General features: G+C 49.3%; 63 protein-coding genes and 2 tRNA genes. 29 read left to right on the forward strand and 36 right to left on the reverse strand.

Annotated elements, in window-relative coordinates; genetic code table 11:
• Positions 1-204: transposase (locus tag BUB94_RS11340; protein ID WP_139258420.1), on the forward strand; the 204-nt coding region annotated here is incomplete at its 5' end.
• Here BUB94_RS11340 and BUB94_RS11345 read toward each other — a convergent pair.
• The 12 genes from BUB94_RS11345 to lysS form a co-directional block, all read right to left on the reverse strand.
• Positions 188-790 carry an outer membrane beta-barrel protein gene (locus BUB94_RS11345; RefSeq protein WP_073237154.1) on the reverse strand — a complete coding sequence of 201 codons (603 nt, stop codon included), beginning with the start codon at positions 788-790 and terminating at the stop codon, positions 188-190. The two genes, BUB94_RS11340 and BUB94_RS11345, sit on opposite strands and share 17 nt — an antisense overlap.
• A 2-nt stretch (positions 791-792) precedes the next feature.
• Complete coding sequence (locus BUB94_RS11350; RefSeq protein WP_139260210.1) at positions 793-1452, reverse strand: hypothetical protein; 660 nt, start codon at positions 1450-1452, stop codon at positions 793-795.
• Positions 1453-1914: 462 nt separating this feature from the next.
• Complete coding sequence (locus BUB94_RS11355; RefSeq protein WP_073161093.1) at positions 1915-5097, reverse strand: carbohydrate binding domain-containing protein; 3183 nt, start codon at positions 5095-5097, stop codon at positions 1915-1917.
• A gap of 122 nt (positions 5098-5219) precedes the next feature.
• Entirely contained in the window at positions 5220-5954 is a 735-nt protein-coding gene (locus BUB94_RS11360; RefSeq protein ID WP_073237159.1) for a DsbA family protein, read from the reverse strand.
• 295 nt (positions 5955-6249) lie between these two features.
• Positions 6250-7287 carry an NAD-dependent epimerase/dehydratase family protein gene (locus tag BUB94_RS11365; protein ID WP_073237162.1) on the reverse strand — a complete coding sequence of 346 codons (1038 nt, stop codon included), beginning with the start codon at positions 7285-7287 and terminating at the stop codon, positions 6250-6252.
• Between the two features lie 62 nt (positions 7288-7349).
• Positions 7350-9506: a polysaccharide biosynthesis tyrosine autokinase gene (locus BUB94_RS11370; RefSeq protein WP_073237164.1), complete on the reverse strand. Its 2157-nt coding sequence runs from the start codon at positions 9504-9506 to the stop codon at positions 7350-7352.
• A gap of 174 nt (positions 9507-9680) precedes the next feature.
• Positions 9681-10328 carry an adenylate kinase family protein gene (locus tag BUB94_RS11375; protein WP_073161089.1) on the reverse strand — a complete coding sequence of 216 codons (648 nt, stop codon included), beginning with the start codon at positions 10326-10328 and terminating at the stop codon, positions 9681-9683.
• A gap of 142 nt (positions 10329-10470) precedes the next feature.
• On the reverse strand, positions 10471-13023 hold the full coding sequence (locus BUB94_RS11380; RefSeq protein ID WP_073237167.1) for an ATP-dependent Clp protease ATP-binding subunit: 2553 nt from the start codon (positions 13021-13023) through the stop codon (positions 10471-10473).
• A gap of 109 nt (positions 13024-13132) precedes the next feature.
• Complete coding sequence (locus BUB94_RS11385) at positions 13133-13897, reverse strand: ABC transporter ATP-binding protein (protein WP_249269341.1); 765 nt, start codon at positions 13895-13897, stop codon at positions 13133-13135.
• Positions 13898-13992: 95 nt separating this feature from the next.
• A complete protein-coding gene (locus BUB94_RS11390) occupies positions 13993-15240 on the reverse strand; it encodes an FtsX-like permease family protein (RefSeq protein ID WP_073237170.1) in 1248 nt (415 codons plus the stop codon).
• Positions 15241-15257: 17 nt separating this feature from the next.
• Positions 15258-15641 (reverse strand): four helix bundle protein, encoded by a 384-nt coding sequence (locus BUB94_RS11395; RefSeq protein WP_073237173.1) that lies wholly within the window; start codon positions 15639-15641, stop codon positions 15258-15260.
• Between the two features lie 66 nt (positions 15642-15707).
• On the reverse strand, positions 15708-17213 hold the full coding sequence (lysS, locus tag BUB94_RS11400) for a lysine--tRNA ligase (protein ID WP_073161084.1): 1506 nt from the start codon (positions 17211-17213) through the stop codon (positions 15708-15710).
• A gap of 121 nt (positions 17214-17334) precedes the next feature.
• Between lysS and BUB94_RS11405 the strand changes: the two genes are divergently transcribed.
• The gene (locus tag BUB94_RS11405) at positions 17335-18624 is read left to right on the forward strand and encodes a hypothetical protein (protein ID WP_073237177.1); all 1290 of its coding nucleotides are present in this window, start codon (positions 17335-17337) and stop codon (positions 18622-18624) included.
• Here the strand turns inward: BUB94_RS11405 and BUB94_RS11410 are convergent.
• From BUB94_RS11410 to BUB94_RS11420, 3 genes are read right to left on the reverse strand one after another with little or no spacing between them, the layout of a single operon-like run.
• On the reverse strand, positions 18599-19795 hold the full coding sequence (locus BUB94_RS11410) for a hypothetical protein (RefSeq protein ID WP_073237180.1): 1197 nt from the start codon (positions 19793-19795) through the stop codon (positions 18599-18601). The genes BUB94_RS11405 and BUB94_RS11410 overlap by 26 nt on opposite strands.
• On the reverse strand, positions 19795-20793 hold the full coding sequence (locus BUB94_RS11415) for a DUF6175 family protein (RefSeq protein WP_073237183.1): 999 nt from the start codon (positions 20791-20793) through the stop codon (positions 19795-19797). Before BUB94_RS11415 ends, BUB94_RS11410 begins: the two co-directional genes overlap by 1 nt.
• 32 nt (positions 20794-20825) lie before the next feature.
• Positions 20826-22382 (reverse strand): FecR domain-containing protein, encoded by a 1557-nt coding sequence (locus tag BUB94_RS11420; RefSeq protein ID WP_073237186.1) that lies wholly within the window; start codon positions 22380-22382, stop codon positions 20826-20828.
• A 150-nt stretch (positions 22383-22532) separates the two neighbouring features.
• Between BUB94_RS11420 and BUB94_RS11425 the strand changes: the two genes are divergently transcribed.
• Both BUB94_RS11425 and BUB94_RS11430 read left to right on the forward strand, forming a co-directional pair.
• A complete protein-coding gene (locus BUB94_RS11425; RefSeq protein ID WP_073237189.1) occupies positions 22533-23963 on the forward strand; it encodes a hypothetical protein in 1431 nt (476 codons plus the stop codon).
• Between the two features lie 11 nt (positions 23964-23974).
• Positions 23975-27985 carry a hypothetical protein gene (locus tag BUB94_RS11430; protein ID WP_073237192.1) on the forward strand — a complete coding sequence of 1337 codons (4011 nt, stop codon included), beginning with the start codon at positions 23975-23977 and terminating at the stop codon, positions 27983-27985.
• A 55-nt stretch (positions 27986-28040) separates the two neighbouring features.
• Here BUB94_RS11430 and BUB94_RS11435 read toward each other — a convergent pair whose 3' ends face one another.
• Positions 28041-28847, reverse strand: coding sequence for a hypothetical protein (locus BUB94_RS11435; RefSeq protein ID WP_073161073.1), 807 nt, complete (start codon positions 28845-28847; stop codon positions 28041-28043).
• A complete protein-coding gene (locus tag BUB94_RS11440) occupies positions 28844-29674 on the reverse strand; it encodes a YkgJ family cysteine cluster protein (RefSeq protein WP_073237194.1) in 831 nt (276 codons plus the stop codon). Before BUB94_RS11440 ends, BUB94_RS11435 begins: the two co-directional genes overlap by 4 nt.
• Positions 29675-29827: 153 nt before the next feature.
• Between BUB94_RS11440 and BUB94_RS11445 the strand changes: the two genes are divergently transcribed.
• Positions 29828-31207 carry a tetratricopeptide repeat protein gene (locus BUB94_RS11445; protein WP_073237197.1) on the forward strand — a complete coding sequence of 460 codons (1380 nt, stop codon included), beginning with the start codon at positions 29828-29830 and terminating at the stop codon, positions 31205-31207.
• Positions 31207-32460, forward strand: coding sequence for a hypothetical protein (locus tag BUB94_RS11450; RefSeq protein WP_073237200.1), 1254 nt, complete (start codon positions 31207-31209; stop codon positions 32458-32460). The genes BUB94_RS11445 and BUB94_RS11450 overlap by 1 nt, the downstream gene beginning before the upstream one ends.
• Positions 32461-32585: 125 nt before the next feature.
• Here the strand turns inward: BUB94_RS11450 and BUB94_RS11455 are convergent, their stop codons facing one another.
• Positions 32586-39371 carry a VWA domain-containing protein gene (locus tag BUB94_RS11455; RefSeq protein ID WP_073237202.1) on the reverse strand — a complete coding sequence of 2262 codons (6786 nt, stop codon included), beginning with the start codon at positions 39369-39371 and terminating at the stop codon, positions 32586-32588.
• Between the two features lie 131 nt (positions 39372-39502).
• Here BUB94_RS11455 and BUB94_RS11460 point away from each other — a divergent pair, with 131 nt between their 5' ends.
• The 4 genes from BUB94_RS11460 (at position 39503) to ruvB (ending at position 43436) form a co-directional block, all read left to right on the forward strand.
• On the forward strand, positions 39503-40423 hold the full coding sequence (locus BUB94_RS11460) for a hypothetical protein (RefSeq protein WP_073237205.1): 921 nt from the start codon (positions 39503-39505) through the stop codon (positions 40421-40423).
• An 83-nt stretch (positions 40424-40506) separates the two neighbouring features.
• Entirely contained in the window at positions 40507-41274 is a 768-nt protein-coding gene (locus tag BUB94_RS11465) for a lysoplasmalogenase family protein (RefSeq protein WP_073237208.1), read from the forward strand.
• 469 nt (positions 41275-41743) lie between these two features.
• Positions 41744-42361 carry a Holliday junction branch migration protein RuvA gene (ruvA, locus tag BUB94_RS11470; protein WP_073161062.1) on the forward strand — a complete coding sequence of 206 codons (618 nt, stop codon included), beginning with the start codon at positions 41744-41746 and terminating at the stop codon, positions 42359-42361.
• 4 nt (positions 42362-42365) lie between these two features.
• Complete coding sequence (ruvB, locus tag BUB94_RS11475; RefSeq protein WP_073161061.1) at positions 42366-43436, forward strand: Holliday junction branch migration DNA helicase RuvB; 1071 nt, start codon at positions 42366-42368, stop codon at positions 43434-43436.
• A gap of 45 nt (positions 43437-43481) precedes the next feature.
• Here the strand turns inward: ruvB and BUB94_RS11480 are convergent, their stop codons facing one another.
• The gene (locus BUB94_RS11480; protein ID WP_158236625.1) at positions 43482-44963 is read right to left on the reverse strand and encodes a BamA/TamA family outer membrane protein; all 1482 of its coding nucleotides are present in this window, start codon (positions 44961-44963) and stop codon (positions 43482-43484) included.
• A 138-nt stretch (positions 44964-45101) separates the two neighbouring features.
• Here BUB94_RS11480 and BUB94_RS11485 point away from each other — a divergent pair, with 138 nt between their 5' ends.
• The 5 genes from BUB94_RS11485 (at position 45102) to BUB94_RS11505 (ending at position 52832) form a co-directional block, all read left to right on the forward strand.
• On the forward strand, positions 45102-47450 hold the full coding sequence (locus BUB94_RS11485) for an MMPL family transporter (protein WP_175549726.1): 2349 nt from the start codon (positions 45102-45104) through the stop codon (positions 47448-47450).
• Positions 47431-48624 carry a pyridoxal phosphate-dependent aminotransferase gene (locus BUB94_RS11490; RefSeq protein WP_073161053.1) on the forward strand — a complete coding sequence of 398 codons (1194 nt, stop codon included), beginning with the start codon at positions 47431-47433 and terminating at the stop codon, positions 48622-48624. Before BUB94_RS11485 ends, BUB94_RS11490 begins: the two co-directional genes overlap by 20 nt.
• A gap of 98 nt (positions 48625-48722) precedes the next feature.
• Positions 48723-50771 (forward strand): ATP-binding cassette domain-containing protein, encoded by a 2049-nt coding sequence (locus tag BUB94_RS11495; protein ID WP_073237216.1) that lies wholly within the window; start codon positions 48723-48725, stop codon positions 50769-50771.
• Positions 50768-52273 (forward strand): serine/threonine-protein kinase, encoded by a 1506-nt coding sequence (locus tag BUB94_RS11500; protein ID WP_073161046.1) that lies wholly within the window; start codon positions 50768-50770, stop codon positions 52271-52273. Before BUB94_RS11495 ends, BUB94_RS11500 begins: the two co-directional genes overlap by 4 nt.
• A 148-nt stretch (positions 52274-52421) precedes the next feature.
• The gene (locus BUB94_RS11505; RefSeq protein WP_073161043.1) at positions 52422-52832 is read left to right on the forward strand and encodes a YraN family protein; all 411 of its coding nucleotides are present in this window, start codon (positions 52422-52424) and stop codon (positions 52830-52832) included.
• A 4-nt stretch (positions 52833-52836) separates the two neighbouring features.
• Here the strand turns inward: BUB94_RS11505 and BUB94_RS11510 are convergent, their stop codons facing one another.
• Positions 52837-53235, reverse strand: a complete 399-nt coding sequence (locus BUB94_RS11510) for a hypothetical protein (protein ID WP_073161042.1) — start codon at positions 53233-53235, stop codon at positions 52837-52839.
• 80 nt (positions 53236-53315) lie between these two features.
• On the opposite strand from BUB94_RS11510, the gene BUB94_RS11515 reads away from it, so the two are divergent.
• On the forward strand, positions 53316-53915 hold the full coding sequence (locus BUB94_RS11515; RefSeq protein ID WP_073161039.1) for an L-threonylcarbamoyladenylate synthase: 600 nt from the start codon (positions 53316-53318) through the stop codon (positions 53913-53915).
• A gap of 136 nt (positions 53916-54051) precedes the next feature.
• Here the strand turns inward: BUB94_RS11515 and BUB94_RS11520 are convergent, their stop codons facing one another.
• The 3 genes from BUB94_RS11520 to BUB94_RS11530 form a co-directional block, all read right to left on the reverse strand.
• Positions 54052-54342 (reverse strand): GIY-YIG nuclease family protein, encoded by a 291-nt coding sequence (locus tag BUB94_RS11520; protein WP_073161035.1) that lies wholly within the window; start codon positions 54340-54342, stop codon positions 54052-54054.
• Positions 54343-54532: 190 nt separating this feature from the next.
• Positions 54533-55036 (reverse strand): 3-hydroxyacyl-ACP dehydratase FabZ family protein, encoded by a 504-nt coding sequence (locus BUB94_RS11525; RefSeq protein ID WP_073161033.1) that lies wholly within the window; start codon positions 55034-55036, stop codon positions 54533-54535.
• Positions 55005-55988, reverse strand: a complete 984-nt coding sequence (locus BUB94_RS11530; RefSeq protein ID WP_073161029.1) for a UDP-3-O-acyl-N-acetylglucosamine deacetylase — start codon at positions 55986-55988, stop codon at positions 55005-55007. Before BUB94_RS11530 ends, BUB94_RS11525 begins: the two co-directional genes overlap by 32 nt.
• 210 nt (positions 55989-56198) lie before the next feature.
• Between BUB94_RS11530 and BUB94_RS11535 the strand changes: the two genes are divergently transcribed.
• Positions 56199-57584: a TrpB-like pyridoxal phosphate-dependent enzyme gene (locus tag BUB94_RS11535; RefSeq protein WP_073237219.1), complete on the forward strand. Its 1386-nt coding sequence runs from the start codon at positions 56199-56201 to the stop codon at positions 57582-57584.
• 132 nt (positions 57585-57716) lie between these two features.
• Complete coding sequence (locus tag BUB94_RS11540) at positions 57717-58481, forward strand: thioredoxin family protein (protein ID WP_073237223.1); 765 nt, start codon at positions 57717-57719, stop codon at positions 58479-58481.
• Here BUB94_RS11540 and BUB94_RS11545 read toward each other — a convergent pair.
• From BUB94_RS11545 to BUB94_RS11595, 11 genes are all read right to left on the reverse strand, one after another.
• On the reverse strand, positions 58460-60664 hold the full coding sequence (locus tag BUB94_RS11545; protein WP_139259159.1) for a DUF6055 domain-containing protein: 2205 nt from the start codon (positions 60662-60664) through the stop codon (positions 58460-58462). The genes BUB94_RS11540 and BUB94_RS11545 overlap by 22 nt on opposite strands.
• Before the next feature lie 170 nt (positions 60665-60834).
• Positions 60835-61587, reverse strand: coding sequence for a flavodoxin family protein (locus tag BUB94_RS11550; protein WP_073237230.1), 753 nt, complete (start codon positions 61585-61587; stop codon positions 60835-60837).
• A 59-nt stretch (positions 61588-61646) separates the two neighbouring features.
• A complete protein-coding gene (locus tag BUB94_RS11555) occupies positions 61647-62495 on the reverse strand; it encodes a patatin-like phospholipase family protein (RefSeq protein WP_073237233.1) in 849 nt (282 codons plus the stop codon).
• Positions 62492-63223: a lysophospholipid acyltransferase family protein gene (locus BUB94_RS11560; protein ID WP_254793727.1), complete on the reverse strand. Its 732-nt coding sequence runs from the start codon at positions 63221-63223 to the stop codon at positions 62492-62494. Before BUB94_RS11560 ends, BUB94_RS11555 begins: the two co-directional genes overlap by 4 nt.
• An 8-nt stretch (positions 63224-63231) precedes the next feature.
• Positions 63232-63684 (reverse strand): 3-hydroxyacyl-ACP dehydratase FabZ, encoded by a 453-nt coding sequence (gene fabZ, locus BUB94_RS11565; RefSeq protein WP_073161010.1) that lies wholly within the window; start codon positions 63682-63684, stop codon positions 63232-63234.
• Complete coding sequence (locus BUB94_RS11570; RefSeq protein ID WP_073237239.1) at positions 63681-64412, reverse strand: SDR family NAD(P)-dependent oxidoreductase; 732 nt, start codon at positions 64410-64412, stop codon at positions 63681-63683. Before BUB94_RS11570 ends, fabZ begins: the two co-directional genes overlap by 4 nt.
• A 22-nt stretch (positions 64413-64434) precedes the next feature.
• Entirely contained in the window at positions 64435-66831 is a 2397-nt protein-coding gene (locus tag BUB94_RS11575) for a beta-ketoacyl-[acyl-carrier-protein] synthase family protein (RefSeq protein WP_073237241.1), read from the reverse strand.
• Between the two features lie 28 nt (positions 66832-66859).
• Positions 66860-67102 (reverse strand): acyl carrier protein, encoded by a 243-nt coding sequence (locus BUB94_RS11580; RefSeq protein ID WP_073161004.1) that lies wholly within the window; start codon positions 67100-67102, stop codon positions 66860-66862.
• A 136-nt stretch (positions 67103-67238) separates the two neighbouring features.
• Positions 67239-68135: a hypothetical protein gene (locus BUB94_RS11585; RefSeq protein ID WP_073237244.1), complete on the reverse strand. Its 897-nt coding sequence runs from the start codon at positions 68133-68135 to the stop codon at positions 67239-67241.
• A gap of 16 nt (positions 68136-68151) precedes the next feature.
• Positions 68152-71583, reverse strand: coding sequence for an MFS transporter (locus BUB94_RS11590; protein ID WP_073237247.1), 3432 nt, complete (start codon positions 71581-71583; stop codon positions 68152-68154).
• A 70-nt stretch (positions 71584-71653) separates the two neighbouring features.
• Positions 71654-73033 carry an aminopeptidase P family protein gene (locus BUB94_RS11595; protein WP_073160998.1) on the reverse strand — a complete coding sequence of 460 codons (1380 nt, stop codon included), beginning with the start codon at positions 73031-73033 and terminating at the stop codon, positions 71654-71656.
• Positions 73034-73145: 112 nt separating this feature from the next.
• On the opposite strand from BUB94_RS11595, the gene BUB94_RS11600 reads away from it, so the two are divergent.
• The 6 genes from BUB94_RS11600 (at position 73146) to BUB94_RS11625 (ending at position 77588) form a co-directional block, all read left to right on the forward strand.
• Positions 73146-73451 (forward strand): hypothetical protein, encoded by a 306-nt coding sequence (locus BUB94_RS11600; protein ID WP_073161095.1) that lies wholly within the window; start codon positions 73146-73148, stop codon positions 73449-73451.
• 16 nt (positions 73452-73467) lie between these two features.
• Positions 73468-74442 (forward strand): PhoH family protein, encoded by a 975-nt coding sequence (locus tag BUB94_RS11605; protein ID WP_073160996.1) that lies wholly within the window; start codon positions 73468-73470, stop codon positions 74440-74442.
• A 16-nt stretch (positions 74443-74458) separates the two neighbouring features.
• Positions 74459-76744: an HD family phosphohydrolase gene (locus BUB94_RS11610; protein ID WP_073237250.1), complete on the forward strand. Its 2286-nt coding sequence runs from the start codon at positions 74459-74461 to the stop codon at positions 76742-76744.
• A gap of 449 nt (positions 76745-77193) precedes the next feature.
• The gene (locus BUB94_RS11615; protein WP_073237252.1) at positions 77194-77394 is read left to right on the forward strand and encodes a hypothetical protein; all 201 of its coding nucleotides are present in this window, start codon (positions 77194-77196) and stop codon (positions 77392-77394) included.
• An 18-nt stretch (positions 77395-77412) separates the two neighbouring features.
• Positions 77413-77487, forward strand: a tRNA-Val gene (locus tag BUB94_RS11620).
• A 25-nt stretch (positions 77488-77512) separates the two neighbouring features.
• Positions 77513-77588 (forward strand) — tRNA-Asp (locus tag BUB94_RS11625).
• A 254-nt stretch (positions 77589-77842) separates the two neighbouring features.
• Here BUB94_RS11625 and BUB94_RS11630 read toward each other — a convergent pair.
• Entirely contained in the window at positions 77843-79030 is a 1188-nt protein-coding gene (locus BUB94_RS11630; RefSeq protein WP_249269344.1) for an RICIN domain-containing protein, read from the reverse strand.
• Between the two features lie 147 nt (positions 79031-79177).
• On the opposite strand from BUB94_RS11630, the gene BUB94_RS11635 reads away from it, so the two are divergent.
• The 3 genes from BUB94_RS11635 to BUB94_RS11645 all read left to right on the forward strand — a co-directional run bounded on the left by BUB94_RS11635 (position 79178) and on the right by BUB94_RS11645 (position 81810).
• The gene (locus BUB94_RS11635) at positions 79178-79579 is read left to right on the forward strand and encodes a DUF4398 domain-containing protein (protein WP_073160991.1); all 402 of its coding nucleotides are present in this window, start codon (positions 79178-79180) and stop codon (positions 79577-79579) included.
• Entirely contained in the window at positions 79579-80700 is a 1122-nt protein-coding gene (locus BUB94_RS17190) for an OmpA family protein (RefSeq protein WP_254793728.1), read from the forward strand. Before BUB94_RS11635 ends, BUB94_RS17190 begins: the two co-directional genes overlap by 1 nt.
• Positions 80701-80811: 111 nt before the next feature.
• On the forward strand, positions 80812-81810 hold the full coding sequence (locus tag BUB94_RS11645; protein WP_073237255.1) for a class II fructose-bisphosphate aldolase: 999 nt from the start codon (positions 80812-80814) through the stop codon (positions 81808-81810).
• Between the two features lie 262 nt (positions 81811-82072).
• Here the strand turns inward: BUB94_RS11645 and BUB94_RS11650 are convergent, their stop codons facing one another.
• Positions 82073-82381 carry a hypothetical protein gene (locus tag BUB94_RS11650; RefSeq protein ID WP_139259157.1) on the reverse strand — a complete coding sequence of 103 codons (309 nt, stop codon included), beginning with the start codon at positions 82379-82381 and terminating at the stop codon, positions 82073-82075.
• 118 nt (positions 82382-82499) lie between these two features.
• Between BUB94_RS11650 and BUB94_RS11655 the strand changes: the two genes are divergently transcribed.
• Complete coding sequence (locus BUB94_RS11655; protein WP_073237261.1) at positions 82500-82955, forward strand: DUF3990 domain-containing protein; 456 nt, start codon at positions 82500-82502, stop codon at positions 82953-82955.
• Positions 82948-83385: a hypothetical protein gene (locus tag BUB94_RS11660; protein ID WP_073160983.1), complete on the forward strand. Its 438-nt coding sequence runs from the start codon at positions 82948-82950 to the stop codon at positions 83383-83385. The genes BUB94_RS11655 and BUB94_RS11660 overlap by 8 nt, the downstream gene beginning before the upstream one ends.
• Positions 83386-83635: the final 250 nt, after the last annotated feature.

The following is an 83635-nucleotide window of genomic DNA, read 5'->3' on the forward strand; positions in this document are numbered from 1 at the left end:
CTCAACACAATCAGGCTGGGCGTGTCAAACGCAAGGATCGAGGCGACGAACAACAAGATAAAGCTACTGATACGGACTGCCTATGGCTTCAGGAATATGAACAACATGCTGTCGCTGATAATGTTGAGCTGTTCCTATGTAGATGTAAAGATAGCCTACGAATGGGAATCGGAATCGAGAGAATCATCTAGCAAGGCTGCCTAAATGCTTCCACACATGTTGATGATGCCTCTTTAAAAATTTCCATTATTCCGATACTGTATCGTATGCCAAAATCAAATCTTTGAAATTTATAGCCAAAACCGATGGTGCCATCAACCAACATTTGACTGGACGGATTTGATTTCGGTTCAAATTCCTCATCCGCGATTGTCACGCGTTCGTCAAAGCTAGTCAGCTTGACGTCAGGTCCAAGAGTTAGGAACATGTGGTTATCAAAAAAAACGTCGAATAACATTCCCAAGCGCAGAGAAACTAGAGTCAGTTCTTCCTCGGCATCTTGATCAAGATATTTAAACTTTACGGTATACCCATTTACATCGAGAGCGATTTCAGGAACAAAGGTCAATGAGTATCCGTTTGGTGAATATGATGAGGAAATCGGAATTGCAAATCTTGCTGCAATCAAGGACGTGCCTGCACCACTGCCTTCGTCAAAATCGCTTGGCAATCCGGAAAGCATGTTGAATGACAATCCAGACATGATTCCCACGGAAAAATTATCAAAGGATTTTGCCATCGACATCGTAACGCTCAAGAGCAAGGCCAGGAGAGTAATTCTAATCTTCATGATTACCTCCTATATTCTTTTAAAGTGAAAAACGGAATTTCTCGATTATAATAATCCATTCTGTTTTCGAAATTTGCTTCACTACTGACTATCTGTTTCAAGTTCATGTCAACAGCCAAGGATACATAGTGACCCTTTGAATCTGTAATCTTGAATCGAGCCCTGTTCTTTGAATCGCCGTAAATGACATTTCCTATAAGGACTGTCGTATCGTTTTCCACCCAATTGTCATCTAAGTAGTAACCACTAAAACTGATCTTGTCGTTTGGATGTTCCAAATTACCCATGGTCGGAATAAAGTCATCGCCCTTAATGTAATTCTTTATGGAATTTGAATAGGCAATCAATGGCTTGGGCTCCTTCCCCTCTTCTGTCAACTGAAGGCTAAGGATAGAGGCTTTCGAAAACCTGCTTTCGTTTACAGTGTAATGATTCCCATTGGGACTTGATGAGGTCTGTATTGTATCTGTTGCGAAACTGTCAAAGGAAAGGCCGCATTTAGAAGAACCGTTGTCGCAGCTAAACGAAAAAACGACCCCCTCCAAGTCGGTCAGGGCAACCTCGTTTTCCAATTCCTTTTGATTAACCGTGTAAAGATCAGCGTAAGTGCAGCCCAATAGCAGAGCCGATACAAACGATAGTGCAAGAAATCTCTTTTTCATCCGAATAAAACCTCCTAATCTACCAACGTGCAATATAACTACAAATTTTATAAAGGGCGTAAAAAAAATCAAGGCGAATTACCGAAGGATCAATCGGGAATTTTAGATTTTACCATGGAGCATCCCCAATGACAAGGGAATAAGAAAAGCGACGCAACCCCCAGGCCGCGTCGCCTTTCTTGTGGTCTCCTAACCAACAACTCAACAACGCAAAACAGCAAGTGTTTTGCTTAATCCCAGAAACAAGATGGCATCACCCACCTTACGTCCTAATCAATAATGTAACGGAAAGATTTTTTAGAATCTAACCCCAAACGTAAACAAATTTAGTTAACAAGCAAAGAATTGTCCACATACTTAACTTTTACAAAAAAGAAACCCCGCCGGTATTTATCCGACGGGATTTCTTTGATTTCAATTTAGCCCATCAACCTTTGCGGCATTAGAGCTAATTTGAGGTGATTACTTGTCGAGAACGATCAAAGTAACGGTGCGCTTGCCAACCTTAACCGGCTTAGACAGGTCAACATCCTTAGCCTTCTTGGAAGGATCGTTTGCCCAACCTTCCTTCAGCTTTTCGGAGGACTTGTCCAAGACCTGCATCTTAGCCTTGCCCTTGAAGCCCGGGATATCCAGCTTCAATTCGTAGTCGCTGTAGGGGCTCTTGTTGATGACCAGGAGGCTCTTCTTCTTACCATTTTCGGTGTAGTAAGTAGTGAGGAGAGATTCCTTATCGCCAGTGATGGTGGTCTTGAGGAGCTTGCCGCGGAGAGCGTCAGAAGCCATCTGGAATGCCCAGTAGCTGGGACGCGGGCAGTTCATGCATTCTTCTGCAGATCGGGTCAGGTAACCGTAGTCACCGCCTTCCGGAGTGATGTCGTTGTGGATATCCCAGTACTGTGCGTTGTCAACATTTTCAGTTGCGAGCATAGCCAGGTAGTCAGCAACGAACAGGCCGTTTTCGAGAGCGATGGTCTGCGGACCCGGGTTGAAGTCAACAGAGTTCCATTCGGTGAGCCACAGTTCGATCTTCTTGTCCTTGTTGAACTTCTTGGTCCACTTATCTACGGTCTTGTGCAGACGGCTGTAGATCGGGGTCAGGTCCTGAGGAGCAGAGAGCATGGCGAAGTCGTTTTCTTCACCGAAGTGCTGCGGATAGTGGTGAACGATAAGACCGTCAGCGATGTCGCCGGTTTCGCGGAGAACGTTTTCGTTCCAGTCGCCATCGAGAACGCCGAGCACAGCAACCTTAATGGTCGGGTCAACCTTCTTCATAGCTTCGATGAACTTACGTGCGCGCTTACCATAAACAGTACCGCCGTCCTTACCATACTTTTCGTAGTACGGGTGCCAGTTACCGTAGACTTCGTTACCGATTTCCCAGTACAGGATGTTGGCCTTCTTGTCTACGTTAGTGTGCTTAACCCATGCTGCAGCTTCCTGTTCGGTGCCGGAACCGAAGTTCACGGTGAACATAGCGTTGGAGCCGGTCTTCTTCAACCAAGCGAGGAATTCGTCGGTATCGACCATCCAGTCGTGGTTGTCGAGGATTTCCTTCCAGTGGTCGTCATCAGCACGGAGACCACCCGGGTAACGGATAATGCCGTGGTTGATGCGCTTTGCATATTCCCAAGTCTGGGTCTTGAACTTCTTGTTGTCCAGCATGTCGCCGTCCCAGAGGGCAGCGTTGATACCGAAGAGGCCACCAGAGATGTTCGGGTTGATCACGTCGGAAGAACCCTTGACGTCAACCTTGACAACTGCCGGACGGGCAGCAGCCTTGACTTCCTTCTGGTTGGTCAGCTTAATGTTATCGATTTCGAAGGAACCGTTAGAACCTTCTCCACCCGGTTTGAAGTCCAGAGAAACAACACCCTTCAGGTCGAAGAGGCCGTTTTCCTTTGCTTCAGGCGGCTGGTAGTACGGGAACTTGCTGAAGTTACGGAACGGAACGATCACAGTGGTACGACCGCGAGGTACACCGGTGTTAGCAACGAAGAGTTCGCTGCCAGCGTCGCCGACCTGAACGGTAATAGACTGCCACGGACGTTCAGAGTAAACGTCGAACATGATGCCCCAGTGCTTGGTCCAGTCACGGTCAGCAGCCGGGCGGTTGTTCTTCTTGAGGTCGAGCACAACGTCAACCCAGTCAGACATTTCGAAATGCTTGACATTGAGGGAGTTGCCATCGAGCTTGGAAGTCTTGAACGGAACATCAACTTCAACCTTGGACTTCGGGCCCTTAGACGGTTCCCACTTGTCGCCGTTGAACTTGCTTTCGAAGTCAGAAATTACGTAGTCAGGAGCATTGCCCTTCCAGTTATCCCACTTGATATCCGGGTCAACCCAGTCGATATTTTCGGTGAAGGTAACCTGGTCAACGTAGATGGTCACAGGAGCCGGCTTGCCCGGTTCGCCCTGGTTTTCACCCTTGCCGACAGAGAAGCGGAGTTCCTGAATCTTGTTCCACTGGATATCCTTAGCAACTTCGGCCTGCTTGTTAGCGTCCCAAGCCTTACCCTTGTCGCCGAACTTCTTCAGAGGAATCTTGACGAGCTTCCAATCGGTACCAACCTTGGCGCCTTCGATCCAGTCGTTGAGGCTAATCTTGGTCTGGCTCTTGATATCGTTGCCCTGGTTGTCCAGAATACCAACGTATACCTTTTCGCCACCGAGCTTACCCTTGATCCAGAAGTAGAGACCACCCTTGTTACGGACCTTGGACAAGTCAACATACTTGCCTTCGCCCAGAGAGTAGGTCACACCGGACCAGTCGTTGTTATCGATGTAGAGAGCGAGAACGTTCTTGTTACCCGGAGTCTTGGAGTCAGCTTCACGCTGGGCAGAGAGACCACCGTAGCTGTAGCTGAAGCCCTTCAGGCCATCAGAGTAGAAGATGCCGTTGGCAACGGGCTTAGCCTTGCCGTCCAGCTTTTCGGGGTTCTTAGGACCGTCGATGACGTCGTTGTTTTCATCCCAGTAAACCATCTTGGCCTTGGGCTTGGCCTTCTTGTTACCCTTGACGATTTCGATGTTGTCAACCCAGACTTCGAAAGTCTTTTCGGCGCTCTTGTCGATAGAGAAGCGGATTTCTGCAATCTTATCCCAGTCGATACGTGCGGGGAATTCAGACTTACGGGTGTTGTCCCAGTAGAGACCACGATCCGGGAAGTCGACCAGAGGAATGGAAACCTTCTTCCATTCGGTAGTGACGGAGCCACCTTCGATGTACTTGTTCATGGGAAGAACGACCTGAGTCTTCTTGCCGTCAGAAACTTCTTCATCGAGGAGACCGACCTTAACAGTTTCGCCACCCTTTGCGCCCTTGATCATGAATTCGAGCTTGGAGTCGAGCATGAACTTGTTCAGGTCGAAAGTTTCGTTGTAAAGGCAAACGGAAGCACCGGAATATTCGCTGGGGTCCAGCTTGATATTCAGAGCGGACTTGGACTTGTAGCCGCCGTCCTTCGTAATGGTGATACCCTTGCTCTTGCCGCCGTATGCGTAGTCGAAGCCACCCTGGCGATATGCATCGTCAAAGAACTTGTAAGGAACTACACGAGGTGCTTTCGGCTGAGCCATTGTAGCTGTCACACCAAAACCCAGAAGGGCAATGGATGCAGCAGTCAATGTACGCTTCATCATATATCGTATCCTTTTGTTTGTGTTAGTTTGATCTTTGTTTTAATTTGCTATTCGAAATTAAATCTTTTGAGGCCAAAAAAGGTGCACGCGGCGCGAAGTCGCGTACACAGATTGAACCAAAATTACTTGGCTTCCTTCAGCATCTTTTCAACCAGTTCGGGGCTGAAGCGATCCTGGCGCTTACCGTTGATGTAGAAGTTCGGGGTGCCCTGAACGCCAACCTTGACGCCCAGATCGAAGTCCTTCTGGATGCGAGCGTTCATGGCATCGTCCAGGACGCGGTCCTTATTGAACTGTTCAATGTTCAGGCCAACTTCCTTAGCAACTGCTTCGAAGGTGGAGTCGGTCAGTTCGCGGGAATGGGGTGCCAGAGCATAGCGATATTCCCAGAACTTGCCCTGCTTCTGAGCGGCAATGGCTGCTGCAGCTGCCGGCTTGGCGTTAGCATGGAAGGACAGCGGGAAGTTCTTGTATATGAACTTGATTTCGCCCGGGTGCTTGTCCATGAGTTCCTTCATGGTGGGAGCGATGCGAGAGCAGTACGGGCACTGGAATTCGGTGAATTCCACGATAGTCAGCTTGGGGTTGGTGGTGTTGCCGAAGACCGGAGATTCGTCAACGGGAATGTCCCAGACCTTGTTGTCTGCTTCCATTTCAGCCTTGGCAGCTTCGAGAGAAATGCCTCGCTTGTCGAGAGCGTACTTAAGAATTTCGAATTCTTCCTTAACCTGGTTGAAATCCTTTTCGAGCTGGTCGAGGCGAGCCTGCTGGTTGAAGGAACCACCGGCGGAAGCCTGGTTACAAGCAACAAGACCAGCAACACAAATAGCCATAGCGGCAATGGAGAGACGTTTCATTTTTTTCCTTTTAGTTGAACAAAGTCTAGCAGGCGTGGTCCGCCCGCAATTTTGAGGAAATATATATAATAGAGGAGAGACGAGAGAGAAGAGACGAGAGAATATGGCCCAAAAAGGCTTGTGGCGAGATATCTGATATGAGCTACCAGGTATGAATTATCAGATATGAGATATGAATTGTGAATTGTTCTGATTGCCCCAAAGCACCGCAGGTGCGGCCTAATACCTAAAAGGCCGTAAGGCCGGCCTAATATCTGTAGTAAGGTATGAGGTGCGTTCTGTATTCACTATTTGCTCATCTCAGCGGATTTGCGTCGCTCTTGTACCATTCCATGAACTTGGCGATGCCGTCGTGGAGGCTCCAGTGGGGTTTGTATTCGCACTGCTGTTCTAGCTTGGTGGTGTCGGCGTTGGTCTGGTAGACGTCTCCCGGCTGCATGGGCAGGAATTCCTTCTTGGCGGGTTCGCCGTAAGCGTTCTCGATTTCGCTGATGAAGTCCATCAGCTTTACCGGATTGCTGCAGCCGATATTGAAAATGCGGTATGGAACGTTGTTTTCACAGTTTGCGGCCTCGGGTTCGCGGTCCAATACATGAATAGAACCTTCAGCAATATCGTCGATGTAGGTGAAGTCGCGGATCATGTCGCCATTGTTAAACACCTTGATTGCTTCGCCCTTGGATATGGCTTTGGCAAAAAGCATAGGTGACATGTCGGGGCGGCCCCAGGGACCATAAACAGTGAAGTAGCGGAGACCGGTTACCTTGATTCCGTAGAGCTTGGCGTAAGCGTGGGCCATCAGCTCGTTGCTCTTCTTGCTTGCGGCGTAGAGGCTCACCGGGGAATCGACTTTGTCGTCTTCGCTGTAGGGAACCTTGCTGTTGAGACCGTATACAGAACTGCTGGAGGCGAATACCAGGTAAGGCACCTTGGTATTGCGGCAGGCTTCAAGAATGTTGAGGAAGCCTACCATATTGCTCTGCATATAGGCATAGGGGTTGGTAATTGAATAGCGGACTCCGGCCTGGGCCGCAAGGTTCATGACCTTGTCGAATTTTTCGGAGGTGAAGAGGGTATCCAGGGATTCCTTGTCTGCAATATCCATGCGGATAAAGCGACAGTTGGACCACTTGGTACTGGTCAACATTTTGCCAAATTCAAAATTGCTGTCCGGCTGTTCAAAACCGTTTTCACGAAGTCTTCCGTACTTGAGACGCTGATCGTAATAGTCGTTGATATTATCAAGCCCTACAACTTCATCGCCGCGATCTGCAAGCATCTGCATAATCTTGGATCCGATGAAACCTGCTGCACCTGTAATCAGAAACTTCATTTATACCTCTAACTTTTCCGTCCCAAATATAAAAAAAAGCGGCCCTGAGGCCGCTGATTTACTTAGCGCTTTTTCTTCTTTTTGTAGCTGCCATAAGAGCCGTAGGATCCGTAGGATCCGTAGTGACCATAACCATGACCGTCGGATTCGCAATGGTTCATCACGAGGGCGTGAGGCTTGTTGCCGCAGCGTTCGATCTTGATCATGGCTTCCTTGATCTGTTCCATGGAATGACGTCCGTAATGGAGAACGAACAAGGCGAAATCCACAACCGGGAAAATCAATTCGGAGTCAGTGACCAGATTCAGAGGCGGAGTATCTACGATAATGGTGTCGTAGGTTTCCGAAGCGCTATCAAGGAGTTCCTTGAACTTGGTTCCGCGCAGCAATTCACTGGGAGAAACATCTGTTATACCGGCGCCGATTACAAACAAGTTCTTTGTGATGGAGTCTGCGACAGCGCTTTCCAGTGTGCATCTTCCAGAAAGTACGTCGCCGAGACCTTGCTTGTGATGGCTGTAGACCACACCACGGCGCATGTCGGCGTCGATCAGCAAGGTCTTCTTGCCAGCGGCTGCATACAGGGCGGCCAGGTTCTTGGATACAAAGCTCTTGCCGACGCCAGGAATCATACCGGTGACCATGATAACCTTCTGTTCACCCACAGAGAAATCAATTGCAGTATAAAGGGAACGGAAAGCTTCGCTGGCAGGATCCTCGGGATCTTCTTCGACGAGAGGCAGGGTGTTCTTGCCCTTCTTGCGGAGGCTGAGGATGCTGTTTTCGGACTTGGGAATCTTGGCGTAAACGCTAACGCCAGTTTCGCGTTCAATTTCAAGAGAGCTACGCACGCCACGCTTGGTCATCTGGAGCAGGTAAATCAGGAGGGCGCCCAGGAGGAAGAAACCTGCAATGCAGCCGATCAAGATCAGCTTCTTGTTGGGCTTGCTAGGCTTGCGTTCAATCTGAGCGTAGTCCACAATGCGGACGTTGCCCACTTCACCAGCACGGACCACACGGAGCTGCTGGATGTTGTTGAGCATGGAAGTATACTGAGCGTTATTCACGGCAACTTCTTCCTGAAGGCTAATCACTTCCTGCTGAGTCAATGGCATCTTGGCGGCAGAAGATTTCAGTCGGGCCAGCTCGGCGCGTAGACGATCCTGCTGCTTTACAATGGTGACCACGGCCGGATGCTCATCCTTGAACAAACGGGTCTGTTCCTGACGCTTCTGTTCCAGTTCAAGAATCTGCTTTTCGAGGTTGGCTTCCTTTTCAAGGTGAGTGCGGGTTTCGCCGCTCAGGTCCACGGAACCAATCTTATGACGGTAGTCGGCCAACTTCTTTTCGGCGGAATCAAGTTTTGCCTTAACACCGGGCAGCTGATTTTCAAGGAATTCCAAGGTCTTTTCTGCTTCGGCACTGCGCATTTCAACATTCTGGCGCAGATAAATATTGGCGATGGTGTTCAAGATGGAGGCGGCACGGTCTGCATACTGATGCGTATAGGAAACGCCGATGATGCCGGTCTGCTTCCCCCTTTCAGCAACGTTCAGCTGCTTCACGAGTTCACGAACTGCGGCCAGCGGATCAGATTCGACGAGAACGAACATCTGGCCGGGTTCTGCACGGAGAGCCTTGACCTGGATAACCAGGGAATCTCCTGCGTAGGGGGCAGAAACAGGTTCACCTACCCTACCTTTTACCAGTTCCGTATCTTCCGGGGTAATGACAATGAATTCATCCTGACCGGTAACCAGGGCATACCATTTTTCGGTAATGGCAATTTCAGGAATATGCAGGTTTTCAAGGTCCATACGTCCTTCCTTATGGGTCAGACGTTTCATGGGTCCCTTGGGATAGGCGTTAAAGCAAAGTCTTTCCTGTTCGACGACGTAGCTCAAGACCATGCGGCTCTTGAGAAGTTCGATTTCTGCTTCTGCGGGGCTGGCTACATCAAGGAGTGCGCCCATTTCGCCCATGGCCTTTCCGGCCTTGTTTCCCTTAACATCAATTTGAAGAAGAGCGTCGCTAGTATATTGCGGGCGAACCCAGTTAGAGGCCAGGAAACCTACAACAGCACCGACGACTAGACAGAAAAACAGGAATAGCTTGTGCTTAAGAAGAATTCCTAGAACTTCGAGGAGATCGATTTCGTCGTCGTTCTTTGCACTGCCTGTATTGGATCCGTTTTTTGTGTTAACTTGAGAGTTATCCATTTTTAACCAATATTCCCGTCAGAAAATCTTTTTACGCGGTATTTAAACAAATTCTGAGCAAATATAAAAAACTTTCAGTATTCCGAAAGGTTTTTGTAATATTTTGTGTTGATTTAAGCACAATAAAAAACACCCCGTAAAAAACGGGGTGCCTTCAAACTTTTGGGTCAAGAATTACTTGCTCTTCTTGGCAGTCTTCTTTGCAGCCGGCTTCTTAGCCTTGGGAGCGGAAGCCTTGCAGAAGTCAACGTATGCCTTCAGCACGTCGCAGAACACTTCGTCCGGAGTGTTGTCGCCAACGATGTGAGAAATGATCTTCTTGTTGTACTTGGAAAGAACCTTGGCGGTGGATTCCTTGTAAACCTTGAGGCGGTTCTTGATAACAGCTTCGTCTGCGTCATCCTTACGGCCTTCGATCTTGGCGCGGTTCAGGAGGCGAGCAACGATGGTAGCTTCATCCTTGATGTCGAGCACGAAGATGTGCTTCACGTCGACGATGGATTCGATGAGCTTGACCTGTTCAACGGTACGAGGAATGCCATCCAGGAGGAGGGTGTCCTTTTCGGGATTCAGCTTGTTGGTGTTGACAAGACCTTCAACATAGCGGCCGAAGATTTCAACGGTAGCTTCGTTGGGAACCAGGAGGCCCTTGCTGGAGTAGGAAGCGAGGAGCTTGCCGGATTCGCTGGAGGGAGCGATGCCGCGGAAGATGTCACCAGTGGAGAGGTGCTTCAGAGAAGTGGTTGCAGCGAGCTTAGCGCCGACGGTACCCTTACCGGAACCCGGTGCACCGAAGATAAGAACGGCAGAAATCTTTGCCATGATATTGTCCTTTGGTTGATTGTTTGAACTTTTCGTAGAAAAATATAGAATAGTGGTTAGTGGTTAGTGGTTGGTGGTTAGTATTTGAATGCAAAAAAATTCACTTTCTACCTACTGTCTACTAACCACTGTCTACTAATACCTAGCTGGGCAATGCCTCGGAAGTAAACTTCAGCTTGCCATCCACCACATCCAGGGAAATCGTGGAGAAGTCCTTGTAGATTCCAAGGAGGAGTCCTTCGGCAATTTCATCTTCGATCAACTGCTGAATGGAACGACGGATGGGGCGGGCGCCCAGGGCGGAATCGTAATTGTGACTAACTACAAATTCCTTGGCGGCCTGGGAAACTTCCAGCAGGATTCCACGTTCAGACAAGTTCTTCTGCAAGAAGGTCAGCTGGATATCCACAACAGAAGACAAGTCCTTCTTGGTCAACGGACGGAACACAATCTGTTCGTCGATACGGTTCAGGAATTCCGGAGAGAATACACGCTTTACTTCTTCGCGGATAGCGGTTTCCATACGTTCGTAGTCGTCGGTCTCCCCCATCTTGGTAAAGCCCATGCCAGAGCTATGGCGGACTTCGCGGGCGCCGGCATTACTGGTCATGATGATGATTGTATTCTTGAAGTTAATCTTGCGACCATAGCTATCGGTAAGAATACCATCATCCAGAATCTGGAGTAGCAAGTTGTAAACGTCCGGATGAGCCTTTTCAATTTCATCCAGGAGCACCACGCAATAAGGGCGCTTGCGGACCTTCTCGGAAAGCTGTCCGCCGTTATCTTCGAAGCCAACGTATCCCGGAGGCGCACCGATCAGGCGGCTAATGCTATGTTTTTCCATGTACTCGCTCATGTCGATACGAATCATGGATTCTTCGCTACCAAACAGGCTCAAGCTCAAGACCTTGGCAAGTTCAGTCTTACCCACACCGGTGGGACCCAGGAACAGGAAGCTACCCATGGGGCGCTTGTTATTGCGAATGCCGGCGCGGGTACGGCGGATTGCCTTTACGACTGCATCTACGGCCTGATCCTGACCAATAACACGTTCCTTGATTTCGTCACCCAACTTTAGAAGTTTCTGTGCTTCTTCGCCAGCCAAGCGGCTAACAGGAATGCCGGTCATCTTACTGATGCAATCGCGGATTTCGTTTTCGTCAACTACGGGAAGTTCTGCGGAATCTTCCTTGTTGAGAGCTTCGCGGCGTTCTGCAATCTGGTTTGTAAGAGCTTCAATCTTGTCGCGGAGGGCGGCAGCCGTTTCGTACTGCTGTTCGGCAATAGCCTCTTCCTTCTGCTGGAGGGCTTCTGCCAAGGCATCTTCCATTTCCTTCAAGTCCTGAGGTGTGCGGATGGAATTCAGGCGGACACGGGCTCCTGCTTCATCCAAGACGTCGATGGCCTTGTCCGGTAAGAATCGGTCGGAAATATAACGTTCTGCCAAGGTGACGGAGGCGCGAATGGCTTCGGGCGTATAACGGACCTTATGATGTTGCGCATACTTGGCTCGCAGACCTTCCAGAATCTGGATGGAATCTTCAGAAGAAGGCGGGTTCACCACGATGGTCTGGAAACGGCGTTCCAGGGCGGCATCCTTTTCGATGTACTTGCGGTATTCATCGATGGTGGTCGCGCCAATGCACTGGAGTTCGCCACGGGCAAGTGCAGGCTTGAAAATATTGGAAGCATCCAAGCTACCTTCAGAACCGCCTGCGCCTACGATGGTATGCAATTCATCGATGAAAAGAATGACGGAATTATCTACGCGCTGAAGTTCCATAATAAGGCCCTTCACGCGTTCTTCAAACTGTCCGCGGTACTTTGTGCCTGCCACCATGGCTGCCACATCAAGGCTAACTACGCGCTTGTTGGCCAACAGTTCCGGAATCTTCTTCTGGGCAATCTTCAGTGCAAGACCTTCGATAATGGCGGTCTTACCCACACCCGGTTCACCGATGAGTGCCGGATTATTCTTCTTGCGGCGGCAGAGAATCTGGATCAGACGTTCAATTTCTGCTTCACGACCGATAATCGGGTCCAGCTTACCCTGGCGGGCCATAGCGGTCAAGTCGCGGCCAAAATGTTCCAGAATCGGAGTCTTGGAGCGGGACTGGGAACGAGCCTGCTGACGGGTTTCACCAACGCGGGGCTGACCTTCGCGGGGCTGTTCTCCCCCGAAAGGACCTTCGCTAGCCATTCCCTCTTCGCCGGGAACCTGAGATTCCATAGCATCGCGCTTGATCTGCTGCAGAGCCTGCTGGAAATTTTCAAAGGTGACGCCGAAAGTGGAAAGTGTACCTGCAGCGGGAGATTCACTCTGCTGCAAGATGGCAAGCATGAGATGTTCAGGACCGATGTACTGGTCCCCTTCGTCCTTGGCGATCTTTGCCGCATTGAACAATGCTGCCTTACAACGAATAGTAAACGAAAGGAGTGCGCCGTGAGCATCGCCCACAGTCATGATTCCACCGTTAGAAGTCAAAGAACGCTGAACATTTTCGCCCAGTTCATTCAAGTTCACCTTGAGGGCGGTCAAGGTTTCTGCTGCAAAGCCGGAATCTTCACGGACCAGTCCCAGCAGCAAATGTTCTGTGCTAATGCTGTCGCTGCCCAAATTGCGGGCTGCCATGCGAGCGGCCTGTAAAACCGCCTTAGCCTTCTTCGAAAAAATACCGTTAATATCAGACATAACTTTTACCTAAAAATTCTCATTCACTATCGTTTTTATAGTTTGCGCTTGTCTACTTGACGTCCCATATTTTTTTATCAAACGGATCCATCTTACTTTTTAAAGGACGTTATTCGATACTCTGGATCAAACCGTTATGCATCACCACTCGGCGTTTAGCGAACTTGGCCAACATCTCGTCGTGGGTTACAATGAGGAACGCCTGGTTGAACTTCTCGTTCAGTTCGCCGATCAGTTCGTTAAGCTTTGCGGAATTGGCTTCGTCCAGGTTGCCGCTGGGTTCGTCGGCCAGCACCAGATCCGGCTTGTTCATCAGGGCGCGGGCTATGGCGATGCGCTGGCGTTCACCACCGGAAAGTTCGCGGGGCAAGTGCTTCAGGCGGTCTTTCAGGCCAACGGTTTCCAGAAGCATTTCGGCGCGTTCGCGGCATTCGGCTTCGCTTGTTCCGAGAATGCGACCCGGTACACAGACGTTTTCGAGAGCGGAAAATTCGCTGAGCAGATGATGGAACTGGAACACGAATCCCACTTGAGCTCGATGGTACATGTCACGTTCATGGCTGCTGAACTTCGAAAGTTCCTTTCCCTTGAACAGAATTTCGCCAGAAGTGGGAGTATCCAGCATACCCACCAAATTCAGGAAGGTGGATTTACCGGAACCGGAGGAACCTGTAAGAGCGACTAGTTCGCCAGCGTTCATTGAAAAATTAACGCCCTTCAGAATTTCCAGCTGTTCACCAGTTTCGCTAAAGACACGACGCAAATCGCGAGTTTCCAATAGGCATTGAGGTACGAGGTTATCAGGTCGCTCGCAAAGCGAGCTAGAGGTTACGCTGGTCTGTACCTCAGCATCATTCTTTAAATCAATACTCATTATTACCTCAAAGCGACCTAATTCGTATGCACATATTAAACACCTCCAGGAGCGAAGCTCCGACCCCATACCTCAGAGGGCGAAGCCCGACCTCACTACTCATGTCTAATGGCTCCTACGGGGTCAAGTCTGCTGGCTTTCCAGGCAGGAAGAATGGTGGCGGCCACACAAAGAGCGATGCCGATAACAAAAATCAGGACCACATCCAGAACATGAACCGATATGGGGAAATAGGGAATCACGTAAACGTCGCCAGGCAACTTGATAAAATGGTAAGCTTCCTGAAGTTTGCACAAAATCAAACCGATGGAACCTCCTACAATGGTTCCGCCCACGCCAATGAAACTGCCCATGAGCATAAACACCCGCATGATACTAGCCTTGCTAAAGCCCATACTGCGGAGGATTCCAATTTCCTTGGTCTTGTCGATTACCACCATGATCAAGGAACTGATGATGTTAAATGCGGCCACAAGAATAATCAAGCAAATCACTGCAGCCACGATAAACTTTTCATAGTTCATCCACTTGAGCAAGGTGATGTTCTTGGTCTTCCAGTCCATGGCGTAGTAAGGATAACCAAGCCAAGTGCCAAGACTGTCTACAGCCACCCCAGCCTTCCAATGGTCATTCATGCGGAACTGAATTCCGGTAACGGCGTCACCCATGGTAAGCAAGGTCTGCAGTTCGGGAATGCCCACATAAGCCAAGTTGCCGTCGTACTCGTAAGTGCCCGTCTCGAAGATGCCGCTGACCACGCACATCATCATCTTGGGACCACCGCTGGCGGCTACCGCATCGGGACTCTGGAATGTCTGCAGAACAAGTTTGTCGCCCACCACCACACGAAGTCTGTTGGCAAGGCCGTTACCCAGGATAATTCCCGGACGCATCTTGCCGCTCAAATCTTCAAGGCTATCTACAGAGTAGTTGCCCCACTTGATGTACTTGTGGATGTCGGTAACGCCCTTGGAGGATTCGCCGTCGATACCGTAAATCACGATACCGTCGTTCACCTTCTTGCTGCTGATGCCCACCTTGTAAATGATAAAAGGAGAAGCCGCAGTCACGCGGGAATCGTGGGCACGGACTTCCTTGATCAGGCTGTCGTAGGGCGCAATCGGTTCCCCATTGTAGGCCATGATTTCGAAGTGAGCGTCCTTGCCGATCATCTGGGCAGTTACCTCTTCTTCAAAACCGTTAACCGCAGCAAGAGCAACCACCAGCGCAAACACGCCGATGGAAACGCCAAGCATACTGAAGATGCCGATAAGCGAAACGAAGAGACTCTTACGCTGAGCCCCCAAATAACGCCAGGCAATAAGAAATTCGAGTTTGGACATGAAAAAGTGGTTAGTGGTTAGTGATTAGTGGTTAGTGGTTTTGAAGTAGCAGACAGCCGAGTTTTTAATGAGGCTAGCATTTTCCCGATTTCATCTAACATGCTAAGCAAATTTTGCGATTCCGTATCCGAACAAAGTCCAACACGTTCACATAAAGTCACTTGTGTTTCCAGTTCAGCTTTTGATCCCATTGCTATACTAACGAAATGAGCAAACTCGTTTTTTGATTTACGACCTTCACCTTCAGCAATATTGCTTGCAATGGAAACAGCAGCCCGTCGCATTTGAGAAACCATGCCAAAAAGTTCTTCCTTTGGAAAAGATTTCGTCACCTGATAAACAGCGACAGACAAGTCCATCGCCTTTTGCCAGACAACAAGATCCTTGTAGCTTTTTGCCATTACAGTTCTCTACTGCGACACTGTTTACTAACCACTAGCCACTGTCTACTCAATCGGCTTCGCCGATTAAACCTCAGGCTTCATCAGCGGGAAGAGCTGCACGTCGCGGATGGTTTCCTGGTTGGTCAGGAGCATCACCATGCGGTCGATACCGAAGCCAACACCGCCGGTAGGAGGCAGACCGGATTCGATAGCGTGCATGAAGTTTTCGTCCATGGGGTGAGTTTCGCCTTCACCACCGCGGCCACGGCGGACCTGGTCTTCCAGAAGTTCGCGCTGGCGGATGGGGTCGTTAAGTTCGGTATAGGCGTTGCCCAGTTCCCAGCCGTTTGCGTAGGGTTCGAACTGTTCGATGAGGCCTTCGATGGTACGGTGCTTCTTGCAGAGCGGAGTAGATTCGGTGGGCATGTCCTTGATGAAGGTGGGCTGGATCAGCTTGTCTTCCACAGTCAGTTCAAACAGTTCCAGGATGCCACGGCCGCGGCTGAATTCACCATCCAGGTGGCCGCCCAGTTCTTCCATCTTGTTCTTGATGTCTTCGTCAGACATTTCGTTGACCTTCAGGCCACCGAACTTTTCGATAGCTTCGATCATGCTGTAGCGGGGCCACGGAGCCTTGAAGTCGATTTCCTTGCCCTGGGTCATGATCTTGGTGGTGCCGTTTGCTGCGATACAGGCGCGTTCGTAGATGTTTTCGAAGTGGACCATCATGTCGTTGTAGTCAGCGAAAGCTTCGTAGAATTCCAGACCGGTGAATTCCGGGCTATGGGTACGGTCCATACCTTCGTTACGGAAGTTCTTGGAGAATTCGAAAACCTTTTCCATACCGCCAACAATGCAGCGCTTCAGGTAGAGTTCCGGAGCGACACGCATGTAGAGGGTCATATCGCAGGCATTGTGATGGGTGGTAAACGGACGAGCGTTTGCACCGCCGTAAATCGGCTGCAGAGTCGGGGTTTCCACTTCGATGAAGCCCTTTTCGATGAGGTATTCACGAATGGACTGCATAATCTTGGAACGCTTGATGAACACGTCCTTCACGTCGTCGTTCAAGGCCATGTCGATATAGCGCTGACGGTAACGGGCGTCCACGTCGGCAAATTCGTTGAACACCACCTTGTTGCCGTTTTCGTCAATCTTTTCCTTGGCAACGGGGAGCGGGCGCACAGCCTTGGAAAGCATGGTCACCTTCTTCACGCGTACGGAGTATTCACCGCTCTGGGTTTCGAACATAGTACCGTTAACGCCGATGAAGTCGCCAAGGTCGGTCATCTTCACGATTTCGTAGTTTTCTTCGCCAACTTCGTCGCGGGCGCAAACCACCTGCAGACGGCCATAACGGTCCTTCAGGTGCATAAAGCACATCTTGCCCTTACGATTGAAGCGGACAACACGGCCAGCGAAAGCCACTTCTTCCTGGGAAGCGATGAGAGCGTCCTTATTTTCCTTGAGAACCTTGGAATCATGGGTGCGGTTAAACTTATGAGGATAGGCCTCGATACCCATTTCCTTGAACTTGTCCAGCTTAGCCAGGCGAGCGACGACCTGGTCATTCATATCTTGCATTGCCATATTGAGTTACCTCGTGATATACACGTTTAAATTTTGAACGGCGAAAATTTAGAAAAAAGATATATGTGGCAAGTTTACAATTTTGCGATTGGAAACGATATAAGGGTTGAGGAGCGTTTTCATGCAGACAATTTACAAGTCCCTTGACATAAACCACGGACCCTTCGGAATTCACCAGACTCTTTATGTGGTAAGCCGTTATGTGAATCGTATTTTTGATTTACATGATAAGGAACGCAATTTTGAAACCGCATACGATAAATACAAGAAGGGCGAGATAAAAATCAATTACTCTGAAAAGGCCCTTACAGAGGTATTCTTCCTTGTCAAAGAATACAAGGATATGCTTCTCACCAACCTTTCCAAGAATCCTCATGAGACAAAGTCCAAGATTCCCAATTGGCTTGAATTCCTGATGCGTAAAACCATCACCATAGAAGACAGCCGTATCACGGTATATACGTCAAGTCTAAACTTTACGAATATCGAAAGTTTTGTCACCAAGTTGCTGGACTTCCTTGTGCTCCCCACCACCTTTATGGGGCATGAAGCAGAATTTAAAATCGACTACAGTTCCATACGCATCGAGAACATGACTGCCGTCACTGGCGAAAATTACTTCTATGACGATTTCGAACGTTTAGGCGACCGCTATAAATTTGACATTTGCTTCAACCTTTTTTTGACATCGAAAGACATTTTTCCTTTCGACATCAAACTTAAGCGGTACAAGATTCCCGTAAATGCAGAGGCTTCTAAAAATTTTGAACAAATTATTCAAGATATGCTGTTGAATCCAGGAAGTCTAACGTACTCACCCGAAAGTCAAACCGTTTACTTAACACCCATTACCCTAAAAGACGCCGAAGAAATGTTCTGCAGACGTCACATTAACCGTCGTCGTCTTAGTTTTGGTGATCTCCTCAGGGTGGCCAACCCACAAATCCTCCCTCAGCACGCCAGGCTCTCCCGCCTGATCTACCTGAATCAGGAAATCGGGACTGCTGACGATCACTTCCCGGGACTTTTTCTGCAGTTACAAACGCATACCCGGCAATATATCGAAGCCTTAAACCAGTTCCTCCTAGGAAATCATGAACCCCTGCTGCAATTATCCCTGAAGACGGCTCCAAATTCCCTGTGGTACCGAAATACAGTTCAAATCAAGGCCGACCAGCTGTTAAAACGCAATAGCAAAACCATAAAAAAAGTCCTCCAATACTTCCAGGATTTGCAGGATACATTGGAGAACATCAATAAAAGGGCCGAAGAGATTGGCGGTAGCTCTCCCTACAGAACCCTGCTAACGAAAATGCAATGCGAAAGAATTCTCGAAGACCCGCTATCCTATGTCGATGACAAGGACGACATCATCTCGGAACTGGCTAACGTTTTGCTGACCGGGATTTAGCGAAATTCTGCAGGATCTTGGAGGAGGGCAGCTTGGTAATGGCCTTGACGTGAGCGCTTTCGCTGTCGCGGCCTACACCTTGGGGCTGTTCCACCATTTCGACGTCTCCGGACTTGATGGAAATGGTTGCTTTGGAGGTGTACAGGGTCTTACCGCTGTTGGCCTTATCGCTAAAGTCCAACGTCACCGCCAGTTCAGGCGTTTTTGGATCGTCTACGAAGGAGAAGCCCGATTCCAGCAGGAACTTGCGGAGGGCTCCACATTCTGCGGTTTCTCCCTTGCAGGAAAGTCTGTAGGCAACGCCTGTCCTTTCGGCAGAATACTGCACAGTTTTCGAAACGATGGCAGCAGGGCGTACATACTTGAACTTAAGATCCGGAAGTACGGTCACTTCGCCTGTGGGCTTCTTGGCCATAACGTCCTTCAGGTCAAAGACAGCCTGTCCCTTGTCGTCGGTCTTTTCGACCACCAAATTCTTGCGGTCTTGCACCAAGGCGATTGGCATAAAAGCCACCGGCTTGGCGTAATCCTTCACCGATACAATCAATGCTTCGCTGGTCAAGTCCGTTTCCATCTTCAGAGACTGCAAATTGTCCATAAAGAATTCGCTCAAGGCGTTCAGTCGAGTGTCCAGCTTCAAGTCAGCGGGAACTTTCTGGACTGTAGAAAGATTTTCAAGTTCTTCGTTGTAACGGTCCACCAACTTTTCTAAGGCGGCCATGTCAACAGAAGTCTTGTAATAATCGTGAGCCTTCAGGTCGGTGCGGATAATCTTTTCCTTATCCTTTACGTCGTTACGGATGACATCCAGATCCAGGAGAATCTTGGAGGCAATCTGGTCCAGATCGACGGTCACCGTGGAAGTAAACTGGTTATTTTGCTTGGGGCCCGGAACAATCTTTGCGCCTTTCAGCACCACATTGGTGTAGCTGCCCTTGAACATGTCTGCGGATTCGGTAACGTTTCCGTTAGCGTCTTCAGACTTGCGGGTTTCCATTTCAGATTTTACCCGTGTGCTCATCTGCTTGGCAACCCCATCAAGAGCCTTCTGGTCGGCGTCCTTCTGGGATACCTTGGAGGATGCGGTATAGGTCAGCAGATTTTCGGCTGTTCCCAGGGAAACACCCAGGGCAAGGCTCAATACAATCGCTTTCAGGGAACGGCAGTTCATTACTGAATCTCCAGGATAATCAGTTTCTTGGTGATGTTCTGGCGGCGAACCTTGGCCATTCCGCTGAGGGCTTCGTAGAATTCTGCGTAAACCATCTGGGCGTCTTCGTACTTGTCGGGGTCGGCATAGACTACAAGATCGTAGGTGTTGCGGGTCATGGACTTCACCTGCATCTTGTTAAACATTTTGCGGACCTTCATCGAAACCGTATTGGAAATTTCTTCGGCCTGTTCATCGGTAAAATCGCCTGTCAAACGGCAAACCACCTTGTACTGCACCCCTTTTTCAAGTTCGGCGGCCAGTTCATCGCGGACCTTATTTTCCAAAGCGACGATGGCATTCTTTACAGCCTTCTGGACTAACACACGCTGGCCTTCCCCTTCGTCTTTCTGGCGGCTGGATTCGCTGGCGATGAGTTGTGCGGTAGAAGCGTCGCTGGCATTCAGGTCAATAACTAGATTGTCGTTCTGGATACTTCCGGCAAAAGTCAAGTTGATGTCGGCACCAACGGCAAGGCCTGCCACATAGGCCAAGTCGGCATCGTTACCGGCAATGTCATCCTGGAGCTGAACCACTTCATCAAGCTGGTTCTGGGTTTCGAGGCTCATGACGCTGTAGCCACGTTCAGTCATGTAGGCATTGATTACTTCCATGGCGGTTTTGGCCAGAGGATTCTTCTTGATGACTTCGATGCTTGTGGCCCCCTTGGCACCCATGGCCGGCAACACCATAACGGTGGGCTTTACCTTGAACTGCACGTTAGAAATGGCCACAGCCGGAGTTTCTTCGGCAGGATCTTCTGCCTTCGGAGCAGGCGCGGCGGCACTTTGTGCGGGAGCGACAGTTTGGCCGTCTTCCATTTCGCTATAGGCGTTCTTGGCATTGTTGCGTGTCGGTTCTGTTTCGGGAGCCGGAGCAGAAGAACAGCCAACAAGAGAAGCCATCAGCAAACCTGCAAAAGCAGAAGAAACAACACATTTTTTATAGAAAGTCTTCATAAGTACACCTAATTGTTTAAATTCCAGTTTGATTAATCTCTTACGAGGTCAGCCTTGGCCTCTTCAAATTCCTGAGCCTCGGTCATGTCAGGATCCAGTGCGTTTCCGTTGCGGGAATGGTTGCCGCAGAATACGGTATAAGTTTTCTTGGCCCGCTTGGTCTTGCCGTTCTTAAGCTTTGCCACCACTTCGTATTCGGCGATATGGTTCTGTTCCACTTCCACGTCGGCGCTGTAGTTCAGCGAACTCAAATCGCTACCTTCGAAGAGGGCCACCCTGTTTCCGCCCTTGGTCACTTCGATGCTGGCCAGTTCGCCCAGGTCATCTTCAGAAATATTCTTCAGGCTGAAACGCATCTTGTTGCGGTAAGTACCCTGATAGTAGTGGATCCGTTCATCCACCTTGCCGGCAATAGAAACTGCAAGCTTGCTCAAGTCCTTGGCGGCAGGTTTTGCGGGTTCAGCGGCAGAGGTCTCAACGGCAGCTTGAGCAGTGTCGCCGGGCTGTACAGCAGGAGCGGGCTTCACATAGGCAGTACTCCACAATCCGCAGGGGATTTCCAGGTCACCTTCCCTACAGCCGGCAATAAAGCGCTTGATGCCATAGGTTCCTTCTTCCCATTTAAAAGTATGCTGGTACAGACCCGTTGCAGGAACCGTATCCACCTCGCCCATGACGCTAACCACCAGGCCAGGCGTTGCGCTAGCCACCAGAATAACACTATCCTGTTCCGTAGTTTCGGCAAGAGGCAGAACCTCGAAGCGGATTTGCCTGGATTCCAGTTTCTTGGCAAAAGTAGCCTGACGTACGGCATAAATATTATCGAACTTTTCAAGAGCCTCGGTCAACTTTTCGATAGAACCGTCGGACGTCTTTGACAGAGAATCGATGGCAGTAGCCAAGGCCTTGGTACCCGAGGACTTCAGCTTCAGCTTCTTGGATTTACCCACGCTATCCAGCACCACGGTCTGGTTCTTTTCGATAGAGGTCGTTTCCTTATCCGACTTCACTTCGAGACGGCCTTCCTTCAAAGAGGCCACCATGTTGCCGTTTACGTTTCCCACAAAGCCTGCGGTTCCACGGATAGCAGCAACGGCAATTCCCGTGCGGAAGTCCATCTGGGATTCCCCTTGCTTCTGCACGTCAAAGTAAACATTACCCTGCTTCACATACACAGAAATGCGTCTGGACATGGAATCCAGCATCTCGGCAGAAATAGTCACGTCGGAAAGTTCCGAAATCAGCAAGGTAGAACCATCGTTCACACCCACCAGCGCCTCGGATTCCAGGGCGGTTCTGATTCGGTCGTTTTCCACCACCCTCTGACCCATGCGTAACTGGCTCCAGTCCGCGTTTTTCTTTAGCAGGTCACATTCGCCAATAACCTTACGGACCTTGCCCTTGATAATGGACTTTTCATCTTCCGCTTTCTTTGCGGCAGCCTTATTTTCGTCAGACTGAACCTGATTGGCGGTCACCTGGGTACCCAAAGCCTTTGTTCCCCCAGGATTTTCATCTTTACATCCACAAATGGCACATAGGGCTGCCCCGACGGCCAAATACTTCATCTTGTCAAAATTCAAAAACATGCTATGAATATCCCAAAATTTATTCCAAATGTAATAAAAATATCAGTTTTTCAGGACTCCCCCTATAAGACAGCCCAAACGATTTCCAAGCAATTCCAAAATCTTAAGAAATTCTTATTTTTTTGCTGTGAAAATTTTTAAAGGGAAGTTATGAGATTTTTGCCTAAAATCGCGCTTTTGCTTGTCGCACTTACTCAATTTGTATGGTCCGACCCCACCGCCTCCATCTTTGTGAAAGACGCCTCGGAGTTTCAGGCCATCCAGAAAGACTTGGAATCCTTGAAACAGGGACTGGGCCAGGGCAACCCGGAACTGGACGCCTTGTGGGAAGAAGCCAACAAGATCGCCAAGATGAACGACCAGTGCTCCATGATTTCTATCAACGATGTGCTGGACGACGCCTGTAGTCACTTCTATGCCGTTGAACTCCCCGAATTCGAAACCAAGTACATGGAACTTACCGGTGAACTGCGGCTGGGTGCCATGAAGATGGGCAATTCCCTTGCGGAACGTACCGAACAGATCAAAACCTGCGCTACGGCCTTGGGCGGAATCCTGGTTTCCAAGGAACAGTTGTTAAAGCTGAATGGTTCCGTAGACCTTGAACCCCTAAGTTTTGACGGTGCCTTTGACGCCACCTATAACTTCAACCTGTACTTTGATGCCGACCGTATGAAGTCCCAGCAGAACATTATGGAACGCTGGCTTGAAAAATGTGGTGACATCGTCATGCGTAAGGGCGGTGGCGAGTTCGCACCCCTCTTTATTGAATCTGTCTTGAAAATTAACGATTCCCTGAGTAACAGTTCTGCCAATGTGCGCATTGTGTTGGAACCGGACCTGTTGGACTTCTATCTTGATTTGAAACGTCCGGTTTCTGGCGCTTACTATTTGAGCGGAGCCAAGCTGTTTAGCGTAGAAGCCCTCCCCATGGGTCGTAAGTTCAGCCACCTGTTCGTAAACATGCCCCGTCGCAAGGTAGAACTCCCCTTGGGAACCGACGGTTCCATGCAAAATTTTAGGGGACGTGTGGAATTTACCGCTGCCTATCAAGAAAAGGATTTGATGGGCCGCTGGAGCTGGGGTTCCCTGGATTCTAACGCCACCGCTGCCGTTGCCAAGGGTGAAATTGTTTCGACTGCAACCGTAGGTGATTCTACCCTTCCTGCTCCCGTGGTCAAGCCTCTCCCCGACTCCACCACTGCCGTCGCCAAACCTGCCAAGGATTCCTCTGACAAGAATCTTGAAAAGCAGGCCGCCGAAGAAAAGGTCCGCATCGAAGAACAGAAACAGGCTCAGGCTGCCGAAGCCGCCAAGGACGCAACGAACGAACAGAAAAAGTCCAGCTTCAAGGTCCACTGGGTACCCCTGGCCATTTCTGGCGCCGTCGCTGTTGGCGGTGGCGTTATGGCTGCCGTATTCAACAACAAGGCTAAGACTGAACGTGAAAAGAGCATCAGTAGCCACGAAGAGTATAATGATCAGTTAGATAAGATTGAATCTGCTCAAACCATGCGAACCGTCGGTATCGGAATCGCCGCCGCAGGCCTTGTTGCCGTTGGTGTAACATTCTTGTTCTAAGGGGCTGAAAAATGAAGAATAACATGAAATTTGCAACTCGCCTGTCTGCCCTTTTTTCTTTGGGCTTTTTGCTGAACACCACTGCCTGTACTGACTACGCCGAAGAATTCAAGGAAGAACACAAGGGAACATACGGAGTCATAACTCCCGAAGGTAATACGGAGATTCCCACCTACGATTTTGAATCGGCCTTTCTTGTTTGGCAGGGTTATGCTGACGATTACATTTCTGAAACAACCTCATCTGGATTCAGCCCTTTTATAATTGCTAACGATAAAAGCAGCATTATTTTCCACGCTAAAGATGAATCGGGCAACAACTTCGCCACAAACTCTCTAGACGACATCAGTTCAATTGTCTCTAGAAGTGGGGGCCTTGCAGGTTCCTTGTACAATGCAGATGGCTATGCCGAAGCAGGTGTCGCATTCCGTTTTGAATCAGTGGACCTGAGCGACGAATCCAGTTACAGTGGAATCGCTCTTGCTCTTGGCAGCACCTACGCCTCCACAAATATCTGCCTGCTACACTTGGATGATAACGGTTCCGTTATATCTGAATACTGCTGTGAATTTAAGAACTTCGCCAACGATACTTTGGTCCGCGGAACACTGGTTCCGTTCAGTTCCCTGGAATATATCTTCGGTGAATCCGATTTCAACAAGTTTATGGGCGAAGCCAATGCCATCATGGTTTCCTTTGCAGGAGACTCTGACGAAAAATTCAGTTTCAACATTGTTGCTCTGGGATTCTATAGCGATGGTTCCTCTTACCTGAAATCAAGTGATGACGTTCAGGAAAACTCCAGCGAATCTGCCGATGTCGATTCCAGCGAAATCGTTAAGCCGAAGTCCAGTGGATCTGTAAAACCCGCCTCTAGTGCAAGTGTTGCGCCTAAGTCCAGCAATTCCGTGAAGCCTGCATCCAGCGCTAGTGTTGAACCGAAGTCCAGCGCAGATGAATCCAGTGCTCCTCGCTTTGTATGGAACGCACAAAATGGAAGCTCATTCTCCTATGACAAATACACTTGGAAATGGAAACTGGCTGGAAACTACAATGACATGTGGATGGTTCCTGAGGATTATGTGGGTTATGACGCCAACGAAAAACTAGACGATATCATTCAATCCTGTGGTGGTATTTGCGGCGAAATCTATCCGAATACAAAGGATTCTGTTCTGGTTTCTGTCAAAATGGAAAAGTCTATTGACATTATCAATTTGGAAGGTGTTTGTGTTGATTATGTCAGTACCGCAAGGGCTTATCTGCGACTGCATGGACTCGATGATAAATATGTCGATATTGACATGCCTAAAACTACGTCTACTGATCAGTACAGCAAGTTTACGTATACCTTGGGTAACACCGATTTGGAGCAGATCTTGTTACTGGTTGGCTCTTTGACTCAAGTCGATTTTGTAATCAAGACGACCGAGCGCCAGAACGCCTACTTTAACCTGATTACCTTTGGTAGCTTAAATGAATGTTCTTCTTCTATAACCCTTCCCACGCCTCCGGAATTTGTAAGAAATACTACAAATGGCTACTTCAAATTTGGCTGGAATGCTAATACAAAAGATGATATCTTCATGTGGTTTGACGGCGACACCATCACCAGCGAATGGGAATCCAACGGCAAGTTTGGATTCGGAGAAGACAATTTAACTGCTAAAGAATGTGTCAATAAACAAGGATATATTTACACCACCGTTTATACTAATAACAATCCTGAGATGTTCTTCTATCTTAAGGGAGATAAGACCAGTCAGGACATTACAGACTGGCAAGGAATCTGTGTAAACTATAATTGGAAAAATAATTGGAACAAGGTTGCTATAGAGAATCCCATAACAGCCCGATTGACCATTGAAAACGAAAATGGTAAATATTCTGCGGTACTTCCCTCTGATCCCACCAAGTTCCATATAAGGTGCTTCGAGTTTGGAAGCTTCCTTGATAATGAAGGCAAATCCATTGTGGATAATAAGGATGGATCTGTTAATGCTGAAAAAATCAAGATATCCTTTACCCTGAATAGTACTGATGGTGCTCTGGAGGGTGCATTTGAACTTCTTGAAATTGGCGAATACTCGGCAATGAAAAATTCCGATGATCCATATTTTACGGATAACATTATTAAGAGCTGTAACATCGAAAAAGAACATGTCTTGATGGGTGATACTCTCAGATGGAACTTTACATACTCGTCCTTGTACAATGGAGTAGTTAATACCCTGAACCCGACATTTGTATGGTTCCAAAGAGACACCACGTCAAGAACAGTCACGGATTCCCTCATTGTTGAGGATGAAAGTACGCAGTCTTATGGTCGTAATTTAAGAATCACTCTTGATGACGGGGTTTATCAAAATATTGAATGCCCTACAGGATGGGCTCTCTATCGCTATCAAAGTTGCGTCTACGAAACCGCCGCAAGCGAAATCGCTTATGGTAATGTTCAAACTATAACCCTCAACGGAATGTCTGGAAAGTTGCCTGATTCTCTGGTTACAGTAACCTGGAAGGATGCCGTTGGCAATGAAACAGAAAACAACATGGCAACTCTGGAACTGAATGAACAAGGACGCAGTTATACTCCTGTAGCCTATATTGAATACTACAATGGTATCAAGGATACAATCACCTGCGACACCATGAAGATTGAAGTACAATCAACTTGTGAAGGAAATGTGTTGTACAACTCAAGTTGGGGCGAAAAACAAAACTTGAATTGGGGATGCTGGCAAGATGATGATGGAGTTGAATGCTCGGTCGGAGAAATATCTGGTTCGAATACCATAGGAAATATGGAAGCAAATATATCTTCTGATGGAGAATTCCACGACATCTCTGATTGGGGTGGACTATGTATCACCTATAAGGCAAGCACGTCTCTTACTTTAGCCACAACTTATGATAACATGGGGACATATACATGGTTTAATGGCCTTGAAGCGACAGAAAACTATACAACAAAGAGAATTGCCTTTGGTGACGGAAAAAAGCCCTTTGGTAAAAGCATCGTTGTAAGTCATTTTTCATTTACATCAGAATCATATAATTACCAGGTTTACGAGATTACTACGCTAAAAAAAGTGGATAATATTGTCGGCCCCAAGGTATATGCTTGTGGCGAAACGAAAACCTATGACCCGGATGAACAATTTTGTGATTCAAAGGGCGAACCTCGTGAAAAATGTGGCGGTGAAGAATATAACGACCAGTCTGAATTCTGCGGCGAAGATGGAAAAATTTACAATTTGTGCAACAACAAGACTTTCTCCCCTCTTACAGAGTTCTGCAACTTCGATAACAATATAGAGACACGTTGCAATAATAAAAATACAGAAGAGTGTTTCTATTGGAACGGTAGCGAAGCACACAACGAAGGCGTTGTTGGATTATACTCTCAGGACCCCGTATTTACGTGGCCAGTAGATTTTGAAATCGAAACTAGTAAAAACAATGAAGAGTCTGGAACTCTAGATGCAGTTGTTTCCGAGTACAAAGCCGTAGTCGGGCGGTATGGATTTGAGGCTGAATATAAACAAGACAGCGAAGTCGATTACTTTCCTTATAACGGAGTTGCCTTTTCTGTAGGGAAAGACATTTCCTCGTGGGACGGAATTTGTATCACCTATACAAGTACCGATACTGCATACCTTAAGATAGATATTATTGATAACAGTGGAGGCGGACCTTATTCTTATGAAAGGCCTGTTGCGTTACTGCCTAAGACAAGAAATGATTCTCTTAAAACATTAGTCTTTACCTGGAATGATTTTATGTCTTCCTATGAAAATGTAATTGGTGACATTCATTTTTCTCCAACAGAAACATTTCCTGATATGAACAATGCTTTGAAGATGGTTAAAAGTATTGATTTAACCTATTCGGATGCTTTGGGTAAAGAAGGTTATTTCAGCATTTATGAAATTGGAAGTTCTAATCAATGTTCTGGTGTAAATGGCGGATTTACAGTACCTGATTTCGATAATATAACTCAGTGGTATCCGACAAGGTAATATTTCTTATAGCGTCAAAAAAGACCAGCTTTTGCTGGTCTTTTTTTATAGTTCCTTATAATTCCTTATGACGGCGCATATCGCGGATGTTTTTAGGAAGCACTTCCTTATGCCACTTGATCCATTCGGCGTAGTACAGGTATAGGCGTTCCTGCTTGCGGAAGGCGCGGCCGTGTACAATGCGGCGGCCGTTCTTTACTTCGGGGGGAATGGCGATGTGCAGACATTCGTGGTACACCACACCGGCTACGGCGTATTCCGGGCAGTTGGCTGCATCGTAGCCTTTGCTGATGCTGATCAGGTTGAAGTCTTCGCCGGTTACAGGGTCCTTGCGTACCGAATGAAAACTGAGACCCCCTACCCTATTGCTCCAGGTAATGCGGCATGTCAGCTTGTTTTCGAAATAGGTATTGTTGATTGCAGACAAAATATTTGTCAGGTCGTGATATTTGCCCTTGGGTTTCATGGGCGGAAGCTTGTGGCGGGTTGCCAGGGGTGCCTCCCCCTTGTCGGCAAGAATCTGGTCTACCAGCGTCCAGAAACGGGTCACCAGTTCCTTGGTCACTTCCTTGTTCTTCTGTGTCTTGCGTTTGGTGGCGTGTTCAGCCCATTCTGCTGCCAGTTCGCGGGCCTGCGCAAATTCATCAGACTTCATGTAGGCCGGGAAAATCACCTCGGGGTGGCCAAACAGTACTCCGCCCCTACAGCGGATGCTCTTCTTCATGAAGTTACTGTACTTAAAACCCACCAATCCGTTCTGTGAAACGGAATTGGGAACCTTGGGCTTATCGCTCTCCTTTGGTTTAGGAGGCGCACCAAAAAGGTCCATCTGGATTTCGTGTACAAAATCCGAAAAACTCATCCGACGACTTCGCCTCCGTCGGTATTGCTCATGACACCTTCGTACTTGTTTACAGCCAACAGACCGCCAAAATAGCTTTCGGGCAGGTCCAGCAGGGCGTAATGCTCCGAAACGCGGTACACCGCATCTTCGATGCTGTCGGGCAGGTAGACGATATAGCTGTCGTTTTCGGGTTTCTGCAAATGTTCCGGCGTACAGAATTGCGGGTCAGTTTCGCTAAAGTACATGCGGCAAGAAACAGGGCGGATCTTGTAGGCCATGCAGTCCCCCACCGGATTCGAGAAGGGGCAAGGCTTCCAGGCCGAAAAATAATCATGAAGGGCTAGGTCTTCGGCGCGGTCGTCAAACTCGTCCAGTTCCGTTACCTTGGCTGGGTCTGCATTCATGGGAAGGGTCGCCTGGTCTTCGGCCTTGCGCTTTTCGTAGAAATCCTCGAACATCGAAGACCTGAGCTGGCAGGCTTCCAGGATGTTCAGCAGGTCGTCGCGCTTTCGCAGGTTGGCATACAGAAACACCAGCTCGAAGGGCTCCACCGACATGGGGTAATGGTGGCAGCAATTGCCACAGGCGGGCCTGCACTGGATGGGGCGCGGCTGTTGAGGCAGAACCGCATCCAGGTACTTCATATAAAGGTCGTGGTACTCGTCCGTGAACTTGATGATGTTGGGCAGTTCCTGAGCCAGGTTATCTGGCCCGATGGCGCACTCGCGTCCAAGGCTTTGGGCCAGGGCGGCAAGACGGTCATTTTCGGCCCTGAGCAGGGTTGCCAGGCGCATTTCGGCAATACGGAATGCCTTGGTCGGGAGATATTCACGGTAAGAATCCATGGTCCAAATATAATTTTTTTAATCCCCTCAGTTTGCGCTTGATTTTCTGACGTCCATAAAAGAAAAAAATACAAAAAACGAAGTGTAAAAAACTAATGAAGTATATTTATTGTAAGAATAATGTTATCTTTGTAGCAAAATTGGAAAACAAAGATGATTTCATTCAAAACTAAGAAATTCGTGCTTGCAGCAGCACTGGCAACCGCTTTGGGTGTGGCGGGTTGCAACTTGTTCAACCCTACTGAAGATGCGAACATCAGGTCTGGTGATGCCGATGCCATGACTTACGAAGGTTACATCAAGTTCAGAAACAACGAGTACACTCTGGCTGCCGATTATTTCAATCAGGCAATCGCTGCAGATTCAACTCACTCCGAGGCTTGGTATGGATTGGCCAAGGCCAAGTTGAACATACAGGACTTGAATACCTTCGAACTTTTGAAGTACGTGAATATTAGCGGCGGAGCTGAACGACTGGCCTTGCTGGATATGGAACAGTCCGTGGTCGACAAGTACGAAGCCGGTATCGATACGGTGGTTACGCTGTTGAAGGAGTTTATCGCCCGCGACACCACAGGTCGATTGGATGGCAAGATTACCTACAGGACCATTTCTGAAAGCTATATGCTTTTGAACATGTTGCAGACATTGTTCGTGCTCCGCGATGCGACCAAACTGGTTGTCGGTTGCGGTATGGTGGATCCTAATACCGGAAAGTACAGCTGCGATGTGGGTGCTGTCCTCAATACCTTGAAAAGAAACAAGGATGGCGAGTCTACTGCCGCTCTGCACGAAGTCTTCAGCACATGCGAAAGTAATCCTGAAACCATGTCCTCTGTGGCTGGTCAGGCAATCCCCGTCTTTGACGAATGGCTGACCGATAATTCCCAGACTCAGGTGGCATCCACCATGTGCGGCGTCCTTGCCGACATTACCGAACCATCTGAAGATGCAGATGCAATCGATATGTCTGTCAACAGCATTATTGCAGTTACTGGCAAGAGCACTATCATGGATGACGATGGTGATGGCTGTTATGATGAAGAAATTATGGACGGCATGGACAACGATGGCGACGGTGAAATTGATGAAGATTTGCGTGACGTAAATGCTGAATTTTCCCTTGACCTGGCAACGCAGACAAAGAATATTGCTGCCGGCAAAACACAGACCAAGGACCGTGTGGTCTATTCCTCTTTCGGCCCCAACGAAAAGTACATGAATGTGGATATTGACCGTGACGGCAAACTCTGCACCGAAGAGAATTGCGGTGAATGGGAATATATCTATCCCTCTTATGCAAAGCGTGAAAGCAATGGCCAGAATTATTTGTTGAAGTTTGCCAAGAAGATTAAGTTCAACCCCATGGGCTTGTCCCCCGAAGAATTCAAGGCCCTCAAGAAGAGAGTGGCTCAGGATTATTCTGGAAGGATCTACAATTTGAAGGCACGCCAGGATAGCGTGGGTGGATGCTGGGTGAACTATACCGAGGAACAGTTTAGAATTTGGGTTAATGAGTGGGAGAACTTTTAATGAATTATTGTAAGTCCTTTTTGATGCTGGCGACTTCGCTTGCGGCATTGTCCTTTGCTGCCAAGGCGCCTACACACCATTCTCTGCGTGCTGAAGCTATGGGTAATGCCCATGTGGCTGTTGTAGATGATAAGGAAGCTATTTATTTTAACTACGCAGGCCTTTCTCAGATTAACAGACTGGGAAACTACAAGTTGCGTCCGGAGCAGGGGTACTACCCCCGTAACATAGGCGACATGCGTTTGAATCTTGGTGGAGCAGGCCCTTTCGAAACTTACTTCTCCACCTATAACGTAGCCAAGGATCTTCAGAAGATCTACAACGACGCCAATAATACGGCGAAACTTTTGGGCTTATCTTCTTCGAAGGTTCTCATGGACTCCCTGGCGGCTCATCCGGAACTGATCCACAAGATCAACAATTATGACCATAAGTCGCTGACCATGAAAATCAAGATGGATGCTGAAATGGCGTTCCATGGTTTTGGTGGTGCCGTTTGGGTTGACGGTAATATTTCTCCCCATTTGGATGGCGGTCTGATTATCCCCTACCTGGCTGTGGATACGTTCTACGTGGATGGTGTGGCTCAGGCGGGAGTGGCATACGGTTTTACCGACAACCTGTCTGTGGGTGTCGGTGTAAAGGCTGCAAAGCGTCACAAGGTCGAAATGATGACCTTGGATATCATGAACTATGCAACCCTGCAGGATACTCTTGAAGATCGTTACCACGACGCTACCGACCATATTCTGGATTTCAGTTCCATTTCTATGGGTATGGATCTGGGTGTGCTGTATCAGTTGACTCGCGAAGTTCGTCTGGGTATGTCTCTTAGAGATGTCTACTTCAAGGATCTTGCTGGTGATAAGATCACTCCGAACCTTTCTGCCGGTTTTAACTATAGCCCCCGTTTCTTTAACAAGAATACCGCCTATGGCCGTAAATTCAATTTCGCCTGCGACTATGCCGACGCCTTTGGCAAGGGGAACAACTATAAGCCCCTTTCCCATGTGAATTTCGGTCTGGAAGTGGAACAGAATATCTTGGCCTGGCCCGGCTATAACAACGCCTTCCGTGCCTTGGCCTTGCGAGTTTCTGGTGGCTTCAAGGGTGGCTACCCTACTGCCGGTATTGCTGTAGAAGCACTTCGTTTCTTTACCTTGGAAATTGCCACCTGGGCTGAAGAACTTGGATATTACACCGGTCAAGATGAAGAACGTGTCTATATGGCTGAGTTAAGTATCGGTTTCTAATGTTAGACCGTTAAACAATTAAATCGCACATATAAAACGCAATAAAGAATCCCGCCAATTCACAGTGATGTGTGGCGGGGTTCCTTTTTTTTGAGGAGTATTCTAGGTCGAACTTTCGGGAATGCTTACCGTTTTACGCCGGTCTGCAGGATTCTGTATTCGGCATGTCCGTCTTCGAACTTGAAGTCTATTCGCCAGATATACACGCCTGTACCCACCTTGCGGCCATCGCTGGATCTCTGGTTCCACTTCAGGAATCCCACCTTGTAGTGGTTCTTGTCGTTACCGCGGATTTCCTGTTCCATTTCGCCCTTATGGCCAAAGTCCTTCTGGAAGGAGGTGACAATGTGAGAGAGCCCGTCGTAAATGGTGATGAAGGCGTGGAAGGGGGCTATGGTCTGGAACCTGACGCTAGAAATGGTGTCGGGCTGAACTTCCCACTGGTCGCCCTTTTCGGGGATCCACTTGGCCTTCTTGCCCAAACCGCTGATGGCGGGGTTGCCGGCCACTTCATACAGGTAGACACTGCCATCCTTACCCGTCACGTCGATTCCGCCGCGGCCCATGGGGTTCTTGGAACGGTCTACGTAGTTCGCTGCGGGGTTGGTCCTGATGCAGTTGTCCACAGAAATGTTGTAATCCTTGAGAACGAAGGTCCAGACGGTTCCGGTGGAATCGATGGTGGGAGCCTCGGCGTTAATGGAATGGGTTGCTGTATCGCTGCAGCTCTTGCTGTAACGGAACAGCTTCTTCCAGGCGGCGCTGTCGCCAACGTTCTTGATGGGTTCAGAAAGGGTAATGACCAGAGTATCGGGCGGAAGCTTGTCGGATGCATCCAGATATTCAGAAATAGTCATTTCGCCAGGATGCTTTACCGCTTCAACAGGTACGGCGCCGATATGATCCTCGATAAACATCTTCTGCATGATATCGCCCTTGCTCTTGGTCAGCTGCAGGTAGGGCTTGGCAGAAGTGTCTATTGCGGTCTTTCCGTATTCGAAAGGCTTTTCTAGCTTGACGTGAATCCACTTGTTGTCGCTTTCCAGGACAATTTCAGATTTTTTGACGCTACGCCATTCGTCGCCGGCCTTATTCCAGTAGAGGGTATCGATACTTTCAATCTTGGCGGTAATAGCCTTCTTATAGTGAATGCGGATAGAGTCGGCTTGTCCGTCCAGGTCGCTGTCGTACAGTTCTGCCAATTCAGCGCCGACGTAATCGGAGTTCACGATCAGGTAGTCGCGAGTCTTCAGGTTGGACTTGTCGGACTTTACTTCAGCCTGGATCTTGATGCGGTTGGATTCCCCGTCAAAATTCAGGACGGCATCCAGTACAGTATCCTTCTGGGCCTTCTTTTCGCTTACATAAGTAAAGTATGCATTCTTTACCTTGAATTCAGAAGTGTACTTGCCTGTTTCAACAGCCTTTACCTTCAAGGTGTCGCCGGTGTTGGTAAACAGGATTACGTCAAGAGTGTCAGCCTTGTCCAAGGTGGGGCTTTCCATATTGATGACCAGGCAGAACGGTGCTGTAGAAGAAGTGAGTACAGAATCCAGGTCTTCGTAGCACTTACTATCCATAAAGCGGTATTCAATACCTTCCATGGAACTGATTGCGGCGGAGTCGGCCACGGTGGTTCCGAACATGGGATCCTTGTAGGAAACCACGATGGTGTCGGCTGCGGTACAGGAAAGACGTCCGTCGTTGCGCTTGGCGTTGCGTTCATCCTTCTTCATGTCGTTAAGCAGCTTGTACTTGCCCGAAGAAGTCTCCACCATTTTCAGGTTTTCTTCCATGTCGCCGGAAACAAGGCAAGAAAGGTTCACCAGCACGGTATCCACTCCGCGGGAGAAGTCTTCTGTGGTGAGGGTCGCCGAGATGACTTCTGTTTCGCGGGCAATGGCCTCGTTCTTGTTAGAGACGTTTACCAGGGCGATAGAATCCTTGACTTCTCTGATGGTCTTTCCGTCCTTACAGGCGGGAACGGATGCATTCTTGAACTTATTCCAGCGTGCAGAAACTCCTTTATTGTCTAGGGCTCGGACATAGAATTCTACTTCGCTGTCCACAAAGTAGGATGTAGGAATTTCGGCAAACCAGAGGTTCTTATCGCCTCTATCCTGCATGAAGTTTTGGGTTTCGAACACGACGCCAATATCATTCTTGTAATACAGGATAACCTGATTAATACCATCGGTATCGGAAACCTGGAAATCAAAGATTCCCTTACCGTTGGTCGTATCGATACAGGCTTCGACAAGAGATGTAATTTTAGGTACGTTGTTCTTTACGGGAATGGTATAAGGTTCCTTAGCCGGATTCGGAACAGAGGGACTCTTGCCCACAAGTCCGTCGACATCGGTGGCCACCACATAGAAATCTATACCCGGAGCGACCACACTGCTTGCAGGTATGGTATAGCTCCATAGACTATCCTTAACCTGGGTCATGGCGTGAGACACCATAGGTGTATTCTTTAGGTCCGATGTCTTGGTATAGATGTAAACAGAACCAATATTCTTCTTGGATTTTACAATAACCTTAATGGTGATTGCCACTCCTTCAGATTGTTGATAACCAATCAGACGCTTGGTAGAATCGGTCAAGGTCACGACTGGGGGCAAGAAGCTTTCGTCCCAGTAGGCGGTATCGCGGCTAACCTTGTTCAGGAAGGTGCCCTTGATGACCACCTGGTGGGTATCTCCATCCAGAACGGCGTCGGGGCTGTTGTAGCAAAGCACATATCGAGCCTGCACGGCACTGCGGATGCTTGCATAGATGTCTGCCAATTGGTCGGCAGAGGGGGCCATGGTAAAGGAACCTCCAGTACTTTCGGCAAGAGTCTTTAGGGGTTCTTCAGAATCACATTCCACGGCGATGGAATAGATTGTTGTATTCATGCCATTGGCCTGAGCAACAACAGAACTAGTCTTTCTCTCGTCATCACTAGCGTCATAACCATCAGAGAAAACAATCACTGCGGTGGCATTAGTTTCGCCCACCAGCTGATCAAGGCCTTTGGAAATGCCATCGTTGATGTAGGTTCCGCCTCGAGCGCTCAAATTATTAACGGCATTAAGGAGGGCATCCCTGTCGGAAGTCATGGCCTGGTGTACACGAATAGTATTTTCAAAACCGACGATAGCCGTCCTGTCGTAAGGTCCCATCTCGTTAATGAATTGACGGATGGAATTTTTGGCGCTAGTCATTTTTGTAGAACCCATGGATCCACTTTCGTCTACCACAAGAACCACGGAAACGCCACCGATTTTTTCTACAGAGGAGATCTGAATGGGAACGGATTTTTTGTCTTGATGGAGGACAAAGTCCGTTGAATCCAGACCTGGAATAGCGCGACCGGAATTTTCGTCTACCACAGATACGGTTGCGCATACGCCCGGGTGGTTGTTCAGATCCAGACTATTGATGGTCAACTTGGGCTGAACTGTAAAGTCTAACGAATATGTAGCCTCTACGATACATTGAGCCGTAGTAGGCTTCATTCTAGTCCTAGAACTATTTTTATTGTCAATGGTAACAGACCCCTTTCTGGTTACCCAGGAATCAAAGGTATAACCGCCATAGGGAATGGCGTAAATCAGGGTATCCATTCCTGGAGCCAGAGCCACGTCACCGGCGGGATTTGTGTAACCCTTAGACGGAGAGTTTACAGTAAGCACATAGGGTGTTGCCACCAAGGCCGAGAACTCCGCATTGCTAAAGTTATTGGTGGTGCTGGATACGAACTTCCAGTACTGCGTTTCGCCCTTTTTGCCGGGCTGGAAACCCTTCTGGAAATTGGAAGTGATCGTGGAATAGCTAACGGAGTTGGAGAACGTGGAGTCGTTACCATAGAAGTACAACGTGCCGCTAATCGATTCGCTAAACACAAAACTGATCATACGCCAGGACGTATCGGGTGCAGTCCACTTAAAGTAAATAGACGATCCTGTGTAATCACTAAAGTAATTGTGCATGAAGGAGAACTTCTGTTCCTTGGTGGTCAAGGTTTCGATGGTTCCCTTCTTATAGGTTGCTTTTACCTTTGCAGAATCCTTTGTAGAAACTACGGTATTTTTGGCCAGGGTATCGGCAATGTTGGCGTTGCCCGAAAGTACTCGCCACTTGTTGAATCTGTATCCGCTGTCGGCCGATGCCGAAATGGGGTAAGCCACATTAAGCCAGGCAGAGGCATATCCGGTATCGGGAGTCACATGGCCGCGAATGTCGGAAAGAACGGTGATAGAGCCTTTATCTGCGGAGGAATAGCTAATCCAGAACGGTAAATTCCTTGCGTAAGATGAACTGTAGTTCTGGAATTTGTAATGGACAGTATCCCCTGCATTAACCGATATGGAATCCACGACGACGTTGGCCTTGTTTCTACTGGCGGTATAGGAAGAGAACGAACTGGAACTATATCGATACAGATATAGGGTGTTTTCGTAGTAGCTGGAGCTGACTTCTCTTGTTGCCGCAATAATGTAGATGCCGGTCTTGGGAGCCACAAAGCGGAATCGAACTTCACTGTTATAATTGTCGATATAGTAGTGCTTGTCAACAGTGTAGGCAGTGGGAGTCTGGGTAATGTTGTAGATGATACCATCAACAAATACGGCACGGACATTGCAATCCCCCTTCAGGCGGGCGTAAGTCGTTGACAAGGTGGAATCAGAAATCGTGCAGGATCCAGAAACACGTTCCCAGTGAGAGAACTTGGATGTATTCCTACTGTAGGCCCTAAGCAGGATGGAATCCCCGCTCACATAGGTAGAGTCGTAGTTCCTTGAATTGGTTCCCACGTAGACATAACCGTATCCTGCGGTATCGCCACGCACCTTGACCGTCTTGAGAACCTTTACCTTGAAACTGTCATTTACTGTGATGGAATAGGGTGAGATAAGGAAATATAGACTATCTCCCACATTACTCATGTTGAACATAATTTTTGATGTTCCGGAATATGCGTAATCATAGTCTTTGTAGTTAGATCCGAATGTATTATAAGAGTATTCGTAGACGTAGGTTGTCTGATTTGTATTCGTCACCAGGGCGTAAGTTCCAGTATCCGGGGCTACGAATACGGTACGCACTCCGTATTTATAGGATTTGCTGCCGTACTTGAAATAGTCGAAGGTTGATTCCTTGCTGGAGATTGTATAGACCTTAGCGGAATCTACATGGAAATTGATCTTGATGGAATCCGATGAGGGAATGAACTTGGTTGTCATGGAAGTGGAATCCAGGAACTTACCGGAACCGTATTCCACATACCATCCGCCAAATCGAGTGTCCTGAGCGGTGTTTGCTGTAACAGTTAAGGTGTCGCCCAATGCAACTGTGTCTGGATAAGACTTGTTGGGAGATTGTATGAGGGCTGCCTTCTTGGCTACAATGTAAACGGAATCGCTGAAATAGCTAGAGTAGTTAGACGTAAGGGTATAAAAGAACTTGTCTCCTGCATTGACCTTTATGTACTGGGTAACGGGAGATGAGTAGGAGAATGAGTTACGCCTTTTGTAACTAGTTGCGGTGGAATCATTGCCGTAATCGTAGAAGTAGTGTGAATAACTCTTGGAGGTGGCTCTGATGGCATAGATTCCGGCAGATAGAGCTGTATAACGGAATCGTATACCATACTCCGGAGAACGGTCATAGAAATCGTTTATGAAGGTATAGCCCTTTTTCTGGGAGGTAATGTCGTAATATTTACCGGCAATACACTGCAGCTGGTATTTTGTATCGGTATTGATGGTGTCGCTAATGGTGTAAGCGGTACTGTCGTAAAGTTTTTTATCGCCAGTCAGCACTTTCCAGCCGTTGGGGCGGTAACCCACCTTGCTGTAACCCGTATAAGAAACAATTTGACCAGGCAAGGCTGTGTCCAGGGCCACAGCGGTAGAACAATTAGCCGATGCGCTGGTCAAGGAAATTGTATTTGTCTTGATGGTGGAATAACTGATAGAGAATGTCTTGTTGGAGTCGCGAGTGTTATAGGATCTGACACTATAAAACAGGGTGTCGCCTGCACTGACCAACATGGAATCGCTCATGTCATAACCGCTGTAGTCATACCAGGCGGTGGTCGCGAATGTGGAAGTGACATGGCGGTAGAAATAGAAACGATCGTTGTTTTTCGGAGAAACGGTAACGCGATAGCCGCCACTCTTGGGGGCTATGAGGTAAAAACGGACCCCGTTTGTCGCCGATCCGGAATAATAGTTGGCCGCAGGGCTATATTCTACCGGTGTGGTGGTAATCTTGTACATGACGGCATCTGTGAATTCGGCGGTCACTTTGCAATTCCCATTAACGGCGAGGGTTGTGGTTGCCTTGGTTGCGTCGCCGATGGTGCAAGTACCCGAAGAAACTTTCCACTTGCTGAACTTGTGGTCTTTATCGCCAGGAGCGTAGATTGAAACGGTGTCTCCAGCCAGGTAAACAGAATCGGAACTGGCATTGTCGGCCTTGAGGTTTTCAAAAGTGACTTTGGCCCCGTCCTTGGCGACTACCTTACGGGTATCAGAATAATAGGAAGAGGTATAAGGTTCTATCCTGAAATAGAATTCCTCTCCAGCTGAAGTGGCTGTTATACCGAAATTTTCAGTATAGCCAGAGTACAGAACCTTATGCGCAGAATAAGAACTAAAAGAGTTATCGGACCCGTAGTAGTAAAGTTCATCTTTTCCGTAAACAGTAGAGAACTGAATGATGTAATTCCCTGCCTTGGGAGCTTTAAAGCAGAATCGGGTTCCGTTGGACTTCGATAAGTAATAGTCGTTTGTGTGATCAAAGCTTAATGGCGTTTCGGTAATGTTAAGTACAGTACCCGAGGCAAAAGCCATAGAGCAAACGAAACACAAAAAAGCCATTACGATGCGAAACGCACCAAAATCGCTCTTCAATTTCATGAAGAACCTCCTAAGAAATCATCCCAGTGACGTGAAATGTAGAAAAAAATTCTTTCTTCAGCGCAATTTTGTAAGTAAAAAAAGCTATCTTTGGCCGCGGTTGGATAAGGAAGTTAGGAGAAATGAAAGCTATGTCACGTATTTTTGCCAATTGCAGTAAGATTGCATTTCTAGTCGTTGCAATTTCCGTCGTCAGTTTCGCCATGGAAATTCGCCCGGGTTTCGGTTTTTTGACCCCCGCATCTGTCACGATCGAGAATAACGATGACGGTGTGAAGTCTGAAAGAAAACAGAAAACGCAATTTATGTATCAGGGCGACCTGGAATTTTTGTTCACTGCCCAGTACGCCCCCATTCGTTATGGTCTAGGTCTTGGCTATAAGAGCAAGCAGACTCGCGATGGAATCGATTTCACTCCGGCTACCCTCCCCCTTTGGCTGAACCTTACTTTCGGCTCTATTTACGACGAAAGTATTTTTGACCCCTATGTTGTAACCCGTCTAGGTTATGTTATGCCGTTGGATTTCGACGATCCCTGGTGGGAAATGCCTACTGATTTTATGGTATACATCGGTGCAGGCTGTGTATTCCCCTACCGTATCGCCCTGGAGGCGGGCTACGATTACACCTCCATTCTTAAGTCTTTCGAATGGAAGAAGCAAAAGTTTAGAATTTCTTCGGGGCGCATTGCGATTCGTCTCTCGGTTGGCTTTGAATTTAGTCATAGAAGAAACGAACGTCGTACGATTATCCGTAATGCCGATGATGAAGACGATGAATACGAAGTTGGTCCTGCCAACTCTGGCGATGGTTCTTCCTTTGAAGAGAGTCTTCAGGTTTTCGAAGACAGTCTGACTGTCGTAAATGCTCAAAAGAATGCCAAAATAGCTTCTGAGGAGCCGTCTGCTCTTGAAAAACAGTCGGAAAATGGCAAATCTGTTGAAATGTCTAGTGAAATTTCTGAATCGACTGGCAAAAAACGCAAGGCTAAGGTGAAAAATACCAAGCCCAAGAAGACTAGCTCTAAAAAGAGTGCCAAAAACAGGAAGTAATGGCGGGTAGACAATTTGCATTAAAGTAATGTTTACACGTTAAAAGCTTCTTTCGCAATAAATATTTTTTTATTATTTACGCCATGATTCTTCCAAAGCGTATCAAGGTCCTTCTGGGCGTTATTACAGTCCTTTTTGCATTCTATTTTATTAGAGACTGGTTTGTTTTTTACCAGTGCGGGGCTGTTGAACAATGCTTGGCAGATTCAAGCTATGTGCAGCACTATACCAAGTTCGCAACGACAGTGCTTGTCGCTATTTTGGCCATTGCTATTGGTAAGGATTGTCTAGGCAGGCGCGACCATCGTCTGTTGTTGACCGCCATGGGTGCGGCTTTTTTGGCCGATATTTGCTTTAAGCTTCTGCATAACGCTAAATCACTCGCTCAGTTCAGCGTGGAATTTATGCTCATGGGTGTCTGTTTCTTTATTGTGTTCCAGTCTATTCTCATTTATCGATTTACCCGTAAGAACGAGACTGACAATAGCATTCCGTGGATTATCCTGGTTCCTTTCGCCTCTGTGCTGGTCCTCTTTGACCTTCGTCTTCTGGGAGTGTTTGAAACCGGTCTGGTTCCCACTATCATTGTCTATGGAACATTCTTGACTTGCGCCCTTTTCGAAGGTCTTCGCGTGTCCAGGTACGGTTACTTCCCCCAAAAGAATGCCTCTCTTATTAGGCTTGGCATGATACTTTTCTACTTGGGCGATGTCTGCGTGGGATTTTCCTTGGCAACTGGAGACGACCATAGTACTCAGGAAGTCGTTGCTACCGTTGCCAATAACTTGGTTTGGTTCTTCTATGTTCCTGCGTTGCTCATGTTAGTATTGAGTGGAATCCGCAAAAAATAAAAAGCAAACCATGAAAATGAGAATGCCGGCCATAAAGGTCGGCTTTTTTTGATAAATCTCATGTCCTAAACATACTACGGAAACTTATTTTTTTTACTGACGGTAATATTAACATTTCCTATTTTAGAGAAAAAAGGTTTGTTATAAAGCGATCATTCAGTTTTTCTCGGGTTAGCGCAGCTTGGAGTGCTTTAACCCTGTTTATGTGCCTCTCCCTTGTTGAACAGGATGCATTCAGTCGTGTTAGCCACGAGGATTCTGACACAAGACTTTTCTCCGTCCGTTGCATAAAGGACTCCAATTAATAAACGGACTTCTATCCAGTTAGAATGTAAAGGAACCCGCTGGCAAAAGCTGGCGGGGTTCTTTTTTTATAAGACCTGCACTTTTGTGTACGAAACGACTTGACACAGCCCGTATGGGAGTGTATATTTGTGCAGTAAGTTTTTTATACTGCACATTTGGAACTATGATCGAACAAGTCAAAGGTTGTCTTATAGAAAAGTCCCCCACTTTTATTGTGGTGGATGTAAATGGAATTGGCTATGGAATCAATGTTTCGGCCCACACGGCTGGAAAATTGCCTGAAGTTGGCGATGGTAACACCCTAGTGACCATCTATACAAACTTGGTCGTTCGTGAAGATTCCATGACGTTGTTCGGTTTTGCCGACAAGACGGAAAAGGACACCTTCCTGATGTTGTTGGACGTCAATGGCGTTGGACCTAAGATGGCCCAGCGCATACTGAGTGGAGTCACGCCGGCGGATCTCCTGAATATGATCGCCAGCGATAACAAGTCTGCCCTGAGTAAAATCAAGGGGCTTGGCAAAAAGACCTGCGAACAGATGGTCCTTACCTTGAGAGACAAGGCAGGCACCATGCTTCAGGGCCTAGGCAACGTAGAAGGTAGCGGCGTTACTAGCATGGGCGCCCTTACCGGGGCTAAACTTGAAGCCGTTCTTGCGCTCCATACTCTCGGTGTCAAGGATCCTGCTGCCGAAAAGGCCGTTGTGAAGGCCGTCGAAGTTCTGGGCGATTCCGCCGATGCCGCTCAACTTATTCCCGAAGCTTTAAAGTATTTGTAATCCTATGGAAGATCAGCGTATTATTTCTCCGGAAAGACGTTCTGGTGACGAAGGCGATGCCGAAAACACCCTCCGTCCCCCATCACTTGCGGAATTTACCGGACAGAAATCCATTAAGGAAAGTCTTTCTATCGCCATTGAGGCGGCAAGGCATCGCGGAGACGCCCTGGACCATTGTCTATTTTCTGGTCCTCCGGGACTTGGTAAGACGACTTTGGCTGGGATTATCGCCAAGGAAATGGGCGTGAACATCCATATTACCAGCGGACCGGTTCTTGAAAAAGCCAGTGACTTGGCAGGTCTTTTGACTAGTCTGCAGGAAAACGATATTCTCTTTATCGATGAAATCCATCGTCTGAACCGCGTTGTAGAAGAATACCTCTACCCCGCCATGGAAGATTTCAGGTTGGACATCATGCTGGATTCCGGCCCTGCGGCCCGCAGCGTAAACCTCCCCCTGAAGCATTTTACCCTGGTGGGCGCGACCACCCGCAGCGGCCTTCTGACTGGCCCCTTGCGTGATAGATTTGGTCTTCAGTATCGCCTGGAATTGTATGATGAAGAAGATATCATGCTGATCTTGATGCGTAGCGCAAGAATTTTGGATATTGAATTGGATGAAGATGCCGCCAGATTGCTAGGTGGTCGTTGCCGCGGAACACCCCGTATCGCCAACCGCGTGTTAAGGCGTTGCCGCGATGTGGCTCAGGTTCGTGGAACTGGAGTTATCGACTTGAATTCTGCCCAGAAAACTTTGGATATGCTGGGAATCGACGGCGAAGGCCTAGATGGCATGGACCGTAAAATTCTTACGATGCTTATAGACAATTTCGGTGGAGGTCCAGTGGGCCTTGGAACTATCGGGGCTGCTATTGGCGAAGAACCCGATACCATTGAAGAAGTGTATGAGCCCTACCTCATTAGAAAGGGCCTGCTTTCCCGCACTCCTAGAGGGCGCATGGCCACCCACAACGCGTACGAGATGCTGCACAGGCAGATTCCACCCAGAGCTGTATCGCAGTTCCAGGGGCAGACGCAGGCGGGCTTCAATTTGCAAGAAGAAATGCCTCTTTAGTTTCGGCTCGAGTTGTTGCCGTTCCTTTTGCTGCAGCTTCGGTTATTATCGGAATTCCGGTGCGATGGTTATAATCATATTGACGCCGTGCAGTCCGTGGAATCCCAGCTGCACACGGCACAGGAACATGTTGGGCTGACGAACTCGGATGCCAAAGCCCCATGAGTTGTAGTAATGGTCGAAACTCCACTTGTCGATTTTATCGGCGATAAGTGCGTATTCGTCGAACACGACTCCATCAACAAAGCGGTCTACCGGCCAGCGATATTCTGCGCTCAAGGACATGATATGATGGGATGCCCATGTATCCCCATATCCACGCAGCGGAGTTCTTGCATTCAATGTGGGGAATGCGTTAAAGGGTGCGCCGCCTTTTTCCATTTCCCATAAATCAATTAGCCTATACTGTAAGGCGATAACCCTTCTCTCAAAAAGGGTTTGCATCATGTTTTCGGGACGCCATACACGAATGGCTTCATCCCAGGAAAAGTCGGTATAGAACTTACGGTTCTGTCGGGCTTCTGTTGCGCTTAGAATATAGTTGGGGCTGCTGCCTAGCAAGAAATAATGCTGGAGCAAGAACTCCGTGCGGATGTAATCGTGCTTTCTTTTGGAACCATTAATGATATCTTCGTCATAATAGTCCTTGGCTTCATCGCCCAGTTCCTTGACACTTACGCCGTCGTACTTGCTGACAATGTTATAGGAACCTGAAAAACTGACGCGGGAACCTCGGGATGGGGCGTATGGGTAATCCAGGTCGTCGTAGATGATGGATGCACCAATGGGAAATTCCATATGGTCTTGATATAGTCCGCGGTCTTCGATGGAAAACTTCTTGCTAAATAACAGGGAGTCTTCGATATCGGGAACATCGGCCTTGATGAAGTTTTGGGTTGTCCAGATTTCAGCATTCCAGTTGCGGTTGTCAGAAAGCGGTGCGCCAAGTCGCCAGGTAATACTAAAGCTGGAATCCGGCTGTAGATAGCTAGCCTTTGTTTCGGGAACAATAAAATGTCTGTCTCGGTTCCAGTTGATACTGTAACGAACGCCGGCGAAAAGCGGAGTCCCAAGGATAGACTGCTTGGTGTATCGTGTATCGAAGGCCAAGTCGCCGTTGGCAAAAAATTCCCCTTGCAGCACTAGATAATCTCGATCCAGGAATACGCTACGGTGTCGATAGACAACGCCCAGTTCGGTACTTGCGCCCGGTTTTAAGTTGAAACTAGGGTAAATGAATATGTTCTTGCGTTCGCCGAAGGTGATTAAATCCACCGACCTTTCGATGACTCCGTTCTTGACCGCGTAATCGATGGGGGTCGCAATCGGGTAGATGAGGACGTTCAGTACTGGCTGGATGATGTAGTCCAGGGGCCATTTCCACAGGTTAGACCACTTGAACGAATCTTCTTCTTCGACGTTCTCTGTTTCGGGATTTTCGGAAGTTGAATTTTGAGGTGCAGGATCATTGGATTCCTTGGTTTGTGCAAAAGGGCTTGCAGCCATCAGCAGCAAACAAAACGCCATCGTAGCGATCTTCCTACATAAACCCAACTTCATACCCCCCCAATTTATAATTATATTGTTGTCATGTTTTCTGCGTTCGCAAAAATAGTTAAGAGATTAGGGCAAAATTATAGGGCGAATATCATCGTATCGTTGGTATTGGCCGCACTTTGCATCTATCCCATTAACCATTTGCGTTGGGAACTCCAGTTGCAGGATTCTCTGAAGGGAAATGAGGTACAACTAGATTATCAGGATATTGAAAATTCTTTTGGTGGATTAGGCAGCCTCACTATTGTCTTACAATCAAAAGACAGTTTGACGAATTTCAACCTGGCCCGTAATTTCGCCAGGGATTTCTCCAAGGACCCTCTGGTTCACTTTATCGAGTTTGCCGCCGACGAAAACTTTTTCAAGAAGAACCGCCTCCTGTATGCCAATGAAGACGAAGTTGCCGCTGTAGTCAACATGGTTGACAGTGTCAAAAACGCCCATTTCCGTAAAAGCAATCCCTTTCTAGTCGACCTTACTGAATCTGCAGATAGTGCAGGTGCAACTGCAGAAAAGGCTGATGGACTGGTAAAGCAGATCGAAGAAAAATACTTTAGGGAACTCCAACAGTCCCATGCCAACAATGATGGGACAATCCGTGTCATTGACATCTACCCCACCCATTCCCTGACCGACCTGCAGTCAAATCGCAATCTTTACAACCGAGCCAAAGCTTATCTTGACTCTGCAGCAAGCTCACGAAACATTGAAGTCTACTATACCGGAAAGATTTACAAGTCAATCAAGACCGGTAAGAAACTTCTGCCCGAGGCAAAATTCGCGGGGGGAATGGCTGTCATCATCCTCCTGGTGCTGTCCATGCTCCATTTCTATAGACGGCCCCAGTTGATCCTGATTTCTGGTTTGCCTATTGCACTTCCCACCATATTCATGTTCGGGATTGCCTACCTGTTTTTTGGAAGAATCAATCTGTTTACGTTAAACCTGGCCTTGATTTTGCCGGGCCACGCCATGCAAATACAGACGCACCTCCTGACCCGATTCTTCCAGGAACGTGACCAAAACTTAAGCCCCACCCTCAGTACCGAAAGTGCTATCCTGGGTATTATGCCTCCGGTTGCGGCCTCTTCGCTAATCATGGCAGCCCTGTTCCTTTCGCTGTTGCTGATTCCTCTGCCGGGTTTGCGGGAATTGGCAATCCTTGGAGCCATCGGAGTCTTGATGAACCTCTATATCTGCCCCCTTCTGGGTGTATCGCTGTTGCGCTTTGCCCAGCAGAAGAAGATGTTCAACATTGCCGAAATTTCCCGACACATTCCTCGACGTCTCAAGCTGTTCCCCAATAAGGTGAACTGGGCCATCATTGTATGCATCAGCATCCTCAGTAGCGCAGGCCTTTTGTACAGCGGCAACAACCTGGCCTTCCTTTACGATTTCAGGCAGACCGAAATGCAGTTGGATGAGCAGAAGGTGAACGCCCTGATCGAAGAGACCGGATTCTCCACCTTCGATCCAGTCATTGTGATGTTGCCGGACTCCTCATACAGTAGCAGCATCCAGGAAGACTTCAAACACCTGAAGGATCGTGGACAGATTCCCGACTTGGGAAGAATTTACACCCAGTACCAGTTCATGCCCAAGATGAGCAAGAACAAGAAAAATATGCTGGAACACCTGAAGGCGGAGCTGACTCCTCAGATTTTGTCTCGCTTGGCCACAGACGACAGTGTTTCTATCGTGGAGATGCTCTCTAACTATGAGAATGACATCCAGGAATTCAAACTTTCTGAAGATATCCGCCGCAAGTTCTCGGGCAAGGACGGTCAGTCCGGAGTATTTGCCTTTATCATCCCCTCTTCCGATCCTGACAATGGCCTGGCCTGCCGCCACATTAATGCTCAGCTCCAGAAGTTTGACGGCATCCAGGACAACAAATTCAAGGTCTGCGGAACCCCCATCCTTAGAGCAAACGTATTGGACCTGGTGCTCCAGAATGTCGACAAGTCCATTGTGCTTGGGATCATCATGCTTTGGTTCATTCTGCTGCTGTACTACAATAAATTGAGCCGAGCCTTCTTTACGGTACTCCCTTCCATGTTCTCTATGAGCTGGTTGACCATTCTTGTTCACGGTTGGGGAATCCATATTTCGTTCTACAGTTCCCTGGTATTCGTGCTGCTGATTGGGGTCAGTGTTGATGGCTCCTTGCAGCTCTGGTCATCCTATTACGAAAAGCAGAATGGAACCGCCTGGACCGTTCTGCGCGCAAAGCTTTCTTCAATCCTTACGGCACAGGGGGCCGGTTTTATCGGCTCTTTCGCCATGTTGCTTTCGTCCCACCCGGGTATTCGCAGCATGGGCATTATCAGTGTCATCGGATTGATTTGCATATTCATTTCACAGTTAACCATTTACCCCCTTATCGCAAGTACGTTGGATACTTACCGCGTCATCAAGAAATCAAGGCTCAGAAAAAATGAAACCTCTATCCACTAGAACTTTGAATATTGCCGCCAGTTTGACGGTCGCTATCGATACTTTGGCCAAGCAGATGATTGCTGATGGCAAGGACGTTGTCAGTCTGGGTGCCGGTGAACCGGACTTCCCTACACCGGAGCCTATCCGTGCTGCTGCTTGCAAGGCTATTGACGAGGGCAAGACCCGCTACACCGCACCTGTGGGCATTATGGAAGTCCGCAAGGCCGTGGCCAAGAAACTGAAAGATGAAAACGGTCTGGACTACAAGCCGGAACAGATCATCATGACTAGCGGTGCAAAGCATGCCGTGTTCAACTCCCTGGCTGCACTTGTGAATCCGGGTGACGAAGTGATCGTTCCCGCTCCTTACTGGGTCACTTACCCCGAACTGGTAAAGTGGCTTGGTGGTGTGCCCGTAATTGTACAAGCTACCAAGGAAGCCAAGTTCAAGATTACCGCAGAACAGCTCCGCGCCGCCATTACAGACAAGACCAAGGCAATCCTCCTGAATAACCCCTGCAACCCCACCGGAGCCGTGTACACCAAGGAAGAACTGGGTGAACTGGCCAAGGTAATCGTGGAAAAGGACATCTACTGCATTTCTGACGAAGTGTATGAATACTTCGTCTACGATACCGAATTTACAAGCGCCGCCGCCTTCCCCGGCATGGCTGAACGTACCATCGTCATTAACGGTTTCTCCAAGTCCCATTGCATGACCGGTTGGCGTATCGGTTACAACGCAGCCCCCGCCGACATCGCAAAGATCATCGGCAAAATCCAGGGACAGGCAACACACCACCCCAGCAACGTAGCGCAGTACGCCGCATTGGGCGCTCTTGAAATGGACAAGTCTAACGTAGAAGCCATGCAGGCTGCATTCCTGAAGCGTCGCAACTACATGCTGAAGCGTACCGCAGAAATCCTGCCGGTTCCCGCTCACGCACCGGAGGGCGCATTCTATCTGTTCGCTCCCGTGACCTGTTTCTACGGCAAGAAGACTCCCGAGGGTAAGGTCATTGGCGGTTCCGTTGAACTTTGCGAATACTTGCTGCAGTCTCAGGGCCTTGCCATTGTGCCGGGTGCCGCATTCGGTGACGATACCTGTGTTCGTTTCTCTTACGCAGCCAGTGACGAAACTTTGGAAAAGGCATGCGACCGCTTTATCGCCGGCCTGAAGGCTCTGGTTTAATTATGAATTACGAATTATGAATTATGAGATTCATCAAGATGGTTTTAGAACTATTTTAAAGTTTTGTAATTCATAATTCCTACCTTATAATTAGTTATATGAAGTCCTTCCAGATCGTCACTCCTTCAGCCGACAAGCCCTTTACCATAGGGCGCAAGTCTGACAATAGCCTTGTACTAGACAACTTAATGGTGTCTAGGCAGCATGCGGTATTGGAGTGCGTTTCTGGCCAATGGACTTTGCGGAACCTGACCGAGAACAGCGTAACGCAGCTGAATGGTGCCGACGTTTCTGCACCGCGTCCCATTAAGGATGGCGATGTCATTCTTATCGGAACGCAGAAGTTGCAGGCCACCTTGAAGGATCGCCATCTGTCGTTACTGGTGATGGATGCCTTTAACAATTCTGAAACGGAACTGCCTGAAGGTATTTCCGTCGAGACGTCTGCGAGCGCCGCCCTGATCAACTTTACACAGAAGATGGTCTCCCCCCAGGGGAAAGTCCTTCGCTCCATACCCCTGAACGAAGGTGAAATTCTCAAGATTCCCGGTTATGAGCTGGAACTTTCGGAAGGCCGTGTCGCCTGCTTTAACGCCCCTCAGGGTTTTAGCGTCACCGCCCGCCAGCTGGATATTTTTGCAGGTAAAAAGCAGATTGTCCGCGACTTGAATTTCACGCTGCCCGCCGGCGAAATCATGGCTATTATCGGTCGTTCAGGCCAGGGAAAATCCACCCTCCTGCGACTGCTACAGGGCATTCACAGCTGTGGCGAAAAATCACAGGTCCGCATCGGAGGCCTGGATTACCGCAATGCAGAAATCCGCAAGCATATTGCATTCTTGGAGCAGGATCCGGAACTGCGCCGCGACCTGACAGTCCGCGAAACACTTCTGGATGGCGGACGCACCAGCATGAACTGCCATGAATTCAAGGCCAATGCCCAAAAACGCATGGAGCAGTTCTGTCAGCTTTTCGGTCTGACCGAACGCATGGACAATCTGGTAAAGACTCTGAGCGGAGGCGAACTCCGTCGTGTGGCCCTGGCCCGCGAACTCATGGGCAACCCGGGCCTTATCGTTCTCGATGAACCTCTTTCCGGATTGGATCCTTACAACGCCAAGATCCTCTGCACCCATCTGCAACAGCTTTCGTTCCTGGGGCACACGGTGATTCTTACCACCCATAGCTACGAAGCTTTGGACATCGCCAACAAGGTGCTGGTATTACATCACGGGGAACAAGGTTTTTACGGCACCCCCGCCGATGCCTTCCGCTATTTCAACACCAGGGATCCCGAAGAAATTCTTTCTGACCTGAACGACGAATCCGCCACCAACTGGAAGAACTCCTGGGAACGTAAGGCCCAGGATAATCAGGACGATTCTAACGGCGACGAAAGCGCCCATCCAAACATTTATTTCGTAAAGAATGAACTTGCCCCTGTGCTGTTCTACAAGATAGGTCTTACCGCAAAACAATGGTTCCGCGACCTGGGAAAGACCCTCACCTTGATTATTCAACCCCTGGTTATCGGTGGACTTTTCTCCCTGATTTTCTCGGAGCTGACTTCTCTTTGGATTGTAGCCTTCGCCGTCATCCTTTCGGCAAACTGGTTAGCCCTTTCCTTGTCGATCCGCGAAATTGTTCAGGAACGTCAGATTCTCCAGGGCGAGTTCCGTAAGGGCGTAAAGGTCCTGCCCACCCTGCTTTCAAAGGCCACCCTCCCCACCTTGGTGGCCTGGATTCAGACGCTTATCGTATACGCCTTCGTCAATTTCAGGATCGCTTCCCACGTTCCCGTGACAGCACTTTTGCTTACTACGGCAGCCATGGTCCTGCCAGCCGTCATGGTGGGCTTAATGGTGAGCGCCTTCTCCAGGAATTCCGGACAGGCAAACGCTACCCTCCCCTTGCTTATTATTCCCCAGGTAGCACTTGCCGGTGCGCTGGTTCCCCTAGATCAGATGCAGGCTCTTGGCCGCGCCCTGTCTACCGTAATCTGGTCCCGCTACAACCAAAATAGCCTTTTGAACCTACTTTTAGAGCGTCAAGACCCCGTTGTAAACATTGTTGCCGCCATCGCCATCGCCGTAGGTTTTTATATTGTGATGGCAATTAAACTTTTTAGATCCAAGAACGCAAAATGATCGCACCGCAGAAGCCAGAAGTATTTCCTCGTCCTTTTAACGCAAACTATGACCTCATTGGAACCTTGGGTAAAGGGGGCATGGGCAACGTCTACAAGGCCATGGACAAAAGGCTTAACCGCGAAGTAGCCTTCAAGATCTTGGACGCCTCCTCCGATGAAGAGGCCATCAAGCGTTTCTACATGGAAGCTCAGGCCATGAAGGAACTGGACCACCAGAACGTGGTTCATGTGTTCGACTTTGGTCAGCAGAACAACCAGTTGTTCATTTCCATGACTTATGTGGAAGGCACCAACCTTTCGGACATCCTCCACAACAAGGAACAGCTCTCCTTCGAGGCCATCGAAGTCATTATCCGCCAGATTGCCCGCGGCCTGCTCTACGCCCATAACAAGGGTATCGTTCACCGCGACATCAAGCCCTCCAACATCATGCTGACCCGCGACAACCGCGTGTACATCATGGATTTCGGCATCTCCTACATCCAGGAAATGGAAAAGGAACGCCTGACCCGCACCGGCATGACCATGGGTACCCCGGAATACATGAGCCCCGAACAGTGCCACGGTGACAGCGTCACCCTGCAGACCGATATCTACAGCATGGGCGTCATTCTTTATGAGATGACCTGCGGTCGCCTCCCCTTCGAAGGTGAAAAGCCCATCGAAATCGCCCTGAAGCACGTTCAGCAGCAGCCCCCTCCGCCGGAACAGTTCCGCAAGGATATGCCTGCAGGCCTCTCCAAGCTGATCCTCAAGTGCCTCAAGAAAAAGCTGAACGAACGCTTCCACGACATGCAGGAATTCCTGGATGCCTGTGACCAGGTGTTCACCACCGAACGCGATCGCCAGACTGGACGCATGGGAAACCAGACTCTGCTCCACAAGCACACCCAGTCCATCGCCGACATGGCCAACAAGATTTCGCCCAAGGCCCGCCTCTTGCAAAAGAAGCTCACCGCCCTGGCCGTGTTCATCTTCCCGCTGATCATCATGCTGCTGATCCTGCTGATGCTCACCCACAAGCCCGAAAGCACCCTCCGCGAACTGGAGTGGAACGACGCCATGGGCAACTACGAAACTAAGGCACTGGAAATCGACCAGAAGAAGGGATATCCGCTGGACAACCTTAAGGACAATGACCTGAAGACCGCCTGGCTGGCCCCCGTCCCCCAGAAGCCCCAGAATCCCGTTCTGACCCTTTACTTTGAAACCAACGCCGTGGTCACCCATTTCGGTATCGCCGTTGGCTACCAGAAGTCCGTGGACGACGCCTTCGGTGACCGCTTCCGCATTTTCAAGAAGCCCCGCACCCTGACCCTCGAAACCAAGGACGGTTTCAAGCAGAAGGTAAAGCTGGAAAACATCAAGGGCATGCAGTACCCCACCATCCAGGCCATGGAAACCACCGAACTGAAGATTTACCTGGACAACGTCCACGAAGGTGAAAACGCAGACTTCGCTGTTTCTGAAATCCGCCTGCTGGGAATGGAACTGCCCTAAGAGGCAAAGCCTCTACCGCCCGGGCAACGGGCAAAAATAGTCGACCTGAACACGAAACGTGTACAGGACATGCATTGACTATATGAAAGAGGGGTCGCGCAATTTCATTGCGCGGTTCGTTAAACTTTTAATAAAAAGAAGGTTATGCATGAACAAGACCGTACATTCTGACACACGCAAAAAAGGCAACGCCATCGAAGACCAGGCAGCCGCATTCCTGACCCGTAACGGTTATCAGGTGGTGGCCCGCAACTATGCCTACCGCGGAGGTGAACTGGACATTGTGGCAAAACAAGGCGAAACAATCGTCTTTGTAGAAGTCAAGTCCGTCTGGAATAATCAGCAGGGGAATCCCGCCGCCCGCGTGAATCGCCTAAAGCAGAAAAAGATCTGGCACACCGCCTGCCACTTTCTCCACTCTCACCCCCAGATTGCCCCCAGGGGTTTTGACCAGCCTTGTCGTTTTGATGTACTGAGTGCCAGGGTCTACCAGTCTCCCCTGCAATTTTCACACATTCAGAACGCCTTCGAAGGAACCCAGGTGGTTCCCCAATGTTAGCGCATTAAAGTTCGATGATCCATTCTCTGGAATCCGGTGTCTTGGAATAGACCGTCTTGCTAGACTTGGAACGTTCATCTATAACGGTAATTTCCATACCGATCAGGTGATTCTGGGTATCCCAATCCTTATGAACCACCGCCCTCTGGACAATTTCGTTGTTGATGGTCCATACCACGTTACAGTTCTCGATGGCTCCGATAGAAACCTCATAGTCACCGCCTTCCAGGTCATTGGCCATCAAGGTGCAGCGGGAATCAACAGCCACGTCCACCATATCTTCGGGATTTTCGCGCTGGATACTCCCCTTCAGAAGTACGTAGGAATAGAAGTCATCCCCCGCAGAAAAACATCCGGAAAGGAGGGCGGAAACAACCAGGAGAACAATCATAGAATAACGCATAGTGCAAAGATAGTCAACATGGACTATCCTTAAATAAATTTTTTTGAGCCAATTCAAGCTTTTTTGTGTAAATTCAGCACATGCGATTTGAAGTACATCCACAAAATCCTCAGGCCCGCATTGTTAAGCTGGCCGCCGCCGCCCTGGAAGACGACGGTCTTGTTCTGTACCCTACAGAATCCGGTTATGCTATCGGCTGTAACGCAGAATCCCCCAAGGCCATCCACAAACTTTATGCCTTGAAAAAGCCCATGAAGAAGTTCTTTATGGCCCTGATCATTCCCGATATCCGTGCCGCCACCGACTACGCCCGCATCGACAATTTCGCCTTCAACATCATGAAGCCCCGCGTACCCGGCCCCTTCACCTTTATTCTGCCCGCCGACCATCACATCGCCCGCCGCCTAGACGTAAAGCGCCCCGAAATCGGCGTGAGAATGCCCACCCACCCCTTCTTCAAGGAACTGTTCCAGCATTTCGACAAGCCCATCCTCAGCACCGCCGCCAAGCTCAGCGACGAAGACATCTACGAGCCCGACGAACTCTGGAAAACCTTCGAGCATTCCGTAGACATGATGGTGGACTGCGGCCCTATCGAAATCTGCCCCACCAACATCATCAGCCTGGTCAAACACGGCGAAGTGGAAATCATCCGCGGCGAGCTGGACCCGGAGATGTAGACTTCACGTCAACCATCGTCATCCCGAGCCTTCAATTATCGTCATTCTGAGAGCCGCAGGCTCGAAGAATCCATGACGAACCTTAAACGCATTTCGTCATTCTGAGAGCCACAGGCTCGAAGAATCCACGACGAACCTAGAACAAATTAAAATACAAATCCCTCCATGTTGGATTCATGCTTTCCAGCAATTCTATCTTGCGCACCCTTCTCCACCCTTTCAACACTTTTTCCCGTTCTATAGCAAAGCGGATATCATTATACACTTCGAAATATCCAAGCTTATCAACTCCATATTTCTGCGTAAAAACAGGAATTGCCTTGCTTTTGTGTTCGGAAACTCTGCGTTTCAGATCATTAGTAACACCAATATATAGTGTCCCATTTCGTTGACTAAAAAGTATATATGTGTAGCTATGTTTCTCCATAAAAACGAAGATACCAAAAAAGGACTGTCATTTGATGACAATCCTCTTTTTTACTTATGTACTGGATCCTTCAGGGCTACGCCCTTCAGGATGACGTAACGCCGTTAACGAACCAGCATTTCCGCGACACACTTTGACCACTTAGCACTTTAGTGCTTAGTGGGCATGATCCCCCTTGCGGGGAGAGCAATTAAACCATAGCTGCAGAAAATTCTGCTTCGGTCACCAGGTCTTCGCCGATGAACACCTGACCGGCATACTTGAAGATGCCGCGACGAGCCATGCGGAGGTCAGTGAGACGGACCTTCAGGATGATATCGGTAGGAGGAATCACAGCCTTGCGGAAGCGGCAGTTTTCCACACCCATGAAGGCGGGGCGCTTGCCAACAGTCTTATCTTCCATTGCGATCATGGTCAGGAGAGTTGCTGCCTGAGCCATGGATTCAATCTGGATCACGCCGGGCATCACCGGATTGCCGGGGAAATGGCCCTTGAAGAAGTCCTGTTCGCCAGTAACGTGCATACGGCCCACCAGAGAAGGGGGATTTTCTGCAGTGCCATCACCCATGTTCAATTCCAGGATTTCGTCAACGAAAGCAAAGGGGAACTTCTGGGGAAGAACTTCGTGGCAAACATCTTCGCCGTAGAGAACGCCTTCTTTATCAGATTTTTTCAAAGAGTCCAGCAGAGACATAAGGTATTAACTTCTCCATGATTTGTCGGTGAGAAACGTGCCCACCGTTGGTGATTTCAATCCGCACCTTGGGGAGTGCAGGACAAATGAATGTTATATCGCCAATTAAATCTAGTATTTTATGCATGGCAGGTTCATTGGCGACACGGAAATTTTCGTTGCAGGGGCATCCTGCGGAGGCTTTTGCGTCTAAAAGAAGTCCGCAGCTTTCATCTACGCCTTTTAATAGACCGTTGGACCGCGCAGCGTCAAGTTCTAACTGAGAAATAAACGTGCGGGCCATAAAAATCTGAAACAGGTTCTCTGGAGAATAAAGGCTAACCGATGCGGCCGACTGCAAGTCGCAGGTGTCACCGCGGGCCACACTGCGGTCCAGAACGTACTCCACCTCGAAAGTTTCTGCAGGCATGATACGTACATGGCCATAGGTTCGCGGATTATCACCCGACGTTTTCAAATCCCAGTTAGCGTTTACCGGGGCATCGTAAAAAACAAGTTCTTCAGGCTCCCCCGCAGCTCGGCGCAGGCCATAGAAAAACGGTGCAGCAGAACCATCCATCAAGGGAAGTTCTGCAACCTTCGCGGCGGACTTGCCGTCTGCTCCACAATTCACATCGGCTCCGCTCACGATATTCACGTTAAAGCGGCGGTGGGGCCACATCAGAAAAACAGGAGCCAGATGTTCCGGGCTGGCCATAGCACCGCAGTTCAAACCGACAGCATGGGCGCGAGCCTCGTCGTCGTAGGTGTAGATGGCTGTACGGGCAGCTTCAAACTTCAAGTCAGAAAAAATCTTGCAAAGATCCGTGCGGTAGACTTCCTTACCATCTACGCTCCAGACCACTCGGGGCTTGTGTGTAGGATCCCTTTCCAGAACGTCCACCGTCACCATGGCGTTCTTGTAGCTCAGCGACGGAGACTTAAATTCATAATGCTGTGAATTGGTCGTCATAACTTTGGGCAAAGATAGTATAACTTTCCATACCTTGTGATTTGCCTTTTGTCAGCAGCATCTTTAGTGCGGTTTTCGCATTTTCAACGATGTTTTTACAAGGTTTGCGTTTTACATCCGTCTTTTTTTGTGTAAATTTAAGGCGAACTTTTTTTGATTTTTCAAAAACGGGCTTTGCCCGACCAAGCTTTACAAACCAAAAGGAATAATATGCGTAATTGCTCCTCTCTTAAGATTGATGGTCCTTGCAAGATCTACCTCGAAGAATCCGAACTTCCGAAGCAGTGGTACAACGTCCGTGCCGACATGAAGAAGAAGCCGGCACCGCTCCTGAACCCGGGTACCGGTAAGCCCATGACTGCCGCCGAACTGGAAGGCGTGTTCTGCTCCGAACTGGTCAAGCAGGAACTGGACAACGATACCGCATATATCGACATTCCTCAGGACATCCAGACTTTCTACAAGATGTACCGCCCGTCTCCGCTGGTCCGCGCCTACTTCCTGGAACAGGCCCTCGGCACTCCGGCTCACATCTACTATAAGTTCGAAGGTAACAACACCAGCGGCAGCCACAAGCTGAACTCCGCTATCGCCCAGGCCTACTACGCCAAGCAGCAGGGCCTTAAGGGCGTGACCACCGAAACTGGTGCAGGCCAGTGGGGTACCGCTCTTTCCATGGCTTCCGCCTTCTTCGGCATTGACTGCCAGGTTTACATGGTGAAGTGCTCCTACGAACAGAAGCCTTTCCGTCGCGAAGTGATGCGCACCTACGGCGCTTCTGTCACTCCGTCTCCTTCCATGAACACCAACGTTGGCCGCAAGATCAACGAAGAATTCCCGGGCACCACTGGTTCTCTGGGTTGCGCTATTTCTGAAGCTGTTGAAGCAGCCGTTACTCAGGAAGGCTACCGCTATGTTCTTGGTTCCGTGCTGAACCAGGTTCTCTTGCACCAGTCCGTTATCGGTCTCGAAGCCCACGCCGCTCTCAAGAAGCTTGGTGTTAAGCCCGATATGATCATCGGTTGTGCAGGTGGTGGTTCTAACCTTGGTGGTCTTATCTCCCCGTTCATGGGCGAAAAGCTCCGCGGCGAAGCTGACTACGATATTCTGGCAATCGAACCTGCAAGCTGCCCCAGCCTTACCCGCGGTAAGTACGCTTACGACTTCTGCGATACTGGTAAGGTTTGCCCGCTGGCCAAGATGTACACTCTGGGCTCCGGCTTTATTCCGTCTGCAAACCACGCTGGTGGCCTGCGCTACCACGGCATGAGCTCTGTCCTTTCTGAACTCTACGATCAGGGCCTGATGCGCGCTGCTTCCGTAGAACAGACAAAGGTGTTCGAAGCTGCTAAGCTCTTCGCTCAGACCGAAGGTATCCTGCCGGCTCCGGAATCCAGCCACGCTATCCGCGCTACTATCGACGAAGCTCTCAAGTGCAAGGAAACTGGCGAACAGAAGAACATCCTCTTCGGCCTCACCGGTACTGGCTACTTCGACATGGTGGCTTACCAGAAGTTCAACGACGGCGAAATGAATGACTACATCCCCACCGATGCAGACATCGCAGCAAGCCTCGCCAAGCTCCCGCAGGTCTAATAGCGGAAAGCAGAAAGGTTAAAGCGTAAAGAAATTTCTTTAATCTTTGTCCTTTAAACTTCAACCTAAATCTCGTGGGTTCCCTACGAGATTTTTTCTATTTTATCGTTTATAAAAAAGGAAGGCCTTACAATGAACTTTAAGAAAATTTTAGCACTTTCAGTTGCATTGATTTTTTCTGCAGCCCAGGCTGAAGATGTCATCAAGATCGTCCGTGTGGATGACAATAATTTCGAAAAGGAAATTCTCCATACCGACAAACCTACCATCCTGGATGTATTCTCTTCCAGCTGCCCGCCTTGTTTGATCATGATTCCGACCCTCATCGATATCGCAAAGAAGTATCCCGATGTTAAGGTGGCTTCCGTGGGCTTTGATGAACCTAACGTTCAAAAGATCAAGAATACCTTGCCTATCCAGGCCTTCCCCACTTTCTTCTTGATTAAGGATGGCCGAGTCATCAACCGTATCCAGGGTGCCGCCAGCGAAGCGGATTTGCTCGCAGCTCTTCAGTATACTCCTAAGGCCCAGCCCGCAGCAAAGCCAGCCAAGGCAAAGAAAAAGACCGGCACCCAGAAGTTGAGCTGCTCCGCCAACGGCCAGTTTGGAGGCCTTCAGAACCATGTGACGATGACCCTTGTAATTACCGATGACCATATCGATAACGTCGACCTGGTTACCGACGTTTTTGTTCCGCCTGAAATGGACAGCCGTCGTGATCATATAAAGCAAATGTTTATTCAAAGCGGTAAGGGTACTGTAGAAGAAACGATTACCGGCTTTAGACTCCACACTGCAAATGAAAGCCCCTTTATCAAGGCAATGAATATGCAGCGCAAGTCCAGCTATACCGAAATGAAGGCTGGCCTGGAACTTCAGGGCTTCAAGTGTAAGTAATTAAATTTGCGCCCTTTTAACTTACGGCCCATGGCATCGAACTTGCCTTGGGTCTTTTTTATTATTGTCGGGCGCACGCGATTGGCAATTCCTGTGGGATCCTTATTTTCGACAAGTTCCTTATCTTCGTCAATGGTGTACCACTTTGAAATTTCGGGGAGTTGGGTAGCATCTTCGGGAGCCTGGGTACGGCCTGCTCCATAAACGGGATCGCTGAGCATACCGTCATCCACCATTCCGTAGAATACGCCAGAAGTCAGTTCCTTGGTAAAGTTGTTTTCAAGGTCTCCACGGAGTTGTGCGGTTCCGCTTAGCTTCTTGCTTGCCACCGCCCACATGACGCCATAAACTTGGGCATCATCTGCGATGGTAGAATTCACGATAATAGAAAGTGCGCCCACCTTAGCGTTGCCAGAAACGCTACCGCTAACTAGCCAAGCGTCGTCCGTCAATCTAGCGTTATCGCTGATGGTTCCCGAAGTCACCAGGGCGCGTCTAGAAACAACCGCATTTCCGCTGATGGTCCCGCCGTTAACAACAGCGTAATCTTCAATGCGGGCTTCACCGCTAACGGTTCCCCCGTTGACAACTGCATCGGGGCCTACGTAGGCGGTAGCAGCCACCTTTGCCTTGGAGCTTACCCAGCCTCCGCCATTGGAATGCCTTGTATAGTTAGCGGTACTTGTCGGCGTCCAAGCCCCATCCTCATAACCTTCCGGTTTGCCGTTTTCAACACGGACCATGTAGGGGTATCTGTAGATGGTGTAGTAAAACTGGTCCCAGGTAACGGTGTAAAGGTCCTTGGGTGTAGCTGTCACCGCAAGCCAAAGGGCCTTGTCGTTTGCCTTGGTCTCGATGCTCAGATTGAACGCCGTTCCCGACTTCATTTCACTGTAACGGGGCGTTCCGTCGGAGCCTTCGGCCACCAGTCCCACAGTCCAGCTGGAGCCAGGGTCGGGCATAATTTCAGGTGACAGGTTGCAGAGATTTTTTTGCACCCACTTGTTCTGGGCATCGGACCATTCCCACACAGTTTCGGTTCCCAGGCAACCAAATTCAGACGACGGTTTAGAAGCCTGCACAATGCCGCGGAACTTGACGGTTACCTTTCCTGCGGAGTCGGGATAGATTCGCACCAGGTTGTAGCCGAAACGTTGCGGAGCCCAGTAACTGGGTACTTGATAGAAACTATCCACTTCATCCAACATGGTAACACGGCTGTGTCTGCGGTAGATGTCGCCGGAGCCTGTGGTGCGGCGGGTGGCGAATTCGTAGTCTCCCCAGGTCTTTTGGTACAGCGCCTTTTTTGCCCCGGCATATTCCAGGGTGGCGTTCTTCATGGCGAACTTGCCGAACTGGGCTGTCAAATCTTCGTAAGTCCAGTCGTAGGCGCCAATCATGGCGCTAAAGGGCGTCTGGGAGGAGTAGCCAATTTCGCCATCGTCAATTTTATCCATCCACATGCGGTTCACCATCTGCACGCCTTTCCAGCCTCCGCCAAATTCCTCTTTCAGATGTTCCATGAACTGCCAGTTGCAATAGCGGTCGCGGGAACTTCCATAATACAAGTACGGAAAGTTGATCAGTGCCTCGGAACAGTAGTGGGCGTCAGTGGGGTTCACCTGATGGGCCATCCAGTTGGCGTGGGATTCGCAGATCCAGCCGGCGGTGGCGTTGGAACCCATCCATCCGGCAACGCTCTGCAGGCCGTGGGCGTATTCGTGTGCCAGGCCCCACAGGTCCTTGAAGGCTCCAGAACCTAGCCAGAGACCCGGGGAACATTCGTCCTTCCCAGCCCCGTTCTTCACGCAGGCTTCCGTGTTGCCGCCGCCGTAAAGGGCCGCCATCTTGGAATCCTCGAAAAGGTAGGCCACACTCTTCAGTTTTTCATTGGCGTTGCTGGGCTGGGGGTACATCCACTTTGCGGAATCGTGGTAAACCGAGAAAATGTGCTCCAGAGTGTTCAAGGCGTTCTGCGCAGTGGAATTATCCAAGGTGGCATTGTTGGCGGAGCCATCGTCGTGAGTCGCCTTCTTGCAGATTTCAAAATGGTCTGAGCTTGCCAAAAGTGTGTGACCCGCCGATGCACAAACCGGTTTCCAGGTAACGGCCGAGAAGGCGGTCCCCACTCCAACGAAACTTATAAGGCTAGCGGTTACCGCCAGCGATTTAAATCCAATCATAAACACTCCTTAATAACCAATCATCCCTAATTGGCCTACTTTGGAATATAAATTCTTAACTAAAAAAAGGGCCTGGACCTCGGGGCGACAAGCGCTAATTGTGTTTAAATCCGTGTAAAAAATCCCGCCTTTTAAAGCGGGACATAAACGATTCATAAAGCGGAATTTTTCTAGAAGTTGTCGTCGCGATCGAACATGTGGGTCACAAACTGCACCACCAGTTCCTTGTAGACTTCTTCACTGAACATGGGCTTTTGCAGCAAGTCGATGGTTTCCTTGGAAAGGGCACCAGTCTTTGCCAGTTCCAGACCGCCCTTCTTGTACTTGGCTCGAAGCATGTTCAGGCGACGTTCGCCGCCACGATGGTGCAGTGCGCGCATCTGAGGGCAAGCCACCAGGGTGTAACCATCAGCACCCAGAATGATGTTGAACTGTTTGATGATGGGTTCATAAACAACATCCAGATCGCACCAGGCACAGCTCGAAAGCAAGATGATCTTCTGGCCGGGCTTCTGGTTCTGCAGACCGTGCATGGGCCTGTCCATGGCGCCGGGCTCGTTGAGTCGCTGGCCCATATACGGGTGGACCATGCCTACGATGCGGTCCATCAGGCACTTCATCTGGCCGGGTACCCCAAACAGGTAAAGGGGGAAACTCCAGATGACGATGTCAGCCTCTTCCAACTTCTTGCGGATCATGGGAACATCATCGTCCTTCATAAAGCAGCTGCCATCGGGGCGGCCCCAGCAACTGAGGCAACCGCGGCAGGGCTTGATGTTCATGCGGTCGATGTAGATGTATTCACTTTCAAATTCGCCACCTTCCAGAATACCTTCCACAAAGGCATTGGTGGGGATAAGGGTTCCGCTCCGTTCATTCTTGGGGCTAGCCACCATTACAAGCACTTTCTTCTTATCGGACACTTTTCTATTCCTAATGTTTATGAGGTAGCGAATTTAAAACTTCTAACTTTTTTGCACAATCAGATTTGTAAAAATGCTTTCAGCTCATCCATGCGGCGCTTGGCGTATTCAACACCATGGTCGTAAGATTCGTTCATCTTTCCCATGTCGCAATCAAACTGGTCGCACAAGTCGATTTCGGGGCGAATCAGGAATAGCTTGCCCTGCTTTTCAAGCTTTTCCATTTCCAGGAACATCCTGTCGTAACGCTTCAGGCGAACCATCAGGGCGCGGAACAAGTCGGGATACTTGCGCTTATACATCGGGTTCAGCACAGCACGATACTTGCGGAAATCCGTTACCGCCTCGCCAGGGTAATGGGTCGAAAGGGCCACCACCTTGTCGCAACCTTTTTCGAAGGCTCGTTCAAAAGGAACCGGCACCGTAATGCATCCGTCGGCGTAATGCTTATCGCCAATGGGCGCCATGGGGAAAAGCATAGGCAAGGCACAGCTGGCACTGATCAAATCCAGCAAGCGCTTCTTGTCGTTCTTTTCGGACATGAATTCTGCACGGCCGGTTTCGCAGCAAGTCAAGCCAATTTCGCACTCGATTTTCGAATTGGAATAGGCTTCGAAATCCAGAGGCATCTTGCCGTCGGCGGCATCGTAATTCAAGGCGTAGTATTCCTTGTGGATGCCAATATATTTGTTAGCCCACTTATGACCATTCTGCAGACGGGTAGGCAGCATGATAAAGCGCAAACGGCCCTGCTGGCGGGTGATGTAGTTTAAAGCGGCGTGGGCGCCGGCCGAAACTCCAGCCACGTAAGAAAAGCAATCTATGCCTTCGTCCATCCAGGTGTCAAGCACACCGGCGCTGAACATAGTCTGACGGGAACCGCCTTCTAGAACAAGACCGAACTTCACTTTGACACCTCTACATTTTTAGCCGCATTTTCTGCTGTCACTTCTTCAGGCGTTTCTTCGGGGGGCGGCAGGATTTCGTTTACGTTCCTACCCTGAGCCTGCTGCTTCAGCTTCCAGACCTTCTGACGGAAGTATTCGCTGCGTTCCGCCAGGTGCTGGGAAGAAGGAATTCCCTTCACACGTTCAATCTTTTCTTCTCCGCCAAAGACCAGCGCAGTGCGATGCCCACGCTTATAAGTACCGTCATGACCGACGCACACAACAGGCACGCCTGTGCTGCGGGCCAGGAATGCAAAGCCCGACTTGAATTCGTTCATCAAGCCATCTTCGCGGCACTTGCCTTCGGGGAAAATAATGACGGACTTACCGGCTTCCAGGTTTTTCTTGGCGATCAAGGCCCATTCTGTGTCCAGATTGTAGCGGTCACAGGGAATCACATGGACGCGGGTCAAAATCCAGTGGAAGCACTTCATCTCGAACCAGTCCTTGGCCACCACGATGTTCCTGTTCTTGAAAATCAGTGAAAGGAGCATGATCGGGTCGCAAGGAGAACAATGGTTCGCGATAATGATTCGCGGTTCCTTGAACTTATAAGATTGAACCGAAGGATCGGTAAAAGTAACCTTGGGGCGGAATACAATAAAGAAGTATGCTCGAACCGAGTAGATGACCGTCCATACAGCAAGCTGCATAAACGGTTCCGCCAACAACTTTAGGATGCGTTTCAATTCCAGACCTACTTACCCAAGGAGTCCTTGGGAATGGTGGTAAAGGTAAGACTGCCCTTGGCGTGAAGATTTCCGTTTACCTTGACCACACAGTCAAAGCCAACAATAATGCCACCACCCTTGGTCTTGTTCACGGCAATTTCAAGCTGGTCGCCGGGAATCACAGGCTTCACGAACTTGAAACCGTCAATCTTCAGCAACACATACAGCTTGTCATCCAGATCTTCGGGCTTTTTTTCAATCACCAGGGAGCAGAGCTGAGCGCAGGATTCCACAATAAGCACACCCGGCATAATGGGGGTGCCCGGGAAATGACCCATGAAGTAGGGTTCATTGACGCTAACGTTCTTGATGCCCACAGCAGATTCGTTGGGAACCAGTTCCGTCACCTTCTCGATCATCTGGAAAGGCGGACGCTGGGCGATCTTTTCGCTAATTTCAAAAATATTCATGGAACTCATAGAGAGAGACCTCCATCCAGCACAAATACCTGGCCGGTTACATAGGAGAACTGGTCAGAAGCAAGAGCCGAAACCATGTTGGCCACGTCTTCGGGGGTACCAAAACGCTTCAGGGGGATATTCTTGAGGTAACCTTCGCGGGTTTTTTCGGGAATGGCCTCGATCATGTCGGTAGCGATAAAGCCCGGAGCAATGGCATTCACGCGAATGCCCCAGCCACCCAGTTCCTTGGCAAGAGTCTGGGTCATGGAGTTTACTGCACCCTTGGTGGCACTATAGACGCTCTGGCCGGGCAAGGCGAACTTGGAGCTGACCGAAGACATATTGATGATGACGCCGGACTTCTGCTTGAACATCTTGAGGCCCACAGTCTGAGCGCAGTAAAGGTAGCCCTTCACGTTCAGGTCGAAGCACTTGTCCAGGGTTTCCTGGCTGATTTCAAGCAGGTACTGATCGCGGACGATACCGGCATTGTTCACAAGCACATCGATGCGGCCATAAGCCTTAAACACATCACGGACCATGGCCTTTACCTGGGCCAGATCGGCAACGTTAGCCTTATACACCATGCCGTCGCCACCTTCGGCCTTGATCAAGTCAAGGGTTTCGGCAGCAGCTTCGTCGGAACTGGAGTAGTTCACCACAACGGTGAAACCATCGCGGGCCAAGCGCAGGGCGCAAGCCTTACCGATACCTTTCGATGCACCTGTAACAATCGCAACCTTCATCAATATCTCCTTCTCAAGTAAATTACTTACCGAATACTACGGCGCTATAGGAGCCGCCTGTAGCAAAGGCAACCACCAAAATCTTCTTAAGACCAGCTGCGTCAACGTTCTTCCTGGAAACGGATCCGTCCTTGGCCACGAAGTAGGCTTTGTCGCTTTCCATTTCGCCAGAAAGCAGCAGGGCGGCTTCGGCGGCAGCCAAAGTGGCAGAAGCGGCACGGCCTTCGCCAACGCGTTCCTTCACTTCGAACAGGGGAAGAGTTTCCAGCTTATCGCCAAATACGCGGGCCAGGGATTCCTTTTCAATGTCATCCACTGTCTTGAAACCGTCGGCAAAACCGCAAACGGCGTCAATGTCAGCCACAGCGAGGCCAGCATCCTTAAGGGCATCGTTAATGGCGTTGTCCAAAGCTTCGCCAGAACCGGCAACCTTACCGAACTTCACGTTCTTACGGCCATTGCCGTAACCCAGGGCGTAGCAGTAAACCTTGGCGTCGCGAGCCTTGGCATATTCCTCAGTTTCCATCATAATAGAAACGGAACCGTCGCCAACCACGAAACCTTCTGCGTTGTCGAAGGGAGCCACAACCTTATCGGCGGCCACATTCAACTTCTGGGCAAATTCAGTAATAATGGGCAGGTTTTCGTCGGAACCGGTAGCCATCATGGCGCTTTCCTGACCGTCATAAATAACGCTCATGGAGTATCCGATGCTATCGAGACCAGAAACAGGACCCGTCGTAATGGTCACGCCGTAGCCCTTGATGCCGGAGCAGATGGAAAGGTAACCACCTGCGGCATTGTAAACGGTATGGGGGAACTTGAAAGCACTGCCGTTGGCATTGCCCTGTTCCGCAATCAATTCTTCAAAATCATAAGTTGCACCCAGGCCACCTTCGCTGGTACCTACGATAATGCCCACGTCCTTGGCATTGTCATCGGTAACGGTGAAGTTTGCGTCCTGGAGAGCGCGCATGCCGGAAACGGTCTGGAGTTGACCCAGATTATCCAACTTGCGGTAGAAAGCCATCTTGATTCCCAATTCCTTGTAGTCATCGTTGGTGATGGTGGAATGGACAGAGGCACTTTCGGGCTTGGCATCGTTCTTGACAGCATCCAGGTAAGCCTGCTTGGAATTACCCAGGGGGCTTACGATACCGATACCGGTAACGGCAATCTTCTTGCCCTTTGCCGGCTGCTTTACTACATCGCCAGCCATCTTACTGAAGACAATGCTTGCGTTGGTGCCACCGAATGCCACATTATTGCTCATAACGCAGTTCAGTTCCTTGGACTTGGGGGTGTTCTGCACAAAGTCCATCTGACCGACCTTGGCCTTGAGGGCTTCAGAATCTTCGGCAGTATAATGGAGTGTGGGAAGAACGGTATTTGTGGTAAGAGCCTTGATGCTAAAGACGGCTTCGATAGCACCTGCGGCACCCAGGCAATGACCAGTCATCACCTTGGTAGAACTTACACTAATAGTGGGATTTTCTTCGGCAAAGAACTTGCCAAAGGCGTTGATTTCGGCATTATCATTCTTGCCGGTACCAGTACCATGGGCATTCAGATAGCCAATGTCAGACTTCTTGATACCAGAATTCTTGACAGCGCGACTCATGGCTTCGGTCAGGCACAGTCCATCTTCACGGGGGGCGGTAATGTGATGGGCATCACTTGTCACGCCAGAACCCAGCACTTCGCAATACTGCTTGGCACCGCGCTTCTGGGCATGTTCGTAAGATTCCACAACTACGATGCCGGCGCCTTCACCCAGAGTAATACCATTACAATGGTTAAAGGGAGAGCAACCGTTTTCGTCAAGTGCGTGGAGCGAAAGGAAGCCGGAATAAGGCACTGCGGCAAAGGAATCTGCACCACCTGCGATCACCACGTCGGCACGACCGGCACGAATCAAGTCGCAAGCCAGGGCGATAGAGATGGTACCTGCAGCACATGCATTTGCCACGTTGGTCACGATGCCGCCAGCTCCACAAGTTTCAGCAACCTGGGATGCGATGGAAGCGATGGGCATCTTGGGAATATCAGCAGCCGGGCGGCCATTCTGGTGGTAATGTTCCACGCTAATGACACCACCCACGCAGCTACCGATGATCACGGCGACACGCTGGTCGTCGCCAAAATTTCCGAGATTGGCATCTTTTAGAGCTTCATTTGCCGCCTTAATGCAAAGTTTGGAGGCGCGATCCTTTTCTTCGGGAGCATCAATTGCATCCAGGGAGTCGCAATTCACTTCTGCGGCAAGATCTGCATAGCAGTTCTTGGTATCTACAGAGGTGGTCTTATGAATACCCGAAACAGAATTTAGGGCATTTTTCCAAGTTTCTTCAACATTGTTACCGATGGCACAAATAACGCCAAGACCGGTAACGACACAGCGGCAGTCATTAGAAGTCATAAAAGATAAATCCGAAAATCAGATTGAATTACTTGTGAGATTCAATAAAGTCAGCAATGGTATCGATGCTCTGGAAGGGTTCCTTACCCACGCCAGTCATAGAAACACCAAAGGTGCTGTCAACGAAGGAGATGATTTCCAGGGAGTCGACGGAATCCAGGCCGATTTCTTCACCGAAAAGCGGGGTGTCATAGTTCAGAACGTCACCATCCACACCCAGATCAGACATAAAGAATGCCTTCAACTTGCTCTTAACTTCTTCATTAGCCATGCTAATCCTCTCTTTTTTTATGGTTTAATTTTTTTTGGCACAAAGATACAAAAATCTTTCTTCAAAAAATCCCCAAAAAGGCTGCGAGGTGCATGAATGGGCCATTTTGGCGTATGAATGAAGAAAAAAATGAATTTTAGCGTGATTTTCGTCCTAAATTTTTGAAATCCGGAGTCAATTTTACACAATTTGTGTCCTTGGGAACCCCTCGATAAAGGGATAATTCCACGTTAAAAACACCTTTTGTGCTGGCCGCAACCTGCCAACGGCTCCCTGCCGGACATTCTCCCAGGGGTATTTTAGATACGGCACTAAAACGGGTTGCAGTTACCTTCATGTCAAATGCGTCTGTAGACAGGGAATCTGTCATTTTTAAGGCAGCCGGACCTCCAATAGTCTTATTCTTGCCAAAATAGGCTTTCTGGGCATCGATATAGGCCAGGGCTTTCAGCTGCATATCTTCCAGATTTCCCTCAACGGAATTGGAGATAACTCGCTGATGACAGGTAGAAATTCCCAAACAGAGTATAATAAGTGTTATAATGATGGCAACAGGAAACGCTAACTTTTTTAAGGGAACGTTGCCGATGGTTTCGAGAACTTGTCGCGGGTTAACCCTTTCTCCTTCGTCGTCACCTTCCCCATTTTCCCATTTTAGCAACTTGAGGGCCACCAGAATGTGGACAAATTGCCTCGGCAAGGCAAGACCGATTAAGGCAATTGCCAACAGGGCGATAGATAAGGCTAACAAAATGACCAGGGCCGTATCTGCTACAGGCAAAATATCCTGAACTTCTTTCAGAAGACCTAAAAGCTGTTTGTCTTCTGCAAAGTTGTTAGAGGCGAATCGCCCTGTAAAATTATTATAGCGTGCAAGACCCAAAGTCACTGCATCATTCGCCATAACAAGAACCGCTGCAAGAACCCGCTGAATAAACAGCATCAACATGCCGGCAAAGGCGATTACGGCGGCCACCAACCGCCCCGTTCTTACAGCGGTCAACCCGTAGTTTATCTCTTTCTTTTCACTCATTTGTCCTCATTTTACCCTATTTAGCTTCCACCAGTTCCTTGGCCAGTTTCTTGGCTGTAGTAAAGTCGGCCTTACCTGTACCAAGCTTAGGAACCTTTTCTACCTGGAAAGCTACAGAAGGTAACATTATGGGCGGGAAGTTATTGCTGGCGCGAAGTTCCGTAAGTACGGTTTTCGGGTCTTTTTCGCCCTGATAGAGTAATACAATTTTTTCGCCCTTGGCTGCATCGGGAACTGTGGTAATCAAATAATCGCAACCTTCAAGGACCGGAGTGTCCTGAATCTTCTTTTCGACGGCTCCGAGGCTGATCATTTCGCCTCCCAGCTTGGCAAAACGGCTATAACGGTCAACGATAGTCAAGAAACCATCCTGATCCAGGTAGCCCTTGTCCCCTGTGCGGTAATAACGAATTCCGTCAAGGTTGACAATAGCGGCCTTAGTGCGGTCCGGATCCTTCAGGTAGCCCTTCATTACCTGACATCCACCAATCAGGATCATGCCGGCTTCCCCGGTAGGCAACGGTTCGTTGGTCTCGGGATCAACAATCAGGAACTGGGTTCCCGGCAGAGCAGGACCCACGGTGCCAGGCTTGTTATTGAGCTGCATGGTGGTATAGTCATTCAGCAAGGTGTTTTCCGTATTCACGGAGGCCACCGGAGCGGTTTCGGTACAGCCGTAACCTTCAAAGATTTCCTTGCCGAACTTCAGGCGGAATGCGGTTGCCAATTCCGGACGCAGGGCTTCTGCACCGGCAATAATCAGACGCACGGACTTGAATACCAGCGGGTGCACGTAACGGCTAACAGTAAAGGCGCGCAAGAAGGTGGGGGTCGCCACCAGGAACGAAACGTGGAATTCGCAGCAGACGCGAGCCATGGTCTTTACGTCGGTGGGGTCCGCCACGGTCACAATGGGGCAACCTTCCACCAGGTTCAGAATCGTGGTCACCGTCAGGCCGAAGCTGTGGAACAGGGGCAGTTCCGAAAGCATCACGTCACCGCGGCTCACATTCAAAATACAGGCCAGCTGCTGGATGTTACCCATCAGATTGCGCTGGGTCAGTTCGATGCCCTTAGGCGTACCTTCGGAACCGGAACTGAACACGATCACCGCATTGTCGTTCATGGAACGATGCTTGCAGAAAATCAGACGGATTAGCCAGCTGGGCATTACCACGCAAAGCAGTACAAGGGCGGCAATTTTAGGCTTGGGCAGCATCTTCATCAGGTCTTCGGCATAGAACAGTCGAACCTTGTCGCTTGCAATCTGGCTATAGTCGTTTCCCCTACCCTTCAGTTTCTGAATGAACTGTCTACTGGTTATGACCGTAGATACATCAGCCTTTTCACAGCAGAACTTTACGTTTTCTACAGAGGAGGTGTAGTTCAGGTTCACGTTGGTCTTGCCCATGACCCACAGGGCCAGGTTTACAATGACTCCAGCCGGACTAGGCGGAAGCATGATACCCACGTTCTGCTCGTTCTTATTCAACAGTTTCCACAGAAGTCCGCGGAACGCCATGACGGCGCCCATCAGCTTGTAGCCAGAAAAGTGGCCTCCGTCCGGGTTATAGATGGCAGGTCCGTTCTTCACATAGCGCTTGCAGGTACGAATCCAGGAGGCGGCAATGGGACGCAAGAAATTCACGGAATAGCGCCAGGCTTCAATAGAAATCTTACGGACGATGGCGCGGACTTCGTTAGGAGGTGTGGTGGCCGGAATCTTTTCGCCGAAGGCTACCGTCACGGAACGATCGGCAGAAGCGCCATACATGTTAGAGGAACTATAACTGTAGTTACTCCCCCACAGACCCTGAATATAGAACGGGATAATTTCGGCGTCAGTATCGTCAATGGCAGAAGAGTAATCGATATGGAAGGGGTCCACATGAGGTGACTTGGACACTTCGCCCGTGGGGAAAATGACCACAGCCTTACCAGCCAGCAGGGCCTCGTGAATGCGATCCATGGCAGGCTTGGGATTATTGTTGTCGATGCGGATATTGCCCAGACGCTTCAGAATAGAACGCAGGTACCACTTGTCGAAATGGTCCTTGTTGCTGGCGATACACAGCGGACGGGGGCTAGCCATCTGGAGCATGGCCCAGTCAATAAAGCTATGGTGATTACCCACCAGCAATACCGGACCTTCGTTGGGAATATTCTGCACACCCAGCACGCGAATCTTGTAACGGTTAAACACCAGGCGCAACACCGTGCGGATCATGGCCTGAGGCAAGTTGGAAATGGACCAGAGGAACACGCATGCAGAAATGACTGCAATTCCGAGGAAGTAGTACTGGGGCAGGATATCGGTATAACGGACCAGGTAAGAGAAAACAAACAGGAATCCAATCAAAACAATGGACTGGATCATATTGGAAAGGGCTAGAACGGAGCCCGAATTGTTGGGACGAGTGTTATACTGTAGAAGTGCGTTGACCGGCACCAGGAACAAGCCGCCAAAAAGTCCCGTCAAGGAATAAAGGACCACCAGGGCGAAGGGGTTCACCATGAACGGGACCAGGAACATGCAGATGGACACGCCAAACATACCGAGGGGAATGAATCCGGTTTCAATAAAATCCCTGGACTTGGCGGCAGCCACAATGGAACCCACCACAAGACCCACCACGGCAAATGCCAGGTAATCCTGCATCATGTTCAGGATCTGAGAGCCGGAAGCGTCCTGGAAAACCAGCACGAACACCTGGGCCAGAGCCCAGAACATAGAAAGGGCGATGATGGAACCACGGAGGGAGGGAACACGCCAGCCCAGACTCAAGTGCTTACGGACCTTGGCGATGTTCACATTGGGATTTTCATACTTTACCCTAGGCACCATAAAGCTGGCAATCGTACCAAGTACGCTAACCCCCGTCAAGATCCAGGGAATCACCACGGAATGGGACAAAATGCGGTGAACAGCCTCGTAAGAAACCAGGGAATCCAGGTTAATCAAGTTCACACCGACAATGGCAAGCCAGGAGGCGAATATCATGCCGCCCAAGCTGAAAATCTGCAGGAAGGCATTGGCGAAACTCAGATTACGAACGCCAAACATTTCCTTGAGGATGCCGTACTTTGCCGCACTATGAATGGCAAAACCACTGCTAAGGCCAATAGAAAGCCAGAACGCCACACGGGGGATGCCGCAAGTCACCAACACCGCCTGGGCAATGACAAAGCAAGTCATCAATAACGAGGACCATGCCAACACCTTATTCTTGGAGAACCTGTTGGTAAAGAATCCCGCAAAAAAGACCATCAAGATGTAAGGGGCGATAAAGAAAACCTGCAGCATAAAGGCCTGCCAGGTCTGTCCGCTTCCATCAGCCGTAAAGGAACCCGAAAGAATTTTCTGGGCGTAAATAAACACACCTGTCTGAACAAAAACTGTTGCAAGGATCGATAAGAAATATCGAACAGAACCTTTAACTTTCCACATTTTCCTATGCCTCAAATAAAAAAGAGCCGAAAATAGATTCGGCTCCTAAATCTAAAAAATTTGATATTCCCTATTTAATGAGGGATTCCAAATCCTTTACAGTTTTGGGGATATTTTCAGAAAGGTTACGGAAGCCCTTTTCTGTAATCAGCAGGTCGTCTTCGATGCGTATACCGATCTTCTCGTGGAACTTCTTTCCTCCGATATTTGCCCAAAATTCGCCATAAAGGCCAGGTTCGCAAGAAATCAGCATCCCCGGTTCCAGCACCACTTCCAGGGAACGGGTACCCGGTTCACCTTCATGGATCTGTTCGCCGATAAAATGGCTTACCCCATGGGGGCGGCGGTCATAAAGCAACTTGAACTTGCCCTTTGCGCCTTTCACAAGACGTTCATCCAGAGCTCCCATGATGAAATCCCAGGGAATATTTCCGATTTCCTTGAGGCTTACGCCGGGGCGTACCGACTTCTGGTATTCCGTCTGGGCGTCCAATACGATTTCGTACAACATTTTCTGCAACGGGTTGAACTTGCCGTTAACAGGAAGGGTGCGACTCAAGTCACTATGCAGGGAATTGTAGCGGATACCAAAATCCAGGAGCACCAGGTCGCCATCCTGCAGCGGTTCATCCTTCTTGACATAGTGGAGGCAGCAGGCATTTGCGCCACCGGCCACAATGGTCGGGAAAGCCAAATCACCGTCGCTACGTTTTTGCATCTCATAGTCCAGCAAAAGGCCCAGCTGACGTTCATTCTTCAAGCTAGACATCTGGCCTAGCACTGCGCGGAATGCCTGGTCCGTAATGTTCTGGGCCACGCAGGCATCAGAAATGCGTTCCTTTTCCAGAGGCAGTCTCAGTTTCCAGTGAAGGCTAGCGGCACTCTTCAGCTTAAATCCCTTCAAACCCTCGCTGGCCAGGGCCTTCTTCATCTCCTTTCGGAACTGGTCGTTATGGTCATCGGGCCACTTTTCAAAATAGAACGCATAGGCGAAACCGGGATTGGGTTTCTTGCGGGCTCGCTCCACCACCGTATCCCAAAGTTCATCCAGGGGGCGAACGTCCTTGAAACCGGTCACCTTCTGCACATCGCGGTCCCCTTCCACATAGCCGAGACGTTTGCCGTTCCAGAATTCCTTGAAAGGATCCTTTTCAGGTACGAACAGGATTTCGGCCCCGTCCCTGGGGTCAAGCAGCAGATAGCACCCGGCCTGGTTGATTCCGGTCAAGTAAAGGAAGGCGGGTTCCTGGATCATCTTGTTCCAGGTTTGCACAAAGGCTTCTTCGCCACCCGGTTCCATGGGCATTCCGGCGATAACGCAGAAGGAATCCAGTTCCCTGAGCATGGCCTCCCGGCGTTTTTTGTAAAGATTTCTGGAATTGTAGTCCTTAGAGGATATAAAAACTTGGGAATAAGGGTCGCAAACAGATTTTTTTTCGTTTAAAGACATTCTGAGCCTCAAAATCGTTCATTTTTGCCACAAAATTTACGTTTTTCACATTCTTTTCGCCACAAAATATTATACATTTAGGCCATCACAGACCAAAATGGAGCCTGAACAAATGAAATTTTTTAAGAATTGGAAGTTGATTGTTGCAGCTATGACTGTTGCCATGTTTACCGCTTGCGCTGGTTCTAACGGTGGCAGCGACGATGAATACGAAGATGATTCCGATTCCCCGGCTGCAGTCCAGGGCGGCAGCAAGAAGAAGGCCGCTCCCAAGGAAGTAATCGACGAAAACAAGCTGAAGAAGACCGAACAGGAAGCTACCGCTCTCACCGAAGAGAACCACAAGCTCCGTAAGGAAATCTTCGAAGCCAAGAACAAGCTGGGTATGTCTACTGCCGACGACTCCGCCGCCGAATAATTGGCAAGAACATTGAATGAGCGAAATCAAGCGCTATTCCCTATCTGATGACCTGAAACGTACGATTTCAGGCGAGAATGAAGCGGTTTTCCGATTACTGGAGAGCCGTTTTTCTGTTGAGATACAGACCCGCCTGCCGGGGCTGACTATTATCGCCAAGGATCTGGATGAACACGGCAAGCCTGTACAGGGCGACATTGCCGGTGTTTTTGCCGTACTGGACCAGCTGAAGATGGCTGCCCGAAATGGCGGTGCAATCGGAGCTAGACAGGTGGAACGTCTTCTGGGACCCGTCGAACTGGGCGAACCTATGGACAATTCCATCCCCAGCACCCCCGTCTTCCGAAATCGCTTCGGTGTTTCCGTGTTTGCAAAGACCCAGGCTCAGGCCGAACTGGTGAAGGCGGTCGAACATAACGACGTCATTTTCGCCAAGGGGCCCGCTGGTACCGGCAAGACTTTCCTGGCTGTCACTCTGGCAGTGGCAAGCCTTGAACGCCATGAAGCCGAGCGCATCTGCCTGGTGCGCCCCGCCGTAGAAGCAGGTGAATCCTTGGGCTTTTTACCTGGCGACCTTAAAGAAAAGATTGCCCCGTATCTGCGCCCCATTCACGATAGTCTGGCCGAACTGCTCCCCGCAGAAAAGCTTCGCCGTTACGAAGAAACAGGCGCTATTGAAGTGGCTCCCCTCGCCTACATGCGCGGTCGAACCCTCAAGCGAGCCTTCATCATTCTTGATGAAGCCCAGAATACCACGCCCGAACAAATGAAGATGTTCCTGACCCGTCTGGGCCCTCACAGTAAGGCGATTATTACTGGCGATGCCACCCAGGTCGACTTGGCCAAGGGGCAAAAGTCAGGGTTGGTTCACGCTATGGATATTCTCAAGGGAATCCGGGGAATCGCTCAGGTTGACTTTACCGCCACCGACGTCCTTCGCCATCACCTTGTAAAAGACATCCTCCTCGCCTATCAGCAAAAAGAACGCTAAAAGGACTTTATAGAACATGACGAAAAAGCAGCTGAAAATTCACCTTATTATCGGTTGGGTTCTCGTTGTAGCCGCCGCCATTTTCCTCTTCCCCGACAAGAACATCGCCCTCCAGGCAGAACGTCCCCGTCTGGGTCAGGTTAGCCCCCGCACCATTGTGGCACCTATCAATTTCGAAGTGCCTAAGTCCCAGCAGGAAATTGAATCCGAAAAGGCTCGTGCAGCAGACAAAGTAAACGCCATTTTCGAGTTCAACAACGACGAAACCAACCGCGTGTACGAAGACCTGAAGGTGTTCCTGCACAAGTTGGCTCAGTACGGTTCCCTCCAGGCCCAGATTTCCCAGGCCAGTTCTTCCGAGGGTGGCGATTCCACCGTGCAGGTCAAGGTGGTTCAGGCATCCCGTGTCTATGAAATCGTAAAGCAGAGAATTTCCACTTCTGCCATCAAGCCCTTGAGCCAGAACGCCAAGGCCCGCGATTCCTTGCTTTCTGTGTTCAATCAGATTCTGCAGAAGGGTATTTCCAACACTTTGTTGGCAAGCTCCGAAACAGCAGCCCAGCTCTATAAGGACAATTACAATCTGCAGGATCTCAAGAGCATTATCTACAGCAAGCCCAACATCACCTTGCTCAAGAATAATGAAACATCCACCGTAGAAGTGGCGAACATTCAGCCTCTCCGCCGCCGCATCGACGAAGCATTCGCCCAGCTGCAAATGAGTTTCCCCAATGAACAGGGGCTCCTTAGCGCCTTCTATGAAACGTTGTTTGTTTTCATGATGCCCAACGTTTTCTATCTAGAAAAAGAAACTATGGCCAGCCGCGAACAAGCTCGCAACAAGGTGACCCTCATTAAGGGTATGGTTCCCCGCGGCATGGAAATCGTGACTCAGGGCGCTCCCATTACCAAGGAAATTCTTGAAAAGATTGACGCACTTCAGCAGGCTCAACAGAAGGAAGAAAATTCCAAGACCTTTACCGCTATTTACGGTAACGCCTTGGTGTTTGTCATCATCATCACCATGTTCTTCCTGTTCTTCCTGAATATTCCCTCCCGCACCATGTTCAAGGACGCCCGCCAGCTTTGGAGTTTCACCTCGCTGGTCCTTCTGCAGCTGGTCGCTTTCTGGATTGTCCACAATCTTTCTGGAACGTTGAACCGGTCTGAATTGACTATCTTGCCTGAAAATTTTGACTTCATGTGGTTGTACCCGTTTGCATTGTCTCCTGTTATGGCGACCGTGCTTTTTGACCGCCGTCTGGGATTTGCCTTCAGCGCATTCTCTGCTCTTATTTTTGGTGTGCTGAACGGTTATGACCTTGCTGCTGCCATTTGCGCCTTCAGCGTGACCTTTGGCGCTACCTACCCTCTTGCTAGAATGCGCTATCGCGTTCAGTTTGTGTGGGGTATCCTTTCTGGCGTTATTGCCATGGCTGCAGCAATCTGCGTCATCTTCCTCCTGCGTAACCGTCTTTCCTTTGAAGCCTTCTACCAGAACATGATTGTCGGCGGCATGAACGTGATCATCTGTTCTTCCTTGGCCTCGGTGCTTTTGATCCATTTGATTGAACGAGTCTTTGGTATTACGACGGTTTTGACGCTTATGGAAATGTCTGACTTTAATCGTCCCGCATTAAAGCGCATCTCTGAAATCGCACCGGGTACGTTCCACCACAGCATTCAGGTTTCTAACCTGGCCGAAAAGGTTGCCGATAGTATCGGCGCAAATTCTCTGTTGGTCCGCGTCATGGCTCTTTACCACGATATCGGAAAAACCATGCGCCCTGAATACTTTACCGAAAATCAGAAGCAAGGTGTGAATCCCCATAACAATATTGACCCGGCTCAATCTGTTAAGATTATCGTGGAGCATGTGGAACAGGGTGCTAGCCTTGCCAAGGAATACAATATTCCTGACTTGGTGGCTGCCGGTATTCGCGAACACCACGGATCCTCTGAAATCAAGTTCTTCTACCACAAGGCGAAGGAACTGGCTGCAGAAAGTGGAGCGCAGGTCGACATCAAGGATTACAGCTACAAGGGTCCCAAGCCCCAGAGCAAGGAAACCGCAATCCTTATGCTGGCAGACATCATCGAAGCAACCAGCCGATCTATGACTGATACCTCCCCCGAAGCTCTGACCGCCATGATTCATAACACCATCGAAGGTCGATTCATGGAAGGTCAGTTCAACGAATGTAACTTGTCTGTGAAGGAACTGTTCAAGCTGGAACAGGCTTTCCTCACCAGCCTCGACGGAACATACCACACCCGAGTCAAGTATCCGGGACAGAAGTAGCGGATAGGTTAAAGCGTATAGTTTAAAGGTTAAAGGATAAAGGAGTCGTGGGCGATTAGCTGACGGCTCTTTTTTAGTGAACAGTGGATAGTGAAGAGCGGATAGTGAAGAGCGGGTGTCATCCCGAGCGAAACGAAGTGGAGTCGAGGGATCTTGTGATGTAGATTTGATTTATGAGATACGAGCTGTGAGCGATGAGCTGTGTGAGTAAGGCGCCTTCGGCGCGATTATCTAGCCCAAAGGAGCCGCAGGCTCCGTCCTCATACCTCAAACCTCATACCTAACTTAGGCGCCTTCGGTGCGATTATCTAGCTCAAAGGAGTCGAAGCTCCGTCCTCATACCTCGTACCTCACTCCTAAAAAATTTCACTTTTTTTCTCTTTCTCCCTTGACAAATATTTTTGCTTTTGTATATTTGGCTTCGTAATCGTGAAACGGTAGGAAACACAATGACAAAAAAGAATCTTGTTCTTATTGCTCTTGGAGTTATCTTGCTGGCAGTCGGTTTCATCTGTCTCGCTACTGGCCCTGCAGAAAACCCGATTTCCCTTACGGTTGCACCTCTTATTCTCTGTCTCGCCTACTTGGTGATTATCCCTCTGGGAATTCTCTTGAAAGGCAAGAAAGAAGATAAGAACGACGTTCAGTAATTCTGAACACACCCATTCGGGCGATTAGCTCAGCTGGTTCAGAGCGTCTGCCTTACAAGCAGAATGTCAGCGGTTCGAATCCGTTATCGCCCACTACCAATAAAACGGAAACGTTTTTGGGGTGGTAGCTCAATTTTGGTTAGAGCACCGGCCTGTCACGCCGGAGGTTGCGAGTTCAAGCCTCGTCTATCCCGCGAAAAAGACCTTCTCTTTTGAGAAGGTCTTTTCGTTTGTTGAACGTAGTGAAACAAACCAAGCCTCCCCGCTCAACGTCATGCTGAACCATGTCATACTGAACCATGTCATGCTGAACTTGTTTCAGCATCTCAACACCCCACCTGTATCCCCCTCAGTCCCGCCTCACGAAAAAAGCCTCCCGCAGGAGGCCCTTCGCTTGATCATTTGCGTCATCATCGCACTTGATCTTCAGCATCCAAAGATTTTACTATCAGAATACTATACGGAACTTTTCCTGTTTGCGGTTCTTCTTTACAGACCTACCCATCACATCAAAAGATCTTGAAGGTAGCATTACGTTCAGCGGTTTGGCAACCACCCGTCCTGCGGACTGTCCGATAGACTCCACGTTAGACGAATCCTTTTCAGACGGATCCACAACCGTAGTATCTGTCGTCGAAGTATCCGCAACCAGGGTGTCACCGCCTGTAGAACCTTCTTCCACCTGGTCAAGCACCCAGACGCCAGATTCAATACTGCGGCTACGTTCGTCCTGGACAACGTTCTTTTCGGACGGCAACAGGTAAAGCTTGCTCTTGTAATTTTGCAGGTAATAGGCGTTAGAATTGCCTACCGGCGCAGACTCCAGCACATAACGCTGATGGGCACCGGCATTCCAGGAATAGGTACTCAGAACGACGCCTGCCGCGGTGGATTCATTAGGCACGTCAATGACGCGGTCGCCAAATTCAAAACGGTAGGTAACGGGGCTGTCCCCGATGCTCCAGATTTTCGCCACCGTTCCAGCGGCGGAGCAGTCCATCATCTCAAGGCCATTGCTTGCCGTAATGCCCATGCACTTATCGTCGGACATATACCTTACGCGGGCCTCCATGAAGAACTTCTCCTTGAAGATGTCCTGGTACATGGCTTCTACAATCTGGCAATGGATAATCAAATCCTCTTCGGAGTGAAGTTCTGAATCGTAATTCAGACCGTATGGCCAGAAATGCTGGGAATCGCCCTTGAGAACGGCGGTGGGATCCCCCGTCAGTTCCTTCAGCTTGGCCTGTGCGGTTTCGCCCTGAAAGACGCCGTCCTTAAGCATGGCGGTGTACTCGCTGGTGGTGCCCATACCCATGGTGTGACCCATTTCGTGCATGGCCGTGCGCACCTTCATGTAGGAGCGGTTCGATCCGAAGCGCATGGTGCCGTTATAGCTGGCGTCGGCGGTTTGCACACCCGTGTTATAATAGACCTCGATGTGCTTGGTCATATGGGTGTACTTGTTGTACATGTACACCGCGGAATCCATGGCGGCAGCAATATGCTCGTAGGCATCCAATTCATCGTCAGACGGATTCGCCACCTTGTTCAGGTGATAATCCACCTTGGCGAAAGCCCCGGACGACAAGAAAAAAAGGCCCGAAACAAAGGCCGAAACAAAAATTCGATTCATAACAACTCCGCCACCATACACCACCCCAAAATCTACTTTCATGCATATATTATCGCAAGTAAAAAACTTTTTTTTGTGATATACTGCGCACATAAACCGCATATTTTATAATTTAAAGACAAAATTTCAAATATAGGAGTGAGCCTAATGAAGGCTAAAGTTATAGTATGCAGCCTAAGCCTGGCTGCTTTCGCCGCACTCACAGGATGTGCAGGAAACCATGGTCCACTGAACAATTCCATAGGTAAGACCGAGGCCACGATGGCTGTGGCCCGCGAAAACAGCGTCAACCCCACCGCCACTGCAAGCGCCACCGCCAAGATTGATTCCGCCAGGGTTCTAAAAGAAGCCGGCGAAGATGAGCAGGCTCAGGTTCTTCTTGAACAGAGTGAACTTGAATTGCTGTTGGCAATTGCTACTAGCGAACGCGATGCCGCCAAGGCCGAAGACCAGAAGGTTGAAGCCGATTTGCGAGCCGACGTAGAACGTAAGCTCCTCTACCAGAGCATTCTCGACAAGGAAACCAATAAGGAAGGAGCAGCCAAGTAATGAACAAGAAAATTTTAGCACTGGGTATTCTGGCTGCATCCATGAGTTTTGCCGCCGAAGCTGATGTCGCAAGTCAGCCCTCCCCCACCGCTTCCGAAGTTTGTGAAGCCGCCCTCCAGGACACCAAGGCTTCTGCACCGGCAAACGCTATTTCTGCAAAGCTTACCCTCGCCCACGCCTACGGCACCCTCAACGAATTGAAGGCTGTAGAAATTGACGACCTGAATTCCGAACAGATTCCCCCATTGGCCGCTAAGTGCCAAAAGTACGCCGAAATCGCCAAGATGCAGGCCGAAACCCAGACCTTGCGCAACCATATCGCAGAAAACTGGCAGAAACGCGCCGCCACAAACCGCTCCATCGAAGCCATCCAGGAACAGATCGCCAACGCCCGCAGCGGCAAGATGTCTAGCCTGGCCGCCGACCTCGAAGCAGAAAAGGCCCGCCTAGCCCAGTCTAACGAAGATGCCAAGCGTCAGCAGGAACGTCTCCAGGCAGAAATGCAGCAGAACCAGGAAAAGTTCCAGGCAGAAGCTGCAGCCCAGGAAGCCGCCCTGAAGGCCGCCAGCGAACGTGAAGCGGAACTGCAGAAGCAGCAGGCCGAACTCCAGAAGAAGCTGGCCGAAGAACAGGCCGCCCTGGAAGCCGAAAAGAAGGCTCTTGCCGAAGAGCGTGCCAAGGCTGAAGCCCGCCAGCAGGATGCCATGAACAAGCTGAACGAACTCCAGTCCAAGCTGATCCAGGTGTCCAAGGACGCCCGCGGCATTATCCTTTCTATGTCCGACATCCTGTTTGACGTGAACAAGGCCACCCTCAAGTCCGATTTGAAGACCAGCCTGGCCAAGGTCGCCGGTATTCTCTCCGTATACCAGCAGTTTAACGTGTCTATCGAAGGTAACACCGACAATACCGGTTCCGAAGAGCATAACATGAAGCTCTCTCAGCAGCGTGCCGACAACGTGATGAACTTCCTGGTCGAACAGGGTATCGAAGCCGGCCGTCTGACCGCCAAGGGCCTGGGCATGAGCATGCCTATCGCCGACAATTCCACCAAGGAAGGCCGCCAGAAGAATCGCCGCGTTGACCTGGTTATCCAGGACAAGGCCCTGCAGGCTCAATAAATCACATATTTTGGCGGGAAACGTTTCCAAAATGGCTCAAATTTTCTAAATTCTCGCCTGTAATCTTAAACCGGCGGCGCAAGTCGCCATTACAAAAACAAGAGGTAAAAAATGGCAGTTTCTTATAAGGAACTCGGCTTGGTTAACACCAAGGAAATGTTTGCTAAGGCTGTTGCTGGTGGCTATGCTATCCCGGCTTTCAACTTCAACACCATGGAACAGATGCAGGCTATCGTTCAGGCTTCCGTCAAGCAGAAGTCTCCGGTCATCATGCAGGTTTCTAAGGGTGCTCGTAACTATGCAAACGGCACCATCCTCCGCTACATGGCTCAGGGTGCTGTTGAATACGCCAAGGAACTCGGCTGCGCAAATCCGCAGATCGTTCTCCACCTCGACCACGGTGACTCCTTCGAACTGTGCAAGGACTGCATCGACAACGGTTTCTCTTCCGTTATGATCGACGGTTCTCACCTCCCGTACGAAGAAAACATCGCCCTCACCAAGAAGGTTGTTGAATACGCTCACGCTCACGACGTTACCGTCGAAGCTGAACTCGGTGTTCTCGCCGGTGTTGAAGACGAAGTTTCCGCTGAAGAATCTCACTACACCAAGCCGGAAGAAGTCGTTGACTTCGCTACCCGTACCGGTTGCGACTCCCTCGCTATCTCCATCGGTACCTCTCACGGTGCTTACAAGTTCAAGCCGGAACAGTGCACTCGCAACGCTGACGGCATCCTGGTTCCGCCTCCCCTGGCATTCGACGTTCTCGAAGCCATCGAAAAGCAGCTCCCGGGCTTCCCCATCGTTCTCCACGGTTCTTCTTCCGTTCCTCAGGACGAAGTTAAGACCATCAACGAAAACGGCGGTAAGCTCCCCGATGCAGTTGGTATTCCGGAAGAACAGCTCCGCAAGGCTTCCAAGTCTGCAGTTTGCAAGATCAACATCGACTCCGACAGCCGTCTCGCTATGACTGCTGCAGTTCGCAAGTACTTCAACGAACACCCGGATCACTTCGACCCGCGTCAGTACCTGAAGCCGGCTCGCGAAAACATGCAGAAGATGTACGAACACAAGATCGTCGACGTTCTTGGTTCTAACGACAAGCTTTAATAGTTAGCGAGCACCGCTCGCTTAACTAAAAAGTTGAAAAGGTCACTTGGTTTCTAACCAAGTGGCCTTTTTTCACAAAGAGACCGCTCGAGCAAATCCGCGGGTTTATAAAACCTCCGGTAGCTCTCGCTCTCAAAAAGGCGCTCGGTTCCACCGAGTGCCTTTTTTTTCACAAACTGTGCCGTGGGACACGATTTTCACCACGAATAATAGAATCAGCATAACTTAATGGCGGTTCAAAGCAAGCTCGTCCAAACGAGCCCTAAACTTTATGATGGATAAACAGATTGCATTCTGCATATAAGTTTATAGACAACTGCGCATGGCCACCACGGTGGTTCTTGAGATACCATTCGAATTTAGGATTGAATATGCTCCAGTCGGTCGGCTTTCCATTTTCGTCGAGAGTCGTCGATGGCACTACTGGTGCCGAGGCGTCCTCGGGCATGTAGCGGCCCAGGCCCTGCGGCATGTTGACGTCTCCAGCGTCCATATTGCCAATACTGCAAACTCGTGTGCTTTCCATCCTGAACTCCACCGGCATTCCTCTCCAATCATAGGAAATTTTCATGCGTTTGTGAATAGTGCGTTCAAAAATTCACTAAACACCTATCTTTTGAACGATTTTATGTCATGAAACAAAATCTGACTGACGAATTTTTACAAAAAATTTTATCTATATTGGGGTTATGCAGATTTTCCATGGAAGTACACAAATTGTTGAGCATCCAGAAGTAAGAGTCTCAAAGTACAACAAAGACTTTTATTTCGGTTTTTACTGCACTTCCATCGAACAACAGGCGATCCGATGGGCGACTCGATTTGGTGAAGGCTTTGTGAACGTCCATGATTATAAAGAAGACCCTTCTCTAAATATTCTAAGATTTGAAAAGATGACCGACGAATGGTTGGACTTTATCGTCGCCTGCAGACAAGGCGTCAAACACGATTATGACGTTATTGAAGGGCCCATGGCGGATGACACCATCTTTAATTACGTCCAAAGTTTTCTAGATGGGACCATTTCTAGGGAAGCATTTTGGGACCTGGCTAAATTCAAGTACCCAACACACCAGATTTGCTTTAGCACCCAGAACGCAATTAGTTCATTGACCTTTGTAACAGCGAGGGAAGTTCATGATTAAGAATACAGCTTTATTCTATACATGCAGCCTCATTGAGTACATTGGACGAATAACGAAGAACGAGCGATCTCGTGTTGTTGAACTACTCGGAAAAGATGTCGACCGAATTTACAATTATCAAGATGTATTTCACTGCGAACCCATCGAAAAAGTGGCCGACGACTTTATTGTCAGGAACAACATACCATTGGGATCATTTGACAATATAGCCAGCTGCAAATACACAGTGCCCGACTATTGGGACATCGGGGATGTCTTCGCACGTCTTGTAGAAGACAACTTTGCTCAAAAAGACTCCATTTCTGGAATCAAAGAAATTTTCAGGTCCTGGCTTGCGGCAAAGATTTCAAACTACAATTCCGACTTGTTTTACCAATCTCGAGAATATATCGACGCGTGCTACAAGAACGGAGAAATTTTGGCTGCATAATCACCTGCCGGAACCGTCGTACGCGACTTACTTTCCATCCTGAACTCCACCGGCATTCCTCTCCAATCACAGGAAATTTTCAGGGATTTGGACAAAACGACGTATTAACTCATCACATTTTTTTCATATATTTACAGACATGGCAGACGAAGAATTGAAAAAATACAGGCTATCATCCATGGAGGAGCCTTCCGACGAAATGCTGGAAGCCCTTATGGAAAAGGTCGGTGCAGCAGCACGTGAATCCTCC

This window comes from Fibrobacter sp. UWH9 (assembly GCF_900129715.1).
In the GTDB taxonomy this organism is placed as follows: Bacteria; Fibrobacterota; Fibrobacteria; order Fibrobacterales; family Fibrobacteraceae; genus Fibrobacter.

Coding starts and splice junctions, on each gene's coding strand:
- BUB94_RS11345 (WP_073237154.1), bottom strand. CDS start 790: ATGAAGATTAGAATTACTCTCCTGGCCTTGCTCTTGAGCGTTACGATG.
- BUB94_RS11350 (WP_139260210.1), bottom strand. CDS start 1,452: ATGAAAAAGAGATTTCTTGCACTATCGTTTGTATCGGCTCTGCTATTG.
- BUB94_RS11355 (WP_073161093.1), bottom strand. CDS start 5,097: ATGATGAAGCGTACATTGACTGCTGCATCCATTGCCCTTCTGGGTTTT.
- BUB94_RS11360 (WP_073237159.1), bottom strand. CDS start 5,954: ATGAAACGTCTCTCCATTGCCGCTATGGCTATTTGTGTTGCTGGTCTT.
- BUB94_RS11365 (WP_073237162.1), bottom strand. CDS start 7,287: ATGAAGTTTCTGATTACAGGTGCAGCAGGTTTCATCGGATCCAAGATT.
- BUB94_RS11370 (WP_073237164.1), bottom strand. CDS start 9,506: ATGGATAACTCTCAAGTTAACACAAAAAACGGATCCAATACAGGCAGT.
- BUB94_RS11375 (WP_073161089.1), bottom strand. CDS start 10,328: ATGGCAAAGATTTCTGCCGTTCTTATCTTCGGTGCACCGGGTTCCGGT.
- BUB94_RS11380 (WP_073237167.1), bottom strand. CDS start 13,023: ATGTCTGATATTAACGGTATTTTTTCGAAGAAGGCTAAGGCGGTTTTA.
- BUB94_RS11385 (WP_249269341.1), bottom strand. CDS start 13,897: ATGAGTATTGATTTAAAGAATGATGCTGAGGTACAGACCAGCGTAACC.
- BUB94_RS11390 (WP_073237170.1), bottom strand. CDS start 15,240: ATGTCCAAACTCGAATTTCTTATTGCCTGGCGTTATTTGGGGGCTCAG.
- BUB94_RS11395 (WP_073237173.1), bottom strand. CDS start 15,641: ATGGCAAAAAGCTACAAGGATCTTGTTGTCTGGCAAAAGGCGATGGAC.
- lysS (WP_073161084.1), bottom strand. CDS start 17,213: ATGGCAATGCAAGATATGAATGACCAGGTCGTCGCTCGCCTGGCTAAG.
- BUB94_RS11405 (WP_073237177.1), top strand. CDS start 17,335: ATGCAGACAATTTACAAGTCCCTTGACATAAACCACGGACCCTTCGGA.
- BUB94_RS11410 (WP_073237180.1), bottom strand. CDS start 19,795: ATGAACTGCCGTTCCCTGAAAGCGATTGTATTGAGCCTTGCCCTGGGT.
- BUB94_RS11415 (WP_073237183.1), bottom strand. CDS start 20,793: ATGAAGACTTTCTATAAAAAATGTGTTGTTTCTTCTGCTTTTGCAGGT.
- BUB94_RS11420 (WP_073237186.1), bottom strand. CDS start 22,382: ATGTTTTTGAATTTTGACAAGATGAAGTATTTGGCCGTCGGGGCAGCC.
- BUB94_RS11425 (WP_073237189.1), top strand. CDS start 22,533: ATGAGATTTTTGCCTAAAATCGCGCTTTTGCTTGTCGCACTTACTCAA.
- BUB94_RS11430 (WP_073237192.1), top strand. CDS start 23,975: ATGAAGAATAACATGAAATTTGCAACTCGCCTGTCTGCCCTTTTTTCT.
- BUB94_RS11435 (WP_073161073.1), bottom strand. CDS start 28,847: ATGAGTTTTTCGGATTTTGTACACGAAATCCAGATGGACCTTTTTGGT.
- BUB94_RS11440 (WP_073237194.1), bottom strand. CDS start 29,674: ATGGATTCTTACCGTGAATATCTCCCGACCAAGGCATTCCGTATTGCC.
- BUB94_RS11445 (WP_073237197.1), top strand. CDS start 29,828: ATGATTTCATTCAAAACTAAGAAATTCGTGCTTGCAGCAGCACTGGCA.
- BUB94_RS11450 (WP_073237200.1), top strand. CDS start 31,207: ATGAATTATTGTAAGTCCTTTTTGATGCTGGCGACTTCGCTTGCGGCA.
- BUB94_RS11455 (WP_073237202.1), bottom strand. CDS start 39,371: ATGAAATTGAAGAGCGATTTTGGTGCGTTTCGCATCGTAATGGCTTTT.
- BUB94_RS11460 (WP_073237205.1), top strand. CDS start 39,503: ATGTCACGTATTTTTGCCAATTGCAGTAAGATTGCATTTCTAGTCGTT.
- BUB94_RS11465 (WP_073237208.1), top strand. CDS start 40,507: ATGATTCTTCCAAAGCGTATCAAGGTCCTTCTGGGCGTTATTACAGTC.
- ruvA (WP_073161062.1), top strand. CDS start 41,744: ATGATCGAACAAGTCAAAGGTTGTCTTATAGAAAAGTCCCCCACTTTT.
- ruvB (WP_073161061.1), top strand. CDS start 42,366: ATGGAAGATCAGCGTATTATTTCTCCGGAAAGACGTTCTGGTGACGAA.
- BUB94_RS11480 (WP_158236625.1), bottom strand. CDS start 44,963: ATGGCGTTTTGTTTGCTGCTGATGGCTGCAAGCCCTTTTGCACAAACC.
- BUB94_RS11490 (WP_073161053.1), top strand. CDS start 47,431: ATGAAACCTCTATCCACTAGAACTTTGAATATTGCCGCCAGTTTGACG.
- BUB94_RS11495 (WP_073237216.1), top strand. CDS start 48,723: ATGAAGTCCTTCCAGATCGTCACTCCTTCAGCCGACAAGCCCTTTACC.
- BUB94_RS11500 (WP_073161046.1), top strand. CDS start 50,768: ATGATCGCACCGCAGAAGCCAGAAGTATTTCCTCGTCCTTTTAACGCA.
- BUB94_RS11505 (WP_073161043.1), top strand. CDS start 52,422: ATGAACAAGACCGTACATTCTGACACACGCAAAAAAGGCAACGCCATC.
- BUB94_RS11510 (WP_073161042.1), bottom strand. CDS start 53,235: ATGCGTTATTCTATGATTGTTCTCCTGGTTGTTTCCGCCCTCCTTTCC.
- BUB94_RS11515 (WP_073161039.1), top strand. CDS start 53,316: ATGCGATTTGAAGTACATCCACAAAATCCTCAGGCCCGCATTGTTAAG.
- BUB94_RS11520 (WP_073161035.1), bottom strand. CDS start 54,342: ATGGAGAAACATAGCTACACATATATACTTTTTAGTCAACGAAATGGG.
- BUB94_RS11525 (WP_073161033.1), bottom strand. CDS start 55,036: ATGTCTCTGCTGGACTCTTTGAAAAAATCTGATAAAGAAGGCGTTCTC.
- BUB94_RS11530 (WP_073161029.1), bottom strand. CDS start 55,988: ATGACGACCAATTCACAGCATTATGAATTTAAGTCTCCGTCGCTGAGC.
- BUB94_RS11535 (WP_073237219.1), top strand. CDS start 56,199: ATGCGTAATTGCTCCTCTCTTAAGATTGATGGTCCTTGCAAGATCTAC.
- BUB94_RS11540 (WP_073237223.1), top strand. CDS start 57,717: ATGAACTTTAAGAAAATTTTAGCACTTTCAGTTGCATTGATTTTTTCT.
- BUB94_RS11545 (WP_139259159.1), bottom strand. CDS start 60,664: ATGATTGGATTTAAATCGCTGGCGGTAACCGCTAGCCTTATAAGTTTC.
- fabZ (WP_073161010.1), bottom strand. CDS start 63,684: ATGAGTTCCATGAATATTTTTGAAATTAGCGAAAAGATCGCCCAGCGT.
- BUB94_RS11570 (WP_073237239.1), bottom strand. CDS start 64,412: ATGAAGGTTGCGATTGTTACAGGTGCATCGAAAGGTATCGGTAAGGCT.
- BUB94_RS11575 (WP_073237241.1), bottom strand. CDS start 66,831: ATGACTTCTAATGACTGCCGCTGTGTCGTTACCGGTCTTGGCGTTATT.
- BUB94_RS11580 (WP_073161004.1), bottom strand. CDS start 67,102: ATGGCTAATGAAGAAGTTAAGAGCAAGTTGAAGGCATTCTTTATGTCT.
- BUB94_RS11585 (WP_073237244.1), bottom strand. CDS start 68,135: ATGAGTGAAAAGAAAGAGATAAACTACGGGTTGACCGCTGTAAGAACG.
- BUB94_RS11590 (WP_073237247.1), bottom strand. CDS start 71,583: ATGTGGAAAGTTAAAGGTTCTGTTCGATATTTCTTATCGATCCTTGCA.
- BUB94_RS11595 (WP_073160998.1), bottom strand. CDS start 73,033: ATGTCTTTAAACGAAAAAAAATCTGTTTGCGACCCTTATTCCCAAGTT.
- BUB94_RS11600 (WP_073161095.1), top strand. CDS start 73,146: ATGAAATTTTTTAAGAATTGGAAGTTGATTGTTGCAGCTATGACTGTT.
- BUB94_RS11605 (WP_073160996.1), top strand. CDS start 73,468: ATGAGCGAAATCAAGCGCTATTCCCTATCTGATGACCTGAAACGTACG.
- BUB94_RS11610 (WP_073237250.1), top strand. CDS start 74,459: ATGACGAAAAAGCAGCTGAAAATTCACCTTATTATCGGTTGGGTTCTC.
- BUB94_RS11615 (WP_073237252.1), top strand. CDS start 77,194: ATGACAAAAAAGAATCTTGTTCTTATTGCTCTTGGAGTTATCTTGCTG.
- BUB94_RS11630 (WP_249269344.1), bottom strand. CDS start 79,030: ATGAATCGAATTTTTGTTTCGGCCTTTGTTTCGGGCCTTTTTTTCTTG.
- BUB94_RS11635 (WP_073160991.1), top strand. CDS start 79,178: ATGAAGGCTAAAGTTATAGTATGCAGCCTAAGCCTGGCTGCTTTCGCC.
- BUB94_RS17190 (WP_254793728.1), top strand. CDS start 79,579: ATGAACAAGAAAATTTTAGCACTGGGTATTCTGGCTGCATCCATGAGT.
- BUB94_RS11645 (WP_073237255.1), top strand. CDS start 80,812: ATGGCAGTTTCTTATAAGGAACTCGGCTTGGTTAACACCAAGGAAATG.
- BUB94_RS11650 (WP_139259157.1), bottom strand. CDS start 82,381: ATGAAAATTTCCTATGATTGGAGAGGAATGCCGGTGGAGTTCAGGATG.
- BUB94_RS11655 (WP_073237261.1), top strand. CDS start 82,500: ATGCAGATTTTCCATGGAAGTACACAAATTGTTGAGCATCCAGAAGTA.
- BUB94_RS11660 (WP_073160983.1), top strand. CDS start 82,948: ATGATTAAGAATACAGCTTTATTCTATACATGCAGCCTCATTGAGTAC.